This is a genomic window from Acidimicrobiales bacterium, assembly GCA_022452035.1.
GTDB lineage: Bacteria > Actinomycetota > Acidimicrobiia > Acidimicrobiales > MedAcidi-G1 > UBA9410.
Genome location: JAKURV010000002.1, coordinates 57,672 through 156,314, shown reverse-complemented (window position 1 = coordinate 156,314; position 98,643 = coordinate 57,672). Strand labels below are relative to the sequence as shown.

Sequence of the window (98,643 nt, the reverse complement as noted above, 5' to 3'; positions counted from 1 at the left end):
CGCCTCTCCGATGCCCTTTACCCCCATGGGGTTGGTACCTGACGGGGTGACCGTGTGGTCCAACTTCATGTCGATGCACTCAGCAGCTGAGGGCACCAGGTAGTCGGCCAGACTGGCCGACCTCAACTGACCGTCGTCGTCGTAGACGGCGTCCTCCCACAGTGCCTGGGCGATGCCCTGGACAATGCCGCCGTGCAGCTGGCCCTCCACGATCATCGGGTTGATCTGGTTGCCGCAATCGTCAACCGCCGCGTAGTCCACCAACTCGACGGCACCTGTCTCCTCGTCGACCTCCACCACCGCGATGTGAGTGCCGAACGGGAATACGAAGTTCCCCGGGTCCCAGGTGACCTGGGCTTCCAGGTTGGGCTCCACGCCGTCGGGCAGGTCGTGGGCGGTAAAGGCCCCGAAGGCCACCCCGGCCAGGGGAACCTCCTTGTCCGGGCTGCCCTTCACCGAGAAGGTTCCACCCGAGAACTCCAGGTCCTCGGTGCTGGCCTCCAACATGTGGGCAGCAATGGTACGCGCCTTGTCGATGACCTTCTCGGTGGCCATCCAAAGTGCCGTACCCCCTACCGACAGCGACCGGGACCCGTAGGTGTCCATACCCATTGGGCTAATTGCCGTATCGGAGTGGAGGACCTCCACATCGTCGGGATCTACGCCCAGCTGGTCGGCCACGATCATCGACCAACTGGTCTCGTGACCCTGGCCGTGGGGAGTTGAGCCGGTAACCACCTGGACCTTGCAGGTGGGCAGAATCCGAACGGTGGCCGACTCCCAGCCCCCGGCACCGTAGTTAAGAGCGGCCAGGGTCCGGCTGGGTGCCAGGCCGCACATCTCGACGTACGACGAGATACCCAGGCCCAGCTGAACGGTCGACCCGGCGGCCCGCCGCTCGGCCTGTTCGGCCCGTCGGCCGTCCCAGTCCACCAGTTCCTTGGCCCGGTCCAGGGTGGGCTGGTAGTTGCCCGAGTCGAACACCAGCCCGGCCGGCGAGTCGTAGGGGAACTTCTCTGGCGGGATGTAGTTCCGGGACCGGATCTCGTCCGGCTCCACCCCGACAGCCACCGCCAGGGCATCCATGGCCCGTTCGATGGCGTAGGTGGCCTCCGGTCGGCCGGCCCCCCGATAGGCATCGGTAGGCGCAAGGTTGGTGAACACACCCCGACAGGTGAAGGCGTAGGCCGGCACGTCATAGAGGCCGTGGTAGAGGAACGCCCCTAGCAGCGGTACTCCGGGGGCCACCAGCTGCAGGTAGGCCCCCATGTCGGCCAGGAGGGTGGCCCGCACGGCGGTCAACTTCCCATCGGCGTCGGCGGCCAACTCGATGGTCTGCTTCTGGGCCCGGCCTTGGATCGTGGACGTGGCGGCCTCGGTCCGAGTTTCGGTCCAGCGGACGGTGCCGCCGTGGCGGTTGGCCAAGGCCATGCAGATGAGCTCCTCGGCGTACACGTTTAGCTTGCAGCCGAAGCCGCCGCCCACGCTGGGGGCGATGACCCGTAACTTCTGTTCCGGCATGCCCAGGGTGAGGGCCCCCATGACCTTCAGGACGTGGGGGATCTGGGTAGACGAGTAGAGGGTCATGTCGCCGTTGTGCGGAGCAGGTACAGCTGCGACACCGCGCGGTTCCATGGGCGCCGGTATGAGCCGCTGGTGCACATAGGTCTCGGTCACGTGGTGTACGGCGTTCTCGAAGGCTGCGGCGACGGCGTCAGGGTCCGGTACCAGCGGCCAGTCGTAGGAGACGTTGGTTCCACAGTCGTCGTGGATGACCACCCTGTCGCTGGCCGCGTCATCGAGGTCGACCACAGCCTCGAGCGGCTCGTAGTCGACGACCACGCCCTCGGCACCGTCGGCGGCCGCGTAGCGCGAGGTGGCCACCACGACGGCGACTGCATCGCCTGCGAAGTTGGCCTTGCCAACGGCCACCGGCAGGTGAGCCGGGTTCTTCATTTCGTCAGTGACTGGCCAGGCACAGGGCAGAGGTCCGGCCCAGTCGCCCTCCAGGTCGGCACCGGTGTAGACCGCGACCACGCCGTCGGTGGCCAGTGCAGCCGAGGCGTCTATGGCACCGATGCGGGCATGGGCGTACGGGCTGCGGACGCACGAGATCCACAGTGCACCCGGGAGGTTCAGGTCGTCTATGAACTTCGACTCCCCGGTCAGCAGGGCCGGGTCCTCCTTGCGGAGTCGGGGCGTACCAACGATGCCGCCGGCGAATGGGTTCATGGTGTCAGTCATCTCGGCCCCCTCACTCGCTGGCGGCCAGGACGGCCTTGACGATGTTCTGGTAGCCGGTGCAGCGGCAGAGGTTGCCCTCCAGGCCGACCCGGACTCCGGCCGCGTCGAGGTTCTCGTACTCGTCGACCAGCGAGACGGCGGCCATGACCATCCCAGGGGTGCAGTAGCCGCACTGCAGCGCATGGCACTCGTGGAAGGCCTGCTGCATGGGGTGCAGGCCGTCAGCTCCGGCCAGGCCCTCGATGGTGGTGACCTCCGCGCCGTCCACCTGGGCGGTCAGCAGGGTGCACGATTTGGCCGATCGGCCGTCCACCAGCACGGTGCAGGCCCCGCACGAGCTGGTGTCGCAGCCGATGTTGGTACCGGTCAGGCCCAGCTCGTCGCGCAGGAAGTGCGCCAGCAGGGTCCGCGGCTCGACGTCAGCGGAACGCGTCGTTCCGTTGACCGTTACGGAGACCTCCATCACCAATCCCCCTTGGTTCTCCGGTCGGGCTGCCACCTCATCGTCGAGGAGGTTCCCCGGTCCCGTCCAGACCACCGATGGTCGCGCAACGAGGGCCGGTCCGCCAGCGAAACCGGGCTAGGCCTGTTGCAAATGGATCACCAGCTGGTCGGGTGGCGGGTTGGTGTAGACGATGCCGTCCACCACCACGGTCGGCACCGTCTCGGCACCGTCGTTGACGGATCGCACAAAGGTGGCCGCCTCCGGGTCATCCCAGATGTTGCGGAGGGTGGCCTGGATTCCGGCCACCTCCAGGGCCTCGAGCAGCCGCTGGCAGAATCCGCAGAGGGGGCGCCAGTAGATGACGAGACCCTCGTCAACCGGTTCGGTCACTGAGTCAGCCTCTCAGGTGCAAGGACGGCTACCAGGGCTTCTGTCAGGTGGTCAATTAGTTGTTCACGTCGTGCCGAGCCGAGTAGTACCGGGTTGTTGACGCCTTGGCCGACGACAAGGACCACGTCCACCAGTTCGTCGAGGTCACCGTCGGTGATCCGACCGGCGGCCTGTCCCCGCTCAATGAACTGCCGGCTGGCATCCCGGGCCTCGGCCTCGTGTCGGCGATAGGCCTCGCGGAGCAGGCGGTTCTCCGGCAGGCGGGCCAATGCCGCCCGCATGACCAGCGCCTCCTCGGCGAACACGGTGACCAGGCCGTCGACTAGGGATCGCAGCGTGGAGTCCAGCCCGTGGTCTAGGAGGTGGTCGGCGGTCAGGGGTCTGGTACTGGCAGCGACCACCCGGTCCAGCACCCGGTCGAAGGCGGCGACCAGCAGACCGTCACGGCCGTCCGGGAAACGGTTGTAGATAGTGGCCACGCTGACCCCGGCGTCGGACGCCACCTGTTCGGCGGTGAAAGCTCCGTCGGCCCGTAGACGCCGCACGGTGGCCGCGACCAGGACCTGCCGTGTGCGCTCCGACCGGCCGATCGGCGAGGCCTCCTTGATGGTCGACATACTCGTGACTCTATGCTATTTCTAGTTTTATTTGCTATTTCTAGAAGTATCTTCTAGTTTTTTTCCATGTCCGACCTCCTCCAACGGGCCCGTGCCCTCGGACCGTCGCTCGCCGACCGTTCTGAACGCATCGAAGCCAACCGCACACTGCCCGCCGACGTCGTGGCCGACCTCGCTGATGCCGAGCTGTTCCGGCTGCTGACCCCCACCGACTTGGGCGGGCCAGAACTGGACGTGGCAACGGCTATCGATGTCATCGCCGAGGTATCCCGCCACGACGGGGCGGCCGGGTGGTGTGTGATGATCGCCGGCACCACTTCGCTCCAGGCTGGCTTCCTACCCCTTGACGTAGCCACCCTGATATTTGGCCCGGCCGACTCGTGCGTCGGCGGCTACGCCGCTCCGGTCGGGCGGGCGGTCGCCGTCGAAGGTGGGCTCCGGGTGACCGGAACATGGGCTTGGGGATCCGGAACGCACCACTGCACCTGGATCGGCGGCGGAGCCCGGATCGTCGACTCCGACGGGACGCCCACCAGGCGAGACGACGGCCTGTTCGCGCCTTTCGTCTTCTTCGACCCGGACGACGTGGAACACCTCGACACCTGGCACGTCACCGGGCTCGCAGGCAGCGGGTCGACCGACTACCGGGTCGACGACGCCTTCGTCCCTGAGGGTCGATGGCTCCAGCTCCCCACCGCCGTGCCCCGCCTGGACGGCCCGCAGTGGCGATTCCCCTTCTACGGAATGCTGGCCGCCGGGGTCGCCGCGGTGGCTATCGGTCTACTGAACGGGGCCGTGGACCGGTTCGCGGAGATCGCCGTGGACAAGAAGCCCGAGGGTTCTGGTCGCACACTCTCCGAGCGGGCCTCCGGCCAGACCGTGCTGTCCAGCACCGAGGCCACTGCCCGTTCCTCCTTAGCCTTCCTCCACGACGTACTGGGCGAGGCCTGGGAGACCGCCCGGGCTGGCGACCCCCTCACCGTCGAACACCGCCGCAGCCTGCGACTGGCCGCCTGCGACGCCGCCCAGCGGTGCGCCGACGCCCTGGGGCACCTACAACGAGAGGCGGGCGGCAGCGCCGTCTATCTCCGCGAACCCCTTCAACGCATGGTCCGCGATGGCCAGGTGGCCGCCACCCACGCCATGGTGGCTCCCCGCATCCGTGAGCTCACCGGCCGGCTCCGGCTCGGCCTGGACACCGACACCGCGCTTCTCTAATCAGTGCGGGAGACTGCCCGACCATGGACTTCTCCCTCCCCCCGGACGACGACCCCCGCCGGGTCGAGGTCCGGGCCTGGCTGGCTGACCATCCCGAACCCACCCGGAAAGACTTGGCCGACGGTGGCTTCGTCGCCCCCCACTGGCCCCGCCCGTGGGGCCGGGACGCCGATCCGGCAACCCAGCTGATTATCGACGACGAATTCCGAGCTGCCGGCCTGCGGCTGCCCGGTGCCTCCATCGGCGTGGGCTGGGCCGGACCGACGATCCTGGCTGGCGGCACCGAGGAGCAAAAGGCCCGCTTCCTGCCTCCCATGCTCGATGACACTGAGGGCTGGTGCCAGTTGTTCAGCGAGCCCGAGGCCGGTTCGGACCTCGCTTCCCTGCGCACCCGGGCCGTACGCGACGGCGACGTGTACGTGGTCAACGGCTCCAAGATCTGGTCCACCCGGGCTGATGTCACCGACTGGGGGATCCTCCTGGCCCGGACTGCCGACGAGGGCCCGCCCCAGAAGTGCATCTCCTATTTCCTGCTCGACATGTCCACACCAGGCATCGAGGTACGCCCCATCATCGAGATGACCGGCGGACGCCACTTCAACGAGACGTTCCTGACCGAAGTCCGCATCCCGGCCGGGAACATGGTCGGCGCAGAGAACGAGGGCTGGAAGCTGGCCAAGGTCACCTTGGCCAACGAACGAGTCTCCCTGTCGGAGGGCGGGGTGCTCTGGGGACGGGGCCCTGCCGACCCGGCGGTGCTCGACAGGCTCCGGTCCTTCGCCTGCTCCGATCCGGTCCTGCGCCAACGCATTGCCGACCTCTACACCGAGATGGTGATCCTGCGACTCCTGAACCGTCGGATCATGAGCGCCCAGGTCACGGGCGGAGACCCCGGCCCCCTCTCCTCGGTCCGCAAGGCCATCGGCGACAAGCACGGCCAGAAGGCCATGGCGCTGGTGAAGGACCTCGAGGGCCCGTCGACCATGCTGGACGGGAACTACCCCTACGAGGAACACGAGGACCCCTGGGCCTGGGGGCACTACTTCTCCCGGGCCCTGACAATCGGAGGCGGCACCAGTGAGGTGCAGCGCAACATCATCGGCGAGCGGCTGCTCGGGCTTCCCCGGGAACCCCGGCCGTGAGTCACGGAGAGGACGACATGGCCGAGTTCGAGTACCTGCGGTTCGACCGGGACGGCGACGTCCTCGTGGTGACGGTGGACAAGCCGGACGATGACCTCAACAAGGTTGACGCCCAGATGCACCACGAGTTGACCCATCTGTTCCAGCGCCTGCGCGACGAGCGCCAAGCCCGGGCCGTGCTGCTGGCCGGTACCGAACGGGCTTTCACGGCCGGCGGCGACTTCGCCTGGTTCCCCCGCTTCTCCGAGCCCGGCTACGCCGCCGAGGTGCGCCTGGACGGCAAGTCCATCGTTTGGAACATGCTGGACGTCCACCTACCCATCGTGTGCGCAGTCACTGGTCACGCCATGGGGCTCGGGGCCAGCATCGCCCTGCTGGCCGACCTGACCGTCATGTCCGAAACGGCCAGGCTTGGCGACCCCCACGTGAAGGTCGGGATCGTGGCCGGCGACGGCGGCACCGTGGCCTGGCCGCTGGCCGTCGGCCCGCAACTGGCCAAGCGGTACCTCCTGACTGGAGATCCGGTGACGGCCACCGACGCCGTGTCGATGGGCCTCATCGTGGAGACGGCCCCCAACCCTGAGGCGTGCGTAGCCGCTGGCCTGGCCTGGGCCCGGCGCCTAGCCGCCGGGGCTCCGCAGGCCGTCCAGTTCACCAAACAGGCGGTGAACGCTTGGATCAAGCAGACCTGCGGCACGGCCTTCGACCTGTCCACGGCCCTGGAGACCGTGACCTTTGCGTCCGAGGACTTCACCGAGGCCCTGGCCGCCCTGACCGAGAAGCGCGAACCCCGGTTCACCGGCAAGTAGACGGATCTCTGAGGAGGAAAGGCATGAGCTACAGGACGGGCGGCACCCGCGGCAACGAGATCGGACTGCTCGATGGCCTGATGACCAACCGGGCCATGCGCCGGTATGCCGATGAACCGGTCAGCGACGACGACGTCTGGACGTGCCTGCGGGCCGCCGTCCAGGCTCCCAGCGGAGGCAATATCCAGCCCTATCAGTTCATGGTTGTCCGGGACCCTGACCTGCGGCTCGGCCTAGCCGAGATCTACCGGCGGGGCTGGGCCCGCTACGAGCCGGTCATCGCCCCGACCGAGTTTCCCAACGACGCCGTTCGCGAGGGCTGGGAGCGCAATAACCGGGCCACCGTCCACCTGGCCCAGAACCTGGAGCACGTGCCGGTCCTCGTGCTGCTGCTCATGCCGTCCATCGACATGACGGTCCACGACGACGAGGGCCCCATGCCGGTCGGACCCACCCACGCCTCGGTATACCCAGCCATCCAGAACTTCATGCTCGCCGCCCGTTCGCTCGGCCTGGGGACGGCCATGACGACCCTGCATCGCATCTACGAAGGCGAGGTGCGGGACCTTCTGGGGATCCCGGAACGCTACGAGGTGCTGGCTCTGCTACCCCTCGGCCACCCGACCGGGAAGTGGGGTGTGGCTCCACGACACCGCGGCGCCGAGAAGATCACTTCGTGGGACCGGTTCGGGGAGAAGCGAACGCCGTGAGCCCGGCCCCCGACCCGGGGATCCGGGTCGGCGTGTCGCTCCCTCCAGGCGGGTTCGCCTCCCGGGACGAGGCAGCGGACTACGTCGGGGCGGTGGCCGACGGTGGCCTCGACCACCTGCTGACCGCCGATCACATTGCCTTCTTCGGTGGCCGGGGCATGGATGGCCTGACCACCGTGTCGTGGCTAGCCGGCCTGCACCCCACGATCGGGGTGTACCTGGGCGTCTACCTCCTGGCCCTGCGCCACCCGGTGGCCGTGGCCCGCCAGATCTCGACGCTGGCCCTCCACGCCCCGGGGCGTCTCACGTTCGGCGTCGGGGTGGGCGGGGAGGACCGCCACGAGATGGAGGTGGTGGGCGTGGACCCAGCCACCCGAGGTCGTCGGACCGACGAAGCGCTGGACGTGCTGCGGCCACTGCTGGCCGGTGGAACGGTAGACCACCGGGGCGATTTCTACGACGCCCCCGACGTATGCATCCACCCGGCGCCATCGCCGCCCGTCCCGGTCACCGTGGGCGGCCGGTCGAATGCGGCGATCAACCGGGCGGGGCGACGGGGCGACGGTTGGCTGGCTACCTGGTGCTCGCCAGCCCGGTTCGCCGAGGGCGTGGCCCGTACCAAGCAGGTAGCCGCCGACGCCGGGCGGACCGACGTGTCCTGGCGACACGGCTACCAGATCTGGGTCGGCCTGGGTGACACACCGGACGAGGGGACATCCGTACTGGCCCCAGCCATGGAAAAGTTTTACGGCATGCCCTACTCAGCCTTCGAGCGGTACTCACCGGTCGGGACCCCGGCCGACATAGCCGACCGGCTCCGTCCCTACCTGGAAGCCGGAGCCCGGGACATCAATCTGGCGCCTATCGCGGCTACCGACGCCAATCGGGTGGCTGGAGCCGCAGAGGTACGCCGTCTGCTCCTGACCTGACCGGTCGACCTCAGCCCAGGGGGGCCGGGTCACCCGGGGCCGGCATTGCGCTCTCCGGGCCCACGATCGTGATCTGGTCGTCGGCCTCCAGGACCAGGGTGTCGTCCACGTCCAGTGGCACCCCGAAACGGGTCACTGCCGCCACCTCGGCGCCCTCGGGCAGGTGCAACCCCCCCACTCGTCGGCCGATCAGGCCGGAGTCCAGACCTTCGGGTAGCAGGGCGTACTGGCGGACGGCCCGGTCGGGAAGCAGTGAAGACTTGACCTCGGCCTCGGTGGACGCCTGGCCGCAGGCCCGGGCTCCGGTGTGGAGGAAGCCGGCCAGTTCACCGGCAAGTCGCAGCGACCGACCGGGATCCGACGACGTCCCGGCCAGAAAGAACAGGGCGTTGACCAGCTCTCCGGACCCGCCCCAAGCCGCTGGGATCCGGATGCCGGAGGCCGCCCGGACGATGACCAGCTGGTCGGTCTCAATGGCGTCGAATAGGGCCACCGGGGTAGCCGTGGGGTGGTCGTCCGACGGCTGGATCCACAGCGAGCCGGTGTCAAGGAACCGCTCGGTGACGCGTTCGGTAGGCACCCCAATGCGGTCCGACAGCACGCTGGACGCCCGACCGGCCGCCTCAGCGATGTCGGTGCCGGCTGGGATGGAGAGCACCACGGCCCTGGCGATGAGGCCCGCGTAGTCGTCGTTGCTGCGGAGGCCGTGTCCGGCCATGGCCGCGCTGATCTCCCGGTCCAGGAGGTCGTCGGCGTCCCGCCCCCACCGACGGAAGACGTGCAGGATGGCGCCCGCCCGGTCGGTACGGGGCGTGGCGTACAGGTGGTGCCAAGCCCAACCCACGGCGGCCACCACCCCTATGAACACCAGTGCGGCAATGCCCAGCTGAGAAATTAGGAAGGCCGACACGGCGATGCCGATCAACTGTGTCCATGGATACAGCGGAGACCGGAAGGCGGGGGCGTAGGACTGGATCTCTGAGGCCCGCAGGACCAAGACAGCCAGGTTCACCAAACCAAGGGTCAGCAGCACGAAGGCGCTGGCCAACTTAGCGATGGCCTCGGCGTCAAAGGCCACCACCACCCCGGCAATGGCGGCACCGGTCAGGACCACGCCGACCGCCGGGGTACCGAAGCGGCTAAGGCCGCCCATCCAGGCCGGAAGCAGGCCGTCGCGGGCCATGGCCATCGGGTAGCGGGCGGCAGCCAAGATCCCGGCGTTGACCGCCGAGGCGAAGGCAGCCAGGGCGGCCACCACGACCAGCCACACCCCGATCTTTGGCAGCACCGTCTCGGCCGCCGTGTGGATAGGCGCTAGGTCGCCGTGAAGCACGTCGGCCGGCACAACAGCCACCGTGACCAGTACGCCCAAGGTGTACAGGGTGGTGGCCACAGCCAGGGACAGGGCCATACCCAGCGGGATGCGGTGAGACGGATCGTCGACCTCCTCGGCGGCGCTGGCCACCTTGGTCAGGCCCCCGTAGGAGACGAAGACCAGGCCAACAACCGCCACCAACCCACTGGCCCCGGAGGCGAAGAAGGGATCCAGGTTCGACCCGTCGAACCCAGCCGACGCTGTCTCAAATAGCCCGTCCACGATGAACCAGCCCATAATGGCCAGAACCACCACCACGAGGGCCAACTGCACCGAGGCACTGGCCTTGGATCCGATCACGTTCACCAGCGTGAACAGGGCGATCAGCGCCAGCGCCAGTTTCGTGGCGTCCACGTCCAGAATCAGCACCAGGTAGGCGCTCATCCCAACCATGGCGAAGGCGTCCTTGAGGACCAGGGAGAGCCAGGTACCAAAGCCGGCCACCGTACCCACCGCCGGCCCCAGCGCCCGCTCCAGGAAGTAGTAGGCACCTCCGGCCTTGGGCAAGGCCGTAGCGAGCTCCGACACGCTAAGCATGGCTGGCACAGCCAGGACCCCGGCCAGCAGGTAGGCCACCACCGCGGCCGGTCCCGCCTTGGAGGCTGCCAGGCCGGGAAGCAGGAACAGGCCGGAGGAGAGCATGGCCCCCGTGGAGAGGGCGAAGACGTGGCGGAGGCCCAGCGAGCGGGTCAACCGGCCGTGATCGCCCCTTCCCATGAAGAAACCCTAGGCGACGTCTCCAGCCCGCTTCTCCCTACGTGTCGGCTCAGCTCAGTTCGTTAAGGAACCCCAGGACAACAGCGTTAGTCCCCTCAGCGTCCTCCTGTTGAATCCAGTGACCGACACCCGGGAGGATTACTGAGGCGTGCAGGCCCGGAAGGGTCTCCGGGAACCGTGCGATGCTGCCAGCGCCAAAAGCTGTCGGCCCATCCTTCTCCCCGCCGATGAACAATGAGGGCTGTCGAATCTTCGCTCCGTGCCAAGCCCGGAGGTCAAGCCAGTCACGGTCCATGCACCTGTAGCGGTTCAGGCCTCCCGAGAACCCAGCACGGGCGAACTCGCTGGCGTAGAACGCTAGGTCTTCGGCGGAGAGCCAGGCCAATGGCCCGGTCCACGGCGCCAAACGATCCACAAGCCGACCTCCGGGTTTGGTGAAGAACCGGGGTGGTTCACCGGGTGCCGACTCCGGAGCTCCGCCCGAGGCGTTGAGGTAGAAGGCGCCCAACCAGGCGACCGGATCGGCGGCGATCTCAGCCTCGGCCACGCCCGGCTCCTGAAAGTGGTCGATGTAGAAGACATCCTTCCCTCCGAGGGATTGGAAGAAGTCGCTCGGTCGCACTTCGTTCCGAGGGGTGTACGGCACGCTGAGCAGGGCCATCGCCCGAAACATGTCGGGGCGTAGGAGTGCAGCCGTGCTGGCGATGGGCGAACCCCAGTCGTGACCAACGATGACCGCTTCCGACTCTCCAAGGGCTTCGATTACTCCGACGCAGTCACCGGCCAGATCGACCAGCCGGTACGCATCGATCGCCTCCGGGGCCTCTGAGGACCCATAACCACGGACGTCAATGGCCACTGCTCGGTAACCAGCTGCGGCCACGGCTGGAAGCTGGTTCCGCCACGAGTACCAGGACTCGGGGAACCCGTGCACGAACAGCACCAGCGGGCCCTCTCCGATCTCGGCTACATGGATACGGATGCCGTGTGCATCCACGTCGTGACAAACCAACCCGTTGATCTTCTTCATACGAACCTCCCAACGTCATCGGCCATACCCCAAATCACGAATTGTTTCCCACCGCTGGATCCTCGATTCGAACGCCCCGGACCACAGTGCCCACGGGGAGAGATTCGGTGACCATGCGGTCACAGCCACCGACCACCGCCGCCTCGACAGCCAGAGCGTCCCGAACGGTTAGGTCGTGTTCGGACGCAGTGTCGGCAGCGGCCAGAACCAGCGAGGCGTCCGCCGGCACCACGGTCAACTCAGCCAGCTCAGCCAAGGCCCGGCCGGCCACTATCGATTGAAGTGGTCGGGCTAGGAGGGCCGTCACCACGTGGTGGAACTCGGCCAGGCCGGGACCCGACACGACCAGGGCCGACCCGTCGGTAGCGCCCACTAACGCCCGGGCCGCTGCCTGGCGCTCGGGGGCGTCGTCGTCAAACAGCCGGACGAGAACCGAAGCGTCGATGAAAGTACGGCTCACGGGCCGTTGGGAACAATCGGTCGCCCCCCGGACCCGGCGGCCGATGAGACGGAGAGGGCCACCAGGCGGCGGCGCGCCGCTTCCACCCGGTCGGCGGCCGAATATGCGACCAACAGATCTCGGACCACCGCGTTGACTGAGGTGCCCTGTTCGGCGGCCCGCACCCGGGCTCGGTGGAGAAGGTCGTCGTCGATGGCCAGGGTCAGGTTTGCCACGTGTTTATGTGTATCACAGTTTCCGTGTTACACAGGTTATTAGAAGATGATTGGTCAGTCGGGGAGTGGGGTAACCCTCCCGTGGACCCAGTCTCGGTCCAGGTAGCAGCCCTGGAGATACCGGTCCGGATCGGCCTCGCCGTCCCGGCCGTGCAGGATCCGTTCGTTGTCAAACACCAAGCACTCGCCGGGGGTCAGGGTGAACCGCAACTCGAGTTCTGGTCGGTGCAGTATCCGGGCGAAGGTGCGGTAGGTCTCGTAGAACCCGGCCATTTCGTCGTAAGGCAGGTCGAAGGGAGCCGCTGACCGGTTGTTGTACCGCACGGCTCGTACCTCGCCCTGATCGTCCACCTCGACTAGCGCCGACCGATTCCGCAGATCGAATCCATCCCCCGCCCACCGGAAGGGCACTCGTCGGCCAGCCAACACGGCGAACGCCTCTGGATCCTCGTGACGCAGCACCTCGGCGGCCCGGAATCCGTCGACCAGGACGGTCACCCCACCGCTCCCGCTGGCTACCAGGCAGTGCAGCAGCTGGTAGCCGGGAACCGGACGGCGGTACGGGTTGTCGGTATGCACGTTTAGGGCACGTGGCGTGAAAGCCAGGTTCACCGGGTCGGCCTGGGCCCGCACGTGGAAGACCTCGCCGTAGTTGGTCGGCCGGATCGGACCCCACAGGCCGGCCACGTCCCTGATGCCGACTCCAGGGTCTTGGCCGGTGGCCAGGCCGTGCACCACGACCAGGCCGTCGCGCATCAAGGCTCCGTCGGCCTCGACACGGACCGTCATGTCTCCGCGGTCCCTCCACGACAGGCGGTGCACGACGAACCCATCGGCCGACCAGGGAACAGCCACCGATGGCGAGATATCGATCGGTCCGTCGTAGCGGTGGGCCTCCAGCCACGCCGCGCCATAGGTGCTGATCGCCCCATCCGGTTCGAACTCCACCCGCAGCTGGCCGTCCACCACCTCAGCGGCCCGGACCACCACGTGGTCGGGCAATTCGGTCACGTCGAATAGGCGCTGGTCGTTGCCGGTGTGACGCGAGGCATCGTCCCGCGCGTTGTCCCGCAGCCAGATGGCGTGAAACCGGGCCGGACCCCCGGACAACTCCACCGTCACCTCGTCGGGCAACACCGAGGTGACTGAAAGGCCGCTCACCGGTGGAACCTCGGGTCCTCCAGCAGCGTCTGCCACGCGGCCAACGGGGGAACGTCTAGACCGTCAACTTTTCCCCCATCGTCCCAAGACCGGACGGCCAGGGCCCCGTCGGCGTGCGGCTCGGCCTCGAAGGCCTCCGCTTCGTCGGTCGACATCGGGCCTCCCTGGAGGCGAAGCGTTCCCACCGAAGCCGAGCTGAGCCGAGACTGGTAGCCGGGGTCGACGAAGCACCGGTACCGCTTGGCGGCCACGTGGAGCCGAACAGGTTCGCTGACCTCCTCCACGAACCGCTCGGCCAGCCACACCCCACCCGACGTACCGTGGTCGGTTACCCCGAACTCGGAGTCGGGCTCATCCAGGAAGTGGCCGATGTCGTGGAGCAAGGCGGCCAGCACCCGGGCGTCGGATGCCCCTTCAGCCCGGGCCAGCGTCGCTGCCTGACAGGCGTGCTCCTCCATGGTCACCTGCTCGGTGTAGCTATTGGAACCCTGGGTGGCGAACAGCCCCAATACCTCGTCAGCTACTCCCATGGCGCGCATCATGCCCGCTGGGGAGACCATCTACCAGACCGCCTAGGTTCGCCCCCGACCAATCCTCGGAGGATCCAACTCATGGTCACTGGCCCCGGCCTGCACATCGATGACCCGAGCGACCCATCGCTGGACCTGACCATGTCCGATGGGGCCCGGCCTCTCTACGACCAGGTCCGGTCGTTTATCGCCGACGAGGTGGAGCCGGTCACTCTCGAGTTCCACCGGCTCGGGGCCGAGCGCACCGACCACTGGGGATACCACCCGGGGCAGCTGGACATCCTGGCGGAGCTCAAGGCCGAGGCCCGACGGGCCGGCCTGTGGAACTTCTTCCTTCCCGACGCCGAGACCGGCGAGGGCCTGTCCAACCTGGACTATGCCTACATCGCTGCTGAACTGGGGAAGAACCCCCTGGCTTCGGAAAGTCTTAACTGCTCGGCCCCCGACACCGGGAATATGGAGGTCTTGGAGCGGGTCGGCACCCCGGAGCAGAAGGAGCAGTGGCTAGAGCCCCTCCTGAACGGCGAGATCCGGTCGGCCTACGCCATGACCGAACCCGACTTGGCTTCCTCGGACGCCAAGAACATTGCCTGCCGGGCCGTCCTGGACGGCGAGGAGTGGGTGATTAACGGGACCAAGTACTACATCTCGGGTGCCGGCGACCCCCGGTGCAAGGTAATGATCACCATGGTGCAGACCAGCCCCGACGGTCCCCCACACCGCCGGCAGTCGCAGATCCTCGTCCCTATCGACAACCCGGGGGTCACCATCGACCACCCGATGCATGTGTTCGGCGACGACGACGCTCCCCACGGTCACATGCACATCACCTTCGACGACGCCCGGGTCCCGGCGTCGAACATCCTGCTCGGCGAGGGTCGGGGCTTCGAAATCTCCCAGATGCGACTCGGGCCGGGACGCATACACCACTGCATGCGCTCAATCGGGGCCGCCGAGCGGGCCATCGAGCTCATGTGCCGGCGGGGCCTGCACCGCGAGGCCTTCGGGAAGACCATCGCCCACCTGGGCAAGAACATGGAGGTGGTCTCCCGGGCCCGAATCGAGATCGAGGCCATGAGGCTGATGGTCCTGCGAGCCGCTAGGGCCATGGACACCATGGGTAACGCTGAGGCCCGGGTGTGGATCAGCGCCGTGAAGGCCATGGTGCCCGAGCGGGTCTGCCGGATCATCGACGAGGCCATCCAGGTGCATGGAGCCACTGGGGTCTCCCAGTGGACCCCTCTGTCTCGGATGTACACCCAGCAACGCACCCTCCGGCTAGCCGACGGCCCCGACGAGGTCCATCACTTCGTCGTCGGCCGCTTCGAGTTAAACCGCTACCAGGACGGCCCCGGGCCGGTGCCCATGCTGGGCCACACCGGTCCCGTCTTCTCCAGCCCCTGACCGACTCCGACGGCCCCGATCTCCGAGGAGGTCCCATGACCGATGACCTACGGGCCAAGAAGCCCGCTACGTCCTTCGTGCGAGCCGACCTCGAGGCCTTCGGCGCCTCCTTGCCGCCCGACGACGGCACCGACGCAGCCGATGTGGCTCAGGGCTTCATCGCCACCAGGACCGAGCCGGTCATCGAGAAGATCCACCCGAACCCGTGGCTGCCTATCTCCTGGGACCTCTCGAAGTCGGACTTCGTCCAAGGGCCATGCCCCGACACCGTCAACCCGTCGCTTTGGCGCCAGGCCGGCTTCAACGCCCAACACGGCCTCTATGAGGTGATCGACGGCTTTTACCAGGTACGAGGCTTCGACACCTCGACCGCAACTTTCATCCGAGGCAATGAGGGGTGGGTGGTAATCGACCCGCTGACCACCACCGAGACGGCCCGGGCAGCTTTCGAGCTCGTTACTGAGCACCTTGGGTCTCGTCCAGTGACCGCTGTGATCTACACCCACTCCCACGTCGACCACTTCGGTGGGATTCTCGGCATGGTGGAACAGGAGCGCATCGACGCCGGCGAGGTTCCGATCGTGGCCCCGGAAGGGTTCCTCCGAGAGGCAGTGGCCGAGAACTTGTTGGCCGGGCCAGCCATGGGCCGACGGGCCATGTACCAGTTTGGGATGCTCCTCCCCTGGGACGAACAGGGACACGTCGACCAGGGGCTGGGAAAGGGCGTGCCCACCGGATCCTCGGCGCTGGTCCCGCCGACCATCGAGATCACCGAAACCGGCCAGGAACTGGTGCTGGATGGCATCCGGGTGGAGTTCCAACTCACTCCGGAGACCGAGGCGCCAGCCGAGATGCACTTCTATTTTCCCGAACACCGGGCCCTGTGCATGGCCGAGAACTGCACCGGCACCATGCACAACGTGCTTACCCTGCGAGGAGCCCTCGTTCGCGATGCCCTCATGTGGAGCCGCTACATCGATGAGGCCCTAGACCGTTGGGGTGAGGTGTCCGACGTGGTGTTCGCCAGTCATGGATGGCCCCACTGGGGTGGTGAGGCGGTCCGGGGCTACCTGACCCGCCAACGTGATCTCTACCGGTGGCTACACGATCAAGCGATGCGGCTCATCAACCTGGGGCACACCCCGAACGAAATCTCGGCGGCTATCGACCTTCCGCCCGGCCTATGGGATGACTATCTGTGCCACGGCTACTACGGCACGGTCAGCCACAACGTCCGGGCGGTCTACCAGCGCTACCTCGGCTTCTACGACGGCCACCCCTCCAGCCTCGAGCCGTACGAGCCGGTGGAGGCCGGAAATCGCTACGTGGACTTCATGGGGGGCATGGACCATCTACTGGAACAAGCCCGGGTCTCCTACGAGGCCGGCGACCACCGTTGGGTGGCTGAAGTCCTCCGGCATGCCGTGTTCGCCGACCCGAGTTGTGAAGAAGCCCGCCTATTACAGGCCGACGCCTTCGAACAACTGGCCTACCGGGCCGAAAGCGGACCGTGGCGTGACATCTACCTAACCGGGGCCCAGGAACTGCGCAACGGCTCGCTGACCCTTGAGTCGACGAGCCGGCCCCGCCCCGAGCTGGTCACCGGCATGGACCTCCAACAGGCCTTCGATCTCATCGCCGCCTCACTGGACGGACCGGCCGCCGTGGCCGTCGGCCCACTGGCCGTGAACTGGCACATCACCGACCAGGACACCGCGGTGCGGATCGAGCTTTCAAACGGGACTATGCACTCCGTCCCCAACCGGACCTACCCCACGCCCGACGTGATGGTCCGAGGCGACCGGGCGGCCATCGAGCGCATGATCGCTGAGGGCGCCACTATTGACGCCTTGCTGGACGACGGTTCGCTGGTTGCCGAGGGCAACGTGAATGGCCTCCGATCCCTGTTCGCTTGCGTAACGCCGTTCCCGCGCTTCTATAACATCATCGAGCCCTAATCCGACCGGCTGAGCGGCCGGCACGGTCAGTCCTCCACTTCGGAGCGCACCTCCCGGCCATGCTCATCGTTGTTCGGTGGTCGACGGCGAACCGTCGGCGGGGTGGCCGACATCCGGATAGGCGACCGAACCGAACGGAACGGCCCCGGCCGACCACCCGTCGTTCCCCCATCATCTAATTCGTCGACCGGGTCCAAGCCCAGCTCGGCGGCGTCCCGAAATGCCCCGCGGACCGTGTTGATGGGGCCAGCCGGAATGCCAGCGGCCCGCAGGCACTCCAGCCACTCGGCCGTCGACCTCTCGGCCAAGGCACCCTCAATCTCGGCTTCCAGCTCGTCAGCATGAACCATACGAGCCTCGTTGTTGGCGAACCGCTCGTCAGTCAGCCAGACCTCCCGGTCCAGCGCCGTACAGAGCTTCTCCCACAGCGACGGGCTGGCCGCCGCGACGGCCAGCACCCCGTCGGCCGTGCGATAGGGCTGATACGGGACGATGGACGGGTGGCGGTTGCCCTGCCGAACCGGGTCGGTGCCAGCCACCACATGGCTCGAACCCACGTTCAGTAGCCCGGCCAGGGCCGAGCCCATCAGTGACACTTCGACATGCTGGCCGAGGCCACTGACCCGACGCTCCTCCACGGCGGCCAGGATGGCAATCGCCGCGTAGAGCCCGGTGAGCTTGTCGACCACGGCCGACCCAACCTTTGTCGGCTCGCCCTCAGCCCGACCGGTTATGGCCATCACGCCGCTCATGGCCTGTACGAGGAAGTCGTATCCGGCCAATTCGGCACCCTTCCCTGTGCTGCCGAAGCCGGTTACCGAACACGTGATGAGGTCCGGCCTCCGCTCGGCCAACGAGTCCCGGTCGAGGCCGAACCGGGCCATCGTCCCAACCCGGAAGTTGTCGACCACCACGTCGGCCCCTAGGGCGATGCGGCTGGCTACGTCCAGGTCGTCGGGGTCCCGTAGGTCCAGGGCGATGCTGCGTTTGTTGCGGTTCAGGCCCAGGTAGTAGGTACTGGCCGCCTCCTCGCCGTCCCCCCACCACGGCGGGCCCCAGGTGCGCGTCTCGTCGCCCACGCCAGGCTGTTCGACCTTGACCACGTCCGCCCCCAGGTCGGCCAGCACCATTGTCGCCATGGGACCGGCCAGAACCCGACTGAAGTCCGCAACCCGCAGGTGGCCGAGAGCTCCGCGCCCAGCACGGATCGGATCGGAAGTAGGAGCGTCGGACACGGGCGGAGTCTCGCAGCGGTCGCCACCCCCGACAATCCACGCCGGCCTTGCATTTGGGTCCGATCATGGGGAGCATCCCCCGGTGAGACGCGCCCCGGAGCCCCGATGACCGATACCTCAGTCGAACCTGAACTGGGTCGCGTCCGGCGGGGACGTGACGCCCGAGCCGCTAAGCGCCGCACCAGGACCCGCTCCTGGCTTCCTGAGCTGGAACGCCGAATCCCATGGGTAAACCTGCTATCCGACGACCAGGTGCAGGTCATACACGACGCTTCGATGGACGTCGTGGAGGAGGTCGGAGTGGAGTTCCGCTGTGACGACGCCCTCGCCTTGTGGCGAGACGCCGGAGCTGCCGTGGACGGCGCCCGGGTGCGCCTCGACCGCGAGCATCTGATGGCCCTCGTCGGCACCGCCCCCTCTTCGTACACCATGGTGGCCCGGGACCCGACCCACACAGTGACGGTAGGTAACGGAAAGACCATCTTTACGCCGTCCTACGGCGCCCCGTACGTCCTGGGTCTGGACGGCACCCGGCGCCCAGGGACCCTGGAGGATTTCAAGAATTTCACCAAGCTCAACCACCTGTCGCCGGCCCTGCACATGTCGGGCGGCGTGGTCTGCGAGCCGATGGACGTCCCGGTCCCCAAGCGACACCTCTACATGACCCAGAACCTGCTGACCTACTCGTCCAAGCCGTTCATGGGGGCCGTGACGTCAAAGGAGCGGGCCGAGGACAGCCTGCACATGGCGGGGATCGTCTTCGGCCAGGACGTCGTGCGCGACACCACGGTCATGACCTGCCTGGCCAACGGCAACACTCCCCTCGTCTGGGACAAGACCATGCTGGACAGCGTCCGGGTGTTCGCGGCGGCCAACCAGGCCACCCTGTTCAGTCCCTTCGTGCTGGGCGGTGCCTCCACACCGGCCTCGACGGTGGGCGCCGTCATCCAGGTCAACATCGAGGCCCTGACCGGCGTGGCGTTCTCGCAACTGGTCCGGGCTGGTGCCCCCGCCCTTTACGGCCAGTGGGTGTCCACGGTCTCTATGAAGACCGGCGCCCCGCAGGCCGGCACGCCGGAGGTCTGCCACATGAACCTGCTCACCGCTCAGATGGCCCGCCACTATGGGCTGCCGTCGCGATGCAGCGGATCCTGCTCTAGCTCCAAGATGGTTGACGCCCAGGCCGGCTATGAGGCGGCCCGCAACATGTACGGCGTGCTCATGGCCGGCACCAACTTCGTGCTGTCCACCACCGGCTACTTGGAGAGCGCCATGTGCCAGTCCTACGCCAAGTGGGTCCTGGACAGCGAACAGCTGGAGATGATGTACCGACTGGGCAGCGGCGTGTCGTTCGACGACCTCAACGAGGTGCTGGACACCATGCGCGAGGTCCCACCCGGCGGACACCACCTGGGCACCGCCCATACCCTGGCCAACTTCCAGACTGCCTTCTCGATGCCCGAGATGATGAACAGTGACAACTACGAGCAGTGGCTGGCCGACGGCGCCCTCAGCGCCGAGGACCGGGCCACCGCGAAGTGCCGCCAGCTCCTCGAGGAGTACGAGGAGCCGGCCCTGGACGACGACGTCCGTGCCGAGCTCGACGAGTTCGTGGCCCGCCGCGACGCCGAACTCCCCGACCTGGTCTCATGAGGACCGCCGCCCCGACCATCCCGTCCCAGGGAGGTAACACCCGATGACCACCAGCAACGGCACCGGACCCGACCGGCCGCTCCTCCACGGCGTCTGCGCCGCCATGAGCTCCCCGTTCGACGACAGCGGCGAGTCCGTCGACGAGGGGCGCCTACGCGACCATGTCGAGAGTCTCGTAGAGGCCGGCGTACACGGCCTGGTGCTGGCTGCCGGAACCGGCGAGTTCGCCTTCCTGTCGGCCGCCGAGAAGGACCACATCTTCCGGGTCGGCATCGACCAGGTGGCGGACCGCATCCCGGTGATCTGCCAGACCTCGGCCATCACCACGGTGGACGCCATCGAGAACTCCCGGGCCGCCATCGACCTGGGGGCTAGCGCCGTGATGGTCCTCCCCCCGTACTTCGAGGGACCGTTCGAGCGTGGCGTGCTGTACCACTACGAGAAGCTGGCCCGGGCCATCGACGCCCCGATCGTGCTGTACAACATCCCGGCCCAGTCCGGCTTCGACATCACCCCGGACCTGTACCGCCGGCTCATCGCCATGGAGAACATCGACTACATCAAGGACTCCACCGGCGACCTGATCCGCCTCCAGCAACTCCTGGGCATCGGCGGCCACGTGCTGGCCGGGGCCGACCCGCTGGCTCCGTTCGCCCTCATGGCCGGCAGCGCCGGATGGATCTGGGGCGCGGCCAACGTCATGCCGCACGAGTGCGTAGCCCTCTACGACCACATCACGGCCGGTCGCCACGCCGAGGCCATGGACCTGTGGCGACGGATGCTCCCGGCCAACCTCTACTTCTGGGACAACCCGCACGAGGCCGAGTACAACTCGGCGGTCAAGACGGCAGCCAACATGGTTGGCCGGACCGTCGGCCCGTGCCGCCGCCCAGTACTACCCATGACCCATCAGGGCCGCGTCGGCCTCCAGGCCGCACTGTCCACCCTCCCCGTCAACGGGGTGCACCGGGACCGCCTGGTCTTCCGAGAATGGGAGGACGAGCGGGACTGGCTCGTCCAGATGACCGACCATGCCGGCGTGGGCCGTGCTCGACCAAAGGGAACTGCCCGATGACCATCGACCTCGCCGACCCGACCGCTCTGGCCGCGTCCATTGATCCACCCACCCGGGCCGTCATCGGCGGCCGCAGCGTGGAGGCAGACTCCGGAAAGACCTTCGCCACCCTCAACCCGGCCAATGGTCGTGAGCTGGCCCAGGTGGCTGAGGGCGACGCCGCCGACGTGGACCGTGCCGTCGCCGCAGCCCGTACCGCCTTCGAGGAGGGACCCTGGGGGCGGCTGGCCCCTATCGACCGGAAGATGCTGATCCTTCGATTTGCCAGCCTGGTCGAGGCCCACACTGACGAGTTGGCCGTCATCGAGACCCTAGAGGCCGGCAAGCCGATCAGCGACTGCTCCAGCCTCGACGTCCCCGACCTGGTGGCCACCCTGCGCTGGCACGCCGAGGCCGCCGACAAGCTCTACGACCAGCTCTCACCGTCGGGCCCGGGCAAGGTGGGCATGGTGGTCCGCGAGCCCATCGGCGTGGTCGGTGCCGTCCTGCCCTGGAACTACCCACTCATGATGGCCGGCTGGAAGATCGGCCCGATCCTGGCTGCCGGCAACACCTGCGTGGTCAAGCCCGCCGAGCAAACCTCCATGTCGACCATCCGCATCGCCGAGCTGGCCATCGAGGCCGGCATCCCCGATGGGGTGTTCAACGTGGTGCCCGGGTTCGGTGAGACGGCCGGCGCGGCCATCGGCCTCCACCCCGACGTGGACTGCGTGGCCTTCACCGGCTCGACCGAGGTGGGCCGCCATTTCCTGCGCTACTCGGCCGACTCCAACCTCAAGGAGGTCCTACTGGAGTGCGGCGGCAAGAGCCCGGTCATCGTCATGGCCGACGCCGACGACCTGGACGCCGCGGCCACCGGGATCTGTGAGGGCATCTTCTGGAACGGCGGGCAGAACTGCAGCGCCAACTCGCGGCTCATCGTCCAGCGGTCCGTCGAGGACGAGCTGCTGGAGCGCATCGCCGAGCGCAGCCGCGACTGGGTGGTCGGCGACCCTCTGGTGGCCGAGACGACCATGGGCGCCATGATCGAGGAGGCCCACCTCGACAAGGTGCTGAGCCACATCGCCGATGCCCACGAGGCTGGCTCGACGTGCGCGGTGGGCGGCAACCGGGTCCGCGAGGAGAGCGGCGGCTGGTTCGTGGAGCCCACCGTGTTCACCGACGTCGATCCCAACAGCCGCCTGGCCCGCGAGGAAGTCTTCGGACCGGTGCTGGCCGTGACCGCTTTCGACACCCCCGAGGAGGCCATCCGCCTGGCCAACGACACCGACTACGGCCTGGCCGGCACCATCCACACCACCGACCTGCGGACCGCCCACCTGGCGGCCCGGGCCATTCGGGCCGGCACGGTGGCCGTGAACTGCTACGGCGAAGGTGACATCACCACCCCGTTCGGCGGATTTAAGCAGTCGGGCTTCGGCGGGCGGGATAAGTCGATCGCCGCCCATGAGCAGTACACGGAGTTGAAGACCATCTGGATGGACCTGTCCTAGACCCTGTGGGAGCCGTAACCCTCCTACCGCGCACCCGCCGCGACAACGGCTGGTTTGAGACCCTTCCCGAGGTTCTCCCGGCTGCTCCCCTCGTCGGGCCGACGGAGGCTGACGTGGTGGTGGTGGGCGCCGGCTTCACCGGGCTTGCAGCGGCCCGGCGGCTGGGGGAACTACGTCCCGACGCCCGTGTCCTTCTGCTGGAGGCGGGACTGATCGGAAACGGCGCAGCCGGCCGGTCATCGGGGTTCGGCATTGACCACGCCCACAACATCCGCTCTGAAGGGTTCGCCGAATCCGTCGAGTTCGAGAAGCAACAGATCGCCCTGAACCGCGCCGGGCTGGCCTACCTCAACGACGCGGTTACCAGTCATGGCATTGACTGTGACTGGATATGGGGCGGCAAAACCCACGCGGCCTGCACCGAGCGGGGCTCCACCGAACTGGAGCATTTCGCAGCAACCCTGGATCGGATCGGAGAGCCCTACGAGGTCCTGGAAGGCGACGCACTGGTCGATCGACTGGGCATCGACCACTACGTCCGCGGTCTCCACACCCCGGGCACCGCTCTCATGCAACCCGCTGCCCTGTGCCGAGGTCTGGCCACCAGCCTGCCGGCCAACGTGGTGGTGCACGAGGAGACAACAGTGACGTGGTTGGACGCTGGACCGCCCCACGAGTTATGGACCGACAGGGGCAGTGTCCGCACGCCGGAACTGCTGCTGGCCAACAACGGCTTCCTCTCGGGATTCGGCTTTTACCGGCATCACCTAATCCCAGTCGTCACCTGGGGGTCAATGACCCGGCCGTTGACCGATGGGGAGTCAGCCTCCATTGGCGGCCCGCGTACCTGGGGGGTAATCCCCGCCGCCCCGTCGGGCACCACAGTGCGACGGCTGAGCGACGGTCGCATCCTGATTCGGAACGTCTACTCGTACAGCCGCCATTCGCTGGCTGGGGGGCGGCGGCGCCAGCGGGCCGGCCGGGCCCACCGGCGGGCCTTCGAGGCGCGGTTCCCGGGACTGGTCCACGTGCCCTTCGAGTACACATGGGGCGGGCCGCTAAGCATGGCCCGCAACGGCGAGCCGGTCTTTGGTCATCTCGTCGACGGGATCTTTGCCGCCGGCGTACACAATGGAACTGGGCTGAGCCGGGGCACCGTCTGCGGAAAGCTGGTCGCCGAGATGATGTGTAGCGAGGGCTCGGACCTGCTGGACGCCATGCTGGCTCGCGGTCGCCCCAACCGGAATGTCCCTGACCCGGTCCTCGGGTGGGGTGTCGACCTGTATGCCCGGCGGCTCCGGCTGCGTTCTGGGCGGGAGATGTAACCGTTCCCGACCGGGAACGGGACCGACGAAAGGACCTGGCCATGAGCAATACGACCAATACGAACCGGGTCGCCCTGGTCACCGGTGCCTCCTCAGGCATCGGACGGGCCTGTGCCCTGCGCCTGGCCGCTGACGGGTTCGCCGTCGTAGTGGGCGGACGAAATGCCGACCGGGCCGGAGCCGTCGTCGATGAGATTTCGGCGGCCGGCGGCACGGTGACCACGGCTCTGGGCGACGTGGCTGAGCCGGGCTACGGCGAGGCGGCGGTGGCGACCGCCGTCGGTACGTTCGGCCGCCTCGACGTGCTGGTCAACGCGGCTGGGGTCATCACCCGGTCCGATGCGGAGGGCACCAGTGACGAGGAGTGGTATCGGGTCATGTCGACCAACGTGGACGGCCTGTTCCGGACCAGCAGAGCGGCCCTGCCCGCCCTCCGGTCAGCCGGTGGTGGGGCCATCGTGAACATCAGTTCCACCAACGGCCTGGTCGGTGCAGTTGGGCTGGCCGCCTACTGCGCCTCCAAGGGGGCGGTCACCAACCTCACCCGGGCTATGGCGCTGGACCACGCCGCTGAGGGCATCCGGGTCAACGCCGTCTGCCCGGGTGCCGTCGACACCCACATGCTGTACTCGGAGCGTGACAGGACGGTCGATGAGGTGCGCTCCATAAATCTCCCCGACATCCCGGAAGGTCGTATCCCGGTCGCCGAAGAGGTCGCCCACCTGGTCGCGTTCCTGGCCGATGACCGCTCGCGGCATGTCAACGGCGCCAACCTCAGCGTTGACGGGGGCTACACGGCGGCATGAGTGCCGACCGACGACCGGAGGATGGGTCAGGCCTGGCTGCCGGACGGGTGGTCGTCGTCACCGGGGGTGCCCGAGGCATCGGGCGGGCAATCGTGGACCGGTTCGCCGTCGAGGGGGCCACCGTCGTCGTAGGCGACCTCAACGATTCCGGGACCGTCGGAGCTGGGCTGGACGTGGCCGGGCACCGGGAGTGGATCCCTCTGGACGTGACCGACGAGGCGTCGGTCATGGAGTTCGCCGAATCAGTGCACGCCGGGCACGGCGGGGTTGACGTGCTGGTCAACAACGCCGGGATCATGGCCAACCGGTCGGTGGCCGACGAGACGGTGGCCGACTGGGACCTGACAATGGCCGTGAACCTGCGGGGTCCCTTCCTCATGGCCAAGCACCTTCTCCCCCTCATGGAGGGCCGTGACAACCCGGCGATCGTGAACATCGGGTCCATCGAGGGCCTGGGGGCCAACGCCCGGCACGCCTCCTATGCCGCCTCCAAGGCTGGGGTGCACGGTCTGACCCGGGCCCTGGCCGTTGACCTGGGTCCGGCGGGAATCCGGTGCAACGCAGTAGCTCCCGGGTGGGTCGACACCGACCTGAACCGGGCCTACGTGGACAAGCACCCGGACAGGGACCGGGCGGTGGCTGAGTTGGCGTCTCTACATCCAGTGGGTCGGATCGGTGATCCGACTGACGTGGCGGCCACCGTCCTGTGGCTGTCCACCCCAGATGCTGGTTTCGTGACCGGCCAGGTACTCACCGTCGACGGAGGCCGCATGAGCCGCTTGTCTCTGCCCGCCTCGCTGGCCGACGACGCCTGACCTGTCGCCCAAGCGGGGCCGGTCAGTGCGCAAGGAGTGCCGGCACGTCGGCAAAGCTCGCGACCACGTGGTCCGGGGTACCGGACGCCATGTCGAGTGCCTCAGGTCGGAACTTCCCGGTCTGTACCAGGACCCCGCGAAGCCCGCATCGTTGGCCAGCCAACACATCGTTATCCACGTCATCGCCCACCATGGCCACCCGGTCGGGGGACAAACCCAGTTCGGCCACCCCGGTGGCGAAGAACTCGGGTGAAGGCTTGCCCAGCACGACAGGGACCATTCCCGAGGACTCCTCCAGGGCGGCAACGTAGGCGCCGGTGTCCAGCTCCATCCCAGCCGACGTCCGCCAGTAAAGGTTGCGGTGCATGGCCACGAACGTCGCCCCGTCCAAGAGGTGGCCGAAGGCCCGGTTCAACTCGGTGTGGGTGAAGTTCAGGCCCGCTCCGCCAACCACCACCACGTCCACCGGTCCTGCGGCGTCGCCAGAAACCACGTCGATGCCCTCCAAGTCCTCGGAAAGGTCCCCGGAGTTCAGCAGGTAGCACCGGGCCTCCGGGTGGTGTCGCCGGAGATGGGCCGCCGTGGCCACCGGGGCGGTCAGGATCTCGTCGGGATCAACCGGCATGCCGGCCCCGGTCAGAAGCGAGGCCACCTCGGCCCGGGTCCGGGTTGTGGTGTTGGTGGCGAACCGCAGCGGGACCTGTCGGGCCCGGAGTTCGGCCAGAGCCCCGGGCGCGCCGTCGATGGCCTCCCATGAAACGGACAGCACGCCGTCGATATCGATGAGCAGGCCGTCGACCCAGGTCACGGATCAGCCTCCGGTCGGTCGTCGTCGCCGAAGAGCCTAGGCGGGGGTTACCGACCGATCCGACGGGTCGTGGTTAGGTATCAACCAGGTCGGGGTTGCGCCAGACGATGAGAACAGCGTTGTTCCCCACAGCCGGATCGTCCATATAGTCCGGGATGGCACCAACGGCCTCAAACCCATTCTCCAGCTGGAAGCTCAGCGTCGGGTCGTACAGCTCGCCGGCCCGCACCCGGTCGACATACTCGTCAGCCGTCATGTTGCCGATGTGGTCCTTGTACCCGGGAATGACCCCGCCGGCCACGATGCCCTTCTTGCCGAGGCGACGGACGATGTCCTTGCGGCGGATATACAGCTGGTGGCCGATCCCCAGGCGCCGGTAGTTCGCGGCTACGGCGATTGTGACGCCGTAGTACCAGTCAGCGTCGTCCGAATGATTACCGCACGAGTTCTCGCCGGTGAGGTCGTCCAGTGAGTGGTTCGGCTCGTCGAAGTCGAAGTCGATCAGGATGCCGACACCCATCCCAACCGGCGTCTCCCCGTCTAGGGCCACGAACCCACCGGCGGGGAACTTCTCGCAGAGGGCGAGGATGTCCTCCTCAACCAAGAGGTCGGCGATCCCCGCCGTCGGGAAGGCGGCCCGCTCAATGGCAGCCAACTCTGTTGCCCATCGGGCCTGGAGGGGGGCGTAGGTGATCTCGACCATGGCGGCACCTCCGGTCAGGCAGCGAAGGGGACGTGGATGTAGTCGTTGTGGCTAGGTAGGCCCCACACAGCCCAGAAGTCACGGGTGCGGGGGCGCATGATCGCCGCCCCACTGGATTCGACGTGGAAAGGCTCGGTCGACACCCGGCAGACGGCCTGGTCGTCGCGGGTCACCGCCATCAGGTCGTCGACACCGATGCCGTCCCGGTCAAGCATCTTGAGCGCCCGCTCACGGCGGCGGGTGGAGTTAACCATCAGGCCCTCGTGCTTGGGTGCTTCGCGGTCCAGCGCCTCGTCCCACAAAGCGTGGTTGGTATGGACGAGAGGCTCGGTGTCGAGCGACTCGGACGGACGGGCGGTGGGGAAAGCCTCGATCACGTGCCCGTCCCCAGAGGCGTCGAATGTCAGGAAGCTGTGAGCGCCGGCCAGGTCGGCTCCCAGCACGGCGTCGCGCGCCGATACGGCTGAGTCCTGATCTAGGGCCTCGCGCACCACCGATGTCCACATCACGCCTCGGCAGCCGTCGATAGCCACCAAGTTGTTGATACCGACGCACACACCAGCCTCGTTCATGCCTAGTTGGCCGACACAACCGGTGGTGGTGAAGACCAGCGAGACCGGACCGTCGTCGGGCCGGATGCGTAGCAGCACCACGTGCGGGGTGGCGGTGTCGTGCATGTCCCAGGTCTGGCCGTAGAAGCCCTGCCCGTCACAACGGTGGTCGGGGACGATGAACGCCGTGCAGTCATCCTCGACGACCTCGTCGGGATGCCGTCCGCCAACCTCGGAGCGCACCGTGTCGACGAAGTCGGTGAAACCTCCGACCACCACGGCCTCCTCTGGCGTGATCCCGGCACCGTCGGCGATGCCGCACATCTCGGCGTACAGGTCGGCCGAGTGGGCCTCGTGGGCTGGGAGACAGGATCGGGCGATCTCCAGCACGTCAGCGCGGTCAATCTCGCCGCCGGCCCAGAACCGGGAGCCAGCCAGCCGGACCCGCTCATCGGTATAGGTACGGATCTCGTCGACGAATGCCGCTCCGTGGGCGTGGCCCCGGGCCTCCGGGCTGCCGGCCAGATCCAAGATCCGAAGTGGAGGGCGTCGCATGCGTCCAGTCTCGCGAAGCTCCAAACCAAGTGCAAGTGATTCGCTCGCTAAATCTACTCCATGCAATGGATTCCGTTGAATACCGGTGATCAATTGATGGAATCGGTGCCCTGAGCTCCTATTAGGTTGCCGAAGCGGTGCAGGGTTCGGCTCACGGCCTGCTCTCGGACGTAGTGGCGCAATTCGAGGCGGCCGCTGGCCGTGACCGCCTCGTCCACCAGGTCCACTTCGGCGGCGATGGCTGCTCGGCGGACCGTCTCGGAAACGAAGCCGACGGCCCTGATCCGACCAAACCGGTGGGCCGACAGGGTGGCGGCGAACGCGGTGTCATCCTCCTCGGTGGCCCGGCTCACCCGGGGCTCCACCCCGCACCGCGCCGACGCGGCCAGTACCCGTTCCAAGTCGACCGGCGTGGCCCCGGCCCCCACCCGCACCACCAGGTCAGGATGCGGCCGGTAGTGCAGCACGTTGGCCTCACAGAACAGGCCCGACGGATCGTGCTCCACCCCGTACCGATTCGCCCACCAGGCGGCGTCGGCCACCAACACCTCATTGAAGTCCGCCTCGTCCAGCGGACGGGTGGCAGTCCAGGTGCCGAGCTGTAGCAGGTAGTCGGGGCCGCCCGCCTTGGCTCCCGTACCCACAGACGACCGCTTCCAACCACCGAAGGGCTGTCGCTGCACGATGGCCCCGGTGATGGGCCGGTTCACGTAGGCGTTGCCCACCTGGACGTGGTCTAGCCAGCGGTCCACCTCGGCGGGGTCCAGCGAGTGAATGCCCCCGGTCAGGCCGTAGTCGACCCCGTTCTGAACGGCCAGCGCCTCGTCCAGGGTGTCCACGGCCATCAGGCCTAGCACCGGGCCGAATACCTCGGTGCGGTGGAACTGCGAGTCGGGACGGACCCCGGTCTTGATCCCCGGTGTCCAGGCTCGGCCCTCGTCATCGAGGCACCGGGGCTCCAGCAGCCACTCCTCGCCCGGCGCCAGGGTGGTGAGGGCGTCTAGCAGCCTCCCCCCGGCTGGACCGATTAGGGGTCCGAACGTGGTGGCTGGGTCGTCCGTTGACCCCACGCGCAGCGACGCTGCGGCGTCGACCACCTGGCGCAAGAACCGTTCGTCGGTGGCCACCGGCCCGACTAGGACTCCGAGGCTGGCCGCCGAGCACTTCTGGCCCTGGTGTCCAAAGGCCGACTGCACTAGGTCGGCAGCCGCCAGGTCCAAGTCTGCCTGCGGGGTGACGACCAGGGCGTTCTTCCCGCTGGTCTCGGCGAAAAGGCGGAGGTTCGGGTCCCAGCACCGGAACAGGTTGGCCGTCTCGTGGGATCCGGTCAGGATCACGCCGTCGACCGTGGTCACCAGGCGGCGACCGACCTCGTCGTCCGGGGTTCTAACGAACCTCAGTACCTCGGTCGGCACGCCGGCCGTCCAACAGGCCTCGGCGACGATCTCCGCGCACCGAGGCGTCTCGGGGGCCGGCTTGAACACCACGGCATTACCAGCGGCCAGGGCGGCCAGGGTCCCGCCGGTCGGGATGGCAACCGGGAAGTTCCACGGAGGGACGACTGCCACCACACCCAGCGGGGTGAACGCCGCACCCTCCACTCGCTCCAGCTCCGATGCCCGCTCGGCGTACCACCGGGCAAAGTCGACGGCCTCGCCGACCTCCGGTTCGGCCTCGGTCCACGTCTTGGAAGCCTCGTGGGTCATGGCCACCATGAGGTCGTCGTGTCGGGCCACAAGTTCGTCGGCGACCCGGCGCAGTACGTCACATCGTTCGACGGCAGGACGGGACCCCCAGGACTCCTGGGCTCTCCGAGCCATAGCCACCTCGGCGTCCAGAGCTTCGACCGTGGTGATCACTGGGGTATGCGCCGGCTCGAACGGGCGAGCGGAGACTGAAGCCACCCGTGCCCGGGTGGCAGGCAGGGTCGGATCGGTGTCGGGATGATTCCGGAACAACCCGTCGCCCGACGGTGGCCGCTCGGTCTCTCGACGGGGCAGGTCAGCGAGGTCCCAACGCCCGGCCACCGCGGCACGGAACAGGCGGGCCTGCTCGTCAAACTCGGGGGTCCCGGGCCGCAGGCTGAACAGGTGCCGGAGAAAGTTCTGGTCGGAGCTGTTCTCCTCCAGGCGACGGAATAGGTAGCTGACGGCTACGTCGAAGTCCCGGCGGCCCACAATCGGCGTGTACAGCAGAAGCTCGCCGGTGTCATCTAGCACTGTCCGGGCCTGAGCGGGGACCATCCCCTGCAGCATCTCGAACTCGACTCGGTCAGCTACCCCACGGGCCTCGGCCAGGAGGTGGGCCCAGGCCACGTCGAACAGGTTGTGGCTGGCCAGCCCGATCCGCACCGCCCGCGTGTGCACGGGCCGCAGGGCCCAGTCCACGCAACGCTTGTAGTTGGCGTCCACCTCGGCCTTGGTGTCGTAGGGCGCCTGCACCCACCCGTGTAGGGCAGCATCGACCCTTTCCATGGCCAGGTTGGCCCCTTTCACCAGGCGAACCTTGACCTCGCCACCCCCGGCATCCTTCCGGGGACCAGCCCAGGCGGTGATGCGCTGGAGGGCACCGAAGGCATCCGGCAGGTAGGCCTGCAGGACGATCCCGGCATCGACGTCCCGTAGGTCGGGCTCATCCAGGAGTTCGGTGAAGGCCCGGAGGGTGAGCTCCAGGTCCCGATGCTCCTCCATGTCCAGGTTGACGAAGGTGGGCCGGCCGGTGGGAGCCGGAGCGACAGCGGCCCGCTGGTACAGGATCCGTAGGCGGTCCTTGACTCGAGTCAACGTGTGGTCGAAAGCCCACAGATTGAGTTGGCTGGCGATGGCCGAGACCTTGACCGACACGTAGTCAACCTCGGGGTCCTCCACCAGGGCCAGGGTGCGCTCGAAGCGGCGGGACGCCTCGGCCTCGCCCAGGACCGCCTCCCCCAGCAAGTTGACATTCAGGGTGTAGCCCTCCAACCGGCGACGGGCCAAGTGGGCGTGGACGCTGCCGGGGGCGGCGTCCACCACAAGGTGGCCGACGAGCCCTCGGAGGCGACGGCGGGCCAATGGCATGACCAGCTGGGGTAGGACCGGGGCGAGACGGGCTCCCAGCCGCAACAACAGCCGGTCGACCCGGCCCAGGAACCCGGGGAGGTCACCGTCAGCCACCAGCCGGGCCAGTTGATCGGCAGCCAGAGTGTTGCTCCGGTGGCGAGCTACCCGGTCTACGAACCGCATGGTGAACCCCACGCCGATTGGGTCGTCGATGATTCCTCGCATCCGGTCGGCCAGCCGACGCTCTGTGGATGTCTCGTCGCAGTGGGCCGTGGTCAGCCACCGGGCTACTACGGCCACCGCGTCGGAGGCCAGGGTCTCGGGGTCGATGGCAGGAGCCAACGGGCCGGGTGAATCGACGACGGGCGTCGGGCGGTCCTCGGTGCCAGTGGCACCGACCGGGGGATGGGAGGTCAGCATGCCCACATCGTCGGGAATCGATCGGGGTCTTGTGCGATCGACCCCTCCATGGTCCCCGAATCGGACAATTCCGCGGTGGACCCCGGCGCAGTTTCGGACCTCTAAGGGCGGTTGACCGCTAACTCGACCAGGGCTCGGTGGAGGTTGGGTGGTCTCCGACCGTCAGATCAGGCGGCAGCCCGCTCTACTCGAATCGGAACACCCAGCTCCCACAGACCCAGAGCATCGGCCACCGGCACCGGGCGATTGACCTCACCGTTGTGGTTCACGCCGTAGAGCTCGGCCGACACGTCATCGGCATCGGCACGGACGACCACCGTGTAGACGTCGTGGAAGGCCTTCAACCGTCGCTCGGCGCCCGAAATGTTGGGCTCGGCTTCGACAACCAGCGTTGACGTGGTTGACGAATCACCGAAACTCAGCACAGCACTGCTGCCGTCGAACTCCACCGACTTCACGATGCCGATCGCTGCCGGCGTGCTACTGGTCTTGCTAGCCACGGGGGGTGCCTCCCGCTGGTGATGTGGGCCCGTCCATTCTACCGGCGTACCCCCTCCGGCCCGACGGGCGCGCCGCCTTCTACACCGGCCACACTGGAACCGTGGGGAAAAAATCGACCGAACGGCTGCGGGTGTCCGACGAGGTGTCGGCGGCACTGGCTGACGGGCGGGCTGTAGTGGCCTTGGAGTCCACCATTGTCAGCCACGGTCTGCCGTCTCCGCAGAACGTCGAGACTGCGCTGGCCTGCGCAGCCGAGGTCCGGGCCGCCGGTGCCGTCCCGGCCACCGTGGCCGTCATCGACGGATCACTTCGGGTCGGTCTCTCGGTCGACGAGATTGAGCGCCTAGGTAGTGGGGAAGCTGAGAAGGCCAGCCTTCGCGACCTGGGGTACCTGCTGGCCGAAGGTCGGACAGGTTCCACCACGGTGGCCGCCACCCTGTTCGCTGCCCACCGGGCTGGGATCCGACTATTCGCCACAGGCGGGATCGGCGGTGTGCACAGGGGCGAGGATCGCGATATTTCGGCCGACCTCACCGCGCTGGCCACACTGCCGGTAGCCGTGGTTTGTGCCGGAGCCAAAGCGGTCCTCGACTTGCCCCGAACCATTGAGGCCTTGGAGACGCTCGGCGTCCCGGTCGTCGGGCAGGGCACCGACGTAATGCCCGAGTTCTGGACCCGGGGCGGCGACCTGCCGGTGTCGGTCCGATCTGACCATCCAGACACCACGGCCGGAATTCTTCACGCCCACTGGGGGTGCGGCCTGCTCAGCGGAGTGGTGGTGGCCAACCCCATCCCTGTAGCCGACGAGGCCGACCCACAGGCCATCGCCGAGGCCATAGTGGGCGGCCTGGCCGCAGCCGACGGTGCCGGAGTGCGCGGCCGCGACGTAACACCATTCCTGCTGGCACACATCGGCGAGACCACCCACGGCGCCAGCCTCGAGGCCAACGTGGCCCTGGTGAAGCACAACGCCGCGGTGGCGGCCGAAATCGCTACAGCGCTGGCCGCCCTTCCGGCCCTCGACGTCGGGAGAAACTGAACGGTGGTCAACCACGATCCCAAACGGGGCACGATCATCACCGGTGGACCGACCTATCCGCTAGTGAAAGGCCATGTCGGCACCGTCGAGGCGGTCCGAATCGACGGTCGCCGGCTCACCCACATCGGATCGCTGGCCAGCGCACGAGCCCTCGGCGACGCTCAGGAGGTCGACCTAGACGGCCGTACCATTCTCCCGGGCTTCGTCGACGCCCATACCCACCCTCTCATGTACGGCCAGTGCGCCTCGTGGGCCGACCTGACCTCGGCATCCAGCGTCGACGAGGTGATCAAACTTCTCGGCGAACACGCCCGAAACGAGGCCCGCTCCGTAGCTCCGATTCGCGGCTTTGGCTACGACCACCACCGCCTAACCGAGGGTCGGCACCCCACGGCCCTGGAGCTGGACCGGGTAGCTGACGACCGGACGGTCACCGTGATGCACGTCAGCGGCCACGGATTCTCGGTAAACAGCCATGGGCTGGCCGAGGCCGGTATAACCGCGGCGGTGCCCACCCCGCCCGGTGGCGTCATCGACCGTGACGAGGACGGACGGCCCACCGGTCGAGTATTCGACGCCGCCTGCGACCTGCTCACCGGACCCGACGGGGTGAAACTTGGAAACCACGGCCCCAACCTCCATCTGCCGGACGACCCGGACGATCTGGCCAGCATGCTGGACGACGCTCAGGAGGCGTTCCTGGCTACCGGAATCACCACCGTGGGCGACTGCCAGGTCACCGAACGGGAAATGCGGGCATTCCTCGTCGCTCGGGACGCCGGGCGCCTCGCGTTGCGCGTGGTGATGTACGTCCTGTCCAGTCACGTCGACAGCCTGGACCGCCTGGGGATCGAGTCGTGGCTAGGGAATGACCACCTATCGGTCGGCGGAGTCAAGCACTATGCCGACGGTGCCCTGACTGGGGGCACCGCCTACCTACCGTGCGGCTGCGGAGCCACCCACGGGCACCTGTACCACGGTCCGGGCGAACTGGAAGACCTGCTGGTCGCCTCGGCCACTGCCGGTCGTCAGACCGCCACCCACGCGCAAGGACCTGAGGCCATCCAACTGGTGCTGGACGCTCTAGGCCGGGCCCCACTGCGCCCCGACCTCCGGCACCGCATAGAGCACTGTGGCTTTCCGTCTGCCGACCAGCTAACCGAGATGTGTCGGCTCGGAGTAGTCCCGGTCCCACAGCCAACCCAGGTCCACCTTTACGGAGAGGGTGTGCGCCGCGACCACCCCGAGGTGGCCGATGGCATGTACCCCTCAGGACGGATCGCCGCGGCCGGCCTCCCCGTCGTGCTGTCCTCGGACGCCCCGGTGACTAGGCCATGCGTGATGCTGTCCTGCTGGGCAGCTGAGACGCGTCTGACCTCCGCGGGACGGATCCTCGGCGACGAAAACCGGATCACCCGGGCACAATCCCTCACCGGCTACACGGTGGGCGGAGCCCACGCTCTGCGGCGAGACGACGTCGGGTCACTGGCCGTCGGGAACCCCGCCGACCTCGTGCTCCTGGCCGACGACCCGTTCACTGTCGCCGTTGACCGTCTCCCGGACGTAACCGTCTTAGAGACCTGGGTCGACGGTCATCCCGCCTGGACCCTCACCGACGGCCGCACGCCGTGAGGACCGCCAGCACAGAAAACAACTGAAGAAGAACCAACGGCGGAACCGGTCAGTCGACCAGGTTCTCCTCTGTCGTAGCAATGAAGACGGCGAGGGTGCATCCGGTCTCGGTTCTCGAGTCGTGCCGGGTCCCTGCGGCCAGCAGCACCAGATCCCCCGGCCGGTATGCGTGGCCGTCGTGGTCAATCAGCTCGCCCTCCAGCATCAGGAATTGCTCGTCGCAGGTGTGCTCGTGGGGTGTGGTCCTCGTGCCCGGGTCCATGCGGTAGACGTGAAAGCCGCCCCCCAGCGGATACGACCCGTCGAGCTGCAGGATCCACTCGCCGGGCGACGGTTCCCCGTCGACGATGAACGGGACGAACTCGGCTTCGAACCGGTTGGCCACCCGCCGTTCGGCGGAACCGATGGGGTCCATGTGCGGCCCCTGCCACTCCCCGTGCCCGTCTACGGTCACGACTCTGCGGCTAGATCGGCGAGGTATTGCTGGGTGAAGTCCCAGCAGAGTGAGTCCCGGGCAGCGAACATCCCCCGGTCGAACGAGCGCGAGCTCACCCCCCGTTGGGTGCGTTCGCAGACCGCGTTGTCCTGGGCCAGGACCAGGTTGCTGAAGTCACAGACCGCGCTGGGGTCGAAGTCGTCAGACTCAACTGCGGAGGGCTCGAACAGGTACTCGATCTCGTAGTCGGTCCGCGCCGGACCCCGGGGGATTAACCGAGTCAGGATCACGCTGGTACCGGTGATGTCGACGAAGAGGTTCGGGTAGACGAACGCCGAGAGGTAGGACCGTGCGTCGTCTGGCGTCATGGTGGCGATCACCGGGAGTGGGGCCGTGCCGTCGGCAGTAAAGCTGTTGGCCCCCTCTGCCAACCAGGCGCCACCGTCGTTTCGGCCCTCGTCGATCACGTCACCCTGTTGGTGGAGGGGGATGATCTCCACCAGTTCGGGGTGAATCTGCGGGCAGTGGAGACACTCGGCGTAGTTCTCCACCAGGATCTTCCAGTTGGCGGCCACCGTGCTGGTCTCCAGCCTCCCAAGCCGGAGGCGGTCCAGCTGCAATCGCTCGAACGACAGAATCTCGTCACTGTGTTCGGCCAGCCAGTCCACCAATGGCGGAGGGTCGGTAGCCAGGCTGACGAAGAGCATCCCCTGCCAACTCTCCACCGCGACCCGATGGAGTGGGAACGCCATGCGGTCGAGCTCTTCCTTCGCCACGTTCGGGGTCGCCACCAGCTCGCCGTCCAGCGAATAGCTCCAAGCGTGGTACGGGCAGGTGATCGCCGCTCCGAAGCCACTCCCGCTGGCGTCGCACAGCTGCGAACCCCGGTGCCGACACACGTTGTAATAGGCCTGTAGGTCTCCATCCCGGTTGCGGAGTACGAGGACGCTCTCAGCGCCGACGTCGATCACCAGGCGATCGCCCACGTGAGCGAGCCGCTCGGAGCGACCGACGTAGCACCACCGCCGGTGGAAGACGCTCTCGAGGTCGGCGTCGTAGATGGCGGGAGACCGGTAGTCCTCCCCCCGCAATGTGGGCTTCATCGCCGTGGACACGTATCCCTCCTCCGGAACCCCAGTTGGCCCCACCTTGTCCCAATTCCCTCGGACTTCTCAGACCTCTGACCGAAGTGACTGACTGGCGAGTCAGTCAGTGGCTGACTATAGTGCCGCGCCTTCGCGAGAACTACCACGAGGGGGCCCATCGATGAAGAACCGCCGGTCTGAACACCGACACCCGACTACCTCCGCCAGCCGCGCTCCGGTCAGTAGGCGCCAGTTCCTCGGTGGCTCGGCTGTGGCCGCTGGGGGCCTGGTACTCGGCCCGTCGATCCTCGCCGCCTGCGGAAGCGACGGCGGTTCGGGCACAGCCCTGAAACTGGCCCGGCCTGACAAGCCGGTCACGCTCCCTACGGTCGGGGACGCCGTAGCCGCCGGGAAAGCTCACGAGGGCGGAACCCTGCAGATCCTCAACTACGTGGACTACCTCAACCCGGACGTGGTCGCCCGGTTTGAGGAGACCTACGGCGTCAAGACCGCCGTCACCACCTACGACACCGAGGAGGGGGCACTCAACAAGCTCCGCTCCGGTGCCTTCACGCCCGACCTCATCATCGGGATGACCGACTCCGTTCTGTCCCGGCTGGTGGCTGCTGAATTGCTCCAGCCCCTCAATCACTCCTACTTGTCCAATTTCGGCAACGTCATTGAAGGCCTCCGCGACCCCTACTACGACGTGGGTGCCCAGTACACGACGCCGTACATCATTTATTCGACGGGGATCGGCTACCGGACGGATATGGACGTCGACACGTCCTACTTCGAGTCGGGCAACGGGTGGGACATCCTGTGGGACTCCGCCTATTCCGGTCGCCTCGGTATCTTGGACTCCTACCGCGATGTGATCGGCTCGGTGCTGCACCGCAACGGTGAGGACATCAACACCGGCGACCAGAAGGTCCTGAACGCCGCCCTGGAGGACCTCCGGGAGATGTCGGCTGCCACAAACCCAAAGATCGACATCCTCGCCTACACCGAGGTCCCCGCCGGAACACGCGTAGTCAACCAGTGCTGGTCAGGTGACATGCTCCTCGGTGTCTGGTACCTCCCGGAGGATGCCTCATGGACCGAACTTGGCTATTGGCAGCCCGACGACATGGTGACCGGAAACGACGTCTTCTGCGTGGCCAGGAACGCCCAACGTCCCGTCCTGGCCCATGAGTTCATCAACTTCTTCCTCGACGTCGACAACGCCCTGGAAAACTTCGGGTGGACGGGCTACCAGCCGGCCCTTGAGGCCCTGGACGCCCAGACGCTGATTGACTGGGAATACGTCCCGGCCAATCTGGCCAACGCCCTGATAACCCCGGCGCAGTACGCCAAGGGCAACCGAGCCGTGGCCCTAGAGCCGGACGTGGATGCCCGCTGGACCGACGTCTGGGCCAAGTTCACCGCCGGCTGATCCTCGGCCCACTGTCGGGCGACCGGTTTCCCGCCGAGCGACGACGGTGACCGGCACCCCAACCTCCGTAACAACCTCCGACAGGTCACGACGGCGCGCTGACCGGGGCACCCTGTGGGGGCTGTTCGCCCTCCCAGGGACGGTCTGGCTACTGGTGCTGTTCGTGCTGCCGTTCTACGCGCTGGTCTGCGTGGCCTTCGGAGACATTGATCCCGTCTTCCGTAACGCCGTCCCGGCCTGGAACCCTCTCAACTGGAGCTTCGGCAATGCGGGCGAGGTCCTCGGCGAAATTTTCGGGGGGAGCCTCCGGAAGGTGTTCCTACGCACCATTTCCTATGTGGTGTGTGCCGTCGTCCTTTCGTTCCTCGTCGGCTATCCGGTGGCGTACTACCTGGCTCGGCACGCTGGACGGTGGCGCGGCCTACTCCTAGCCCTAATGATCCTGCCGTTCTGGGTCAACTACCTGATGCGGATGCTGGCCTGGGTCAACCTGCTACAGGTTGACGGCTGGGTAACCCGGGCCTTCTCGGTGTTCGGGGTCCAGGTGAACTGGTTGGACGGCCAGCCGATCACCGTGGTGCTGGGTCTGGTATACGGCTACGTCCCATTCCTAGTCCTCCCCCTTTACGCCGCCCTCGAGCGACTCGACGGCCGGCTCCTTGAGGCAGCCCGTGACCTGGGGGCCGGACCGGGCCGGACGTTCCACCTCGTGACCATCCCACTGTCGCGTCCCGGGATGCTCGGGGCCGGTGTGATCATCGCCCTGCCCATGTTCGGTGACTACTACACGAACGACATGCTGTCGCGGTCGCCGGCCACTGAGATGGTGGGGAACCAGGTCGACTTCTACCTGAACGCCACCACCCAGCCCCAGAAGGGGGCTGTCCTGGTCTTGGTGCTGTCGGCCCTTCTGGTCGTCCTCATGTCCTACTACCTAGTCAGCACCATGCGGATGCAGCGGGAGATCCGGGCGTGAGCGGCCGACGAAGTCGGAACCCGTGGCGGCGGCCGATCGGCCTTGCCACCTGGACGTGGGCCTACGTGCTTTGGATGTTTCTGCCGGTGGCCATCGCCGTCTTGTTCTCGTTCAATGGTGGGCGCAGTCGCTCCGTCTGGCAGGGCTTCTCGCTGCGCTGGTGGACCGGGGAACCTAATGCCTCGCTTCTCCACGACGAGACACTGCACAGTGCCCTGCGCAACTCGTTGGTTCTGGCTCTCCTCACCATGCTGGTGGCCACCCCGATCGGTATCACTCTGGCTATCGGCCTAGCTCGATGGCGGTCCCGGACGGCCAGCGGCGCCAACTGGTTGATGTTGGTCCCGCTCGTCACCCCCGAGATCGTGATGGGTGCCTCGCTGCTGTTGGTCTTCACGAGCCTGTACACCGGAATCCCGCTGGGACGGCCAGCCCAGTTGCTAGGCCACGTGACCTTCTCCATTTCGTACGTGGTTGTGGTGGCCCGCGGCCGGCTCCTGTCGATAGGACGGGACTACGAGGAGGCGGCTCGGGACCTGGGCGCTAGCCAGTTCCAGGCCCTCCGCCTGGTTCTCCTCCCGCTGCTTGCCCCGGCCATCTTCGCCGGTTTCGTGATCGTGTTCGCCATGTCGATCGACGACTTCGTAATCAGCGCCTTCCTGTCCTCGGGGGCCGGGTCGGAGACGGTGCCTGTCCGGATCTACTCGGCCGTGCGGACCAGCTCTACGCCGGCGCTAAACGCCCTAGCCTCGTTCCTCGTCGCCTCCACGCTGGTCGCCCTCGCCCTCGGAGCCACCGTCATGTCATGGTTCCGGCGTCGTCGCGGCACCAAGGAGTCAGCGCTGGCCGACCTCACCTCAGTCGGCATCTGAGCCCAACGGACCTGGAATCGGTCAACTGGCCAGCAAGCGGAGGGCGTCGACCGGCATCTCCGCGTGGGTAACACCGTCGCCTGCCACCCCGCCGCTATTGGCCACCAAGGCATGAAAGGCCAGGTCTCCGCTTCGGAGGTGGACCTGGGTGGTGGCGCCAGTGAAAACCCGCCGCTCCACTACAACGGGTAGTCCATTGTCTGGCTCTCCTTCGACCAGCCGGACCCTCTCGGGACGAATGACCACCCGGCAGCGCCCGACCGGTCCGTCACCAGTCGCCCGAAGTACTCGGTCCCCAACCTGGATCCTCCCTCCGCCCAGGTGTTCCACGTCGAGCAGGTTGGCCACGCCCAGGAAATCGGCCACCGAGCCGTCGATCGGCTCCTCATAGACCTCCCGAGGGGTCCCCACCTGCACCAGACGGCCCTCGTCCATCACGGCCAAGCGGTCGCTCATCGTCAGCGCCTCCTCCTGGTCGTGGGTGACGTACACAAAGGTGATGCCGATCGCCTGCTGGAGGCTGCGTAGCTCGACTTGAAGGGCCTTGCGGAGACGGGCGTCCAACGCCCCCAACGGCTCGTCGAGCAGCAGGACCCGCGGCTCCAGTATCAGGGCCCGGGCCAGAGCGACGCGCTGCTGCTGCCCTCCGGAAAGCTGGTGGGGACGCCGACCCTCCAAGCCACTGAGCTCGACCAGGGCCAGCGCCCGTGCGACCCGCGTCGCCACCTCATCGGTCGGAACCTTCTGGAACCGCAGCCCGAAGGCCACGTTGCGTTCCACGGTGAGGTGGGGGAAAAGCGCGTAACTCTGGAAGACGGTGTTGACCGGCCGGTGTTCCGGCGCCAGGTCAGTGACCTCCTCGCTGTCGATCCACACCGAACCCCGGTCCGGCCGTTCGAAGCCCCCGATTATGCGCAGCGTTGTGGTCTTGCCACATCCCGACGGCCCGAGCAGGGAGAAGAACTCGCCGGGCGCTATGTCGAGGTCGATGCCCCGGACTACGGCCACGTCGTCGAACCGCTTCTCGAGGTCGGAGAGGACCACGTGGCCCGTGGCGACCGCCATCGTCGCAGCGTATCGGCTCGGGCTGTGACGAACTGACGGGTCAGTCAGTCAGTCGATAGGATGCGGCCGGTGGAAAAGTCGCAAGGACCCGGACCGGCCGTTGAGAAGCGCCGGATCCAGATCCTTGAGGCCACCTGCACGGTGATGAGCAAGCAAGGAATCGCCTCCACTCGGGTGGGCGACGTGGCGAAGTACCTCGGGATCTCGACCGGTCTCGTCCACTACCACTTCGACACCAAGGATGAACTCCTAGCCGCCGCGTTCCGGCACGCCGCCGAAAAGGAACTAGAAGCTTTACGGCTCCTGGTGAACACCGACGGAACGCCGAGAGAACTCCTCGACATAGTGGTCGACAATTTCTTCCCAGCCAGCGGCTTCTCTAGTTGGCGACTGTGGATCGAGGGCTGGGCGGTGGCGCTGCGGTCCGAATCCTTTCGACGGACGGTCATGGAGTTGGACGAGGCGTGGGTTGAGGTTCTCGCTGACACCCTCACCAACGGTGTCGCCTCCGGGGACTTCGCCTGTGTCAACCCCAGGGACTCGGCATGGCGGCTGGCCTGCCTTATCGAGGGCTTGGCCATCCAGCAGGTGGCCCATGGCGGGGCGATCAACGACGTCGAGACGCGACGCTTGGTCGCCGACGCAATCGAGGCCGAGATCGGCTAACCCGTCGCTCGACGGAATCCGGTCGAGCGACCGGCGATCAAGCCTGGTCCTCCAGCGGACGGACGTGTCGGAGCCACAGGCCACCGCCGAGGTGCGGACGCGGGTCGTACGACCGCTGGCCGAGCAGCCGCTGTACCCGTGGCGACCGGTCGGCCAGCCCGTCGACGTGGTCGAGCGGATGGGCCTCCTCTGGCGTCAGCCAACCGACTACGAAGCTCAAGTGCAAAGCCCGTCGCCACCGTCCCGGCGTGGTGTTAGCCCCGCCCCCGTGGAGCACCTTCCCTGAGTAGACGAAGGCGTCGCCGGATTCCAGCTCGGCGGGCACCGTCTCGACGTCGAACTCGTAGACGTTTAACTCTGGCCAGCGGTGGCTCCCGGGCACGCATCTCGTGGCCCCTAGCTCTTCGGTCACCTCCTCCAGCCCGATCATGGCGCTGATCGTCACCTCAGGCGTGTCGGGCCATGTCGGCGCCATGTGCTGGAACCAGTTGTCGGCGTCCCGATGCAGAACCTGGGCGGTTTCGCCGGGGCCGATGTACATGACCTGGGAAGTGTTCACCCAATAGGAACCGCAGTTGGGCAACAGCACGGCATCGGCCAGCGCCGTGTAGACCTCATTCTCTAGGAGGTCGAAGAAGGCGTCGGTGAGCAGACCCAGGCTCGAAAAGCGTTTGGTGTTCTTTCCAACGAAGAACGTCCCCTCCTCCCCCATGCCCTGGTCGGCCGACCCCGGTACAACACCTTCGGCGTGGAGGTCAGCTGCCTCCCTGATGGCATTGATGACAGGTTGTTCGACCATCTCCTCGACGACCAGCCCACCGTCAGCGTCGAACGCCTCGAGCATGTCGGTCACCGGGGCGGTAGCCGGGAAGCGACATAGGGGTTTGGAATCCATGGCCCGATCATTCCCTTCCGTCGGCGCGGCGTGCGTCCTGGACAGTAAGGCGGGGGGTGAGCTGCTCGGCAGTTGTCACGAGGTGCAGGAGTGCGCCGGTGACCGAGGCCAGCGCCCGCTCGAAGGCTGGTGCGAACTGGTCGGTCCGGTCAACCCGTTCAGCGTGCATGCCGTAGGCGCTGGCCAGGGCAACGAAGTCGGGATTCATGAGATCAGTGGCCGAAACGCGACCCGGATGGTGGAATTCCTGGTGCATCCGGATGGTGCCCCACGAGGAGTTGTCCACGACCAGAACCACCGGCAGGGCGCCTGCCTGGACGGCCGTCCCCAGTTCCGGGAACGTCATCTGGACGTCGCCGTCCCCGGCGAAACAGACGACGGTCCGGTCCGGGTCGACCACCTTGGCGGCGACGGCTGCCGGAAGGCCGTAGCCCATGGTGCCGTTCTGGGGGGCCAGGAGCCGGGCCCCAGGTCCGTAGAGCAGAAACTTGTTAGGCCACACCGAGAAGTTGCCAGCCCCGTTGGTCACCACCACGTCATCCGGTAAGCGGTCCCGTAGCCAGGCCGTCACCTCTCCGAGATCTAGGTCGCCAAGCTGCGGTGGGCAATCCAGGGTGGCCAAAAAGGCGTCCCGCCGATCAGACCGCCACCCCACCCACCGGGAGCTGTCCACCGGTGTGGCGGCCAGGGCCCGGGCGGCGGCGTTGGGACCGGCGTGGACGGGTACCTCGGCTCGGACCACCTTGCCGAACTCGAACGCCGAGGCGTGAATATGGGCGATGCGCTGTCCGGCATCCGTGCCGTCGGTCCCAAATAGCGTGTAGCCGCCTGTGGTCATCTCGCCGAACCGGCAGTTCAGAGCCAGCACCACGTCGGCCCCGGCCAGCGTCTCCCGGACAGCCGGTGGCATCCCCACCCCGGCCTCACCGCAGTAGTGATCGTCGGTGTTGTCAAACAGGTCGTGGCGGCGGAACGACACCACGACCGGCAGGTCAGCGCGGCAGGCGAAGGCGGACAGCGACTCGCGCCCGTCGGCCGTCCAACCCCCTCCGCCCACTAGTAGAACGGGCCGCTCGGCATCAGACAGGAGGTCTCCTACAGCGGTCATGTCGGCCAGGGGCGGATCTCGCTCGATCACCTCCACCGGCGGTCTGGGTCCTGCTGTAGCCGCCTCGCGCAGTATGTCCTCAGGGAGCGCCACGACGACAGGGCCCGGTCGGTCGGCCTGGGCAACGGTGAATGCCGCCTCGACTACCCGCGGAAGATCGTCTGGGTCGTCGACCTCGACGACCCACTTGGCCAGGTCATCAAAGAACGACGTGTATTCGACTTCCTGGAAGGCCTCCAGGCCCCGGTGGCCACGACCCACCTGGCCGACGAACAGAACCAGGGGCGTGGAGCTCTGGTCGGCGGTGTGGATCCCTACCGAGGCGTTGGCGGCACCAGGGCCGCGGGTCACGAAGCAGATGCCGGTTCGTCCGGTAAGCCGAGCCCAAGCTTCGGACATGTAGGCCGCGCCGCCTTCGTGGCGACAGGCCACGAACCGTAGGCGGTCCCCGACGTCGTGAAGAGCGTCCAGCACGGCCAGGTAGCTCTCACCTGGCACCCCGAAGGCCGTGTCGACGCCCTGGGCCAGCAGGCAGTCGACTAGTAGCCGCCCGCCGTTCTGGCTGGTGCCGGTCACCGGTCGCCGGTCGGGCGCCCACGCCCGGCAAGGAACACCGCGCAGGCGGCAAGGAAGAGAACCGAGCCGACGGTAAACAACAAGTCACCGGCTCGGACCGACGCCAACACAAACACCACGGCAGAAGCCAGGAATAGCCACCAGGTCAGGGCCTCGCTGTCAATGTGCACGGGCCACAGCCTGCCAGTTGACCCTCCCGGACGGCGACGCCGGAGCGTCGGGGAACTACCGTCCGCCCGACGGTCCGGTGTCGGGGACCGCACGGCCCGGAGGAGGGGCCCACCGTGGACCTCGGAATCGAAGGACGGACGGCGCTGGTCACTGGCGCTTCGAGCGGCCTGGGGCTGGCCTCGGCCCGTGCCCTGGCCGCCGAAGGGGTGCGGGTAGCACTGGTATCCCGATCGGCTGAACGGTTGGCCGCCGCGGCCTCCACGGTGGACGGAGATCCGGTCACCCTCACCGCCGACCTTTCCGACGACGCCTCCGTGGACGCCATGCTGGCCGAGGCCGTCGAGGTGCTCGGCTTCGTCGACATCCTGGTGGCTAATGCCGGTGGTCCCCCGCCTGGCACCTTTGAGTCCACCGACCTGGACCTGTACCCGGCGGCCCTGCAGTTGAACCTGTTGGCCCACGTGCGCATGTGCAAGGCCCTTATTCCTCCCATGAGGGAGCGGGGCTGGGGCCGCGTGGTGGCTATCACGTCGGCCACTGTCCGCGAGCCGTCAGCGATGCTGATGCTGTCCAACACTGCCCGGGCCGGCCTGACTGGCTTCCTGAAGACCACGGCCACCGAGGTGGCCAGGGATGGCGTGACGGTTAATTCGGTCCAGCCGGGACTGCACGCCACCGGTCGCCTCAAGGAGATATACCAGGACCTGGACGCGGTGGCCGCCTCCCATCCCATGGGCCGGATCGGTGATCCGGCCGACTTCGGCCGGGTTGTGGCCTTCTTGTGCTCGGAGACGGCTAACTACATCAGCGGCACGGGACTACCCGTGGAGGGTGGCTCGCTTTCTGCCTCCTGACCGCTTTTAGCTACAGCAGTCAGCCACCGTTGGCGCGCGGTCACCCGGGTCCTTCCTTCCACGGCGGTGCCGAGTGGGCGCCCCGGCCCGGGTTGAACAGGTCGTCGGGGTCCAGGGCCTCCTTGACTCTCCGCATCATGTCCAGTTCGACGGTCGACTTCTGGCCGGCCACTCGGCTCAGGAGGTCCTGGCCGACGCCATGTTCGGCACTGACCGTCCCTCCCATTTCCCAAAGGAGAGAGTCAATGGCCCGGGTTGCCTCGACGATCAGGTCGGGTTGGAGCCGGCTGCCCCTCTCCAGGGACTCAAGCACGTACATGTGGAGATTCCCATCGCCCAGGTGCCCGAAGGAGAAGACCACGGTTTCTGGCCCGCATAGGTCATGGGCGATGACTTCGGCCCGCCGCTGGAACTCAGCCACCCGGTCGATGGGGACCGCGGCGTCGAACTTGGCTCCCTTAGCGTCGAAGAGCGTCTCGGGCGGGAGTTCGTCGCGCAGCAACCACAGGTTCTCTTCCTGGGCAGCCGTGTCGGCAACCACTGCGTCCAGGATCAGACCGGCTTCGACGGCTGCGGACAGGAAGGTCAGGGCGGTTTCATCAACCGGGCTGCTGCCGCTGAACCGGGCCAGCAGATACCACTCGGCCTGGGTCTCGAGTGGTCGGACGACACCCAGAGCCTCGACGGTACCGGCTACGCCGCTCTCTGGAACCAACTCGAACGCCGTTAGGCCACCGTGGTCCAGCGCACAGGCCCGGGCGTAGAGGTCGTTGACATGGTCGAGGTCGGCCAGCGCCGCGAAGAGGGTTCTGTGGTGGTCCTGTCGGGGGAAGAGCTTGAGGATGGCGCGGGTCACCACCCCCAGAGTGCCCTCACCGCCGATGAACAGGTGCTTGAGGTCGTAGCCGGTGTTGTCCTTCCGAAGGGCCCGCAGCCCATCGAATACCTCACCGTCAGCGAGCACCGCCTCCAGACCCAGCACGCTGTCCCGGGTCGGGCCGTACCGCAGGACGTTCAGCCCTCCAGCGTTGGTGGAGATGGCTCCTCCTACGGTGGCCGTGCCTCGGGCACCCCAGTCCATGCCTAAATGCCGGTCCACCGCGGCGGCGGCCTGCTGGACCTGTTCGATGGTGCACCCCGCCTCGACGGTGATGGTGAACCGAGCCGGGTCCACCGAGGTGATCCGGTTCAAGCGTGAGGTCGACAGCAGTACCGACGGTCGGTAGTCGGTGGGGACCGAACCACCGGACAGCGAGGTGTGGCCACCCTGGGTGACGACGGCGACCCCGGCCGCCGCGCAGGCCCGGACGACGTCTCGTAGGTCTTCCACCGTGTCGGGGCGCGCGATGAGGACCGGAACGCCGGAATAGGCGCCCCGGTAGTCGACGGTCAACTGGGGGGCGTCCGCCGGGTCCAGCCAGCCACCAGAACCCAGGAGGTCGCGCAGCTCGTCGGCCAGCGCCACCAGCTGGTCGGTGGGTAGGTCGTCGGACACTGGCGCATGGTAGGCGAGCTCCTCGGAACACCGTCTTCCGTAGCTGGATGCCCTGAAGGCAGTCGCTGAGGGCCGACCCTCGGGGTCCTAAACCCAGGGGGAGTTGGAGTTCCGGTCGCCGAACGTGGTGCCGTCGGCGTAGCGGCCGAGCGTGAACGGCCGCAGTTCTTCGGGCTTCTCCCCGTGGACCAGCATCGACGCCGTGAGCCGGCCCACACCGATCATCTTGAAGCCATGGTTTGAGTCGGCGATGACGAAGGCATTCTCGGCCAGGTGGTCGAATATGGGCACGTTGTCGGGGGTGAAGGCGCCGATCCCGCCGTTGCGGCGCTGTTTGAAGTGTGGCAGCAGGTCCTCAAAGCGCTCGAAGAGCATCCCGAGTGTCCGGCAGTAGTACTCGGCGAACCAATCATCGGCCTGGTAGTCGTCGTTGAGGTGGCCATACGGGTCGGCGTTCGCCTCGGGGCCCATGTTGACCGGAATGGTCCCGCCCTGGAGCCCTGGTGCCCCCACCCGCTCAGCGGCATACCGGGTGTAGGTGTACACGTAGTCCTGGATCACCTCGCCGTCGTCGCCGTGGACGGGTGTGTTCATCAGCTCGACGTGGAGGACCGGGCCGTCCTTACCGTCGGCGGTGCGGTAGTCGACTCCCGGGGGAAGGAAGACCTCGCCCTCTAAGAGGCGCCAGTAGGTCCACATGTCGATGCCCGTCTCGAGGTGGCCGTCGGGGTAGGTGACGTCCAGGACGGACGGCCCGCCCAGCCACGCCCAATGCTGGGGCGTCCACGCCCCGGCTCCCACGACCACCTGGTCGGTCTCGATACGCCCCGCCGTGGTCTCTACGGCGACGACCGAACCTGAGGCGTCTAGGTCGTAGCCGGTGACGGCCACCCCGTAAACCCGCCGCACCCCCCACTGGCGGGCCTTCTGATCGAGACCCCACATGACCATGTGGGTACCGGCATAGCCGGAGCGGTGCTCGTGGAGGACTACATCGCAGTTCTCAGTCTTGAAGTCGGGCCACAAGCTCTTCAGGAATCGGTGGGCGTCGGCCCCCGTGTAGAGGTCAGACGGGTAGCCGCTAGCTACCTGCGACTCGTTTACCTTTACGTAGTCCTCGGCCTGGTTCTCCTCGCCGATCGATACGTAGCCGACCTGCTGGAACCCAAAGTTGACGGGATCGGACTCCCATACCTCGACGCTGGCCCGGAGGATGGCGTGGAGCGGTTCGGTCATGTAGAGGTTCCGCACACAGCCGCAGGCCAGGCCGGTGGCGCCGGCACCCGGGCCCGCCTTATCGATGAGGACCACGTCGCTGCCCGATCCCTTTCCTGTGCGCTCTAGTTCCCTGGCCAGGTGATAGGCGGTGGACAGGCCGTGTATCCCGGCCCCTACCACCACGTAACGAGCCGAGGCGGGCAGAGTCGCCACGTCGTGGAGGGGTACGACAGGGGGGTTCTGCAGCACGCCTTCGACGGTGGCCGGGACCGGTCGGTCCATGAACGGGTACCACTGGTTCTGCCCCTTCGCGGGCCGGCCGATATCCACCACGTCGTCGCTCCTCGTTCCGGTCCGTCCGGCAGTACCGGGCGGGTCGGCACTGCTCGCTGCAGTCTGGTACCCGGCTCAGCCCGTTCCGTACACGGCGCCGCCATCCACCTTGAGCACCGAGCCCGTCGTGAACGATGCGGCGTCCGATGCCAGGTACAGGGCTGCCCCCACGATCTCGTCGACCTTTCCGGCCCGCTGGAGGGCTAGGCGCTCGCGGAACCCCTCGTGAGCGCTGGCCGGCCAGTGGGTGGAGACGTCGGTGAGGAACGGTCCGGGCTGTAGGCAGTTGACCCGAACAGTCGGGCCGTAGGCCCGGGCGAACGACTCGGTCAGCGAATGCACCCCGGCCTTGGCTGCCCCGTAGATGGCCTCCACGGGAGTGGGAGCCGAGGCCGAGACGGAGCTCACGTTGATGATGGCGCCGCCGCCCGCCTCGACCATGCGGGATCCGAAGGTGGACGACAGCCGGAAGGTTCCCCGTAGGTTGACGGCCATCGTCTTGTCGAACAGGGCCTCTCCGACCTCGACCAGCGATGGGTAGAGCGGGGAGCTGCCGGCGTTGTTGACCAGCACGTCGCACCGTCCGAACTCGGCGTACACGGCCTCGGTGAGGGCGTCGCACTGCGCCCAGTCACCGACGTGGCAGGCCACCGGCAGGGTCCGGCGGCCGGTGGCCGTCGAGACCTCTTTGGCAACCTTCACGCAGGCGTCCATCTTGCGGCTGGCCACCACCACGTCGGCGCCACAGCGGGCGAATGCCTCGACCATGGCCTGGCCCAGCCCCCGACTGCCGCCGGTCACCACTACCACCCTGTCGGTGAAATCGGTGAGTTGCTGTTCGGGTGTCGTCATGTCGGCACTTTGGTTGGGGGTTGGACGGTACGAGTCTGGCAGCGCCTCGGCTGGGGTCTGAACCGGGCCCCGTCTAGGGTCGGCTTCCATGGTCGACGACCGGGGGCAGAAGGGCCACGGGTTCGAGGTCCGGGGTATCAATCATCTGGCCCTGGTCTGCCGTGACATGGCAGCCACCGTGGCCTTTTACGAGGGCATCCTGGGTATGCCACTCACCAAGACCATCGAGTTGGGCGGCGGAGCGGGCCAGCACTTCTTCTTCGACTGCGGTAACGGGAACTCAGTGGCCTTCTTCTGGTTCCCTGACGCACCACCGGCCGCCCCGGGGGTGTCGATGCCGGCCGACCGGCCGGACCGGGGGGCCATCCACTCGGCCCACGGCTCGATGAACCACGTGGCCTTCCACGTGCCGGCCTCCGACATCGACGGCTATGTGGACCGGCTCCGAGCCGCCGGCGTGGAGTGCTCGGAGGTCATGAACCATGACGACTCCGAGTGGGGGGTGGCCCGCGATGTGCACGATGGGGTGTTCGTGCGCTCCGTCTATTTCCGGGACCCCGATGGGATCCTGCTGGAATTCGCCGCCTGGACCCGTGAACTCGACCCCGGGGACGTTTCCCACAAGCCGGCCCAGGCGACCGGGATCTGAGTTTCGACACGGGCCGTGGGCCCGAAGAGTCCAATCAGACGAAGTCGGCGTACTGCTCGAGGTGGCGCACCGGCGTGGACAGGGCGTCCTTCCGGAACGGGTCGCCAAGTTCCTTGGTGCACATGATCTCTATGACCGTGGTCCTGCCCTCGTTCATCTGGGCGTCGATCGCCGCCGACATCGTCGGGCCGACGTCTTCGAGTTGGTCCACCTGGACCCCTTCGGCGCCCATGGCCCGGGCGATCTCGGCGTAGTTCTCGCCACCGTCCAACTCGCCGGCTACGAACCGTCGACCGTAGAAGTCGACCTGGTTCTTCTTCTCGGCTCCCCACTGGCGGTTGTGGAACACCACCGCGGTAACCGGGATGTTGTGGCGAACGGCTGTCATGACTTCCACCATGCTCATGGCCCAAGCACCGTCGCCGGCGTACGAGAGCGCTGGACGGTCGGGGGCGGCCGCCTTGGCACCGATGATGGTCGGCAGGGCGTAGCCACAGTTTCCCCAACTCATGGCTGCGAAGAACGAGCGGGGCTCGTCGAACCGCAGATAGCTGTTGGCCACCGAGTTGATGTTGCCGATGTCGGTCGAGACCATGGCCCGGGCCGGCATGGCCTTCTCGAGCTCGCGAAGGACCTGGCGGGGGTGTAGCCAGTTGCCCTCCTCGTCGATGGCCTCCTTGATCATGTCGATGCTGAAGTCGTCGGTTTCATGCGTCCACTCGTCCAGCTCGTCCTCCCAGGCCTTCTTCTCCGTCGCCATACGGTCGGCACGTTCGTCGCGGCTGGTGTCACAGGCCAGGGTGCGATCGGCTAGGCGGTCGGTCAGGGCTCGTGCCGCCGCTCCGGCGTCGCCGCAGATGCCCACGGAGATCTTCTTGACCAAGCCCAGCATCTTGTGGTCGGCGTCGACCTGGATGATCTTGGCGTCGGCGGGCCAGTAGTCCATCTCGTGTTGGGGAAGCGTGCCGAACGGACCGAGCCGCGTGCCGAGGGCCAGTACCACGTCAGCCCCTGAGATGAGCTTCATGGCCGCCTTGGACCCCTGGTAGCCCAGCGGGCCGCACCACTGCGGATGGCTGGCTGGGAAGGAGTCGTTATGCAGGTAGCTGTTAACCACCGGGCAGCCCAGCCGCTCAGCCAGGACGATGGCGTCGGCCACCGCGTCGCCCATGACCACGCCGCCGCCCGAAACCATGACCGGGAACTCAGCGTTGGCCAGCATCTCGGCCGCCGCGTCCAAGCTGTCGTCACCGCCCGGGCCTCGATCTAAAACCATCGGCTCGGCGATCTCGACGTCGATCTCGCCGTAGAACCGGTCCCGGGGGATGTTCAGCTGGGTGGGGCCGATCTCGGACATGGCCCGGTCGAAGCACCGTGCTGTGATCTCGGCCATCCGGTTCTCGTTGACGATGTGGCCCTGGTACTTGGTGAACTCCTGGAACATGGGGAGTTGGTTGGCCTCCTGGAAGCCACCCAGGCCAATGCCCATCGTCCCGGTCTCCGGGGTCACGATGACCACCGGGCTATGGGCCCAGAAGGCCGCCGCAATGGCTGTCACGCAGTTGGAGATCCCGGGGCCGTTCTGGCCGATGACCACGCCGTGACGGCCGCTAACTCGGGCATAGCCGTCGGCCATGTGGGCGGCACCCTGTTCGTGCACCACCGGGATCAGGCGGATCCCGGCCGGAGTAAAGATGTCCATGGCGTCCATGAAGGCCGAGCCCATGATGCCGAAGGTGGTGGTGACGCCGTTGGCCACCATCGTCTCGACGAAGGCCTCGCTGGGGGTCATGCGGGTCATGGGAATGCTCCTGTGGGTTCCGGAATTCGGTGTGGCGGCGGACGGGACCGCCTCCGGCCCGCCACGGCGGGTCTCGATCACTGTGAGTGAGAGCCTATAACTGAACTGTGAGACTTTCTAGTCCTGGAGTGCGGTATCCGTCGTCGCGCCACAGCACCGGGAAGTGGACCTCGTCCATGTCGTCGACGTCCGGGCGGGCGTACCGGGAGTAGATGGGCCCGTTGCCCTCCTCGAAGCCTGGCCGGTGGAACCGGGCCTCACTGCTACCGCAGTGCAGCACCAGAACCCGGCGGTGGACGTCAGACCGGTTGGGGGCCGACCCGTGCCACGTCCAGCCGTGGTGAAACGACCCTCCCCCGGCCGGAACTTCGACGGGCACCACGTCGGACGCCACGCCCTCGGCAGCGGCCGCCGCCTCCATCGGGTCCCGATGGTCGTCCGGGGCGTGGAACTGCATAAAAGGGTTGCCGTCCGTCGACCACCGGTGTGACCCCCGGGCGAATTCCACCGTCCCCCCGACCGCTGCCGTCGGGTCCAGGGCGATCCAGCAGGTGGCCATCTCCTGCGGCCGGTACCAGGCGAGGTAGGCGTTGTCCCGGTGGAAGCCCACTGACCGGGCGCCGGGCGGCTTCCACAGCAGGTTGTCTTGAATGATCCGGGCTCCGGGCCAACCGGCCAGGCGGGCCAGCACCTCTCCGATGCGCTCGGAGAGGACCACCGAGGCGACCAGCCGGTCGGCCTTCCAGCCGTTGCAGATCTGGCGGGTCAGCGTGGGGTCTCCCGACCCGTCCTGCCAGTTGACCTCGTCGGGCGCCACCCCAGTCTCGAACACGCCACGGAACAGGCGGTCGAACCGCTCGTGGAGCGGGCTCAGGACGTGTTCGGGAATCAGGCGTTCCACGGTGACGAAACCGTCGGCATGGAAAGCCGTTTCCAGACCCGGGTCGAAAATCGGTGGAACCACGGTCTCGTCGAGCCTGCTCAGCGGGCGAGGTGTCCGCCCAAGCGGGCCAACAGGGCCAGACAGACTTCAAGGTCGGCCACCTCGACGAACTCGTCCGGCCGGTGAGCCACGCCTATGTCCCCCGGGCCCCAGAGCACCGCCGGGATGCCGGCTGCCTGGAACAACCCCGCCTCGGTTCCGTAGGCCACCACGTCCACCGGCAGGGTGCCGCCGTTCGCCGCTACCTCGTCGGCCAGCAGGACCCGCACAAGGTCAAGGGCCGGCGAGGCGTCCCGCCACTCCAAGCCATCGATCTCGCAGACCACGTCGGTTCGGATGGAGGCCTCGGGGTGCACAGCCCGCATCTCGTCGAGCAGGGCGGTCTCTACGGCCGCCATATGTTCCTTGACGAACGAAGTGTCCGAAGCCTGGACGGGGCGCATCTCCCAATCGAACCAGCACCGGTCGGCGACCACGCATCGTCCCTGCCCGCCACTGATCGTCCCCACGTTAAAGGTGGTCGACGGCGGGTCGTAGGGGCTGGGATCGGGTGCCCGGTTGGCCAGATCGTCGGCCAGGCCCAACAGACCGGAGATCCAGCGCGAGGCGTGGTGCACGGCGCTGACTGCCTCAGCGGGGGCCGAACTGTGACCGTTCATTCCCGTCACCATGGTGCGGTACTCGTAACAGCCCTTGTGGGCGCCCACGGTCCGCAACCCAGTCGGTTCGCCGATGATGGCCGCCGACGGCCGGACGCCTCGCTCCACCAGGTCGGCCAGCAGGATCGGTGCCCCGTGGAAGCCGTCCTCCTCGTCGAAGGTCAACGCCACGTGGATCGGCACCGTCAGATCCAGTTCCGCGTATATGGGGGCCATGGCCAGGACGCAGGCCACAAACCCCTTCATGTCGGCCGTTCCTCGGCCGTAGACCCGGCCGTGGCGGCGGTCAGCGGTGAACGGCGGCGTGGTCCAGTCCGCCGGGTCTACCGGGACGACGTCCGAGTGCCCCGAAAGGACCACCCCACCATTGATGTTGGGACCGATGGTGGCGAACAGGTTGGCCTTCGTGCCGCTGTCGTCGTGGGTGAGGACCACGGACGCTCCGAGGGCCTCCAGGCGGTCCTGGACGTCGCTGATCAGGTCCAGATTCGGGGTCAGAGCCACGGTGTCGTAGGCGATCAGAACGTCGAGGAGATCCAGGGCTTCGTCGACCGGTACCGGCACCACACTCCCGGCCATCCTCAGCCCTTCACGTAGATGGCCCGGGGGACATCGGCCAGCGCCTCGGCTGGACCGTCCTCGGTGATCACGATGCTCTCGGTGATCTCCAGTCCCCAGGTGTCCATCCAGAGGCCCGGCATGAAGTGGAATGTCATACCGGGCTGGAGAACCGTCTCGTCGGTGGTCCGAAACGAGATGGTCCGCTCCCCCCAGTCCGGCGGATAGCTGATCCCGATCGGGTAGCCACAGCGGCCCTCCTTGTGGAAGCCGGCGGCCTCCATGGTGGCGTAGAAGTCGGTGGCCACGTCTTTTGCCCGGTTTCCGGCCCGGGCGGCAGCAAGCCCGGCATCGAGTCCGTTCAGTACCGCCTTCTCGGCCCGGCGCATGTCGTCAGGCGGGGTCCCGAGGAACGTGGTGCGACATAGGGGCAACTGGTAGCGCCGATAGGCGCCGGCGATCTCGAAGAATGTCCCCTCTCCGACCTTCAGTGGCTTGTCGTCCCAGGTCAGGTGGGGCGCCGACGCGTCAGCGCCGGTGGGCATCATGGGGACGAAGGCCGGATAGTCACCACCGAACTCTTCAGTACCTGAGACTCCGGTGGCGTAGATCTCGGCCACCAGATCGCATTTGCGCATGCCCGGCTGGATGACGTCGCGGATGCGGGCGTGCATGCGCTCCACAATCCGGGCGCCGCGGCGCATGTACTCCAGTTCCCGGTCGGACTTCACGCCCCGCTGCCAGTTCACAAGTGCTGTGGCGTCCAGCACCTCGGCGTCGGGTAGGCCAGCGCACAGGTGTTGGTGGGCGGCAGCCGAGTAGTAGTAGTTGTCGAGCTCGACGCCAACGCGGGCTGATCCGTGGCCCATCCCGTCCAGCAGGCCGGCCAGTTGACCAAAGGCGTGCCGTTCGGTGGACATGACATGGTCGTCCGAGTAGTCGAGGATTTGAGCCTCGTCCATATAGACGGTGCGCCGGGCCCCGTTGGCGTCCATGCGCCGGCCCCACCACCAGGGCTCCCCGTCGTGGGTCACGACCACGGCCTGCGGCGTGTAGAACGACCAGCCGTCATAGCCGGTAAGCCATGACATATTCGACGGATCGGCGGCCACCAGGACCTCAATCCCCCGGGCCTCCATCGACGCCCGCACCTTGGTTAGACGGTCGGCGTACTCCTGACGACTGAACGGCAGGTCCACGTCCGGCATCGGTGCTCCTTTGGGCTAGCAGCGTTGTGCGGGACACCCTGCCCCGAGTCCGTGGAGGCTAGATCGGGGACACGGGCGGATCTAGCGTCCCGTCCCGTGCCTGTACTCTCCGACAAACAGGTGGTCCACTACCAGGACCACGGGTGGGTGGCCCCGGTCGACGTCCTCTCCGAGGAGGAGGCGGCCGGCTTGCTTGCCGCCTTGGAAAGCGCCGAGGTCCGGTACCCGGACGACCTGCACGGGGGCCATCGCAATAACGCCCACCTGGTGCTGCCGTTCCTGGCCGACCTCGCCCTCCACCCGGTGATCCTCGATTGCGCTGCCGCCCTTGTCGACCGGCCCACGGCACTGCTCAACTCGGTGCTGTTCATCAAGGAACCAGACAGCGCAGCCCATGTGAGCTGGCACCAGGACGCGACCTACATGGGTGTCGACTCCGCCGACCTAGTCACCGCCTGGGTGGCCCTGACGTCGAGCACCGCGGAGAGTGGTTGTGTGTCCGTGGCGTCGGGCACCCACCGGGACGGCATCCAACCCCATGTGGATCAGTTCGGACCCGACAACATCCTGACCCGGGGCCAGTACGTCGACGGAATCGACGAGGCCACCACCGTGGACGTGGAACTCCGACCGGGCCAGATGTCGCTCCACCATCCCCACCTAGTCCACGGTTCCCGTCCCAACAGCAGCACAGACCGGCGAGTCGGGGTGGCATTCCAGTCCTACGTCGGGGCCGAGGTCCGTCCCAGCCGAGGCGAGCACCACGTCCTTCCGGTTGGTCCAGGGCCCGTCGATCCCTCTTTCACCGTGGTCCCCCGTCCGATCGGTGAGTGCACGGCTGAGGGACGGGCTGTGCGAGCGGCGGCCAACGCCGCCCTGTCCGATGTGCTCTACCACGGCAGCGCCGAGCGCCGCCCCTACTGACCGACGAGACCCGAGGGAACCCAGTGCCCATCCACTTCACCCCCGAGGAGATGCAGGACCGTAAGGACCGCACGGCCCGCGCCATCGCGGCGTCCGGCCTCGATGCTCTGCTCATGTTCAAGCAGGAGTCGATGTATTGGCTGACCGGCTACGACACGTTCGGGTTCTCCAGCTTTCAGTGCATGGCCATGACCGCCGACGGCCGGATTGCCCTGTTGAACCGAGCGCCCGACCGGGGGACCGCCGCCTACACCTCCGACGTCACCGACGTCCGCGTCTACGTAGACGTTGACGGCATGGATCCGACAGTCGACCTCCGCGAGATGCTGGCCGACCTAGGACTCGCGGGCTCGCGAGTGGGCATCGAGCTCGACTCCTACGGGCTGCGGGCCATCCACTGGCGGATGCTGGAGGCCAAGCTCGACGGCTTCCTGGCCTGGACCGATGCCTCAACGCTGGTCCAGGAACTGCGGCGGGTGAAGAGCCCGCAGGAACTGGCCTATACGAGGCGGGCGGCCGAACTAGCCGACGACGCCTGGGACGTAGCCATCGACCTGGCTGGCGTCGGGGTCTCCGAGGCCCGGATCCTGGCCGATATGCAGGGTGCCGTACTGGGCGGTGGTGGCGACTACGCCGGCAACGAGATGATCATCGGCTCGGGACCGGGGGCGCTGATGGTCCGGTACGTCACCGGCCGGCGCCAACTCGACCCGATGGACCAGCTCACGCTGGAGTGGTGCGGGGTGGAACGTCGCTACCACGCAGCGATGATGCGGACCCTGCTGGTCGGAGAGGCCTCGCCGGAGCACCGGACCATGCACGCTGCCTGCCACGAGGCCCTGCTGGCCTGCGAGGAGGCGGTCCGACCGGGCGCCACCCTGGGCGAGGTGTTCACCACCCACGCCCGAGTCCTGGACGGTGCCGGCTACCAGAAGCACCGCCTCAACGCCTGTGGCTACGGCATGGGTGCCGTCTACGCCCCGGTATGGACGGACTGGCCAATGATCTATGAGGGCAACCCACTGGTCTTCCAGCCGGGCCACGTGTTCTTCCTCCACATGATCCTGCTGGACTTCGACGCCGGCCGGGCCATGACGCTGGGCCACTCGGTGGTGGTGACCGACGACGGCTGCAAGCGGCTCAGCCGCTCCGACCTGGACCTGGTCGTCCGCTAGCGGCGGGGCCTCAAACCACCAGCGCCCAGGTGGCGCGGGCCCCGACCGCTTAGGTGAGACTCGTTGGTCGTCATATGCGCCTTTAGGTGCCGGCTGCCTCCTGCTGGGAGAAAAACGAGGCTCCGATCGGGAGTTCGGGCATATCCACCTCATAGGGCACCGAACGGACGCGGCCAGAGTCGAAGCCCCGGACGAACAGCCCCTGATGCACGGTGGGAACCGGGCTTGGCCCGCACGGCAGGGCATCACCCGCCGCGTAGACGCAGATGAACAGGGTGCGCGGCCGGTCCGATCGGTTGGGCGCCGAACCGTGCGCCAACTTCGTGTGCATCAGGCAGACAGATCCCGCTTCACCGGTACACCGCACGGCATCGCGCCGCAGGCCGGAGGCCACGTCGGGGGCGATGGCACCGGTGAACGTCCCGTCGTGCCAGAGGGAGTGCAGGGGGCCGTCGTGCGAACCGGGCGCCACCTCCAACGGTCCGTTCTCTTCGGTGACCTCGTCGACCATAAGCAGGGCGGTCACCAGGTCGGTGTTGGAGTGCGGCGTGTAGGGGAAGTCCTGGTGCCACTCCACCTCGGTGGCCGAACCAGGCAGCTTGGTGTTGACCTTGGAGTGGTGGACCTTGACGTCGGGTCCGATGAGGGCGGTCACCATGTCCACCATGGCGCTGTCCACCATGACCTCGTAGTGGGCATTGGACACCTCGGACGGCGCCGCCACCCGGCGCAGGGCCGGGCGAGTCGCGGAGTGACCGGGTTGCACGTCGAACCGAGGCCGCCCGTCCAGGGTTTCGCCCCAGGGTTCCTCATGGGAGCGGCTCTCTTCCACCCAGCCGTCAAGGTCGGCCCGTAGGGCGGCCAGCTGGGTCGGGTTGACGGCATCGGGCACGGTCACGACGCCGTCGCGCCAGAACTCGGCGACCTGCCGATCAGTCAGCAAGCCAACCGCCCGATCACGGGTCGCCAGCCACGCCGTAGCTGGGCGCGACCGCCGGATCGACGGCCCGGTCGAGGTAGGGCTGCATCTGGGGCTTGTAGTCGGTCCAGAGGTGCCGCACCACAGCCACCGGGTCGACGTCGTCCCAGTCGCAGCGCAGGTCGACGAGGGCGAACGGCTGCTCATGGTGGACGAGCAGGGCCGCCGAGTGCACCAGGCCCTCCTCCCCTCCGGCGGCCTGTCCGGCTTCCAGCCCGAGGAGGAGGCGGTCGGCCAGGTGGGCGTCTGGATGGGCCCCGAACGTCGCGCACATGGCGGCCGGGACCTCCCTAGTGCTCAGCAGGTTGCCGGCGGCTACGCAGTGTTCGCCCTCCACGACCCGGTTGGTGCCCAGGATGTGGGCGCCGGTGAAGTGCCCGGTCCGGCCGGCTGCGTCCACCACAGCCAGTTGGCGGTAGTCGGCGTGTGCCCGACCTTCCATGACGGCTGCCACGGCCTCCACCGCCGAGTCTCCGGCCTCCAGGCGTTCGAACACGCAAGCGGCCAAGGTCGGGTCGGTGACGTTCTGGGTAGCTACGGCCCCGACGCCGGCCCGGGCGTGCGGGCACCGTGATCCAACGCAAATGGACGACGTAGTGATGGCCACCCCGAACATGCCGGTGAGGGCGCAGTGGCCGGTGATCGAGAAGGTCATGCGCGGAACCTAGGCCAGCCGGTCGGCGAGGTAGCCCATGAGGTCGTGGATCTCGTGCTCCAGCCAGCTCAGGGGTCCCGGTGAGGCCATCGGAGAGCGGGACCCGGCGTGGATGCCCTCTACAACCCGCCGGTCCTCCTCACACACCGCAGTGAAGAACCCGACCATCTCGGCAATCCACGCCTCGGGGTCGTCCAGCGAGGCGTGGACCTCCGGGGCCAGGGCGATCCCGAACCGCAGGTCGACCCGATTGACGCCGTCCGGGCGTAGCGACAGGTACCAGAGGTGGTCGGGGGCCAGGATGTACATGTGTGATGGGAACACCGTCGGCATAAAGGTGGTGGACCGCCAGGGCTCTTCCAGCCGGTCGTTGTCCCGATGGGCCCGTCCGTACTGAGCGTTTTCGTCCTTTTCGAACATCTGGTAGGTGAAGCCCTCGTGGCGCCGGTCAGGAAACACCACCGAGTCCATGGGCATCCAGGTGCCGAGCGTGGATCTGTGGGCAACCGGTAAGTGGTAGCCCTCCATGAAGTTCTCGACAAGGAACTTCCAGTTTCCGCCCCACGTCTCGTCCTGTCGATGGACGGGGACGTAGTCGGGCACTCCGTAGCGGGCCACGAACTCCTCCATGGGCGCCAGGAGCTCGGCCACTGGCAAGGCGTCGGAGTTCAGGGTGGAGTAGATCCAGCCCTGCCAGACCTCGGTGCGGACCTCGGGCAGGCAGACGTCGGCCTCGTCGAACCCATCAGTGGCCTCCATGTGGTTGGTTCCGACTAGGTGGCCCTCGAGGTCGTAGGTCCAGGCGTGGTACGGACAGGTGATCCGAAGCCCAGTCCCGTCGCCATCGACCAAGGTCATCATGCGGTGGCGGCAGACGTTGGAGAAGGTACGGATCAAGCCGTCGGCTCCCCGAACGCAAAACACTGGGCGATCGGCAATCGACCAGGTAAGGCGGTCCCCGGGCTTGGGAATCTCAGCGGCCAGGCCGGGTGACACCCAGTCACGGGCGAACACCCGGTCGCGTTCGAGGGTCAGGATCTCGTCGTCGTGGTACATGGCCGGCGGCATGTTGGTAGCTGCCGACAACGAGCCATTGGCCACGGCTCGTAAACCGGCTAGGACCTCGTCAGTCTGGGAGGAGCGCATCAGGGCAGCGGACGGCAGACCGGTCAGTCGGGGATGACCGCCGTGGCCTCAATCTCGACCAACCACTCGGGGCGGGCCAAGGCGGAAACGACAATCCCGGTTTGGCAGGGATGGACGCCCACATGCCACCTTCCCATCTCGCGGTACACGGCCTCCCGGTGGCCGATATCGGTGAGGTAGACGACAAACCGACATACCTGGTCCAGCGCCGACCCCGCTTCTTCCAACAGCATGGCGATATTGGCCATCGCCTTCTCGGCCTGCTTCCCGGCGTCGCCGACGTAAAGCGACTCTCGGGTCTCGAGGTCTTGGGAGACCTGACCCCGCAGGAACACCATCGTGCCGCGGGCCACCACGCCCTGGCTGAGGTCGTTGTCGAGGTTCTGTTCGGGGTAGGTGTCCCTCGTGTTGAAGGGACGGAGTCGCTGGTGGGCCATGGTGGTCGAGCTTCCTCAGTGGTGCGGATCCGGATTCAAGCGGTGGGCATCATGCCCCGGCCGTGGCCTGGGCGGTGGCTCCAGTGCCGGCCTCGAACGGGGTAGAGCCTCCGCGACCACCCTTGGCCGAGAATCCGTTGCCGAGCGCCAGTTGGGCGAGCCGCTCGACGTACAGGTCGTCGCGGAAATGCAGGGTGAAGGTGCGGGCGTCGCGCATCATCTGGCCCAGGGGGTACCGCTCGTGACAGGCCCGGGCCCCTACGAGGTCAAAGCCCTGGTAGGGAATGGTCAGGACAGCATCCTTGGCGAGGTGCATAGTGCGCACGGCGTCGGCCTCGCAATCGTCGGGGTCGTCGCCCCGGTCCAGGCGGGATCCCGTAGACCGCAGGCAGGCCCTGGCTGCGAACAGTTGGGCGTCCATCTGGCCCAACTTCACCCGGACAGACTCCGAGTCCCGCAGGTCGGGACGCTCAGTGATGTACTCGGCCAGGAAATCGAAAGCCGCCTGGGCCGAGCCGAGGTGGTTGGCGGCGTAGCCGCACGAGAAGGTGCGAGGGTCCCCGGTGACCCACCCACCGGGGGTACCGACCACGTGGTCGTCGGGGACAAACACGTCGGTGAACCGCACCCCGCAGGAGATGGTCGACCGCATCCCCAGCATCTGCCAGTCGTCGAGCAGTTCCACGCCGTCCCAGTCCACGTCGACCACGGCGAACAGCATCCGGTGGGCGTACGGCGTGTCGCCCTCGACGGCACACCAAACCATCAGGTACTTCGCCGTGGCAGCCACCGAGGCGAAGCCCTTGCGGGCCGTGAGGCGGTAGCCGCCGTCAACCTTGGTTAGTTCGGACTCCAGCACCTCGGCGCCGTTCTCGTACAGGTGAGCCTCCGAGCCCAGCGAGGCGCAAAAGTCCCCGGAGGCGATGCGGGGTAGGAAGTAGTCGCGCTGAGAGGGGGTCGAGTGCCAGGCGATGATTCCAGCGGCGTGGTTGTGGACCTGCAGCAGCTGGGCCGTGTTGGTCTCCCACCAGGCCATCCGTTCCAGCGCCTCGTACCAGTGGCTGTAGCGACCGGGAAGCCAGACCCCGGCGCCGCCGTATTCGGTGGGCAGGGTTAGGGCGTGGAGACCGGCGGCCTTCGCCTCGGCGAAGTTCTCGTGGGGGAACTCGACGGCCTCGTCAAGCGCCCGTCGGCGCTCGCGCCAACCGGGGCCGAGCTCGTCGATCCGGGCGAGGATGTCCCTGGCGGTCGGCGGCTCGGTCCAGGGGACGCTCGTGGGGTCCGTCAGGCGGGCAGCGGTGGTCATGGGGTGCCTCCCGTTTCGGGATTGATGCAGAACGAGTCGACGGTGCGTCGAAGCAGGTCAATGCACCGGTCGAGCTGGTCGGGGGCCACGTGCTCGTCGGGCCGGTGGGCGTCAGCGATGTCGCCGGGGCCGACGATTACGGCGGGGGTGGCCAGGCGGTCGGAGTAGAGGCCGGCTTCGGTTCCGAACCCGACTGGTCCCGGTTCGCCACGGCCGACAAGGGCCTTGACTCTGGCCACGGCCTTGATCTCCGGGTCAGTGGCTAGGGCCGGGTAGCGGATGAACTCCTCGGTGGTGGCATAGCCGCCGAAAGCTGACAGGCGGGCGTCGGCGGAGACCACCCGGGCCAGTAGGTCGGCCAGCACCTCGTCAGGGTCGACGTCGACGGAGTGGCGGACCTCGAACTCCATGGTGCAGGTTGGGGCCAGCACATTGACGGCGACACCGCCGCGGAGTGTCCCGACGTTGGCGCTGACACCGCGCGACGGGTCGTTGAGGTCCTCGATGGCCACGGCGAGGGCCACAGCCTCGTGTACGGCGCTGGGGTCGGTGGCCGCCCGGCTGGAGTGCCCGGCGGCGGCGGCCAGCTCGATCCGGCAGGCCACCTTCCCGGCATGGGCATTGCAGAGCCTCATGCTGGTCGGCTCCCCGACCACCACTACCTCGGGGGCACAGGACCCGTCGGCGGACAGGGTGTCCAGCAGGCCGTGGACGCCTACGCAGCCGATCTCCTCGTCGTAGCTGAGCCCCAGGTGGACCGGAGCGCGGAGGCCGTCCACGTCGACCGACTCCATCACGACGAGGGCGGCGGCAAGGAAGCCCTTCATGTCGGCCGACCCCCGGGCCCGGAGTTGCCCGTCTACCTCGGTGAGGACATACGGGTCGGTGGACCATCCGGATCCGGCGGGGACAACGTCGGTGTGCCCCGACAGCAGGACGCCACCGGAGGCGTCAGGTCCGAAGCGGAGGTGCAGGTTGGCCTGACCCGCCTCGCCAGGAACCACGGTGGCGGTGCCGCCGACAGCGGCGGCCCGCTCGGCATACAGGTCGACCAGATCGAGGTTCGACGACCGGCTCTCAGTCGGGAAGGCCACCAGATCGGCCAGAAGGTCCACGACCGTCTCAACGGTCGGGTCCGAGGCCATCACCATCCGGAAATCATTCATGGCCCTCAAACATCCGTCAAAGTGATGTGATCGATTTTCTGAATCCGCTGATTCTATGTTCCCTGTTCAGGGAGTCACCGTGGGAGCTCCTGTGACTCCTGGGCAGAGCCTGTAAAGGCCTCCAGGGCCGGAGGGGGCCCTCTGCCGGTCCGCCGAACCAGACCGAGGCCCAACGGTAGAACGTCAGTGCTGAGCGACAGGTGGGTTGGCCGGGTCCCGTCGATCCCGTGAGGCCCACAGGGCTGCGGGCTTGACGCCCCTACCGCCTAGCCTCCGCAGCCATGAACTCCCCGGAGGGGGCCGGTAACCGGGCCACCATTGTCGTCGCCGGCCTCCGGCACCGGAGAATGGATGTGCCGCGGAGCCTTCGCCGAACTAACAGTGGATTTCTCGAAGGAACGATGCTGAACGGCCTGTGGGGGGACCTGTGATGAGCGGCCAGGCGAGGCGAACGCGGCCGGCCACGCTGTCCGGTGGCCAGGCCACCGTCGAAGCCCTCCAAGCCGAGGGAGTGCGTCACGTGTTCGGGCTCATCGGATCGGCCGCCATGGAAGTCTTCGATGGGCTGTACGACGCCGACGACGTGACCTACGTCGGCGTCCGCGACGAGCGGACCGGGACCCACATGGCCGACGGCTACGCCCGGGCCTCCGGACGGGCCGGCGTTGTGCTGGCCGGACAGAATGGCCCCGGTGCTACCAACCTCGTCACTGGTGTAGCCCAGGCGGCGGCGGCCTTCTCGCCGGTTGTGTCCATCGCTGGAGCACTGTCCACGGCTCACGTTCACCGGGACGCCTTCCAGGAGGTGGATCAGGACGCCCTGTTCCGGCCCCTCACCAAGAGGACATGGACCGTGCCGTCGACCGACCGGATCCCTGAGATGATCCGCGAGGCGTTCCGGGTCGCCCTGGCTCCACGTCGCGGACCAGTGCACCTGAACCTGCCCCGCGACGTCCTCGCCGGAACCGCCGAGTTCCCCCCACCCTGGGACCCAGCCACCTCCCGGGCTCACGAAGCACCCGCCGGAGCCGACGAACCAATCTGCCGGGCCGCTGGCCTACTGGCCGACGCCGACCGTCCGGTCATCGTGGCTGGTGCCGGCATCAAGAACGGCGGCGACCACTCCGCGGTCAGCGCCCTGGCCGAGGCGTTGGATGCCCCGATCGTCACCTCGCCCGGACACGGCGACGCGATTCCGTCCGACCATCCGCTGTGCGCTGGGCAGATGGGCCCCCGGGGCAACCTGGTGGCCTCTCGACTGGTTTGCGAAGCCGATGTAATCCTGGCTCTTGGAACCCGCCTCGGCTTCAACTCGACCTTTTTCTCTTGGGAAAACGTCAACCGGGAAGCGGCGATTATCCAAGTCGAGTTGGAGCCCACGGCGATCGGCCGGTTCTTTCCCGTCGATGTCGGAATCCACGCCGACGCCCCCACGGTGGCCCAGCAACTCGTCGAGGCCCTGGCCGATCACCGGGTACGGACGACCGCAGAGGCCTGGGCCCGATCCTTCGCTGACGACCGAGCCGACCACCGGGCCCGTCGGGACGAGGTGTCGGACGCCTACCCGATCCAGCCGGCGGGCCTGTTTCGCGAACTGCGAGCCGTGCTACCCCGGAACGCCGCCGTCACCCTGGACTCCGGAACGCTCTGCCTACAGGCCACCGACGCCCTGAACCATTTCGAGCCGCCGTGCCTGTTCAGCCCCCTGGACTTCGGCCTAGTCGGGTTCTCGTTCGCCTGCGGGCTAGGCGTGAAACTGGCCAGGCCCGAGCGGCCAGTAGTCAGCCTTATGGGGGATGGGGGCTTTGGCATGATCCTGTCCGAGCTCAGCACGGCGGTCGACTACGGCGTAGACACAGTGACCGTGGTGATGAACAACGGCTGTTGGGGTGCCGAGAAGGCCTACCAGCGCGAGTTCTTCGACGGCCGCTACATCGGTGCCGACCTGCACAACCCGCCTTTCGACCAAGTCGCCGAGCTCTACGGAGCCGCCGGCTACCGGGTGGAACGCCTCGACGAGGTTGCCGAAGCCGTCCGCGCCGCCCTAGACGCCGGTCGGCCAGCGGTGATCGACGTGGCCGTCGACCCCGATGCCCTCTACAGCTTTCGGCGTGACTCGTTCGCCCACCGGACCCCGACCATCTCCGACGGGGAGGCCGGCTGACATGAGGTTCCAACTCGCCATCAACCTCGAGCGACTCGATGACAGCCGCGACATGAACGAGGTGGCCCACCACACCCTCGAGATGGTCCAGATGGCCGAGGAGGGCGGGTTCACCATCGCCTGGGCCGCCGAACACCATGCCCTCGAGATGACCATCGCCCCCAACCCCCTCCAGATCCTCACCTGGTGGGCCAGCCACACTGACCGGATCCGCCTCGGTACGGCGGTAGCTGTCGCCGCCTACTGGCACCCGGTGAACCTGGCCGGAGAGGCGGCCTTCCTCGACCTGATCAGCGGCGGTCGACTGGAGTTTGGAATCGGATCGGGTGCCTACCAACGCGAGTTCGACCGCATGCACCCCGGCCTGAAGCAGTCCGACGCCTGGCGCCATATGCAGGAGATGCTGCCTGTCCTCAAGAAACTGTGGGCCGGTGACTACGCCCACGACGGTGAGTTCTGGTCATTCCCAACTTCCACCTCGGTACCTAAGCCGGTGCAGAAGCCCCACCCACCAATCTGGGTGGCCGCCCGCTCGCCCATCACCTTCGACTTTGCGGTGAAGAACGACTGCAACATCCTGTCGTGGCCCATCGCCCGTCCGTTCGCCGAAGCCGAGCTCTACCGTTCACAACTCGACGCCTCGATTGCCGCCCATACCGGATACGACACGCCTACCTGGGCCGTCATGCGCCACACCGCCGTCTACGACTCGGCCGACCAGTGGATGGTCCCCGTCGAGGCGGCCCAGCGTCAGCTAAGCCAATTCGAGAACCTGTTCAAGAACCTAGGCGACGTCCAAAACGGCTTCCCAAGGACAATCCCCATGGACCAGGTAGCCAACGCTGCTGACTACGAGCCGGTGACCCTGAGCGAGAACCTGGTGTTCGGCACCCCCGACGAGGTAGTGGCCAAGCTGCGGCGCTACCAAGAACTGGGGGTCGACGAGTTCGTCTACTACGCCAGCCTCGGCCTCGGGCTGACCGAGCAGAAACGGTCCATGGAACTCTTCTGCTCCGAAGTCATCCCCGCCTTTACCTGAGGCGGGGCCACGGGATCAGACGGGCCGGTCGCCGACGATGGAGACCCGCTCCATATGTCGGGTCTCCGGATAGAAGTCGTTCGTCCCAAAGTGTTGGACGGCCCGGTTGTCCCACATCACGAACGTGTCGACCTCCCACCGAATCCGGCACTGCACACTCGGATCCATGATCGCCCGCTCCAGTCTCCTGAGGATCTCCGTGGACTCGTCGGCGTCAACACCCATCACATGTGAAGTGAACGACCGATTGGTGTAGATCCCTCGGGCACCGGTTGCCGGATGGGTACGGACGACCGGATGCTCGACCGCCGGGTAGGTCGCCTGCTTCTCGGCCAGTTCGGCGGCGTCAAGCCGACCACCAAACGCGCGGGTGAAGTCGTGGACAGCCACCAGGTCATCAACCCGGGACTTCCAGGCGTCGGGCAGACGATCGTAGGCGGCTGTGGCATCAGCGAAGCACGTGTCACCACCAACCGGAGGTATCTCGACGGCCCGCAGGACCGAACCCATCGACGGCGCTTCTCGCCAGGTGACGTCGGAGTGCCAGACCGACGCTGAGTAAGTGGTCTCGGCATCGGACCTTAGGGTCACGACCTCCGGGTGGTCGGTACGAGCCCCGCGGTACACCGCGAAAGGGTGGACCTCAAGGTCGCCGAACAACCGTCCGAAGGCGATGTGCTCCTCGGTGGTGATGTTCTGATCGCGCAGGACCAGGACCTTGTGGTCCAGCCAGGCCCGATGGAGCGCCTCCAAGGTCGAACCGTCGACATCGGCCATGTCCACACCGGACACGTCGGCTCCCAGGGTGGCGGTGAGCGGTCGGACGTCAAGGGCCATCTGGCCAACCTCCAGCGAACGGGTGCCGTCCGATCCTACGAGGCTGGACAGATGGATGGGATCTGGCGCACCCACCGGAAGTAGACGGGAAGGCCCTTACGCGCGCCGCCGCTTGACCCCCTCTGGGAGGCTGACTGGGGTGGTTTCGCTTCGTGCCGATATCGGTCAAGGGGCGGTGGGCCCTAGGGAAACGAGGGCCTCATGTTCGATCGTGACCACGGGTAACCCGTCGACAGAAATCCGTACGTCGACTACGGCCCGGCTACCGCTCCGAGTATCGAACCGGTCGACGACGGTGGCCTCCACCAGTGCGGAGACACCGACAGGCACCGCAGCGTGATGGGCGATGCGGCTCGAGGTGTGGATCCACGATCCATCTACCAGGTGGCGGGTCATCACCCCGTTGGCCAACGCTGGCCAGACTGACGGGTGCACAACCGCGGCCTTGGCACACAGCGCAAGGTCGGCCCCAGCCCGCTCTGCATAGTTGATCCATTGGTCGACCAAGGGCTCGACATGGTCCGGAAGGCGTTCGCAGAGAGGCCGGTCCGACCAGTCCTTTCCCACGGCATGAACACCACCGGGCGGATGGGCGACCAGTCGGGCTCGCAGGTCACCGTCGACCAAAGCCTGTACCTCAACCGATCCGTTGCCAACGGGTTCGGGTACACAATCGACCAGGTCTCCAGCCTCCACCGGGGCCAGGAACTCCACGGTGGACGAACCAGCTGCCAGCCAGCCCTCACCCCACGCCTCGACAACCGGCCGGACCATGTATGCATGAACAGTGACCCCGGCAACCAGGGCAGTATTGAACCCGGCAGCCCGGCCACCTTCGTCGGTATGAATCGGGTTTTCCGCGTGCTCAGGAAGGTTCCGGGCCCGAACTGACCAGGCTTGGGGAGTGCCAGACATCATTCGGTTAACAACCCTAGGGCGTGGTCCAAAACGACGAAGTCCCGGTCAATAGGACCGGGCCTTCTACTTGGTAGCGGGGGCAGGATTCGAACCTGCGACCTTCGGGTTATGAGCCCGACGAGCTACCAGACTGCTCCACCCCGCAGGAGCGAGGCTAACGGCCGATTTGGTCGGTCACTCGGGCCTTTGGCGGTGACGGTCAGGTCCCGAACCGGGTCCAGACCGTCCACAGTTCAGGGAAGTACCGGTGTCCGGTCGTCTGCTTTAGCCATCCGAACCACCGGTGCCCGACTTGTACCGATGAGGCGTAAGACCAGTTGGTGAGTTGAGCGACTACCTGGCCCCAGCCCAATCCGGGAACGACGACCACAGATAGCGTTACTCGGATGTCGGACACCTCCGTGTTGATCGACGTCGATGAGCGCCCGATTGCCTGGCGGGAGGCCGGGACCGGTGACGTCGTGCTTTTCTTACACGGCCTCGGTCACAGCCGAATCGCTTGGGACCGTCAACTCGAGGATCTTTCTGATCGCTGGCGGTGTGTCGCATGGGACCTCCCTGGCTTCGGAGCCTCCGAACCCCTCGAGTCCCTGACCTTTCCAGCAATCGCCAGTGCCGCCGTATCCCTGCTCGATCGGCTCGGCGTGGACTCAGCGCACCTGGTCGGGCTGTCATTCGGCGGACAACACGCACTCCACGTCGCGCTCGAACACCCCGACCGTGTCCGATCACTCGTACTTGCCGACACCAGCCCCGCCTTCGGCCTCGACGGTACGACCCGTGAGGAATGGATCGAGCAGCGACTCGAACCCCTGCGAGCCGGTCTCACCCCCACAGACATCGCCGAGTCCGTGATGGTCGGCATCTCCGGACCCGGGTTCTCCGGTCCCGACTTCGACCTAGCCGTGGCGGCCATGAAGCGCCTGACATCCGGGGCATACGAGGACGCTGTGCGCTGTTTGCCGGACCACGACGTCCGGGACGCCCTGGCCACGATCCACGTGCCAACGCTGGTCGTCGTAGGCGAACTCGACCCGTCGACACCTCCCGCCGTGGCACGGCTGCTGGCCGACGGCATCCGCAACGCGAACCTTGTAGAACTACCCGGCATCGGACACTTAACCCCCAACGAGGCCCCCCAGGAGTTCAACCGGCTCGTCCGCGAGTTCCTCGACGCTCAAGAACCGACGACCAGAGGCGCCGGTTCCTAACGCTCTCCTCGCCTGTGAGCGTCGGACGATTGTCGACCGCGACTCCTGGACGATCTGGAGTCGTATTGGTTTAGAAGCAGAGGACCGCTCCTCTTCAAACGCTAAGTCGCAGGCTGGTACCGGGCAGTACAGAACGCCATAGAGTTCGATTCCGTGGGAGAGGCACTGGTTATCGACCATGACGAGACCGGCCCGAAGGAGTTGGCAGACCCCGGTATCGATCCGATGTCAATGATCTCTGAATCAGTCGATCACCAAGTGGAAACCCGTCGACAGGCAGACCGCCTAGTTGACCGGTTCCTCCACTAAGCACCAACTCCATGGCCCGAAAGCAGGAAACAGCACCCGGCATCCAGATATTGGACAATGACGTCTGGGCAGAGCGTGTCCCCCATGCCGAGTTCGCGACGCTACGTGCCTCCGCTCCTGTTGCGTGGTTCGACGAACCGGACGGAAACTCTGGTTTCTGGGCAATCACGCGTCTTGACAATCTCGTCGAAGTTCACCGCGACCACCGAACCTTCTCGTCACAGGTGGGAGGAACCGAACTCGAGGAGCTGGAAAAGGACCCCGAAGCGCGTGAAGCCCGTCGAACGATGCTGGAGACAGACCCCCCCGAGCACACCAGGATCAGGAAACTTGTTTCCCGCAATTTCACCCGCGGAGCTATCGAAAAATGGGAAAGCACCGCTAGAGCTCTAATCGCAGAAAACATGGACGAGGCCCTCTTGGATCACCGAGTCGACTTTGTCGAGACAGTTGCCCGAAAGTTCCCGATCCAGATGATCAGTAAGTTGCTCGGTGTCCCTGATCAGGACGCTGAACAACTGTTCCACTGGGCCGACGCCGTCGTGTACCACAACGACCCGGACTTCTCCGAGTTGCTGTACGACAAGGAAGACACCGAGCCCTATCGACTACTTCCGTTCAGGAGTCCCAGTTCTCTCAAGGTGTTCGAGTACGCCCAGAAACTCGCCAACGAAAGAGCGAAGCGGCCTGAAGCAGACGTGGTTTCGATTCTCGCGGCCTCAGAAGAACTAACTCCCTCTGAGTTTCAGACCTTTTTCCTTCTGCTGGTTATCGCGGGGAACGAGACCACCCGCCACAGCCTGAGCCACGGAGCCTTGGCCCTGGCAAAGTTTCCCGATCAGTTGGACCGGCTGCGAGAAGAACCCGACCTGATGGGCGCCGCGACAGAAGAGATCCTTCGATGGGCTAGCCCCCAGATCCATTTCAGAAGGACAGCGGTTTGCGACACGGAGTTGGCTGGGGTGCCGATCTCTGCCGGCGACAAGGTCGTGACGTGGTACATCTCCGCCAATTACGACGAGCGTGCTTTCGCCGACCCATTCACGCTTGACCTCAGCCGAGATCCCAACCCGCACGTGACGTTCGGAGGTGGAGGCCCGCATATCTGCCTAGGGGCTTGGATGGCCAGGTTGGAAGTCAGGGTCTTCCTGGAAGAAGTCGTGAGGCGTATTAGACGCATCCAAGCCGATGGCGACCCAGAACGAATCCGTTCGAACTTCATCAACGGCCTGAAACACTTGCCGCTAACCCTGGAACCTTTGTAGTTGCAGATTGTCAGGGCACCCCACCCCAGACCAGTCTTTCGGCGGTCTTGACAAGTTCGCCGATGGATTCTTCGTTCGCTGAGCCAAAGACATAGCGATCTGGCCGGATTAGCACTGCTGCTCGTCCAGCTAGAAGGAGATCAAGGTCACTGTCTAGGTCAACCAAGTCGTCAACGAGGACTGTTTGGCACCAGTTTCCTGTCTGGTGTGGGACTCGGGACACGAGATACCAGTCAGAACCACCGACGTCGTCGAGCAGGAGCGCGGTTCCATTGGAAAGAACCCTCGGTTGACGTGCCTGATGTCCAATTCTCTTGTCGGACCCTGAAGAAAAGATCCCTTCCATTAGCGGTGGGAGACGTGACCAGCGCTCCGATTCGTCGGCGTCAGGGGTGGGAAACTCTGTGACTTGTCCTGAGACGATGCGTCCAGCCTCAATCGACATGGCGATACACCGCTCGACATGGCTGCGGCGTTCCAGCTCGTAGGTGTCGAGAAGTGTTTCTGGGGCTCCGTAGTTGAGAACAGATCGCAGTTTCCACGCGAGATTGGCGGCGTCACGGATTCCCGAACACATCCCCTGGCCGATGAACGGTGGCATCTGGTGAGCCGAGTCGCCCGCAAGGAAGAACCGACCATCTCTCCACCTTTCGGCCACGACGGCATGAAACCGGTAGGGAGCAGCCCGCACGATCTCGCCGGCATCATCGGGGATCCAAGGTCGTAGCAGTTCACGAACCCTTTGGTGCTCTTCAAATTGATCGTGATTCTCGCCTTCTAGAAGGCGAAACTCCCAGCGGTGATGGCCGTGGGCAGAGGGCACGTAGGTAGCCGGCCTCTTCGGATCGCAGACCTGCTGGATAACCGAAGGAAGTTGGGGATCGTCATCAAACATGAGATCCACTACAAGCCAATACTGGTCAAACCCCCAGTCCGCCAGGCCAATGCCGAGACCCCGCCGGGTCGCGCTCGAGGCGCCATCACAGGCGACAACAAACCGTGCGTCAACGGAGTCGAGGTCTGTGACCTCTGACCCAAGAGTCAACTCGACATTGGGAAACCTTTCGAGCCCTTCCCGAAGGACACGATCGAGTTCCGGCTGCTGGAACACATAGTCCTCACACCAACCGAGGATCGGTGACCTCTCAAAGTCCTCGTAGGTGAAGAGCCTTGTCCCGTCCGCGTCGACGAATTCCATCCCCCGAGAGGGTTCGACGAGTCGCTCCACCTGATCCGAGAGTCCCGCCCCCTGGAAGATCCTCATGATCTCTGCGTCTAGGTGACAAGCACGTGGAAGCGGGTAGGCATCCAGGGAGGCCTCGTGGACTGAAGTCTCTACCCCGGCTATGCCCAGAAGATTCGCCAGAAGAGCGCCAACGGGCCCACAGCCGATTACTGCAACCTGGGGCACGTCTCTAGTCGGCTAAGTCCGGCACTTTGTCGTGCCAGCAAGTGGTACCCCAAGTGACGGCAAGCAACGTGCAGTCACACCCATCTGTCGCGCCATGCCAATGAGCCTCGTCCGGTGGGGCAACAACCAAGTGGCCAGGGTTGATAGCCACCGCTCCGTCGGCCAACGTCCCCACGCGGGCGCTACCAGACACGACAAAGAGCAATTGTCCACCAGGGTGATGGTGCCAGTTCGTCACCGCTCCTGAATGGAAATGGACCAGGGCAGTATCAGGGTCTTGATCACCTGGTGTGGCATGAAGCATCTCGAGTTCGACGTGTCCGGTGAACAATCCCCCATAACTGCTATCTCGATCACCACCGGTCACGATCTTCATGGAAGATCTCCGGCGACAAATCTGTTGCGGATCGTGCCGATCCCCTCAATCGAGGCCTCTACGACCTGACCGTTGCGCAGATAGGTGGGTGGGTCCATCGAATCACCGACGCCACCAGTCGTTCCTGTGAAGATCAGGTCACCCACTTCGAGAGTGACGTATCGAGAAAGCCACTCGATCAGGATCGGTACGGGAAAGATGAAGTCGCTGGTTCTCGCATGTTGGCGCAACTCACCATCGACTTTTAGAGAGATCTCGAGATCGTCGCGACTTGGAAGGTCATCCGGGGTCACGAGGACTGGACCGATGGGCCCAAACCGGTCGTAACTCTTAGCCATTGAGAACTGCTTGATTGGAGGCCGAAACTGCTCGTTTCGATCACTCACATCGTTACCCACCGTCAACCCAGATATGTGGTCCCAAGCTGAAGCGCTGGGAATTCGAACCCCACGCCGCCCAATTGCTAGGACAAGTTCCACCTCATAGTCGACCATCTCCAGGTCGTGCATCAGCACATCTTCGTAAGGACCGGCGATGCAAGTGGAGAACTTGACCATTACGTGTGGTTCAGTCGGAATCGGTTTGTTCGCCTCCTCGGCATGGCTTCGATAATTGAGAGCGATGGCAATAATTTTTCCGGGTCTTGGAACCGGCGGACCCAATCTGGAATCCATCACCTCCTCGGACTCGTCAACTGATCCGAGTTCGGCCATTAGGCGGTGATTCTTGAGATCGACGAGTTCCATGGGATCACTGGAGATCTTCCCGGACGTAGCCGATTCAACATCTACAACCCGACCATCGATGATCAGCGATCCCCGACCTTCCACGTTCGCTATTCGCACGAGTTTCCTAACTGATCCGCGTTCTGAATCTTCTGACTCTGGGCGGTCCAGCCCTCGGCAGGCCTCTCAAACCACATATGAACCTGGCCTGTTCCAGCCGCTGATTCATACTCTGAATACCGACGGCCAGCCGCACTGCACCCACTCCCGCCAATCGCACCGACCATCATCAGGTAGTGGCCGAAGAAGCCCTCAGGGGCATGTCTCTTATATTCAGCCTGGTATTCGATCACTTGGCAGTGGTCACCGTGCTCCCACCATTGGAGCACCTTCTGATCAGCGTCGCGAGCCTCTGGGGTACGAATGTTTTCCAGAGAGGCCGATTCATGGTCGGCAAACTCTCTCAACGGCCAGAAGCGATGGCTTAACCCCCCGGAAGCCAGCAAAACAACGCGCCGGTCGGACGCGTCGACAGCCTGCGCCAAGAGATCCCCAAACAGGAGAAAATCCTCTGGAGTCGCCGTTTGGCACACCCCGACCGAGATCCACCTTTCATCGCCCTGGAGGAACCCCAGAAGATTGATCGTTGGATAGTGAACCGGGAGATAGGGGTCGTCGCAGGCCAGGATCCAGGTGTCATCCCGACCAGAAGCTAGGGACTCGATCGACCGGGCAAGGTCGGGGTCACCTGGCATGTCATAGGGGACTTGGGACATCCCTCTCGGTAGCTCATCAGATGTGAATCTTCCTGTCCGTTGCTCGTGTGAGGTGACAACGTGTTCCACAGTCGTGAACCAGTGCGTGTCAAATACGACGATGGTGTCGGGCACCAGACGATCTAGACACTCAGTGCGTAACCGATGGAGCCCGGTCACGAGTGAAAAGTCATCTCCGTCGTTGAGTTCTCGGCGAAGAACCTCCGGCATGACGATGGGTGGAACATGCGAGACGACAGCCGCTCCCACGATCTCACCCATGGCTTAAACCTTGTCTGGTGAGTGCCGTTTGGGACTGCATATCACGAACACTAATCATTTGGGGCCAAATGATTCAAGCCTCCGCACTTGCTTCAAAGCCGCCCAGGGCCGACGTCTCCTCAACAACTTTTGTGGCCGTGCCGAACCAGCAGAGGCGAAGCACTGGTCGAATGCCGGTCATCGCTCATCGAGATCCTCGGTGGTTCTCAACACCTTGCGCAGTAGCCGGGCCAGGGTGGCCATCTCGTCGTCGGTAAGCCCGCCGGTGACCAGCGCCTCCTCACGGTTGAGGGCCGGCATTACCTCGTCGACCACCTTCGTCCCAGTTGCTGTGAGGACCACCTCGACGCGGCGCCGATCCTCGGGGATGGCTCTCCTCTCGGCTAAGCCCTTCCGTTCCAGGGTGTCGAGTACCCCGGAAAGGGTGCCTCCAGAAATTCCCGCCTCGGTAGCCAAGCTGCGTGACTCTTGGGAACCCCAGATCCGCAACACGAATAGCACCACGAAGGCACTCCACGACAGCTGGTGGCGACGCAACACGTCACGCTCCATGTGGTTTCGGAGCACCGTGGCCGTCCGGAACACGTTCGACACTGCCGCCAACGACAGGAGGTCGAGGTCGAGGCCCGACATCCGGTCCCGAATCAGACGTTCAGCCTCGATCAATTCCTCATCACCTGCGGAAAAGGCTCGGGGCATATACGGACACTACTATTCGGTACCGAACGATTTAGTAAGCGGATTGCCTTGGAGAACAACTCACTAGCAATAATCGTTCAGGCGATACTGCGAGACCCTTCAACAACAGGATGGAAGAGGCTGACAAATGGGAACAGACGAGTACAGGAGAGTCCGTGTCCTGTGGCCCGACCACTTGAATCTTGCTCGCGGCAAGTACCTGCCCTACCGCCTCGCTGAACGAGGAACGCGACACTGCCTGACTGTTTTGTCCTTGGAGTACGACCGGGACATGAGCCCAATACCCGGAACGGGATTCCTTGAGGGAATGCCAGACATGGAATGCCATTTCGACATGTCTGAGATAAGGCCAGGTTGGGAGGACGGCGTTGGCGTCGTCGTTGGGGATCTTGAGCGAAATGGTGAGCCAGTACCCCTAGCTCCAAGGACAGTGCTTCGCAATGCGGTCAGCGCCTGGGAATCGATGGGTTTCAAACCGAAGGTGGGGATTGAGCTAGAGGCCTACGTCATGGAACCCGATCCCGATGGAGGATGGCGTCCCTATAACGCACCCGGTTCGATGGTTTACGGCACAGGCGTACGTACCGACCCGGCGGGGATTGTGCGAGCCATCGATGAGACTGCAGACCGACTGGGTTTCCGGGTCGAATCAATCAACGGAGAATTCGACATGGGTCAGTTCGAACTGACCCTCGAATTCGATGACGCAATGGCATGTGCAGATGAGGTGTTTCTTTTCAGGACAATGGCCATGGAAGTGGCCGCGCAGAATGGGCACCTCCTCACCTTCATGCCGCGACCGATCCCGGAATATGGAGGTAACGGGCTACATGTCAACCTGAGCCTGGAAGACAGTTCCGGCAACAACGCCATGGTCGATCTATCGGCTCCAGATGGACTCTCAGCGCTCGCGAAGTTCTGTATCGCCGGACAACTCCACCACATGTCCGCGATGGCAGCGCTATGCGCACCTACGGCTAACTCCTACAAGCGCCTGTTGCCCGGCCAAATCTCCGGTTACTGGAAGAACTGGGGGCATGACCATAGGTGCGCCACGGTTCGCGTAAACCCGGAACGCGACGCATCAACTCGCCTTGAGAACCGAATGCCCGACGGAGCGGCAAGCACCTATTCGGCAATCGCCGCCGTATTGACTGCGTCGCGCCTAGGTGTGGAAGCGAGCCTTCCCTGTCCGGATCCGGAGACCGGGGATGCACTTGAGACGGCCTGCACCGAGGAGCACACACCCGATCACCTTGGGGCTGCCATCGAAGCCCTTCAAGCCGACGAGCAGTTCACTGACGCGATTGGCCCAGAAATGGTCGCCCAGTACATCGCAATCAAAAAAGCCGAGTGGGCCAAATACCTTGCTGCGAACGGAACCTGGGAAGAGACAATCGGCTCCTTCACAGAATGGGAGAAGCAGACCTACCTCCCGTACCTCTAGCGACCAGAAAGTTGTGCTCGACCTTGAACATCGGCGAGTCGGTCAACCTAAGAGAGTTGGAACTCGACCCTGATCCGATTCTTGCTCGGATGCGGGCGGAGGAACCCGTCTGCTTTGTGCCGTCTCTCGATATGTGGATGGTCACGAAATGGGATGACCTCATCCACATGGAAGATCACCCCGATGTCTTCACTGCCAACACCAGCCCGTCTTTCTTGGCAAGAGCACTAGGTCCGAACATGCTCACCAAGGACAAACCTGAGGCCTCTCGAACGCGAGATGCAATGCTCCCAATCTTCCAGGCTGGTGGGGTGGCCGGGAGCTTTGCTTCGGAGACGTTGGTCGATCTCGCTGACCAACTGGTGGACGGATTCATTGAGGAGGGCGAGGCCGACCTCATGACTTCGTTTGCCGCTCCCCTGGCCGCAAACTCTTTGGCTTCTGTGCTCGGGCTCGATTCTCACGGTTGGGAGCAGGTCTGGCAGTGGTGCGAGGGGCTATGTGCCGACATAGCGAACTTCGCGAACGACCCTGAATTGACCTCTATCGGAAATCAGGCACGCGAATCCCTGGGAAGAGCAATCGACCAGAAAATCGATGCGACCGTTGAAAACCGCAACGACCTGTCAGCCATTGCTCAATTTGTTGCCGCTGAAGTCGACGGTCAGCCATTGGATCGATCCGAAATCGTGAACAACGTCCGCCTAATGATTAGCGGAGGCATCAACGAGCCACGCGACGGGATTGGCCTAGTCGTTGGAACTGTGCTCGCCGATCACCAACTACGAAATGAGTTGGCTTTGGAACCTGGTCTCTGGCGCAGGTGCGTCGAGGAGGTCTTTCGATTGCATTCTCCGGTAGGAACCATTACGCGGCAGACGACTCGTGAGACTCGACTAGGCGACAAGGTCCTTCCGCAAGGGTCGTTGGTCGCCGGAGTCATTCGATCGGCGAATCTCGACGAAGAACGGTGGTCGGATCCCAAGAAGTTCGATCTGCACCGCTCCGAAGGTGGCCACGCGGCATTTGCGACTGGCGACCACAGATGTCTGGGTGAGTGGCTCGGTAGGCAGGTGGTCAGGATCGGTTCCCAAAGGATCCTCGATCGTCTACCAGATCTGGAGATCCAGCCAGGTAAGGCCATCAAGCTGCACGGATTCGAGTTCCGCGGACCCACCGGCCTCCCGTGTAGGTGGGACCAACCATGAGCCAAGCCAATGTGGTTTTTGTAACCGGCGCGGCTTCTGGAATCGGCAGAGCCGTAGCGGAACGGCTCACGAACGAGGGGTCGTCCGTTGTTGTGGCCGACAGTGACGTCACAAAGGGTCACGAGACTTGTGAGTCCATTGCTTCCGCAGGAGGGCGCGTGATCTTTCAAGAGATAGACGTCCGAGACCGAGGTTCCATACGGTCAGCTGCAGACAATGCAACTAGCCGGTTAGGTGAAATCACTGGGCTCGTGAACTGCGCTGGCGTCGTCACCATGACTTCTTTGGCCGACCTAACGGAAGAAGAGTGGGACCTGGTTGTCGATGTGAACCTGAAAGGAACTTGGCTGGTCACGCAAGAAGTAGCGCGTGATATTGCCAGCACTGGCGGTGGATCCGTCGTCAACATCTCGACGGTCGAAGCTGAGGTGGTTGTTTCCTCCGCCGGCTACTGCCAGGTCCATTACAACGCGTCCAAGGGCGGGGTCAAGATGCTCACAAAGGCTCTCGCCGTTGAATTGGCCAAGTTCTCCATCCGAGTCAACGCAGTGGCACCTGGACCGATCGCCACCGACTTCGTCTCCTTGGAGGGCATTACCGCTCCGGAGACACTGGAAGCGCTTAAGGACAGGCTCCTGATTCCCCGGATTGGTCAACCGGAAGACGTCGCTTCAGCAGTGTCCTTCCTTCTCTCCGACCAGTCGTCATGGATCACCGGGGTGCACCTACCGGTAGATGGAGGTTGGTTGACGCGCTGAGAAGGATTAGGTGGACGAGCCGATCGGCCCACCCAGGTAGGCGGCTTGTACAACCGGGTCCTGAGAAACCTCGTCGGGTGTGCCCACAGCGATCACCTTTCCCTGATCAAGGACATAGACGCGATCACAGATACCCGTGATGAAGTTCAGGTCGTGATCGACGACGACGACACCGGCTTGAACGAGTCCCGCTATTTCTCGAATCCGGTGAATCATCTGCTCCGACTCGAGATCACCCATGCCGCTCGTGGGTTCATCAAGCAGCAGAAATCGGGGGCCAGCTGCGGCCGCCCGGGCAAGTTCGAGACGCCGCGCGTTCCCATAGTCCAGTTCACCGGCGCGCCGATGTCGGAGCTCTGCCAAGCCACTGGCACGAACCAAGAGTTCAACGTCCGGCAGCGAGCGGCCGGCAATGTGTCCGGCAGTTGCTAGACGGGCGACTTCGATGTTCTCCTCGACTGAAAGTGCAGGAAACAACCTGAGGTTCTGAAAGGTCCTGACAATCCCAGCCCGGGCGATCAGGTGTGAAGGCAGACCGTCGAGAACTTGCTCGTCTAGCCGAATCGACCCAGCGCTGGAGGTGACAAGAGACGTGATTGCGTTCAGCAGCGTGGTCTTCCCGGCCCCATTAGGGCCGATGAGGCCGACTACCTCATTGCTCGAGGCCGTCAGGCTTGCCCCATCGAGCGCTCGGAATCCTCCGAAATCAACGACTATCCCGGTCGCATGGAGGAAGCCTTCGGGGCGAGAATCCTCAACTGGACGAAGGGCGGGTGGCTGATCTCCGGGCTTCCTAGTTGCGCGCCTCGTCAACCAATGATCGGGCTCCCAGTCTCCCAAGATTCCATTAGGCCTGAAGATCATGAAGCCCAGCATTGATGCACCAAGAAATACATCCGTGAGTCCGCTTCGAAGGACCCAGTCGAGAAATGGAAGGTCAACTGACGGCCCGGCGAGGTAACGAGTGAGTTCGCTACCGGTACTGATGATCACTACACCTACGAGAGAACCCGTGACGCTGTTTCGACCTCCGACAATGAGCATTGTCAAGGTAAGCAGGGTGTATTTGAAGAAGAAGAGTCTCGGATTGATACTTCCGAGTTCAAATACCCGAAGAGTTGCTCCAATGGACACAACGAAGACGGACAATAGGAGTGCGATCATCTGCTGTAACGCGGGATGAATCCCCATTGAACGTGCTGCCAGATCATCTTCTCGCGCGGCCTGGGCGAGCCGGCCATATCTCGTTTCCTTGAAGAGCCGCGCTACCAGGAGGGCGAGGAGCAACGCCAGATAGATCCATCCCCGCCCTTGAAGTGTCACGCCCCCGAGCGGACTGAAGGAGAGTCCTGTCTTGCCGCCGCGAGTCAGGTCAATCCAATTCCTTGCGACTTCGTGGACAACGAACAGCAACGCGAGGGTGATGACTGTGGCAGCTACGGCACCCGAACGTGCTCCCGAACGAGCAAGTCCCAAACCAATGACGAAAGCAACCACTACCGCGATGAGTGCTGCGGTCAAGGACGACTGAAACGGGGTCAGGGCCACTTCAGCTAGGCCAAACGGAGCATCCGGGATCTGTACTGCTTTTCGTTCCGGGGCAATTGCGCAAACAGCAAATGCATAGCCAGCGATGGCCCCAAAGCCGATATGTCCAAAGGAGAGAACACCTGTGTTGCCGATGTAGATCTGGATTCCGAGTACAACAATCGCGTTGATGAGCATCTGGGTAACCAGACCCTCGCTCGCAGAGTTCCCAACGGCTGTGTAGATGATCCCGCCGCCGACAAGGAGCAGATACGTGGTTAAAGATCCCGCCAGGGGAAGAACCAGACGATCAACCATCCGTCTGGGCACTACACGCGCTCCGCCCGACGCACGGTTATGAGGCCTTGTGGTCTGAAGACAAAGAGAAGCGCTATGAGGAGGAAGACGATCCCGTCGGTTAGGCCCACCAGGCCTTCTGGAAGGCGAGAGATCAGGAGTACCTCGGCGAGACCGAGTATGACGCCGCCCATGACCGCTCCAGTAAGGCTTCCGAGCCCTCCGATAAGGGCAGCAAGCACGCCTTTGAGCATTGGGCTGAGTCCCGCCGTTGGCCCTGCCTGGCCGCTGCGCATCAGCCAAAAGACGGCGGCAACTCCAGCTAGCAAACCAGAGAGTGCAAAGGCGCCGCGAATGATCCGATCACTCCGAATCCCCATCAGTCTGGCGGCATCAAAGTCCTCAGCAGCTGCCCGCAAACTCATCCCGAACATCGTGCGCTGAAGTACCCAGTACGTGGCACCCAGTGTCAGGAGAGTGAAGAGAATGACCAGAAGGTCGAACACTTCCAGGCTGACGCCGCCCACTTTCCAAGTCTGAAAGATCCATCCCGGCCGGGGGAACTGGCGGAAGTTTGCCGAGACATACATCACGAACGCGGCCTGCACCAAGAAGTGAACACCAAACGACGTCATGAGCATTGTGAAATCTGGCGCTCCCCTTACCCAGCGGAAAGCAACGAACTCGATGGCCACCGATGTCAGGCCAGCAATCAGGACAATCGCTGGGGCAATAAGCCACCAGTCCCATCCAGCGACGAAAAGGCCGTAAGCCGCATAGGCACTCACGGTTATGAGCTCGCCATGAGCGAAATTCACCAGGTGCATCACCCCAAAAATGACCGCGATCCCCAGGGCAATCAGCGCGTAGATCCCACCACGACCGAAGCCATCCACGACCTGCTGAAGAAGTTCGGTCATACGAGGTCGACATTTCGGCCGAGATAGGTATCAAAAAGATCTTGGCGCGCGAGCAAGTCACGGGCGAGGCCACTAGCTACAACCTCTCCAGATCGCAGCACGTATCCACGGTCCGCAACTTCGAGAATCCGCTGGGCACTCTGCTCAACGACTAAGAGGGTGAGGCTGGCATTTCTGAGTGTCTCGATGAGATCAAAAACAACATCAGCAAGCTTTGGGGAAAGCCCGAGAGTCGGCTCGTCCAAGAGGAGCAACTGGGGCTCAGCCATCAAGGCGCGACCTATAGCTAGTTGCTGTGCCTCACCACCCGAGAGGTAACCCGCCGAAGTGCCCAGCTTGCTACCCAAGGCCGGGAAGAGCTCTACAACCTCATTGCGCAGCTCGATTCTCCTGGCAGCGGTCTTGGTGACACCCCCAACCAAGAGATTCTCATTGACGGTGAGGTCGGCAAAGATCCGACGGTGCTCCGGGACGAGTGCTAAGCCAGACCGGAGAATCCGGTCTGGAGCCCAACTGGTGATGTCGTCGTCGCCGAGCGAAATCTTGCCGCTAGAGGGCTTCAGAAGACCAGCAACCGTCGCCAGGAGCGTGGTCTTGCCAGCACCGTTCGGGCCGATGAGGCAGACAACCTCACCGGCCCGGACAGTTAGGCCAACTTCTCTTATGGCAGCGATCGCTCCATAACGGGTAGTAAGCGATTCGACTTCAAGCACCGACTACCCAGCGCACTCAGTCAATAGTGGCCGCAAGAGTTGGAGCACCGCCAACAACTTGATGGACAAACACAGGCTTGTCGGGAACGCCTCCCAAGCCCAAGTAGGTCAGATCTCCGGTCGCCCCGTGGACATCCTTGGCGTTCTTGATCGCCGCACCAAGAACTTTCGGATCCGTTGATTTGGTCCGAGCGAACGCGTCGATCACAACTGCGATCGCGTCTACAGCCAAACCACCGAATGAAGCGTTCTCAAGCGGTGCGCCGTATGTCGCCTCATAGCTGTCGGCAAGAGCCTTAATACGACTGCCCTCGGACGGGAACGAATGGGTCGTGTGGTAGAAGCCTTCGACCCCGTCGGTGAAGTAACCGCCCGTGGCCTCAAACGCGTCCGTCACCAAGTAGTTGGTCGTTACACCCGCTGCATCCATTTGGCCCCGCAGGACAGCGGACTGGAACGACAACATGGCCGAATAAACCACGTCCGGTGCCTGTCCTCCACTAGCGAGTTCGTTGACCTGCGTCGAGAAGTCCATGTCGTCGATAGGCGCAAAGCCGTAGTCGGCGATAATTGAACCGCCCCCGGCAGTGAAGACCTCGGTAAACACTTCGGGGTTGTAACCAAAATAGGGGCCAGGGGCAGAGAACGTGACCGCTGTGGACCAACCCTGATCCAGCGCGAACTCGGCCGCCGCGGTGGCCTGCATTGTGTCGTCGAACGCGACCAGATAGGAGTTAATCGACGCGTCGGCCAACGTCGGCTCAGTTGAGGCCACGAAAAGAACTGGAATCTCACCGGCGGTCACCTGGAGAAGCGGTTCTCCAAAGTCCGGGAATGGCGGACCTAGCAACGCCGAAGCACCCCAATCGATAAGGGACTGGCTCGCACGTTGAGTCACCTCGGGGTCACCTGCGATGTTCTCCATCATCCATTCGAGTGTTGTCCCGGAAACCTCGCTGCAGTTGTCGAGGTCTGTCGCCAATACGGCATCAATATCGATCCCAACTTCTGCGTCGATACCACCAGCGCAGTTGACTAGAGCAACAAAGTGCTCTCCGGCCTGACTCGCAGGCATATCTGCAAAGCCACCCAGATCGGAAAGGTCCGCTGCGTAGCCCACCTTCAGTGTCGAAGACGAGTCCTCATCGCTGCCGCATCCTGCGGCAAGCAAAGACAACGCGAGCAGGATGCTGATAATTGCTGACTTCTTCACTCCGATTGCCCCCTCAGAAGACACCAGTTCACAATTCATAAAAAGGTAGACCTCGAACTATTTGGGGTCCAACTCGCGGATCGCGAGGACCTAACCCCGGTGAGGGGGACGAATGCCGCGAAATTCCCAGTCCCCACCGAGCGCTGTCGAGAGAACTTCTTCAGACTGGGAGGGTTGAGCTCCTACATCGTCGCGAATTTCATCTGGTCCTGCCACGACCGTGTTCTCAAGTACACCCAGACCTTCGACTTCTACTGAGACCACATCGCCCGGGCTGACGGGCCGGGAATTGGCTGGGGTACCCGAGAAGATCATGTCGCCGGGATACAGACTGATCGTCCTGGCTAGATCCGCTACGAGGTAGTGCATATCCCAGGTCATCTCTTCGGTATTGCCGTCCTGCACGACCTTGCCATTGACCAGTGTCCGGATGCCCTTGCCACGGAAGTCCCACCCTTCCACCAGACCGGGGCCTACCGGGCACAGGGTGTCCGACCCCTTGACCCGCAGCATTGAACCGGCGTCGGTGTCTCGAAAATCATGCAGGCCGTAGTCATTCCCGATCGTGTATCCAGCGATGTACTCACCTGCGTCGCTCGGACTCACATTGCGACAAGGCCGGCCAATCACGATGACGATCTCGCCCTCATAGTTCAGCCAATGACAGCGCTCAGGACGCACCACGTCTCCTCGATGTCCGTTCAGCGAAGACGTGGGCTTGTGAAAGTAGGTAGGCGCTGCCGGCAGCGAAACCTGGAACTCTTCGACCCGACTGACGTGGTTGAGGTGGACGCACAGAATCTTGGATGGCTCACTGGGAGGGAGGTGGAACGCCTCGGACTCTGGGATGCGCCAGCCGTCGTCGGCCACTAGATGGTCGCCATCCACCGATACGGAGGTCACCGACCCGTCTAGGAGAATCCGCCGCGTCTCGCGAGTAGCGCTTCGGTTCCTTGTCATCTCCCACTTCCCATTAACCGGCCCGGGTTCATGATGAGCCAAAGCAATCTTTGCATGGAAATCATTAGGGACCAAAAGATATGCTGTCCCGCATGCCGAACCTAAAGGGCTTCACCTTCCCCCGCAGTGCTACGGGAGCCTCGGCTCTCGTCCCGTCACCACCCTGGCACTACTCGGGCGACATGCTCACCGTGGAGTACCGGGCCGACCCAGTGGCGGTGGCCGAATTGCTCCCGGAACCGCTGGCCCCGGCAAACGAGGACCCGGGAGCTGTAGCCGTTATCTGGGCCGACTGGCAGTCGTGCTCCAACGACTTCAACGAAGTGGTCGACCCTGACCGCCTTCAATACAAGGAGTGCTTAGTCGTCGTCCGCTGCACGTATGAGGGCGAGACCTACAGCCGCTGCGTCTACATCTGGGTCGACAAGGACTACGCCATGCTCCGCGGCCATGTACAGGGGTACCCCAAGAAGCTCGGCGACATCTGGATGACCCGACCGGTCACCGTCGGGAAGGCCGGCCCCCGCCTCAAACCAGGTGGCCGTTTCGGTGCTACCTGTTCTGCCTACGGACGCCGACTGGTCGAAGCCGAGTTCACAATCACCGGTCCTAGCGAACACTCCGGGTTCGTCAACGCCTTGCCCATGCTCCACCACCGGTTTCTGCCGACCATCGAGGTTGACGGCACCGATTCGCTGAACGAACTGGTCACCATGCAGGGCTATGACGCCGAGGTAAGTCCGGCCTTCACCGGTGACGTCGACCTGCGGGTATTCGAATCTCCGGTCGAGGAACTCAGCCGCCTCGCTCCTCGGGAGATGATCGCCGGCTACTGGCGCAGCGTGGGTGTGTCGTGGAACGGCGGCACCACACTGGCCGACCTGCGGCCGGGAGCTGGTTCGTAAGCGTCGTTGCAATGACCCCGATCGCCCGCCACCCTTGGACACCGGACTCCGACGACGGCCACGCCGATCTGGCCTCCCACGACACCTGGGTCGATGGCACCCCATACGCCACATTCCAGCGCCTACGTGACGAGGATCCGGTGGCCTGGGTCGACGAGGTCGACGGCGCCGGCTTTTGGACCATCACCCGGCACGCGGACGTCATCGAACTCAACCGCCGCTGCGAGGACTTCACCTCGTATCAGGGGATCCGGCTGGAGGAAATGGATGCCGAGGAGACTGAGGCCCGGCGGACGATGATGGAGCTCGACCCGCCTGACCACACCCGCCTTCGGAGGCTGGTCAACCGGGGCTTTACCCGCCAGACCGTCGAGTCCTATGAGGAGCCCATCCGGGAGCTCACGGCCGGCATCCTGGACGAGGCCCTGGCCCTCGGCGAGTTCGACTTCGTGGGCGAGGTGGCCCGTGTGCTGCCCATGCGTATGTTGGGCCGGCTCCTCGGGGTGCCCGACGAACATGCTGAGCAGCTTGTGGACTGGGGCGACCAGTTGCTATCCAACTCCGACCCCGAGTACACCGACCACGTCGTCGATCAGGTCGATACCGATGAGTTTCGACTTATCCCCTTCCGCAGCCCAGCCGGCCTAGAGGTCTTCCGGTATGCCCAGGAGGCAGCCGCCGAACGTCGTGGATGCCCCCGTGACGACGTGATCTCGCGTTTGTTGGCACCAACCACCGACGGCGCACCGCTCAACGATCTGGAATTCAACAACTTCTTCGCTCTACTGGTGGCGGCTGGCAACGACACCACCCGCTACTCCCTGACTGAAGGTCTGCGGGCTCTCGTAGACCATCCCGTGCAGATGCAGGCTCTACGGGACGAGCCGGCGCTGGTGGAAACGGCCGTCGAAGAGATTCTCCGCTGGACCACGGTTACCACCCACTTCCGTCGCACTGCGACCAGTGACCAAGAACTCCACGACCGCACTATCCGTGCAGGCGACAAGGTGGTGCTGTGGTGGACGGCTGCGAATTACGACGAGCGGAAGTTCGACGACCCCTACCGGTTCGATCTCCGCCGGGACCCTAATGACCACGTGGCCTTTGGCCGTAACGGTCCGCACCTGTGTCTGGGGGCGTGGCTGGCCCGCATGGAGATCCGGGTCACCCTTCAAGAGTTGCTGGCCAAAACGAACGACATCCAGGTAGTCGATAAATCTGATCGGCTGCGCTCCAACCTGATCAGCGGAACCAAGCACCTCACTGTTCAGGTCACCTGAGTCGTCACCCGGACTAATCCACCAGCACTTGGATGTCCTGTGCCAGCCGACTCAGGCCAGTTCGTCAACCAGCACGCCGTTGACCACCACGGGATCACCGTCGAGGGTGACAGTGCAGTTACGCATCGGCAAGTCGAAATGTCCTCGGCAAAATCGGCCGGCAACCTCGTTAGCACCGGTCGACCACAGGAAGTTTCCGGCGAAGGCCCGTAGTTCCGTGCCGTTCACGTCAGCCTTGTCGTACAAGGGGAGGACGTCCCACCTGCAGGCGTGATTCATGCCCCAACCTAAATGACTCACTGCGTAGGCCTCAGGCTCCTCCCACGCCGCCAGGTAAGAAGAGAACAACTCGGCATCCAAGCCGTCTCCCTCTACGGCTACTACGTGATCGGCCTCCAGCGTGCAGGCGATTGGCGACCGCACATACTCCTTGAAGGTCAGATTGGCGTCACCCGGTGCCATCACCACGGTACCTGAGGTTGATCCGGCGGCCGGGAAGCACAGCACGAGTCCGCCAGGCCAGTGGGAGATACCACCCGGCGCTGTGACCGTGCCGTCCGAGCCGGCTACCGCAGCACCCTCCAGGTCCACGGTGAGGTTGGTTCCTGCAGCCGAGGTGACCTGCATGGTCGACGCAGCAGCTAGCCGCTGGCGGCCTCGCTCAACCCGCTCGCCCATCCGCTCGTCATGGCCCACCCGGTCGAACACCTCCGGGTGCTCGTTGGAGAGCATCAGGGCACGAGCGCCGTCGGCGAGTAGTGCCAAGCGTTCCTCAGCGTGTAACAAGCCTTCCACGGTGCAGTCCACGATGAAGTCGGAGGCGGCCAGGCCCGCGACGACGGCTGGGTTGTGGGCGATAGCCACCGTGGCTCCCGTGGAACGCACCGGCACCGGTCCCCGATTCGGCGGTGTAGGCACCACCATCGTCGACACCGCCACACCGAGGCGCTGGAGGGCCAGTACCGCCACCTCGACCAACTCGGGTCGGCTGTCGTCCTCGGCAAGGACCACCGCCGTCTCTTCGGTCGTCACTGCGCAGCGGACAAAGTGATCCGAGAAGGCCTCGACCCGGTGCCACGGAACGCTCATACAGGTCCTCGCTTTCCACTCGTCAGATCAGTCGTAAAGCCCAGCACGGCCCAGACGGTCGAGGGCGGCCTCGACACTCCACGGGAGCATGGTGGCACCGCAGCGGGCATCGCGATACATCCGCTCCAGTGCGCTGGGACGCAGCAACGACCGGCCACCGCATACCCGCACAGCGGTGGCCGCCACCTCTGGTGCAGTCTCCATGGCCGTAACCGTGGCCGCCAAGGCCCGTTCGACCCGATCCGGTCCCGGGTCGACTCCGACCTCGCCCAGTACCCGGTAGGTGAGGGCCTGCGAGCGTTCCCATGCAAGGCGCATCTGGGCCCAGCCGTGCTGTTTCTGTGGCAGGTCCCGACGCTCTACCGGACCATCGTCGCCTCGCAGAGCCTCCGCCGTGTAGTCGAGCACCGCACGCTGGATCCCCAGATAGGTGAAGGACAACGTCATGTAGAAGTACGGCCACCGGGTCGCCATCTGATCGAAGCAGCCGGGCGGCAGAAACTCGTATTCGGCGGGAACGAAGGCGTCCTCGAAGAGCAGGTTCTTGGAGTTAGTGCCCCGCATTCCCAGCGGATCCCAATCACCCTCGATACCCACGCCTTCTGCATCCGCCGGCACACCAAGAAACCGGACCCGGTCGTCCCCCTCAACCATGCAAGTCACGTTGTGGCTATCAGCAACTTCGGACAGAGAGGCGAAGATCTTGCGGCCCGACACCCGGTACCCCCCGTCGACCGGGACAGCCTGCACTGCGAATCCGGCAGTCTCTCCGGAGGCCCGTCCCTCACTAAATGGCTGAGCGTGGAGGTGGCCGTGGTCGATGACGCCCTTCCACATGCCGATCCGCCGCCGGTCGTGTTCGTCCCTCTCGGTGTCCGACATGTCCAGATCGTCGGCAATCTGCCCAGTCAGCAGCATTGTGGCCGTGTGCATGTTGAAGGTCAGCGCCGTCGACCCGCAGTGTCGGCCAAGCTCCTCAGACACCAGGGCATAGGTCACGAAGTCACCTCCCAGACCACCATGCTCCTCCGGGATACATAGGCCTAGGAAGCCGGCATCCCGGAGGTCTGCGTAGTTCTCGTGCGGAAACGCCGCGTTGCGATCCACGGCATCCGCACGAGCGGCGAAGGCTGCTCCCATCCCCGCTACGCGTCCTACCAATTCGCGGCGTCGAGAAGTCCAGAGTTCAGTCATGGCGTCAGATCATGCCTGACGGATCAAGGTGATCCATCAACTAATCGTCCCATCCTTCACTTGGAGGGTCTTCAGGTCGGCGTGGAACTCCAGCGCATAGTCGCCGCCCTCGCGGCCCAACCCGCTGATCCCGAGGCCCCCAAACGGAGCGGTCAGGTCACGTACCAAGAAGCAGTTGACCCAGGTGGTGCCGGCCCGCAGTGCACCGCCGACCCGTTCAGCCCTCTGCGCCGAGCCAGTGAACAGGGTGGCTGAAAGACCGTAGGCAGTGGAGTTGGCAAGAGCCACCGCCTCATCCTCGCTGGCGAACGTCTGGAAGGTCAGAACGGGGCCGAACACCTCGTTCTGCACGATCTCGCTGTCGTTAGACGCCGGAGAGATCAGCGTCGGCTCGACCCATAGTGCGTGATCGGGCCGTCCAGACCACCAGTCAGGCACGTAGCGAGCACCACCACGCAGCACCTCGTCACCAGCCGCCCGGGCCCGTTCGATGAAGCCCTCAACCCGGGACACGTGGGTGGGATGGATCATTGGGGTGATCGTGGTTGCGTCATCGTGGCTGTCACCCAGCACGTGGGCATCCACGTGGTCGTGAAACCGGGCCAGGAAATCGCCCGCAACCGACGCCTCGACCAGCAGCCGCGTGCCAGCCAAGCAGACCTGTCCCGAGTCATCGTATTGACCAGCAGCCGTGCGAGCCGCGGCCTCGAGGTCACTGTCGGCAAATACCACCAGAGCGCCCTTGCCTCCTAACTCAGCGGTAAATGGGACGATGTTGGCTGCGGCCGCCACCCCGATGTCTCGGGCGGTGGCCGACGAGCCGGTGAACGAGAGACGTCGGACTCGCGGGTCGGAAATCAGAGCCGAACCCACGTCGGTGCCGATCCCCTGGACCACGTTGAACACTCCGGGAGGCAGCCCGGCCTCATCAACCAGGTCGGCCAGCAGGCTGGCCGACAGTGGCGACCACTCGGCGGGCTTAAGGACTACTGGGTTCCCGGCGGCCAGAGCGGGGGCCAACTTCCAGGTAGCCAGCATGAATGGGGCGTTCCACGGCGTAATCACCACGGCGGGACCAGCCGGGAGGCGCTGCACTCTGTTGGTAGTGCCGTTGGATGACCAGGTGCGCTCCTCGTGCTCTTCCGCCAACTCGGCGTAGGCACGGAAGTTGCGCGCTCCCCGGCCGATAACCCTGTTACGGAGGCTCTCGTGGCGCATAGCCATGTCGACGCACTCCACTGCAGCCAGGTCCGCCACCCGCTCGTCAACCAGATCGGCCAGCCGACGAAGATACGGGGCGCGGCCCGAGGGACCGAGAGCAGCCCAGCCCTCGAATGCTTCCGTCGCTGCTGCCAAGGCCACGTCCGCTACGCCAGCGTCTCCTGCGGATACCTCGGCTAAGACGGCCGACCAGTCCAGCGGCGAACGGTCTTCAAAAGAGGTGGCAGACGAGAGGCGACGCCCGGCTACGTAGTGGTCCACCGACACCGGCACGCCAGCCACCTCAACCCGCGGTCGCTCGCCCACGTCCGTCCCCCTTCCTGCCAGTTAGTCGGCGCCTCAAGTGCACATAGGCAGCCGACGGACCCGGTCGTTTGGTCCCAAAAGATCTTGGGCATTTTAGATTGTCCCGGTCTGGCACACCCCGCCGGAGATCACCATGAGCGAACACCACCTGATAGTCGTCGGCACCAATCGAGTCGAGGCCACCGAAGTGACTGAGGTCCTCTCGCCCTACGACGGCCAAGTTCTGGGCAGTGTGCCCACTGGCACCACGGAACACATCGACGCTTCTATAGCCGCCGCGAAAGCCTCTCTGGGGTGACGGTCAAGTCCCGAGCCGGGTCCGGACCGTCCACAGTTCCGGGAAGTACCGGTGTCCGGTGGTCTGATGCAGCCAGCCGACGCCATCCGAACCACCGGTACCTGGCTTGTGCCCGATGATGCGTGCGACCAGGACAAAGTGCCGCCATCGGTACTGAGCCATCTGGTCATCGAGAGCGATGAGCGCTTCGCCGAGCCGGTAGAGGTCGTCGTCGGATCCCCGTCGACAGTAGATGTCAAACCAGGCCTGCTCGACGCTCTCCTGCGGCTGGTACGGCTCCGACCAATCCCGGTCCAGGGCCTCACCGGAAACCTCGTATCCGCGATGTTCCAAGAGGGCGATGACCTCGTCGTAGAGGCTCGGCGTTTCCAGGGCTTCTTCCATGTACGGCCAGACGTGAGGAACATTCCGGTGCGCGCTGGCCAGACGACGGTCCTTGTTGCCCAGGATGAACTCAACGTGGCGGTACATGAATGAGAGTTGCCCCGAAGCCTGGTCCAGGTGGTCGCGAAACTGGTTGAAGCCCTCAGCCGAGATAGTGGTCACCACGTCCCATGTGGAAGTCAGGAGTCTCGCGACCTCCCGGCTCCGGTCGAGGACGGTCAGGGCGTCGTCCGCCGAACCCTCCCGGAGCAGGTGCCGGGCGTTGTGCAGTTCGAAGTGCAACAACTTGAAGAGCAACTCCTTGGCCTGGCCCATGATGAAGAAGCACATCTCGTCGTAGGCCTCGCTACGCGGGTGCTGGAGCGACAGGAGGAGGTCGACGCTCTGGTAGTCGATATACGGATTGCTCGTCGCAGCAAAGTCGACCAGAGGGCTACCACCGGTTCCTTCCACCACCTCGGCGCGGCTGGCGGCGGTCCCCATTCCCATTGGCCGGGGATCCGTGCTGGCGTGGACCCCTGTGGGGTCGACCACTATCGGTATTTGTGGCTTGAATGCGGGCATCCACCGTCTCCGTCGCCCGTCGGGTCTCGCCCGTCAGACCTAGAGGACTGACAGTACCCGGCGGGTGATGTCCGTCGTGGGGTCAGCTAGGTCGAGAACCACGTCAAAGTGGTTCCTTGCCGGCACTTCACGGACGGTGCAGGTCGTACCAGCCTGCGTCAGGCCGTTGGCAAACTCCCGGCTCTGGGCTTTGAACTCGGTTGTCTCGACCTCTCCCCAGCAGACAAGGCTCCTGGGAAAACCATCGAGGGTGGCGCGCGCCGGACTCATTGACTCCACCTCGGAATCAGCGAGGTTCAGCGGGATGTCGATGGAGGTACCGACCAGTGGGGCGAGGTCGTAGATCCCCGATATCAGCACCGCGGCACGGACAAGGTCGGCGGGTAGGCCGGCCGCCTGCTGCCACCCGGGTAGGGCCACCATCGCTGCGAGATGCGCTCCGGCCGAGCTACCCGACACGACGATCCGACGTGGATCGATGCCGAGTTCGTCGGCCTGATGGTGGAGCCACCCAACAGCTCGACGGCACTCATCGACAATCTCCGGAATGGACGCGTCTGGTGCGAGCGTGTAGTCGACGGCAGCCAGGGCGGCCCCGGCACCCACGAGCGCGGGAGCGGCGAACGACGACTCGTCTTTTGAGAGTTCCTGCCAGTAGCCGCCGTGGAAAAACACCAGGACCGGTATGGCGTGACCAGTGGCATCCGGAGGCTTAAACATGTCCAGGCGGTGGCTCGGTGCTGGGCCATACGCATGTTCACTCCACGTCTGGATTCGCGACCGAGCGTCGGCGCTCATCGTCCGGTAGCGGGCTACGAACGGTCCGTAGTCACCACCGATGCAGGAACTTGGCGAGTAGGCCTCCTCTCGTTCCTCCAAGCCCATTGACCGCCACCGAGTGCCGGGCGTTAGTGCTCCGGAACCGCCGCGCAATCCCCGCCACCTCCTGAGGGCCCGGTACAGGGGCCACGGAAGGCGTCCACGATGGCTACGCCGCCGACCACCTGAGGCCGAATGCTCGCTCAACCCAGCCTCGGGCCCCTGGTCACCGAGATTCATTTGGCCACACTATTGGTCCCCTAGAGCCGTCATCGGCGCCTCCGCCGGGTCGGGTCAAGCGATGGTGGGATAGCCAGCGGCCGCCGCCGCGGCCAGGCGGTCAGCGATGACCTGGTAGTCCGACGAAGGTCGAATCCGGTATCCGTAGAGGTGGAGCGGTTCTCGCACTGCGACGTCGAGGCCCGCTACAGCCCCAGAGATCGCCTCGTTCAGGGCATCACGTAGGCCGGCGCTGGCCCACCCGGTGACCAGCGGCAGTCCCGGGGTCGGATCAGTCCAGGCCACAATCCGCAGGCTGTCCACGGCCGGCTCGTGGTCGAGACCAAGGCGCCAGCACACTTCGTCGACGGCCGCAAGGTCGGCCCGACCCTCGGCAACAGCCCGCAGAGAAGCACGGTGGGAACCGGAAGTGACCACGGTGTCGAAGAACCGGCCACTGACGGCTAGCGGGGCGAACAGGGCCAGCAGCGCCCCGTATCCGGACTGTGACCGGTCCCCGTTAGTCGCCACCGTTCGGCCCCGAAGGTCCTCTAGGGCATTGATCGAGTCATCGTTCCGGCAGACCACCACCGACCTGTAGTCGCCAGGTTCGCACCCGTCCACCCCACGGTCCAGGACGCCGAGCACTTCGATCCGGCCACGGAGTTCGTCAACTACCTGCCAACCACAGGTTTCCCCGATTAGCAGGTCGGGATGCGCCCACAGTTCCTCTGACCGCGTCGGTCGCCAGACGCTGTCAGGAGCCTCGATCCCATTGGCCCGCAGTCGCTCCACGATGGCCGACCACAGCGCATCGACGGCGTCTCGTACCTCAGGCCAGTCGTACATGGGTAGCCCGGCCACCGGGTGGGTGGTCGACCTCACCACGTTCGTACCGCCGTCCACGTCGGCTGCGCGTCCGGCACCAAGCCGTAGTCCCAATACTTGGTCCCGTGCAGCACAATTTCGCTAGCCGAATCGACGCCGCCTGCGAGTTGCCCGTTGTGGATCCGGACGTCCCGGTAGAGGGTTGGCGACATCCGGACCGCCCCCCGGTGGACCTCACTGCCTCGCCAGTCCTCTGCATCAGACGGAACCGAGTGCAGGACGAGGTTGGCCCAGAAGCCGTCCACCGTCTCGATGGTCGAGTAGCTGGCGATACCCGGATACCGGCGAAACTCCTGGGTGAGCCGGGCGTCCAGTCCGTCGATTGGATCTTCGTCGGATTCGGCCCCTCCTTTGGACTGCCGCCGACGGCTGCCAAAGAACCCCACGACCTCTAGATCCCGGCCGTTGACCAGCCGAGCCAGGTCGCACGGCACCAAGCGACGCTTCAGCCCGTGGACGAACCAGACCAGGGGCTCGTACTCGACTACGTCGACGGCGCCCTTGGATACCAGACGGGCTAGGGCCCGCACGTCCTGGAGCATGTAGGCCAGCAACCCGCGGTCGGCGGCGTAGAGGTCGGGGTCGGTACACGGGTGGTCGGCAACCATCTCGTCGGGACCGATGACCGCGGACGGGCTCACAACCGGAAAGTTTAGGAACCATCGGCACCGGTCGACAGAAGGACTACGGTCGGCCCGTCATTGGAAGAGTCCGAGCACCCACGGGAGCACCCATGCGCAACGACGCGCAGTGCGTGATCATCGGCGGCGGCGCCATGGGTGTCGGTCTGCTGTACCACCTGGCCCACGAGGGCTGGACTGACGCCCTGCTTATTGAGAAGGGCGAGCTCACCTCCGGCTCCACCTGGCACGCTGCCGGCCTCGTCCCCCACTTCATCGGCAGCCTCAACATGGCCAAGGTCCACGCCTACGGCGCCGAGCTCTACACCAAGCTCGAGGCCGAGACCGGCATGGCCACCGGCTGGCACGGCTGCGGAGCCATCCGCCTGGCCGTCAACCACGAGCAGGCCGAGTGGTATCGGTACGTCCAGGGCGTGCTCGACCAGATCGGCATCGAGTCCCATCTCATCGGCCACGAGGACATCCGCCAGAAGGCCCCCCTCATGGAGTCGATCGACGACGTCGTACTCGGCTTCTGGACCCCGGCGGACGGCTGGTCCGACCCCACCGGCTCCACCAACGCTATGGCCACCGGGGCCCGCCAACTGGGCGCTGAGATCGCCCGTCATACCCTGGTCACCGGGGTGTCCCAACTGTCCGACGGCCGCTGGCGGGTCACCACCGACAAGGGCGAGGTCACCTGCGACCACGTCGTCAACGCGGCCGGCCACTACGCCCCTCAGGTTGGTGCCATGTCGGGCATCGACGTCCCGATCGTCTCGATGATCCACCAGTACCTGATCACCGAACCGCTGGACGCCATGAAGGCCTGTGAGGTCGAGATGCCCGTCATCCGCGACCCCCGCTCGTCGTGCTACTACCGGCGTGAGATCGACAGCCTGCTCATCGGCCCCTACGAGACACGCGACTCCATCACCTACGGGCTCGAAGGAATCGACTGGAACCTCCACTTCCACCTCACCTCGCCCGACCTCGACCAGTTGGCCCCGTGGTTGGAGGTGTCGGCCGAGCGATTCCCGGTGTTTGCCGAGGCCGGCATCAAGCAGGTAGTCAGCGGTCCAATCACCCACACCCCGGATGGCGGCTACCTCATGGGCCCGGCCGCCGGGCACCACAACTACTGGTTCTGCGCTGGCGCGTCGATCGGCATCACCCAGGGGCCGGGCGCTGGGAAGTACCTCGCCCAGTGGATGGTCCACGGCCAGACCGAAATCAACGTGCGAGAAATGGACCCCCGCCGGTTCGGCCCGTGGTCTGACCTGCAGTACACGATCGACAAGTCCGTCGACGAATACCACGAGATGTACCAGGTGCGCATGCCCGGCGAATACCGATCTGCCGGACGACCCCTGAAGCGCACCCCCATCGCAGAGAGACTCGACGCCCTTGGCGCCCAGTGGCAAGACGTCTGGGGCTGGGAGCGCCCCCGCTACTACGGCGACCCCGAGGAGTACTCATGGCGCCGCTCCAACGCCCATGACATCGTTGGCGCCGAGTGCCGCGGCGTGCGCGACCGCGTCGGAATCGCCGACCTCACAGCCTTCGCCAAGTTCGCAGTATCCGGCCCCAACGCCGAGACCCTGCTCGAACGGCTCTCAGCCAACCGGCTCCCGAAGCGACAGGGGGGAATCCGCCTCGTCCACATGCTCACCGAGTTGGGCGGGATCGAGTGCGAGATGACCGTCACCCGCATGGACAGCGACCGGTTCTACCTCAACTCGGCCATTGCCGGCACCACACACGATCGGGACTGGCTGGAACAGCACGTGCTGCCCGCCGAGGACGTCACCATCGAGGACTGGACCGACCAAATGGGGATCCTGGCCGTCACCGGCCCCCGGGCCCGTGACGTCCTCGGCGCCTGCACCGACGCTGACCTGTCCAACGAGGCGTGGCCGTGGCTGACCTGCCAGCAGGTCACCGTGGCCGGTGTGCCGAGCACCGCCCTCCGGGTCAGCTACGTCGGCGAACTGGGCTGGGAGATCCACCACCCCATCGACGAGATGCCCCAGTTATACGACGCCCTGGTGGCCGCCGGCGAACCCCACGGCATGGTCCACTTCGGCTCGTCGGCCATGAACGTCCTACGGCTCGAGAAGGCCTACAAGGCATGGGGTGGCGAGCTCACCACCGAGATCACGCCCATCGAGGCCCGCCTCGAACGCTTCGTCGACCTAGAATCCGGCCGGGACTTCCTCGGCCGGGACGCCACGCTGGCCCGCCGGGAAGCCGGCGGGCCCGATGGCACAAAACTCGACATGGTCCTTATCTACTGCGAGGTCGACGCCACCGACTCCGACTGTCGGGGCAACGAGCCCTGCTACGACCCGTCGGGAGACGGCGGCCTCTGCATGGGTGTAACTACCAGCGGCACGTGGGGGCACACCGTCGGGAGGTCCCTGGCCTTCGCCTACGTAGACCCGGCCTTCGAGGCCCCCGGCTCACAGTTTGAGGTCACCCTGTTCGGCGAGCGCCACACGGCCACCGTGTTAGCCGAGGCGGCCCACGACCCGGCCAATGAACGGGTGCGGGCATGAGCGCTTCCGAAAAGCGCACTGGCCGGGCCGGTGGACGAGCCGCTCGGGTAGCGGCGCGCGCCGCCGGCCTTGCCGACGACGAGAAGGCGGTCCGGCCCGGGTTGTCAGGCGGCGCCTACAAGCCGCTCACCGACTCAGAATGCCGCACCGTCTACGACACAGCGCTCACCTTGCTCGACGAGTTCGGTATGGGGTCGCCCATACCCGAATTCATCGAGGTTGTCGTCCCAGCCGGAGGCTGGGTCGACGAGGATGGGCGACTCCACTTCCCGCGCTCACTGGTCGAGGACGCCGTGGACATGGCGGCCAAGTCGTTCACCTGGCACGGCTTCGACGACGACCGCTCCATCGAGGTGGGCGGTGACCGGGTCCACTTCGGCACGGGGGGAGCCGCTGTGTCGGTCTACGAGCACGAGACGAGGAAGCACCGTCCATCTGACCTCCAGGACGTCTACGACGTGGCCCGTCTCGTAGACACCCTCGAGCACGTCCATTTTCACGTCCGCACGCTGGTAGCCCGCGACATGGTCGAGGCCCGCAATCTCGACGTGAACACCGCCTACGCAGTGGCGATGGGTACTACCAAGCCGATGGGCACCTCATTTTTCCAGCCCGAACACGTGCATGAGGTCGTCGACATGTTCGACGAGATGCTCGGCGGCCAGTCCGGGTCGTTCGCCAAGCGCCCGTTCTGTGTAGCCAACAACACCTTCGTGGTGCCGCCGCTGCGCTATGCCGAGGACGCCGTGCGGTCCATGGTCGCCCAGGTACGCACCGGTATGCCCATCAATCTGCTGTCGGCCGGCCAGGCTGGCGCTACCTCGCCCGCTGCCCTGGCCGGCTCGCTGGCCCAGGCCCTCGCCGAGTGTCTGTCCGCCCTGACCTGCGTCAACCTGATGAACCCCGGTCATCCGTGCGTGATGGGCTTGTGGCCCTTCGTGTCCGACCTCCGTACCGGCGCTATGAGCGGGGGTTCGGGCGAGGAGGCGGTGCTGAACGCGGCGGCCGCCCAGGTCGCTAACTGGCTGGGCCTCCCGTCCGGGGTGGCCGCCGGCATGGCCGACTCCAAGATGCCCGACAACCAGGCCGGCCACGAAAAGGGGCTCACCGTCGCATTGGCTGGCCACGCGGGAGCCAATCTCGTCTACGAGTCTGCCGGGATGCTGGCCAGCATTCTGGCCTGCTCGTACGAGGCCCTGGTGATCGACAACGACATGTTGGGCGCCGTCAACCGGACCATCCGGGGCATCGAGGTCACACCGGACAAACTCTCAGTCGAAACCATTCGGTCGGTCATCCACGGCGACGGCCACTTTCTGGGTCAGGACCAGACGCTTTCCATCATGCAGTCCGAGTACATCTACCCAGAGGTCGGAGACCGGCTGAGCCCGGACGACTGGTTTGACGCCGGTGCCTCATCGGTCGACGAGCGGGCCCGGCTGCTGGCCCGCGAGGTGCTATCAAGCCATTTCCCGGCCCACGTGCCCCCTGACTTCGACACCCGGGTCCGCGAACGGTTTGACATCCGGCTCCCCGCCGAGGAGCTCACCCACTCCAGCCGCTGGGGCTGAGCCCGGCTGGGCAACCCTCTCCGGTCCACCGGACCCGTTGTGGCAGGCTCGACTTCGTGGACACACCGAGCTCCCTCGAACTGATCGGACGTCTTGGCCTAGCACTGGCCCTAGGAGCGGTCCTCGGCCTGGAACGCGAGACCCGTCACAAGACGGCTGGACTACGCACCCACTCCCTGGTCGCCCTCGGAGCCGCCCTGTTCACGGTGGCTGGCGCCTACGGCGTCATTGGCGACCAGAACGACCCGTCCCGAGTCGCCGCCCAAGTGGTAACCGGCATTGGCTTCATCGGTGCCGGTGCCATGATCCGCAGCGGGTTCACCGTGACCGGCATCACCACGGCGGCCACACTGTGGATGGCCGCCGCCTTCGGGGTAGCTGCCGCTATGGGCCTTTACCTGGTGGCCACCGTGGCCGGCGCCATGACCCTGGTCGTCGTCGTCACCTTCGGCCCCCTGAAGCCGTACGTCCTGTTTCGCCGATCCAGGCGGCGTTTCGAGATCCACTACCGGCCGGGCAGCGGCACCCTGGACGCCCTGTTTGGTGGTCTTGAGTCGGTCGGTGGACGGATCATGGCCGTGGCCACCGCCGAACGGAACGGCGAACGCCAGACAACGATCGACGTCCGGGGCCTCGATGAGGTGGAGTTAGCCAAGGTCCTGGCCGCCATCGCCGACCGGGCAGAGGTGGTCAGCATCGACCATGCGCCTGGATCAGGCGACTGAACCGGCGCTCAGCCCACGAAGGAGCCGGCCGGACCGTCGGGGTCCACCAGGCCATCCAGCCACGACCACGGAATCCGAACTGCGGGGGTGCCCAGTGCCCCGGGGCCCACCTGGTAGCGCTCGAACCGAAGGATCAGGGCGGTCGCCGAGATTCCGAACACGGCGAACGTCCTCGGCTCCGGTATCAGACCCGGCCCCCCTACCTGGGAAGTGTCGGAACCCTCAGTCCCCCACAGAACCCCTTCGCCGAACTGGGATGCCAGGTCCCGCCCGGCCAGGATCGCCACCGTCTCGACCCACGGGCTCCCGGATAGGAAGAGGT

Annotated in this window: 92 protein-coding genes and 1 tRNA gene (1 of these 93 cut by a window edge); 38 read left to right on the top strand and 55 right to left on the bottom strand. The window is 65.4% G+C overall.

All coding sequences use genetic code 11. The features are described 5' to 3' along the window. The 4 genes from MK181_01795 to MK181_01780 all read right to left on the bottom strand — a co-directional run. On the bottom strand, window positions 1-2,244 hold a 2,244-nt coding region (locus tag MK181_01795), incomplete at its 3' end, for a xanthine dehydrogenase family protein molybdopterin-binding subunit (GenBank protein ID MCH2418526.1). A 10-nt stretch (window positions 2,245-2,254) separates the two neighbouring features. Next, window positions 2,255-2,707 carry a (2Fe-2S)-binding protein gene (locus MK181_01790; GenBank protein MCH2418525.1) on the bottom strand — a complete coding sequence of 151 codons (453 nt, stop codon included), beginning with the start codon at window positions 2,705-2,707 and terminating at the stop codon, window positions 2,255-2,257. 117 nt (window positions 2,708-2,824) lie between these two features. Beyond that, window positions 2,825-3,079 (bottom strand): NrdH-redoxin, encoded by a 255-nt coding sequence (locus MK181_01785; GenBank protein ID MCH2418524.1) that lies wholly within the window; start codon window positions 3,077-3,079, stop codon window positions 2,825-2,827. Beyond that, window positions 3,076-3,696 (bottom strand): TetR/AcrR family transcriptional regulator, encoded by a 621-nt coding sequence (locus MK181_01780; GenBank protein ID MCH2418523.1) that lies wholly within the window; start codon window positions 3,694-3,696, stop codon window positions 3,076-3,078. Before MK181_01780 ends, MK181_01785 begins: the two co-directional genes overlap by 4 nt. Window positions 3,697-3,762: 66 nt before the next feature. Here MK181_01780 and MK181_01775 point away from each other — a divergent pair, with 66 nt between their 5' ends. Genes MK181_01775 through MK181_01755 form a run of 5 tightly spaced genes read left to right on the top strand, consistent with a single transcriptional unit; the run spans window position 3,763 to window position 8,504 of the window. Then, window positions 3,763-4,914 carry an acyl-CoA dehydrogenase family protein gene (locus MK181_01775; protein MCH2418522.1) on the top strand — a complete coding sequence of 384 codons (1,152 nt, stop codon included), beginning with the start codon at window positions 3,763-3,765 and terminating at the stop codon, window positions 4,912-4,914. Between the two features lie 23 nt (window positions 4,915-4,937). Next, complete coding sequence (locus tag MK181_01770) at window positions 4,938-6,056, top strand: acyl-CoA dehydrogenase family protein (protein MCH2418521.1); 1,119 nt, start codon at window positions 4,938-4,940, stop codon at window positions 6,054-6,056. Continuing rightward, a complete protein-coding gene (locus MK181_01765) occupies window positions 6,053-6,865 on the top strand; it encodes an enoyl-CoA hydratase-related protein (protein ID MCH2418520.1) in 813 nt (270 codons plus the stop codon). Before MK181_01770 ends, MK181_01765 begins: the two co-directional genes overlap by 4 nt. Before the next feature lie 23 nt (window positions 6,866-6,888). Beyond that, entirely contained in the window at window positions 6,889-7,575 is a 687-nt protein-coding gene (locus tag MK181_01760) for a nitroreductase family protein (protein MCH2418519.1), read from the top strand. Further along, entirely contained in the window at window positions 7,572-8,504 is a 933-nt protein-coding gene (locus MK181_01755; GenBank protein MCH2418518.1) for an LLM class flavin-dependent oxidoreductase, read from the top strand. The genes MK181_01760 and MK181_01755 overlap by 4 nt, the downstream gene beginning before the upstream one ends. A gap of 10 nt (window positions 8,505-8,514) precedes the next feature. Here the strand turns inward: MK181_01755 and MK181_01750 are convergent, their stop codons facing one another. From MK181_01750 to MK181_01725, 6 genes are read right to left on the bottom strand one after another with little or no spacing between them, the layout of a single operon-like run. Then, window positions 8,515-10,596 (bottom strand): amino acid permease, encoded by a 2,082-nt coding sequence (locus MK181_01750; GenBank protein MCH2418517.1) that lies wholly within the window; start codon window positions 10,594-10,596, stop codon window positions 8,515-8,517. Between the two features lie 49 nt (window positions 10,597-10,645). Next, window positions 10,646-11,626 (bottom strand): alpha/beta hydrolase, encoded by a 981-nt coding sequence (locus tag MK181_01745; protein MCH2418516.1) that lies wholly within the window; start codon window positions 11,624-11,626, stop codon window positions 10,646-10,648. Between the two features lie 34 nt (window positions 11,627-11,660). After that, the gene (locus tag MK181_01740) at window positions 11,661-12,086 is read right to left on the bottom strand and encodes a PIN domain-containing protein (protein MCH2418515.1); all 426 of its coding nucleotides are present in this window, start codon (window positions 12,084-12,086) and stop codon (window positions 11,661-11,663) included. Continuing rightward, the gene (locus MK181_01735) at window positions 12,083-12,301 is read right to left on the bottom strand and encodes a hypothetical protein (protein MCH2418514.1); all 219 of its coding nucleotides are present in this window, start codon (window positions 12,299-12,301) and stop codon (window positions 12,083-12,085) included. The genes MK181_01740 and MK181_01735 overlap by 4 nt, the downstream gene beginning before the upstream one ends. A gap of 54 nt (window positions 12,302-12,355) precedes the next feature. Further along, the gene (locus tag MK181_01730; GenBank protein MCH2418513.1) at window positions 12,356-13,462 is read right to left on the bottom strand and encodes a TauD/TfdA family dioxygenase; all 1,107 of its coding nucleotides are present in this window, start codon (window positions 13,460-13,462) and stop codon (window positions 12,356-12,358) included. Continuing rightward, window positions 13,459-14,022, bottom strand: a complete 564-nt coding sequence (locus MK181_01725) for a hypothetical protein (protein ID MCH2418512.1) — start codon at window positions 14,020-14,022, stop codon at window positions 13,459-13,461. The genes MK181_01730 and MK181_01725 overlap by 4 nt, the downstream gene beginning before the upstream one ends. 51 nt (window positions 14,023-14,073) lie before the next feature. Here MK181_01725 and MK181_01720 point away from each other — a divergent pair, with 51 nt between their 5' ends. Continuing rightward, window positions 14,074-15,396: an acyl-CoA dehydrogenase family protein gene (locus MK181_01720; protein MCH2418511.1), complete on the top strand. Its 1,323-nt coding sequence runs from the start codon at window positions 14,074-14,076 to the stop codon at window positions 15,394-15,396. Window positions 15,397-15,431: 35 nt separating this feature from the next. After that, window positions 15,432-17,354: an MBL fold metallo-hydrolase gene (locus tag MK181_01715; protein MCH2418510.1), complete on the top strand. Its 1,923-nt coding sequence runs from the start codon at window positions 15,432-15,434 to the stop codon at window positions 17,352-17,354. A 26-nt stretch (window positions 17,355-17,380) separates the two neighbouring features. On the opposite strand, the gene MK181_01710 is transcribed toward MK181_01715, so the two are convergent. Then, entirely contained in the window at window positions 17,381-18,589 is a 1,209-nt protein-coding gene (locus MK181_01710; GenBank protein ID MCH2418509.1) for a CoA transferase, read from the bottom strand. 105 nt (window positions 18,590-18,694) lie between these two features. On the opposite strand from MK181_01710, the gene MK181_01705 reads away from it, so the two are divergent. The 6 genes from MK181_01705 to MK181_01680 are packed head-to-tail and all read left to right on the top strand — an operon-like array spanning window position 18,695 to window position 25,756. Beyond that, the gene (locus MK181_01705; GenBank protein ID MCH2418508.1) at window positions 18,695-20,242 is read left to right on the top strand and encodes a trimethylamine methyltransferase family protein; all 1,548 of its coding nucleotides are present in this window, start codon (window positions 18,695-18,697) and stop codon (window positions 20,240-20,242) included. Between the two features lie 43 nt (window positions 20,243-20,285). Continuing rightward, window positions 20,286-21,317, top strand: coding sequence for a dihydrodipicolinate synthase family protein (locus MK181_01700; protein MCH2418507.1), 1,032 nt, complete (start codon window positions 20,286-20,288; stop codon window positions 21,315-21,317). Next, a complete protein-coding gene (locus MK181_01695) occupies window positions 21,314-22,810 on the top strand; it encodes an aldehyde dehydrogenase (GenBank protein MCH2418506.1) in 1,497 nt (498 codons plus the stop codon). The genes MK181_01700 and MK181_01695 overlap by 4 nt, the downstream gene beginning before the upstream one ends. A gap of 5 nt (window positions 22,811-22,815) precedes the next feature. Then, on the top strand, window positions 22,816-24,135 hold the full coding sequence (locus tag MK181_01690; GenBank protein MCH2418505.1) for an FAD-binding oxidoreductase: 1,320 nt from the start codon (window positions 22,816-22,818) through the stop codon (window positions 24,133-24,135). Window positions 24,136-24,176: 41 nt separating this feature from the next. Further along, a complete protein-coding gene (locus MK181_01685) occupies window positions 24,177-24,941 on the top strand; it encodes an SDR family oxidoreductase (GenBank protein MCH2418504.1) in 765 nt (254 codons plus the stop codon). Continuing rightward, the gene (locus MK181_01680; GenBank protein ID MCH2418503.1) at window positions 24,938-25,756 is read left to right on the top strand and encodes an SDR family oxidoreductase; all 819 of its coding nucleotides are present in this window, start codon (window positions 24,938-24,940) and stop codon (window positions 25,754-25,756) included. The genes MK181_01685 and MK181_01680 overlap by 4 nt, the downstream gene beginning before the upstream one ends. Window positions 25,757-25,778: 22 nt before the next feature. Here the strand turns inward: MK181_01680 and MK181_01675 are convergent, their stop codons facing one another. From MK181_01675 to MK181_01655, 5 genes are all read right to left on the bottom strand, one after another. After that, complete coding sequence (locus MK181_01675) at window positions 25,779-26,564, bottom strand: HAD-IIA family hydrolase (protein MCH2418502.1); 786 nt, start codon at window positions 26,562-26,564, stop codon at window positions 25,779-25,781. Between the two features lie 73 nt (window positions 26,565-26,637). Next, window positions 26,638-27,267 (bottom strand): GNAT family N-acetyltransferase, encoded by a 630-nt coding sequence (locus MK181_01670; GenBank protein ID MCH2418501.1) that lies wholly within the window; start codon window positions 27,265-27,267, stop codon window positions 26,638-26,640. Window positions 27,268-27,281: 14 nt separating this feature from the next. After that, on the bottom strand, window positions 27,282-28,373 hold the full coding sequence (locus tag MK181_01665) for a C45 family peptidase (GenBank protein MCH2418500.1): 1,092 nt from the start codon (window positions 28,371-28,373) through the stop codon (window positions 27,282-27,284). Window positions 28,374-28,462: 89 nt separating this feature from the next. Further along, entirely contained in the window at window positions 28,463-31,831 is a 3,369-nt protein-coding gene (locus MK181_01660) for a bifunctional proline dehydrogenase/L-glutamate gamma-semialdehyde dehydrogenase (protein MCH2418499.1), read from the bottom strand. Window positions 31,832-31,998: 167 nt separating this feature from the next. Next, window positions 31,999-32,331 carry a hypothetical protein gene (locus tag MK181_01655; GenBank protein MCH2418498.1) on the bottom strand — a complete coding sequence of 111 codons (333 nt, stop codon included), beginning with the start codon at window positions 32,329-32,331 and terminating at the stop codon, window positions 31,999-32,001. 101 nt (window positions 32,332-32,432) lie between these two features. Here MK181_01655 and MK181_01650 point away from each other — a divergent pair, with 101 nt between their 5' ends. Continuing rightward, window positions 32,433-33,371 (top strand): pseudouridine-5'-phosphate glycosidase, encoded by a 939-nt coding sequence (locus MK181_01650; GenBank protein MCH2418497.1) that lies wholly within the window; start codon window positions 32,433-32,435, stop codon window positions 33,369-33,371. A gap of 3 nt (window positions 33,372-33,374) precedes the next feature. Continuing rightward, on the top strand, window positions 33,375-35,003 hold the full coding sequence (locus MK181_01645) for an amidohydrolase (GenBank protein MCH2418496.1): 1,629 nt from the start codon (window positions 33,375-33,377) through the stop codon (window positions 35,001-35,003). 49 nt (window positions 35,004-35,052) lie between these two features. Here MK181_01645 and MK181_01640 read toward each other — a convergent pair whose 3' ends face one another. Beyond that, a complete protein-coding gene (locus tag MK181_01640; protein MCH2418495.1) occupies window positions 35,053-35,457 on the bottom strand; it encodes a cupin domain-containing protein in 405 nt (134 codons plus the stop codon). Next, a complete protein-coding gene (locus MK181_01635; protein ID MCH2418494.1) occupies window positions 35,454-36,554 on the bottom strand; it encodes an aromatic ring-hydroxylating dioxygenase subunit alpha in 1,101 nt (366 codons plus the stop codon). The genes MK181_01640 and MK181_01635 overlap by 4 nt, the downstream gene beginning before the upstream one ends. A 151-nt stretch (window positions 36,555-36,705) precedes the next feature. Here MK181_01635 and MK181_01630 point away from each other — a divergent pair, with 151 nt between their 5' ends. From MK181_01630 to MK181_01620, 3 genes are read left to right on the top strand one after another with little or no spacing between them, the layout of a single operon-like run. Next, window positions 36,706-37,959, top strand: a complete 1,254-nt coding sequence (locus MK181_01630; GenBank protein ID MCH2418493.1) for an extracellular solute-binding protein — start codon at window positions 36,706-36,708, stop codon at window positions 37,957-37,959. Between the two features lie 46 nt (window positions 37,960-38,005). Beyond that, window positions 38,006-38,935, top strand: coding sequence for an ABC transporter permease (locus tag MK181_01625; GenBank protein ID MCH2418492.1), 930 nt, complete (start codon window positions 38,006-38,008; stop codon window positions 38,933-38,935). Next, complete coding sequence (locus MK181_01620; protein MCH2418491.1) at window positions 38,932-39,807, top strand: ABC transporter permease; 876 nt, start codon at window positions 38,932-38,934, stop codon at window positions 39,805-39,807. The genes MK181_01625 and MK181_01620 overlap by 4 nt, the downstream gene beginning before the upstream one ends. Window positions 39,808-39,828: 21 nt before the next feature. Here MK181_01620 and MK181_01615 read toward each other — a convergent pair whose 3' ends face one another. Continuing rightward, entirely contained in the window at window positions 39,829-40,872 is a 1,044-nt protein-coding gene (locus MK181_01615; GenBank protein MCH2418490.1) for an ABC transporter ATP-binding protein, read from the bottom strand. A gap of 69 nt (window positions 40,873-40,941) precedes the next feature. Here MK181_01615 and MK181_01610 point away from each other — a divergent pair, with 69 nt between their 5' ends. Continuing rightward, entirely contained in the window at window positions 40,942-41,538 is a 597-nt protein-coding gene (locus MK181_01610) for a TetR family transcriptional regulator (GenBank protein ID MCH2418489.1), read from the top strand. A gap of 37 nt (window positions 41,539-41,575) precedes the next feature. On the opposite strand, the gene MK181_01605 is transcribed toward MK181_01610, so the two are convergent. The 3 genes from MK181_01605 to MK181_01595 are packed head-to-tail and all read right to left on the bottom strand — an operon-like array spanning window position 41,576 to window position 44,287. Continuing rightward, window positions 41,576-42,433, bottom strand: a complete 858-nt coding sequence (locus tag MK181_01605) for a phytanoyl-CoA dioxygenase family protein (GenBank protein ID MCH2418488.1) — start codon at window positions 42,431-42,433, stop codon at window positions 41,576-41,578. A 7-nt stretch (window positions 42,434-42,440) separates the two neighbouring features. Continuing rightward, window positions 42,441-44,117 (bottom strand): thiamine pyrophosphate-dependent enzyme, encoded by a 1,677-nt coding sequence (locus MK181_01600; protein MCH2418487.1) that lies wholly within the window; start codon window positions 44,115-44,117, stop codon window positions 42,441-42,443. Further along, a complete protein-coding gene (locus MK181_01595; GenBank protein MCH2418486.1) occupies window positions 44,114-44,287 on the bottom strand; it encodes a hypothetical protein in 174 nt (57 codons plus the stop codon). Before MK181_01595 ends, MK181_01600 begins: the two co-directional genes overlap by 4 nt. Window positions 44,288-44,401: 114 nt before the next feature. On the opposite strand from MK181_01595, the gene MK181_01590 reads away from it, so the two are divergent. Beyond that, complete coding sequence (locus MK181_01590) at window positions 44,402-45,142, top strand: SDR family oxidoreductase (protein MCH2418485.1); 741 nt, start codon at window positions 44,402-44,404, stop codon at window positions 45,140-45,142. A gap of 40 nt (window positions 45,143-45,182) precedes the next feature. Here the strand turns inward: MK181_01590 and MK181_01585 are convergent, their stop codons facing one another. The 3 genes from MK181_01585 to MK181_01575 all read right to left on the bottom strand — a co-directional run bounded on the left by MK181_01585 (window position 45,183) and on the right by MK181_01575 (window position 49,040). Next, entirely contained in the window at window positions 45,183-46,637 is a 1,455-nt protein-coding gene (locus tag MK181_01585) for an FAD-binding oxidoreductase (GenBank protein MCH2418484.1), read from the bottom strand. 87 nt (window positions 46,638-46,724) lie between these two features. Continuing rightward, entirely contained in the window at window positions 46,725-48,188 is a 1,464-nt protein-coding gene (locus tag MK181_01580) for an FAD-binding oxidoreductase (protein ID MCH2418483.1), read from the bottom strand. 75 nt (window positions 48,189-48,263) lie between these two features. Beyond that, the gene (locus tag MK181_01575; protein ID MCH2418482.1) at window positions 48,264-49,040 is read right to left on the bottom strand and encodes a glucose 1-dehydrogenase; all 777 of its coding nucleotides are present in this window, start codon (window positions 49,038-49,040) and stop codon (window positions 48,264-48,266) included. A gap of 88 nt (window positions 49,041-49,128) precedes the next feature. Here MK181_01575 and MK181_01570 point away from each other — a divergent pair, with 88 nt between their 5' ends. After that, the gene (locus tag MK181_01570; protein MCH2418481.1) at window positions 49,129-49,689 is read left to right on the top strand and encodes a VOC family protein; all 561 of its coding nucleotides are present in this window, start codon (window positions 49,129-49,131) and stop codon (window positions 49,687-49,689) included. 34 nt (window positions 49,690-49,723) lie between these two features. On the opposite strand, the gene xsc is transcribed toward MK181_01570, so the two are convergent. The 4 genes from xsc to doeA all read right to left on the bottom strand — a co-directional run bounded on the left by xsc (window position 49,724) and on the right by doeA (window position 54,858). Beyond that, window positions 49,724-51,490, bottom strand: coding sequence for a sulfoacetaldehyde acetyltransferase (xsc, locus tag MK181_01565; GenBank protein MCH2418480.1), 1,767 nt, complete (start codon window positions 51,488-51,490; stop codon window positions 49,724-49,726). Between the two features lie 94 nt (window positions 51,491-51,584). Further along, entirely contained in the window at window positions 51,585-52,391 is an 807-nt protein-coding gene (locus tag MK181_01560; protein MCH2418479.1) for a phytanoyl-CoA dioxygenase family protein, read from the bottom strand. Window positions 52,392-52,471: 80 nt separating this feature from the next. Next, window positions 52,472-53,671, bottom strand: a complete 1,200-nt coding sequence (gene argE / locus MK181_01555) for an acetylornithine deacetylase (GenBank protein MCH2418478.1) — start codon at window positions 53,669-53,671, stop codon at window positions 52,472-52,474. A 2-nt stretch (window positions 53,672-53,673) separates the two neighbouring features. After that, complete coding sequence (gene doeA, locus MK181_01550; protein ID MCH2418477.1) at window positions 53,674-54,858, bottom strand: ectoine hydrolase DoeA; 1,185 nt, start codon at window positions 54,856-54,858, stop codon at window positions 53,674-53,676. Between the two features lie 96 nt (window positions 54,859-54,954). Here doeA and MK181_01545 point away from each other — a divergent pair, with 96 nt between their 5' ends. Then, window positions 54,955-55,782 carry a phytanoyl-CoA dioxygenase family protein gene (locus MK181_01545; GenBank protein MCH2418476.1) on the top strand — a complete coding sequence of 276 codons (828 nt, stop codon included), beginning with the start codon at window positions 54,955-54,957 and terminating at the stop codon, window positions 55,780-55,782. A 23-nt stretch (window positions 55,783-55,805) separates the two neighbouring features. Continuing rightward, window positions 55,806-56,957 carry a Xaa-Pro peptidase family protein gene (locus tag MK181_01540; protein MCH2418475.1) on the top strand — a complete coding sequence of 384 codons (1,152 nt, stop codon included), beginning with the start codon at window positions 55,806-55,808 and terminating at the stop codon, window positions 56,955-56,957. Window positions 56,958-57,039: 82 nt separating this feature from the next. Here MK181_01540 and MK181_01535 read toward each other — a convergent pair whose 3' ends face one another. The 6 genes from MK181_01535 to MK181_01510 are packed head-to-tail and all read right to left on the bottom strand — an operon-like array spanning window position 57,040 to window position 62,646. After that, window positions 57,040-57,900, bottom strand: a complete 861-nt coding sequence (locus tag MK181_01535) for a phytanoyl-CoA dioxygenase family protein (protein MCH2418474.1) — start codon at window positions 57,898-57,900, stop codon at window positions 57,040-57,042. A 13-nt stretch (window positions 57,901-57,913) separates the two neighbouring features. Continuing rightward, the gene (locus MK181_01530; protein MCH2418473.1) at window positions 57,914-58,591 is read right to left on the bottom strand and encodes a DUF1028 domain-containing protein; all 678 of its coding nucleotides are present in this window, start codon (window positions 58,589-58,591) and stop codon (window positions 57,914-57,916) included. Between the two features lie 9 nt (window positions 58,592-58,600). Then, window positions 58,601-59,737 (bottom strand): Rieske 2Fe-2S domain-containing protein, encoded by a 1,137-nt coding sequence (locus MK181_01525; protein MCH2418472.1) that lies wholly within the window; start codon window positions 59,735-59,737, stop codon window positions 58,601-58,603. Window positions 59,738-59,760: 23 nt separating this feature from the next. Continuing rightward, window positions 59,761-60,174, bottom strand: coding sequence for a RidA family protein (locus MK181_01520; protein MCH2418471.1), 414 nt, complete (start codon window positions 60,172-60,174; stop codon window positions 59,761-59,763). Window positions 60,175-60,223: 49 nt separating this feature from the next. Continuing rightward, complete coding sequence (locus MK181_01515; GenBank protein MCH2418470.1) at window positions 60,224-61,480, bottom strand: acyl-CoA/acyl-ACP dehydrogenase; 1,257 nt, start codon at window positions 61,478-61,480, stop codon at window positions 60,224-60,226. Then, window positions 61,477-62,646, bottom strand: a complete 1,170-nt coding sequence (locus MK181_01510) for a M20/M25/M40 family metallo-hydrolase (protein ID MCH2418469.1) — start codon at window positions 62,644-62,646, stop codon at window positions 61,477-61,479. Before MK181_01510 ends, MK181_01515 begins: the two co-directional genes overlap by 4 nt. Before the next feature lie 281 nt (window positions 62,647-62,927). Here MK181_01510 and MK181_01505 point away from each other — a divergent pair, with 281 nt between their 5' ends. Genes MK181_01505 through MK181_01495 form a run of 3 tightly spaced genes read left to right on the top strand, consistent with a single transcriptional unit; the run spans window position 62,928 to window position 65,849 of the window. Next, the gene (locus MK181_01505) at window positions 62,928-63,077 is read left to right on the top strand and encodes a hypothetical protein (GenBank protein MCH2418468.1); all 150 of its coding nucleotides are present in this window, start codon (window positions 62,928-62,930) and stop codon (window positions 63,075-63,077) included. Next, a complete protein-coding gene (locus tag MK181_01500) occupies window positions 63,077-64,810 on the top strand; it encodes a thiamine pyrophosphate-binding protein (GenBank protein ID MCH2418467.1) in 1,734 nt (577 codons plus the stop codon). The genes MK181_01505 and MK181_01500 overlap by 1 nt, the downstream gene beginning before the upstream one ends. A gap of 1 nt (window position 64,811) precedes the next feature. Beyond that, entirely contained in the window at window positions 64,812-65,849 is a 1,038-nt protein-coding gene (locus MK181_01495; protein ID MCH2418466.1) for an LLM class flavin-dependent oxidoreductase, read from the top strand. Window positions 65,850-65,864: 15 nt separating this feature from the next. Here MK181_01495 and MK181_01490 read toward each other — a convergent pair whose 3' ends face one another. The 3 genes from MK181_01490 to MK181_01480 all read right to left on the bottom strand — a co-directional run bounded on the left by MK181_01490 (window position 65,865) and on the right by MK181_01480 (window position 67,749). Continuing rightward, complete coding sequence (locus MK181_01490) at window positions 65,865-66,686, bottom strand: TauD/TfdA family dioxygenase (GenBank protein ID MCH2418465.1); 822 nt, start codon at window positions 66,684-66,686, stop codon at window positions 65,865-65,867. A gap of 165 nt (window positions 66,687-66,851) precedes the next feature. Further along, window positions 66,852-67,601, bottom strand: a complete 750-nt coding sequence (locus MK181_01485) for a hypothetical protein (GenBank protein ID MCH2418464.1) — start codon at window positions 67,599-67,601, stop codon at window positions 66,852-66,854. A 71-nt stretch (window positions 67,602-67,672) separates the two neighbouring features. Then, window positions 67,673-67,749, bottom strand: a tRNA-Met gene (locus tag MK181_01480). Between the two features lie 241 nt (window positions 67,750-67,990). On the opposite strand from MK181_01480, the gene MK181_01475 reads away from it, so the two are divergent. The 3 genes from MK181_01475 (at window position 67,991) to MK181_01465 (ending at window position 70,389) form a co-directional block, all read left to right on the top strand. After that, a complete protein-coding gene (locus MK181_01475; GenBank protein MCH2418463.1) occupies window positions 67,991-68,815 on the top strand; it encodes an alpha/beta hydrolase in 825 nt (274 codons plus the stop codon). A 153-nt stretch (window positions 68,816-68,968) separates the two neighbouring features. Next, the gene (locus tag MK181_01470) at window positions 68,969-69,124 is read left to right on the top strand and encodes a hypothetical protein (protein ID MCH2418462.1); all 156 of its coding nucleotides are present in this window, start codon (window positions 68,969-68,971) and stop codon (window positions 69,122-69,124) included. 11 nt (window positions 69,125-69,135) lie between these two features. After that, window positions 69,136-70,389 (top strand): cytochrome P450, encoded by a 1,254-nt coding sequence (locus tag MK181_01465; protein ID MCH2418461.1) that lies wholly within the window; start codon window positions 69,136-69,138, stop codon window positions 70,387-70,389. A 10-nt stretch (window positions 70,390-70,399) separates the two neighbouring features. Here MK181_01465 and MK181_01460 read toward each other — a convergent pair whose 3' ends face one another. The 4 genes from MK181_01460 to MK181_01445 all read right to left on the bottom strand — a co-directional run bounded on the left by MK181_01460 (window position 70,400) and on the right by MK181_01445 (window position 74,637). Beyond that, a complete protein-coding gene (locus MK181_01460; GenBank protein MCH2418460.1) occupies window positions 70,400-71,800 on the bottom strand; it encodes a bifunctional 3-(3-hydroxy-phenyl)propionate/3-hydroxycinnamic acid hydroxylase in 1,401 nt (466 codons plus the stop codon). Between the two features lie 372 nt (window positions 71,801-72,172). Continuing rightward, window positions 72,173-72,922 carry a fumarylacetoacetate hydrolase family protein gene (locus MK181_01455; GenBank protein MCH2418459.1) on the bottom strand — a complete coding sequence of 250 codons (750 nt, stop codon included), beginning with the start codon at window positions 72,920-72,922 and terminating at the stop codon, window positions 72,173-72,175. An 89-nt stretch (window positions 72,923-73,011) separates the two neighbouring features. Continuing rightward, window positions 73,012-73,938, bottom strand: coding sequence for a hypothetical protein (locus MK181_01450; protein ID MCH2418458.1), 927 nt, complete (start codon window positions 73,936-73,938; stop codon window positions 73,012-73,014). A gap of 177 nt (window positions 73,939-74,115) precedes the next feature. Next, the gene (locus MK181_01445; GenBank protein ID MCH2418457.1) at window positions 74,116-74,637 is read right to left on the bottom strand and encodes a MarR family transcriptional regulator; all 522 of its coding nucleotides are present in this window, start codon (window positions 74,635-74,637) and stop codon (window positions 74,116-74,118) included. Window positions 74,638-74,764: 127 nt separating this feature from the next. Between MK181_01445 and MK181_01440 the strand changes: the two genes are divergently transcribed. Genes MK181_01440 through MK181_01430 form a run of 3 tightly spaced genes read left to right on the top strand, consistent with a single transcriptional unit; the run spans window position 74,765 to window position 78,050 of the window. Then, the gene (locus MK181_01440) at window positions 74,765-76,084 is read left to right on the top strand and encodes a glutamine synthetase (protein ID MCH2418456.1); all 1,320 of its coding nucleotides are present in this window, start codon (window positions 74,765-74,767) and stop codon (window positions 76,082-76,084) included. 23 nt (window positions 76,085-76,107) lie between these two features. Further along, window positions 76,108-77,292, top strand: coding sequence for a cytochrome P450 (locus tag MK181_01435; GenBank protein ID MCH2418455.1), 1,185 nt, complete (start codon window positions 76,108-76,110; stop codon window positions 77,290-77,292). After that, entirely contained in the window at window positions 77,289-78,050 is a 762-nt protein-coding gene (locus tag MK181_01430; GenBank protein ID MCH2418454.1) for an SDR family oxidoreductase, read from the top strand. The genes MK181_01435 and MK181_01430 overlap by 4 nt, the downstream gene beginning before the upstream one ends. Before the next feature lie 6 nt (window positions 78,051-78,056). On the opposite strand, the gene MK181_01425 is transcribed toward MK181_01430, so the two are convergent. From MK181_01425 to MK181_01405, 5 genes are all read right to left on the bottom strand, one after another. After that, the gene (locus tag MK181_01425) at window positions 78,057-79,895 is read right to left on the bottom strand and encodes an ATP-binding cassette domain-containing protein (protein MCH2418453.1); all 1,839 of its coding nucleotides are present in this window, start codon (window positions 79,893-79,895) and stop codon (window positions 78,057-78,059) included. Window positions 79,896-79,906: 11 nt separating this feature from the next. Next, window positions 79,907-80,794 (bottom strand): branched-chain amino acid ABC transporter permease, encoded by an 888-nt coding sequence (locus MK181_01420; protein ID MCH2418452.1) that lies wholly within the window; start codon window positions 80,792-80,794, stop codon window positions 79,907-79,909. Continuing rightward, window positions 80,791-81,507 (bottom strand): ABC transporter ATP-binding protein, encoded by a 717-nt coding sequence (locus MK181_01415; GenBank protein MCH2418451.1) that lies wholly within the window; start codon window positions 81,505-81,507, stop codon window positions 80,791-80,793. The genes MK181_01420 and MK181_01415 overlap by 4 nt, the downstream gene beginning before the upstream one ends. A 16-nt stretch (window positions 81,508-81,523) precedes the next feature. Next, window positions 81,524-82,720 carry a hypothetical protein gene (locus MK181_01410; protein ID MCH2418450.1) on the bottom strand — a complete coding sequence of 399 codons (1,197 nt, stop codon included), beginning with the start codon at window positions 82,718-82,720 and terminating at the stop codon, window positions 81,524-81,526. Window positions 82,721-82,810: 90 nt separating this feature from the next. Next, window positions 82,811-83,680 (bottom strand): fumarylacetoacetate hydrolase family protein, encoded by an 870-nt coding sequence (locus MK181_01405; GenBank protein MCH2418449.1) that lies wholly within the window; start codon window positions 83,678-83,680, stop codon window positions 82,811-82,813. Between the two features lie 92 nt (window positions 83,681-83,772). Here MK181_01405 and MK181_01400 point away from each other — a divergent pair, with 92 nt between their 5' ends. Next, entirely contained in the window at window positions 83,773-84,585 is an 813-nt protein-coding gene (locus MK181_01400; GenBank protein ID MCH2418448.1) for an acetoacetate decarboxylase family protein, read from the top strand. Between the two features lie 11 nt (window positions 84,586-84,596). Further along, a complete protein-coding gene (locus tag MK181_01395; protein MCH2418447.1) occupies window positions 84,597-85,865 on the top strand; it encodes a cytochrome P450 in 1,269 nt (422 codons plus the stop codon). 51 nt (window positions 85,866-85,916) lie between these two features. Here the strand turns inward: MK181_01395 and MK181_01390 are convergent, their stop codons facing one another. Genes MK181_01390 through MK181_01380 form a run of 3 tightly spaced genes read right to left on the bottom strand, consistent with a single transcriptional unit; the run spans window position 85,917 to window position 89,675 of the window. Beyond that, complete coding sequence (locus MK181_01390; protein MCH2418446.1) at window positions 85,917-86,954, bottom strand: hypothetical protein; 1,038 nt, start codon at window positions 86,952-86,954, stop codon at window positions 85,917-85,919. A 27-nt stretch (window positions 86,955-86,981) separates the two neighbouring features. Next, on the bottom strand, window positions 86,982-88,148 hold the full coding sequence (locus MK181_01385) for an acyl-CoA/acyl-ACP dehydrogenase (protein ID MCH2418445.1): 1,167 nt from the start codon (window positions 88,146-88,148) through the stop codon (window positions 86,982-86,984). 36 nt (window positions 88,149-88,184) lie between these two features. After that, window positions 88,185-89,675: an aldehyde dehydrogenase gene (locus MK181_01380; GenBank protein ID MCH2418444.1), complete on the bottom strand. Its 1,491-nt coding sequence runs from the start codon at window positions 89,673-89,675 to the stop codon at window positions 88,185-88,187. A 133-nt stretch (window positions 89,676-89,808) separates the two neighbouring features. Here MK181_01380 and MK181_01375 point away from each other — a divergent pair, with 133 nt between their 5' ends. Continuing rightward, window positions 89,809-89,973 (top strand): aldehyde dehydrogenase family protein, encoded by a 165-nt coding sequence (locus tag MK181_01375; GenBank protein ID MCH2418443.1) that lies wholly within the window; start codon window positions 89,809-89,811, stop codon window positions 89,971-89,973. Between the two features lie 3 nt (window positions 89,974-89,976). Here the strand turns inward: MK181_01375 and MK181_01370 are convergent, their stop codons facing one another. The 4 genes from MK181_01370 to MK181_01355 form a co-directional block, all read right to left on the bottom strand. Further along, the gene (locus MK181_01370) at window positions 89,977-90,846 is read right to left on the bottom strand and encodes a tryptophan 2,3-dioxygenase family protein (GenBank protein ID MCH2418442.1); all 870 of its coding nucleotides are present in this window, start codon (window positions 90,844-90,846) and stop codon (window positions 89,977-89,979) included. Window positions 90,847-90,960: 114 nt separating this feature from the next. Then, window positions 90,961-91,806 (bottom strand): alpha/beta hydrolase, encoded by an 846-nt coding sequence (locus MK181_01365; GenBank protein ID MCH2418441.1) that lies wholly within the window; start codon window positions 91,804-91,806, stop codon window positions 90,961-90,963. 228 nt (window positions 91,807-92,034) lie between these two features. Further along, complete coding sequence (locus MK181_01360) at window positions 92,035-92,865, bottom strand: PhnD/SsuA/transferrin family substrate-binding protein (GenBank protein ID MCH2418440.1); 831 nt, start codon at window positions 92,863-92,865, stop codon at window positions 92,035-92,037. Continuing rightward, window positions 92,841-93,488, bottom strand: a complete 648-nt coding sequence (locus tag MK181_01355; GenBank protein MCH2418439.1) for a hypothetical protein — start codon at window positions 93,486-93,488, stop codon at window positions 92,841-92,843. Before MK181_01355 ends, MK181_01360 begins: the two co-directional genes overlap by 25 nt. A 92-nt stretch (window positions 93,489-93,580) precedes the next feature. On the opposite strand from MK181_01355, the gene MK181_01350 reads away from it, so the two are divergent. Genes MK181_01350 through MK181_01340 form a run of 3 tightly spaced genes read left to right on the top strand, consistent with a single transcriptional unit; the run spans window position 93,581 to window position 98,321 of the window. Continuing rightward, on the top strand, window positions 93,581-96,025 hold the full coding sequence (locus tag MK181_01350) for an FAD-dependent oxidoreductase (GenBank protein ID MCH2418438.1): 2,445 nt from the start codon (window positions 93,581-93,583) through the stop codon (window positions 96,023-96,025). Further along, the gene (locus MK181_01345; GenBank protein ID MCH2418437.1) at window positions 96,022-97,596 is read left to right on the top strand and encodes a trimethylamine methyltransferase family protein; all 1,575 of its coding nucleotides are present in this window, start codon (window positions 96,022-96,024) and stop codon (window positions 97,594-97,596) included. The genes MK181_01350 and MK181_01345 overlap by 4 nt, the downstream gene beginning before the upstream one ends. Before the next feature lie 56 nt (window positions 97,597-97,652). Further along, window positions 97,653-98,321 carry an MgtC/SapB family protein gene (locus MK181_01340; GenBank protein ID MCH2418436.1) on the top strand — a complete coding sequence of 223 codons (669 nt, stop codon included), beginning with the start codon at window positions 97,653-97,655 and terminating at the stop codon, window positions 98,319-98,321. Window positions 98,322-98,329: 8 nt separating this feature from the next. On the opposite strand, the gene MK181_01335 is transcribed toward MK181_01340, so the two are convergent. Beyond that, window positions 98,330-98,643, bottom strand: partial view of an RsiV family protein gene (locus tag MK181_01335; GenBank protein MCH2418435.1) — the 3' portion only. The gene runs 625 nt beyond the window's last position; the window shows 314 of its 939 coding nt (coding positions 626-939); the start codon falls outside the window, past its right edge; its stop codon occupies window positions 98,330-98,332.

What these genes read in the sequence shown, in the direction of transcription:
- MK181_01790 (MCH2418525.1), bottom strand. Translation starts at nt 2,707, where the DNA reads ATGGAGGTCTCCGTAACGGTCAACGGAACGACGCGTTCCGCTGACGTC.
- MK181_01780 (MCH2418523.1), bottom strand. Translation starts at nt 3,696, where the DNA reads ATGTCGACCATCAAGGAGGCCTCGCCGATCGGCCGGTCGGAGCGCACA.
- MK181_01775 (MCH2418522.1), top strand. Translation starts at nt 3,763, where the DNA reads ATGTCCGACCTCCTCCAACGGGCCCGTGCCCTCGGACCGTCGCTCGCC.
- MK181_01770 (MCH2418521.1), top strand. Translation starts at nt 4,938, where the DNA reads ATGGACTTCTCCCTCCCCCCGGACGACGACCCCCGCCGGGTCGAGGTC.
- MK181_01760 (MCH2418519.1), top strand. Translation starts at nt 6,889, where the DNA reads ATGAGCTACAGGACGGGCGGCACCCGCGGCAACGAGATCGGACTGCTC.
- MK181_01750 (MCH2418517.1), bottom strand. Translation starts at nt 10,596, where the DNA reads ATGGGAAGGGGCGATCACGGCCGGTTGACCCGCTCGCTGGGCCTCCGC.
- MK181_01745 (MCH2418516.1), bottom strand. Translation starts at nt 11,626, where the DNA reads ATGAAGAAGATCAACGGGTTGGTTTGTCACGACGTGGATGCACACGGC.
- MK181_01725 (MCH2418512.1), bottom strand. Translation starts at nt 14,022, where the DNA reads ATGGTCTCCCCAGCGGGCATGATGCGCGCCATGGGAGTAGCTGACGAG.
- MK181_01720 (MCH2418511.1), top strand. Translation starts at nt 14,074, where the DNA reads ATGGTCACTGGCCCCGGCCTGCACATCGATGACCCGAGCGACCCATCG.
- MK181_01715 (MCH2418510.1), top strand. Translation starts at nt 15,432, where the DNA reads ATGACCGATGACCTACGGGCCAAGAAGCCCGCTACGTCCTTCGTGCGA.
- MK181_01705 (MCH2418508.1), top strand. Translation starts at nt 18,695, where the DNA reads ATGACCGATACCTCAGTCGAACCTGAACTGGGTCGCGTCCGGCGGGGA.
- MK181_01700 (MCH2418507.1), top strand. Translation starts at nt 20,286, where the DNA reads ATGACCACCAGCAACGGCACCGGACCCGACCGGCCGCTCCTCCACGGC.
- MK181_01695 (MCH2418506.1), top strand. Translation starts at nt 21,314, where the DNA reads ATGACCATCGACCTCGCCGACCCGACCGCTCTGGCCGCGTCCATTGAT.
- MK181_01685 (MCH2418504.1), top strand. Translation starts at nt 24,177, where the DNA reads ATGAGCAATACGACCAATACGAACCGGGTCGCCCTGGTCACCGGTGCC.
- MK181_01680 (MCH2418503.1), top strand. Translation starts at nt 24,938, where the DNA reads ATGAGTGCCGACCGACGACCGGAGGATGGGTCAGGCCTGGCTGCCGGA.
- MK181_01670 (MCH2418501.1), bottom strand. Translation starts at nt 27,267, where the DNA reads ATGGTCGAGATCACCTACGCCCCCCTCCAGGCCCGATGGGCAACAGAG.
- MK181_01665 (MCH2418500.1), bottom strand. Translation starts at nt 28,373, where the DNA reads ATGCGACGCCCTCCACTTCGGATCTTGGATCTGGCCGGCAGCCCGGAG.
- MK181_01660 (MCH2418499.1), bottom strand. Translation starts at nt 31,831, where the DNA reads ATGCTGACCTCCCATCCCCCGGTCGGTGCCACTGGCACCGAGGACCGC.
- MK181_01630 (MCH2418493.1), top strand. Translation starts at nt 36,706, where the DNA reads ATGAAGAACCGCCGGTCTGAACACCGACACCCGACTACCTCCGCCAGC.
- MK181_01615 (MCH2418490.1), bottom strand. Translation starts at nt 40,872, where the DNA reads ATGGCGGTCGCCACGGGCCACGTGGTCCTCTCCGACCTCGAGAAGCGG.
- MK181_01605 (MCH2418488.1), bottom strand. Translation starts at nt 42,433, where the DNA reads ATGGATTCCAAACCCCTATGTCGCTTCCCGGCTACCGCCCCGGTGACC.
- MK181_01575 (MCH2418482.1), bottom strand. Translation starts at nt 49,040, where the DNA reads ATGACGACACCCGAACAGCAACTCACCGATTTCACCGACAGGGTGGTA.
- MK181_01570 (MCH2418481.1), top strand. Translation starts at nt 49,129, where the DNA reads ATGGTCGACGACCGGGGGCAGAAGGGCCACGGGTTCGAGGTCCGGGGT.
- xsc (MCH2418480.1), bottom strand. Translation starts at nt 51,490, where the DNA reads ATGACCCGCATGACCCCCAGCGAGGCCTTCGTCGAGACGATGGTGGCC.
- argE (MCH2418478.1), bottom strand. Translation starts at nt 53,671, where the DNA reads ATGGCCGGGAGTGTGGTGCCGGTACCGGTCGACGAAGCCCTGGATCTC.
- doeA (MCH2418477.1), bottom strand. Translation starts at nt 54,858, where the DNA reads ATGCCGGACGTGGACCTGCCGTTCAGTCGTCAGGAGTACGCCGACCGT.
- MK181_01530 (MCH2418473.1), bottom strand. Translation starts at nt 58,591, where the DNA reads ATGACCTTCTCGATCACCGGCCACTGCGCCCTCACCGGCATGTTCGGG.
- MK181_01525 (MCH2418472.1), bottom strand. Translation starts at nt 59,737, where the DNA reads ATGCGCTCCTCCCAGACTGACGAGGTCCTAGCCGGTTTACGAGCCGTG.
- MK181_01520 (MCH2418471.1), bottom strand. Translation starts at nt 60,174, where the DNA reads ATGGCCCACCAGCGACTCCGTCCCTTCAACACGAGGGACACCTACCCC.
- MK181_01515 (MCH2418470.1), bottom strand. Translation starts at nt 61,480, where the DNA reads ATGACCACCGCTGCCCGCCTGACGGACCCCACGAGCGTCCCCTGGACC.
- MK181_01510 (MCH2418469.1), bottom strand. Translation starts at nt 62,646, where the DNA reads ATGAATGATTTCCGGATGGTGATGGCCTCGGACCCGACCGTTGAGACG.
- MK181_01505 (MCH2418468.1), top strand. Translation starts at nt 62,928, where the DNA reads ATGAACTCCCCGGAGGGGGCCGGTAACCGGGCCACCATTGTCGTCGCC.
- MK181_01500 (MCH2418467.1), top strand. Translation starts at nt 63,077, where the DNA reads ATGAGCGGCCAGGCGAGGCGAACGCGGCCGGCCACGCTGTCCGGTGGC.
- MK181_01495 (MCH2418466.1), top strand. Translation starts at nt 64,812, where the DNA reads ATGAGGTTCCAACTCGCCATCAACCTCGAGCGACTCGATGACAGCCGC.
- MK181_01490 (MCH2418465.1), bottom strand. Translation starts at nt 66,686, where the DNA reads ATGGCCCTTGACGTCCGACCGCTCACCGCCACCCTGGGAGCCGACGTG.
- MK181_01485 (MCH2418464.1), bottom strand. Translation starts at nt 67,601, where the DNA reads ATGTCTGGCACTCCCCAAGCCTGGTCAGTTCGGGCCCGGAACCTTCCT.
- MK181_01475 (MCH2418463.1), top strand. Translation starts at nt 67,991, where the DNA reads ATGTCGGACACCTCCGTGTTGATCGACGTCGATGAGCGCCCGATTGCC.
- MK181_01465 (MCH2418461.1), top strand. Translation starts at nt 69,136, where the DNA reads ATGGCCCGAAAGCAGGAAACAGCACCCGGCATCCAGATATTGGACAAT.
- MK181_01455 (MCH2418459.1), bottom strand. Translation starts at nt 72,922, where the DNA reads ATGGAACTCGTCGATCTCAAGAATCACCGCCTAATGGCCGAACTCGGA.
- MK181_01450 (MCH2418458.1), bottom strand. Translation starts at nt 73,938, where the DNA reads ATGGGTGAGATCGTGGGAGCGGCTGTCGTCTCGCATGTTCCACCCATC.
- MK181_01445 (MCH2418457.1), bottom strand. Translation starts at nt 74,637, where the DNA reads ATGCCCCGAGCCTTTTCCGCAGGTGATGAGGAATTGATCGAGGCTGAA.
- MK181_01440 (MCH2418456.1), top strand. Translation starts at nt 74,765, where the DNA reads ATGGGAACAGACGAGTACAGGAGAGTCCGTGTCCTGTGGCCCGACCAC.
- MK181_01430 (MCH2418454.1), top strand. Translation starts at nt 77,289, where the DNA reads ATGAGCCAAGCCAATGTGGTTTTTGTAACCGGCGCGGCTTCTGGAATC.
- MK181_01425 (MCH2418453.1), bottom strand. Translation starts at nt 79,895, where the DNA reads ATGGTTGATCGTCTGGTTCTTCCCCTGGCGGGATCTTTAACCACGTAT.
- MK181_01420 (MCH2418452.1), bottom strand. Translation starts at nt 80,794, where the DNA reads ATGACCGAACTTCTTCAGCAGGTCGTGGATGGCTTCGGTCGTGGTGGG.
- MK181_01405 (MCH2418449.1), bottom strand. Translation starts at nt 83,680, where the DNA reads ATGACAAGGAACCGAAGCGCTACTCGCGAGACGCGGCGGATTCTCCTA.
- MK181_01400 (MCH2418448.1), top strand. Translation starts at nt 83,773, where the DNA reads ATGCCGAACCTAAAGGGCTTCACCTTCCCCCGCAGTGCTACGGGAGCC.
- MK181_01395 (MCH2418447.1), top strand. Translation starts at nt 84,597, where the DNA reads ATGACCCCGATCGCCCGCCACCCTTGGACACCGGACTCCGACGACGGC.
- MK181_01390 (MCH2418446.1), bottom strand. Translation starts at nt 86,954, where the DNA reads ATGAGCGTTCCGTGGCACCGGGTCGAGGCCTTCTCGGATCACTTTGTC.
- MK181_01385 (MCH2418445.1), bottom strand. Translation starts at nt 88,148, where the DNA reads ATGACTGAACTCTGGACTTCTCGACGCCGCGAATTGGTAGGACGCGTA.
- MK181_01375 (MCH2418443.1), top strand. Translation starts at nt 89,809, where the DNA reads ATGAGCGAACACCACCTGATAGTCGTCGGCACCAATCGAGTCGAGGCC.
- MK181_01370 (MCH2418442.1), bottom strand. Translation starts at nt 90,846, where the DNA reads ATGGGAATGGGGACCGCCGCCAGCCGCGCCGAGGTGGTGGAAGGAACC.
- MK181_01365 (MCH2418441.1), bottom strand. Translation starts at nt 91,806, where the DNA reads ATGGGCTTGGAGGAACGAGAGGAGGCCTACTCGCCAAGTTCCTGCATC.
- MK181_01350 (MCH2418438.1), top strand. Translation starts at nt 93,581, where the DNA reads ATGCGCAACGACGCGCAGTGCGTGATCATCGGCGGCGGCGCCATGGGT.
- MK181_01345 (MCH2418437.1), top strand. Translation starts at nt 96,022, where the DNA reads ATGAGCGCTTCCGAAAAGCGCACTGGCCGGGCCGGTGGACGAGCCGCT.